The 96,870-nt window shown below is 69.3% G+C and carries 85 protein-coding genes, 1 tRNA gene and 2 pseudogenes; 52 read left to right on the top strand and 36 right to left on the bottom strand.

Annotated features, from left to right (window positions below; genetic code table 11):
- Window positions 1-237 precede the first annotated feature (237 nt).
- The 3 genes from ACIRHA_RS40325 (at window position 238) to ACIRHA_RS40315 (ending at window position 3,070) form a co-directional block, all read left to right on the top strand.
- A complete protein-coding gene (locus tag ACIRHA_RS40325) occupies window positions 238-1,815 on the top strand; it encodes an alpha/beta hydrolase (RefSeq protein ID WP_403856345.1) in 1,578 nt (525 codons plus the stop codon).
- A 94-nt stretch (window positions 1,816-1,909) separates the two neighbouring features.
- Window positions 1,910-1,983 (top strand) — tRNA-Thr (locus ACIRHA_RS40320).
- A 298-nt stretch (window positions 1,984-2,281) separates the two neighbouring features.
- Complete coding sequence (locus tag ACIRHA_RS40315; RefSeq protein WP_403856343.1) at window positions 2,282-3,070, top strand: hypothetical protein; 789 nt, start codon at window positions 2,282-2,284, stop codon at window positions 3,068-3,070.
- Between the two features lie 70 nt (window positions 3,071-3,140).
- Here the strand turns inward: ACIRHA_RS40315 and ACIRHA_RS40310 are convergent, their stop codons facing one another.
- Both ACIRHA_RS40310 and ACIRHA_RS40305 read right to left on the bottom strand, forming a co-directional pair.
- Window positions 3,141-4,751, bottom strand: coding sequence for a tyrosine-type recombinase/integrase (locus tag ACIRHA_RS40310; RefSeq protein ID WP_403856341.1), 1,611 nt, complete (start codon window positions 4,749-4,751; stop codon window positions 3,141-3,143).
- Window positions 4,748-5,422 carry a helix-turn-helix domain-containing protein gene (locus ACIRHA_RS40305; protein WP_403856339.1) on the bottom strand — a complete coding sequence of 225 codons (675 nt, stop codon included), beginning with the start codon at window positions 5,420-5,422 and terminating at the stop codon, window positions 4,748-4,750. The genes ACIRHA_RS40310 and ACIRHA_RS40305 overlap by 4 nt, the downstream gene beginning before the upstream one ends.
- A 96-nt stretch (window positions 5,423-5,518) precedes the next feature.
- Between ACIRHA_RS40305 and ACIRHA_RS40300 the strand changes: the two genes are divergently transcribed.
- The 7 genes from ACIRHA_RS40300 (at window position 5,519) to ACIRHA_RS40270 (ending at window position 13,302) form a co-directional block, all read left to right on the top strand.
- Window positions 5,519-5,749: a hypothetical protein gene (locus ACIRHA_RS40300; protein WP_403856337.1), complete on the top strand. Its 231-nt coding sequence runs from the start codon at window positions 5,519-5,521 to the stop codon at window positions 5,747-5,749.
- A 212-nt stretch (window positions 5,750-5,961) separates the two neighbouring features.
- The gene (locus ACIRHA_RS40295; RefSeq protein ID WP_403856335.1) at window positions 5,962-7,269 is read left to right on the top strand and encodes a DUF3631 domain-containing protein; all 1,308 of its coding nucleotides are present in this window, start codon (window positions 5,962-5,964) and stop codon (window positions 7,267-7,269) included.
- Window positions 7,270-7,690: 421 nt separating this feature from the next.
- Complete coding sequence (locus tag ACIRHA_RS40290; protein ID WP_403856333.1) at window positions 7,691-8,569, top strand: DUF2637 domain-containing protein; 879 nt, start codon at window positions 7,691-7,693, stop codon at window positions 8,567-8,569.
- Between the two features lie 322 nt (window positions 8,570-8,891).
- A complete protein-coding gene (locus ACIRHA_RS40285; protein WP_403856331.1) occupies window positions 8,892-9,473 on the top strand; it encodes a MobC family plasmid mobilization relaxosome protein in 582 nt (193 codons plus the stop codon).
- Window positions 9,470-11,203, top strand: a complete 1,734-nt coding sequence (locus tag ACIRHA_RS40280) for a relaxase/mobilization nuclease domain-containing protein (RefSeq protein WP_403856329.1) — start codon at window positions 9,470-9,472, stop codon at window positions 11,201-11,203. The genes ACIRHA_RS40285 and ACIRHA_RS40280 overlap by 4 nt, the downstream gene beginning before the upstream one ends.
- A 253-nt stretch (window positions 11,204-11,456) precedes the next feature.
- Window positions 11,457-12,545 (top strand): ComEC/Rec2 family competence protein, encoded by a 1,089-nt coding sequence (locus tag ACIRHA_RS40275; RefSeq protein ID WP_403856327.1) that lies wholly within the window; start codon window positions 11,457-11,459, stop codon window positions 12,543-12,545.
- 1 nt (window position 12,546) lies between these two features.
- Window positions 12,547-13,302, top strand: a complete 756-nt coding sequence (locus ACIRHA_RS40270) for a hypothetical protein (protein ID WP_403856325.1) — start codon at window positions 12,547-12,549, stop codon at window positions 13,300-13,302.
- Window positions 13,303-13,343: 41 nt separating this feature from the next.
- Here ACIRHA_RS40270 and ACIRHA_RS40265 read toward each other — a convergent pair whose 3' ends face one another.
- The 7 genes from ACIRHA_RS40265 to ACIRHA_RS40235 form a co-directional block, all read right to left on the bottom strand.
- On the bottom strand, window positions 13,344-14,183 hold the full coding sequence (locus ACIRHA_RS40265) for a hypothetical protein (RefSeq protein WP_403856323.1): 840 nt from the start codon (window positions 14,181-14,183) through the stop codon (window positions 13,344-13,346).
- A gap of 197 nt (window positions 14,184-14,380) precedes the next feature.
- Window positions 14,381-15,400 (bottom strand): glycosyltransferase, encoded by a 1,020-nt coding sequence (locus ACIRHA_RS40260; protein WP_403856321.1) that lies wholly within the window; start codon window positions 15,398-15,400, stop codon window positions 14,381-14,383.
- Window positions 15,401-16,693, bottom strand: coding sequence for a serine--tRNA ligase (gene serS / locus ACIRHA_RS40255; protein ID WP_403856319.1), 1,293 nt, complete (start codon window positions 16,691-16,693; stop codon window positions 15,401-15,403).
- Window positions 16,686-17,402, bottom strand: a complete 717-nt coding sequence (locus tag ACIRHA_RS40250) for a histidine phosphatase family protein (protein ID WP_403856317.1) — start codon at window positions 17,400-17,402, stop codon at window positions 16,686-16,688. The genes serS and ACIRHA_RS40250 overlap by 8 nt, the downstream gene beginning before the upstream one ends.
- The gene (locus ACIRHA_RS40245) at window positions 17,399-18,331 is read right to left on the bottom strand and encodes an aminoglycoside phosphotransferase family protein (protein WP_403856315.1); all 933 of its coding nucleotides are present in this window, start codon (window positions 18,329-18,331) and stop codon (window positions 17,399-17,401) included. Before ACIRHA_RS40245 ends, ACIRHA_RS40250 begins: the two co-directional genes overlap by 4 nt.
- On the bottom strand, window positions 18,331-19,581 hold the full coding sequence (locus ACIRHA_RS40240) for a methionine adenosyltransferase (protein ID WP_403856313.1): 1,251 nt from the start codon (window positions 19,579-19,581) through the stop codon (window positions 18,331-18,333). The genes ACIRHA_RS40245 and ACIRHA_RS40240 overlap by 1 nt, the downstream gene beginning before the upstream one ends.
- A 79-nt stretch (window positions 19,582-19,660) precedes the next feature.
- Entirely contained in the window at window positions 19,661-20,554 is an 894-nt protein-coding gene (locus ACIRHA_RS40235; RefSeq protein WP_403856311.1) for an aminoglycoside phosphotransferase family protein, read from the bottom strand.
- A gap of 191 nt (window positions 20,555-20,745) precedes the next feature.
- Here ACIRHA_RS40235 and ACIRHA_RS40230 point away from each other — a divergent pair, with 191 nt between their 5' ends.
- From ACIRHA_RS40230 to ACIRHA_RS40210, 5 genes are all read left to right on the top strand, one after another.
- Window positions 20,746-21,966 carry a helix-turn-helix domain-containing protein gene (locus ACIRHA_RS40230; RefSeq protein ID WP_403856357.1) on the top strand — a complete coding sequence of 407 codons (1,221 nt, stop codon included), beginning with the start codon at window positions 20,746-20,748 and terminating at the stop codon, window positions 21,964-21,966.
- A 10-nt stretch (window positions 21,967-21,976) separates the two neighbouring features.
- Window positions 21,977-22,459, top strand: a complete 483-nt coding sequence (locus tag ACIRHA_RS40225; RefSeq protein ID WP_403856309.1) for an NUDIX domain-containing protein — start codon at window positions 21,977-21,979, stop codon at window positions 22,457-22,459.
- Between the two features lie 122 nt (window positions 22,460-22,581).
- The gene (locus ACIRHA_RS40220; protein ID WP_403856307.1) at window positions 22,582-24,102 is read left to right on the top strand and encodes an N-6 DNA methylase; all 1,521 of its coding nucleotides are present in this window, start codon (window positions 22,582-22,584) and stop codon (window positions 24,100-24,102) included.
- On the top strand, window positions 24,099-25,316 hold the full coding sequence (locus tag ACIRHA_RS40215) for a restriction endonuclease subunit S (protein ID WP_403856305.1): 1,218 nt from the start codon (window positions 24,099-24,101) through the stop codon (window positions 25,314-25,316). The genes ACIRHA_RS40220 and ACIRHA_RS40215 overlap by 4 nt, the downstream gene beginning before the upstream one ends.
- A gap of 41 nt (window positions 25,317-25,357) precedes the next feature.
- Window positions 25,358-28,819: a DEAD/DEAH box helicase family protein gene (locus ACIRHA_RS40210; RefSeq protein ID WP_403856303.1), complete on the top strand. Its 3,462-nt coding sequence runs from the start codon at window positions 25,358-25,360 to the stop codon at window positions 28,817-28,819.
- Window positions 28,820-29,226: 407 nt separating this feature from the next.
- Here the strand turns inward: ACIRHA_RS40210 and ACIRHA_RS40205 are convergent, their stop codons facing one another.
- Window positions 29,227-30,927 carry a bifunctional 3'-5' exonuclease/DNA polymerase gene (locus ACIRHA_RS40205; protein WP_403856301.1) on the bottom strand — a complete coding sequence of 567 codons (1,701 nt, stop codon included), beginning with the start codon at window positions 30,925-30,927 and terminating at the stop codon, window positions 29,227-29,229.
- Between the two features lie 253 nt (window positions 30,928-31,180).
- Window positions 31,181-32,023, bottom strand: a complete 843-nt coding sequence (locus ACIRHA_RS40200) for a nitrilase-related carbon-nitrogen hydrolase (protein WP_403856299.1) — start codon at window positions 32,021-32,023, stop codon at window positions 31,181-31,183.
- A gap of 153 nt (window positions 32,024-32,176) precedes the next feature.
- Here ACIRHA_RS40200 and bla point away from each other — a divergent pair, with 153 nt between their 5' ends.
- Together bla and ACIRHA_RS40190 are read left to right on the top strand one after the other, a co-directional pair.
- A complete protein-coding gene (bla, locus tag ACIRHA_RS40195; protein WP_403856297.1) occupies window positions 32,177-33,085 on the top strand; it encodes a class A beta-lactamase in 909 nt (302 codons plus the stop codon).
- Between the two features lie 158 nt (window positions 33,086-33,243).
- A complete protein-coding gene (locus ACIRHA_RS40190; protein ID WP_403856295.1) occupies window positions 33,244-34,383 on the top strand; it encodes a DUF2786 domain-containing protein in 1,140 nt (379 codons plus the stop codon).
- A gap of 22 nt (window positions 34,384-34,405) precedes the next feature.
- Here ACIRHA_RS40190 and ACIRHA_RS40185 read toward each other — a convergent pair whose 3' ends face one another.
- Window positions 34,406-35,518 carry a Gfo/Idh/MocA family protein gene (locus ACIRHA_RS40185; RefSeq protein WP_403856293.1) on the bottom strand — a complete coding sequence of 371 codons (1,113 nt, stop codon included), beginning with the start codon at window positions 35,516-35,518 and terminating at the stop codon, window positions 34,406-34,408.
- Between the two features lie 153 nt (window positions 35,519-35,671).
- Between ACIRHA_RS40185 and ACIRHA_RS40180 the strand changes: the two genes are divergently transcribed.
- Window positions 35,672-36,013, top strand: coding sequence for an ArsR/SmtB family transcription factor (locus ACIRHA_RS40180; RefSeq protein ID WP_403856291.1), 342 nt, complete (start codon window positions 35,672-35,674; stop codon window positions 36,011-36,013).
- Between the two features lie 87 nt (window positions 36,014-36,100).
- The gene (locus ACIRHA_RS40175) at window positions 36,101-38,497 is read left to right on the top strand and encodes an FUSC family protein (protein ID WP_403856289.1); all 2,397 of its coding nucleotides are present in this window, start codon (window positions 36,101-36,103) and stop codon (window positions 38,495-38,497) included.
- Window positions 38,498-38,508: 11 nt separating this feature from the next.
- Here the strand turns inward: ACIRHA_RS40175 and ACIRHA_RS40170 are convergent, their stop codons facing one another.
- The 3 genes from ACIRHA_RS40170 to ACIRHA_RS40160 form a co-directional block, all read right to left on the bottom strand.
- Window positions 38,509-39,039, bottom strand: a complete 531-nt coding sequence (locus ACIRHA_RS40170; protein WP_403856287.1) for a hypothetical protein — start codon at window positions 39,037-39,039, stop codon at window positions 38,509-38,511.
- Between the two features lie 12 nt (window positions 39,040-39,051).
- On the bottom strand, window positions 39,052-40,509 hold the full coding sequence (locus tag ACIRHA_RS40165; protein ID WP_403856285.1) for an aldehyde dehydrogenase family protein: 1,458 nt from the start codon (window positions 40,507-40,509) through the stop codon (window positions 39,052-39,054).
- Between the two features lie 98 nt (window positions 40,510-40,607).
- Window positions 40,608-41,504 carry a helix-turn-helix domain-containing protein gene (locus ACIRHA_RS40160; RefSeq protein WP_403856283.1) on the bottom strand — a complete coding sequence of 299 codons (897 nt, stop codon included), beginning with the start codon at window positions 41,502-41,504 and terminating at the stop codon, window positions 40,608-40,610.
- Between the two features lie 256 nt (window positions 41,505-41,760).
- Here ACIRHA_RS40160 and ACIRHA_RS40155 point away from each other — a divergent pair, with 256 nt between their 5' ends.
- On the top strand, window positions 41,761-42,270 hold the full coding sequence (locus ACIRHA_RS40155; RefSeq protein ID WP_403856281.1) for an ATP-binding protein: 510 nt from the start codon (window positions 41,761-41,763) through the stop codon (window positions 42,268-42,270).
- Window positions 42,271-42,345: 75 nt separating this feature from the next.
- On the opposite strand, the gene ACIRHA_RS40150 is transcribed toward ACIRHA_RS40155, so the two are convergent.
- Window positions 42,346-42,588 (bottom strand): DUF397 domain-containing protein, encoded by a 243-nt coding sequence (locus ACIRHA_RS40150; protein WP_266711349.1) that lies wholly within the window; start codon window positions 42,586-42,588, stop codon window positions 42,346-42,348.
- Window positions 42,589-42,907: 319 nt separating this feature from the next.
- Complete coding sequence (locus tag ACIRHA_RS40145; protein ID WP_403856279.1) at window positions 42,908-43,282, bottom strand: VOC family protein; 375 nt, start codon at window positions 43,280-43,282, stop codon at window positions 42,908-42,910.
- A gap of 33 nt (window positions 43,283-43,315) precedes the next feature.
- On the opposite strand from ACIRHA_RS40145, the gene ACIRHA_RS40140 reads away from it, so the two are divergent.
- The 3 genes from ACIRHA_RS40140 to ACIRHA_RS40130 all read left to right on the top strand — a co-directional run bounded on the left by ACIRHA_RS40140 (window position 43,316) and on the right by ACIRHA_RS40130 (window position 45,736).
- On the top strand, window positions 43,316-43,957 hold the full coding sequence (locus ACIRHA_RS40140; RefSeq protein ID WP_403856277.1) for a PadR family transcriptional regulator: 642 nt from the start codon (window positions 43,316-43,318) through the stop codon (window positions 43,955-43,957).
- 88 nt (window positions 43,958-44,045) lie between these two features.
- Complete coding sequence (locus ACIRHA_RS40135) at window positions 44,046-44,972, top strand: ATP-binding cassette domain-containing protein (protein ID WP_403856275.1); 927 nt, start codon at window positions 44,046-44,048, stop codon at window positions 44,970-44,972.
- Window positions 44,969-45,736 (top strand): ABC transporter permease, encoded by a 768-nt coding sequence (locus ACIRHA_RS40130; protein WP_403856273.1) that lies wholly within the window; start codon window positions 44,969-44,971, stop codon window positions 45,734-45,736. Before ACIRHA_RS40135 ends, ACIRHA_RS40130 begins: the two co-directional genes overlap by 4 nt.
- Window positions 45,737-45,797: 61 nt before the next feature.
- On the opposite strand, the gene ACIRHA_RS40125 is transcribed toward ACIRHA_RS40130, so the two are convergent.
- Window positions 45,798-47,225 carry a glutamate decarboxylase gene (locus ACIRHA_RS40125; RefSeq protein WP_403856271.1) on the bottom strand — a complete coding sequence of 476 codons (1,428 nt, stop codon included), beginning with the start codon at window positions 47,223-47,225 and terminating at the stop codon, window positions 45,798-45,800.
- A 50-nt stretch (window positions 47,226-47,275) separates the two neighbouring features.
- Window positions 47,276-48,568, bottom strand: coding sequence for an ion channel protein (locus ACIRHA_RS40120; protein ID WP_403856269.1), 1,293 nt, complete (start codon window positions 48,566-48,568; stop codon window positions 47,276-47,278).
- 122 nt (window positions 48,569-48,690) lie between these two features.
- Between ACIRHA_RS40120 and ACIRHA_RS40115 the strand changes: the two genes are divergently transcribed.
- Window positions 48,691-49,449: a MerR family transcriptional regulator gene (locus ACIRHA_RS40115; RefSeq protein WP_403856267.1), complete on the top strand. Its 759-nt coding sequence runs from the start codon at window positions 48,691-48,693 to the stop codon at window positions 49,447-49,449.
- Between the two features lie 141 nt (window positions 49,450-49,590).
- Window positions 49,591-50,277: pseudogene (locus ACIRHA_RS40110) on the top strand (DedA family protein); the annotation flags it as partial.
- A gap of 23 nt (window positions 50,278-50,300) precedes the next feature.
- Here the strand turns inward: ACIRHA_RS40110 and ACIRHA_RS40105 are convergent.
- Both ACIRHA_RS40105 and ACIRHA_RS40100 read right to left on the bottom strand, forming a co-directional pair.
- Window positions 50,301-51,968: a threonine/serine exporter ThrE family protein gene (locus ACIRHA_RS40105; RefSeq protein ID WP_403856265.1), complete on the bottom strand. Its 1,668-nt coding sequence runs from the start codon at window positions 51,966-51,968 to the stop codon at window positions 50,301-50,303.
- Window positions 51,969-52,090: 122 nt separating this feature from the next.
- Window positions 52,091-52,582, bottom strand: a complete 492-nt coding sequence (locus ACIRHA_RS40100; RefSeq protein ID WP_266711337.1) for an inorganic diphosphatase — start codon at window positions 52,580-52,582, stop codon at window positions 52,091-52,093.
- A gap of 56 nt (window positions 52,583-52,638) precedes the next feature.
- Here ACIRHA_RS40100 and dacB point away from each other — a divergent pair, with 56 nt between their 5' ends.
- The 6 genes from dacB to folE all read left to right on the top strand — a co-directional run bounded on the left by dacB (window position 52,639) and on the right by folE (window position 60,164).
- Window positions 52,639-54,135, top strand: coding sequence for a D-alanyl-D-alanine carboxypeptidase/D-alanyl-D-alanine-endopeptidase (gene dacB / locus ACIRHA_RS40095; protein WP_403856263.1), 1,497 nt, complete (start codon window positions 52,639-52,641; stop codon window positions 54,133-54,135).
- Window positions 54,136-54,224: 89 nt separating this feature from the next.
- Window positions 54,225-55,373, top strand: coding sequence for a zinc-dependent metalloprotease (locus ACIRHA_RS40090; protein ID WP_403856261.1), 1,149 nt, complete (start codon window positions 54,225-54,227; stop codon window positions 55,371-55,373).
- 224 nt (window positions 55,374-55,597) lie between these two features.
- Window positions 55,598-56,596, top strand: coding sequence for a tRNA lysidine(34) synthetase TilS (tilS, locus tag ACIRHA_RS40085; RefSeq protein WP_403856259.1), 999 nt, complete (start codon window positions 55,598-55,600; stop codon window positions 56,594-56,596).
- Window positions 56,597-56,639: 43 nt separating this feature from the next.
- Entirely contained in the window at window positions 56,640-57,200 is a 561-nt protein-coding gene (gene hpt / locus ACIRHA_RS40080; protein WP_351334320.1) for a hypoxanthine phosphoribosyltransferase, read from the top strand.
- Window positions 57,201-57,423: 223 nt separating this feature from the next.
- Window positions 57,424-59,439 carry an ATP-dependent zinc metalloprotease FtsH gene (ftsH, locus tag ACIRHA_RS40075; protein WP_403856355.1) on the top strand — a complete coding sequence of 672 codons (2,016 nt, stop codon included), beginning with the start codon at window positions 57,424-57,426 and terminating at the stop codon, window positions 59,437-59,439.
- 119 nt (window positions 59,440-59,558) lie between these two features.
- Entirely contained in the window at window positions 59,559-60,164 is a 606-nt protein-coding gene (gene folE / locus ACIRHA_RS40070; RefSeq protein ID WP_403856257.1) for a GTP cyclohydrolase I FolE, read from the top strand.
- A gap of 64 nt (window positions 60,165-60,228) precedes the next feature.
- On the opposite strand, the gene ACIRHA_RS40065 is transcribed toward folE, so the two are convergent.
- The 7 genes and pseudogenes from ACIRHA_RS40065 to ACIRHA_RS40035 form a co-directional block, all read right to left on the bottom strand.
- A complete protein-coding gene (locus ACIRHA_RS40065; RefSeq protein WP_403856255.1) occupies window positions 60,229-60,711 on the bottom strand; it encodes a DUF3180 domain-containing protein in 483 nt (160 codons plus the stop codon).
- A 74-nt stretch (window positions 60,712-60,785) separates the two neighbouring features.
- Complete coding sequence (gene folK / locus ACIRHA_RS40060; protein ID WP_403856253.1) at window positions 60,786-61,385, bottom strand: 2-amino-4-hydroxy-6-hydroxymethyldihydropteridine diphosphokinase; 600 nt, start codon at window positions 61,383-61,385, stop codon at window positions 60,786-60,788.
- Window positions 61,382-61,741, bottom strand: a complete 360-nt coding sequence (gene folB / locus ACIRHA_RS40055; RefSeq protein WP_267070060.1) for a dihydroneopterin aldolase — start codon at window positions 61,739-61,741, stop codon at window positions 61,382-61,384. Before folB ends, folK begins: the two co-directional genes overlap by 4 nt.
- Before the next feature lie 236 nt (window positions 61,742-61,977).
- Window positions 61,978-62,499 carry a nuclear transport factor 2 family protein gene (locus tag ACIRHA_RS40050; protein WP_403856251.1) on the bottom strand — a complete coding sequence of 174 codons (522 nt, stop codon included), beginning with the start codon at window positions 62,497-62,499 and terminating at the stop codon, window positions 61,978-61,980.
- Window positions 62,496-63,359 carry a dihydropteroate synthase gene (gene folP / locus ACIRHA_RS40045; RefSeq protein ID WP_403856249.1) on the bottom strand — a complete coding sequence of 288 codons (864 nt, stop codon included), beginning with the start codon at window positions 63,357-63,359 and terminating at the stop codon, window positions 62,496-62,498. The genes ACIRHA_RS40050 and folP overlap by 4 nt, the downstream gene beginning before the upstream one ends.
- A 17-nt stretch (window positions 63,360-63,376) precedes the next feature.
- Window positions 63,377-64,312 (bottom strand): annotated as a pseudogene (locus ACIRHA_RS40040) (phosphatidylglycerol lysyltransferase domain-containing protein); the annotation flags it as partial.
- Between the two features lie 141 nt (window positions 64,313-64,453).
- Window positions 64,454-65,617 (bottom strand): ABC transporter ATP-binding protein, encoded by a 1,164-nt coding sequence (locus ACIRHA_RS40035; protein ID WP_403856247.1) that lies wholly within the window; start codon window positions 65,615-65,617, stop codon window positions 64,454-64,456.
- Between the two features lie 196 nt (window positions 65,618-65,813).
- Here ACIRHA_RS40035 and ACIRHA_RS40030 point away from each other — a divergent pair, with 196 nt between their 5' ends.
- The 4 genes from ACIRHA_RS40030 to ACIRHA_RS40015 all read left to right on the top strand — a co-directional run bounded on the left by ACIRHA_RS40030 (window position 65,814) and on the right by ACIRHA_RS40015 (window position 69,478).
- Complete coding sequence (locus ACIRHA_RS40030) at window positions 65,814-66,563, top strand: ABC transporter permease (RefSeq protein ID WP_403856245.1); 750 nt, start codon at window positions 65,814-65,816, stop codon at window positions 66,561-66,563.
- Window positions 66,560-67,228, top strand: a complete 669-nt coding sequence (locus ACIRHA_RS40025; RefSeq protein WP_403856243.1) for an ABC transporter permease — start codon at window positions 66,560-66,562, stop codon at window positions 67,226-67,228. Before ACIRHA_RS40030 ends, ACIRHA_RS40025 begins: the two co-directional genes overlap by 4 nt.
- A 91-nt stretch (window positions 67,229-67,319) precedes the next feature.
- The gene (locus tag ACIRHA_RS40020; protein WP_403856241.1) at window positions 67,320-68,285 is read left to right on the top strand and encodes an ABC transporter substrate-binding protein; all 966 of its coding nucleotides are present in this window, start codon (window positions 67,320-67,322) and stop codon (window positions 68,283-68,285) included.
- Between the two features lie 194 nt (window positions 68,286-68,479).
- Window positions 68,480-69,478, top strand: coding sequence for a hypothetical protein (locus ACIRHA_RS40015; RefSeq protein ID WP_403856239.1), 999 nt, complete (start codon window positions 68,480-68,482; stop codon window positions 69,476-69,478).
- 25 nt (window positions 69,479-69,503) lie between these two features.
- Here ACIRHA_RS40015 and ACIRHA_RS40010 read toward each other — a convergent pair whose 3' ends face one another.
- Window positions 69,504-70,799, bottom strand: coding sequence for a PH domain-containing protein (locus tag ACIRHA_RS40010; RefSeq protein ID WP_403856237.1), 1,296 nt, complete (start codon window positions 70,797-70,799; stop codon window positions 69,504-69,506).
- A gap of 50 nt (window positions 70,800-70,849) precedes the next feature.
- Entirely contained in the window at window positions 70,850-71,365 is a 516-nt protein-coding gene (locus tag ACIRHA_RS40005; protein ID WP_403856235.1) for a PH domain-containing protein, read from the bottom strand.
- Here ACIRHA_RS40005 and ACIRHA_RS40000 point away from each other — a divergent pair.
- Window positions 71,364-72,548 (top strand): NADH-quinone oxidoreductase subunit D, encoded by a 1,185-nt coding sequence (locus ACIRHA_RS40000; protein WP_403856233.1) that lies wholly within the window; start codon window positions 71,364-71,366, stop codon window positions 72,546-72,548. The genes ACIRHA_RS40005 and ACIRHA_RS40000 overlap by 2 nt on opposite strands.
- Here ACIRHA_RS40000 and ACIRHA_RS39995 read toward each other — a convergent pair.
- Complete coding sequence (locus ACIRHA_RS39995) at window positions 72,513-73,538, bottom strand: SAM-dependent methyltransferase (RefSeq protein ID WP_403856231.1); 1,026 nt, start codon at window positions 73,536-73,538, stop codon at window positions 72,513-72,515. The two genes, ACIRHA_RS40000 and ACIRHA_RS39995, sit on opposite strands and share 36 nt — an antisense overlap.
- Window positions 73,539-73,666: 128 nt before the next feature.
- Between ACIRHA_RS39995 and ACIRHA_RS39990 the strand changes: the two genes are divergently transcribed.
- Window positions 73,667-74,872: a sensor histidine kinase gene (locus ACIRHA_RS39990; RefSeq protein ID WP_403856229.1), complete on the top strand. Its 1,206-nt coding sequence runs from the start codon at window positions 73,667-73,669 to the stop codon at window positions 74,870-74,872.
- A 62-nt stretch (window positions 74,873-74,934) separates the two neighbouring features.
- The gene (locus ACIRHA_RS39985; RefSeq protein WP_403856227.1) at window positions 74,935-75,609 is read left to right on the top strand and encodes a response regulator; all 675 of its coding nucleotides are present in this window, start codon (window positions 74,935-74,937) and stop codon (window positions 75,607-75,609) included.
- Window positions 75,610-75,652: 43 nt separating this feature from the next.
- On the opposite strand, the gene ACIRHA_RS39980 is transcribed toward ACIRHA_RS39985, so the two are convergent.
- Complete coding sequence (locus ACIRHA_RS39980) at window positions 75,653-76,759, bottom strand: DUF5937 family protein (protein WP_403856225.1); 1,107 nt, start codon at window positions 76,757-76,759, stop codon at window positions 75,653-75,655.
- Between the two features lie 135 nt (window positions 76,760-76,894).
- Between ACIRHA_RS39980 and ACIRHA_RS39975 the strand changes: the two genes are divergently transcribed.
- Window positions 76,895-77,158 (top strand): hypothetical protein, encoded by a 264-nt coding sequence (locus tag ACIRHA_RS39975; RefSeq protein WP_403856223.1) that lies wholly within the window; start codon window positions 76,895-76,897, stop codon window positions 77,156-77,158.
- A 7-nt stretch (window positions 77,159-77,165) separates the two neighbouring features.
- On the opposite strand, the gene ACIRHA_RS39970 is transcribed toward ACIRHA_RS39975, so the two are convergent.
- Window positions 77,166-78,335 (bottom strand): threonine aldolase family protein, encoded by a 1,170-nt coding sequence (locus ACIRHA_RS39970; RefSeq protein WP_403856221.1) that lies wholly within the window; start codon window positions 78,333-78,335, stop codon window positions 77,166-77,168.
- 134 nt (window positions 78,336-78,469) lie between these two features.
- On the opposite strand from ACIRHA_RS39970, the gene ACIRHA_RS39965 reads away from it, so the two are divergent.
- From ACIRHA_RS39965 to ACIRHA_RS39920, 10 genes are all read left to right on the top strand, one after another.
- Window positions 78,470-79,414: a Rossmann-like and DUF2520 domain-containing protein gene (locus tag ACIRHA_RS39965; RefSeq protein WP_403856219.1), complete on the top strand. Its 945-nt coding sequence runs from the start codon at window positions 78,470-78,472 to the stop codon at window positions 79,412-79,414.
- Window positions 79,415-79,518: 104 nt separating this feature from the next.
- Entirely contained in the window at window positions 79,519-80,478 is a 960-nt protein-coding gene (gene panC / locus ACIRHA_RS39960; protein ID WP_403856353.1) for a pantoate--beta-alanine ligase, read from the top strand.
- Window positions 80,475-82,190 (top strand): L-aspartate oxidase, encoded by a 1,716-nt coding sequence (locus tag ACIRHA_RS39955; protein ID WP_403856217.1) that lies wholly within the window; start codon window positions 80,475-80,477, stop codon window positions 82,188-82,190. Before panC ends, ACIRHA_RS39955 begins: the two co-directional genes overlap by 4 nt.
- Complete coding sequence (gene nadC, locus ACIRHA_RS39950) at window positions 82,187-83,188, top strand: carboxylating nicotinate-nucleotide diphosphorylase (protein WP_403856215.1); 1,002 nt, start codon at window positions 82,187-82,189, stop codon at window positions 83,186-83,188. The genes ACIRHA_RS39955 and nadC overlap by 4 nt, the downstream gene beginning before the upstream one ends.
- Window positions 83,188-83,985, top strand: a complete 798-nt coding sequence (locus tag ACIRHA_RS39945) for a type III pantothenate kinase (RefSeq protein WP_403856213.1) — start codon at window positions 83,188-83,190, stop codon at window positions 83,983-83,985. The genes nadC and ACIRHA_RS39945 overlap by 1 nt, the downstream gene beginning before the upstream one ends.
- A gap of 85 nt (window positions 83,986-84,070) precedes the next feature.
- Complete coding sequence (locus ACIRHA_RS39940; RefSeq protein ID WP_403856211.1) at window positions 84,071-84,670, top strand: hypothetical protein; 600 nt, start codon at window positions 84,071-84,073, stop codon at window positions 84,668-84,670.
- 13 nt (window positions 84,671-84,683) lie between these two features.
- The gene (locus ACIRHA_RS39935; protein WP_403856209.1) at window positions 84,684-84,872 is read left to right on the top strand and encodes a hypothetical protein; all 189 of its coding nucleotides are present in this window, start codon (window positions 84,684-84,686) and stop codon (window positions 84,870-84,872) included.
- 126 nt (window positions 84,873-84,998) lie between these two features.
- Window positions 84,999-85,415: a BlaI/MecI/CopY family transcriptional regulator gene (locus tag ACIRHA_RS39930; protein WP_403856207.1), complete on the top strand. Its 417-nt coding sequence runs from the start codon at window positions 84,999-85,001 to the stop codon at window positions 85,413-85,415.
- A gap of 9 nt (window positions 85,416-85,424) precedes the next feature.
- Complete coding sequence (locus ACIRHA_RS39925) at window positions 85,425-85,985, top strand: amino-acid N-acetyltransferase (protein ID WP_326020024.1); 561 nt, start codon at window positions 85,425-85,427, stop codon at window positions 85,983-85,985.
- Between the two features lie 247 nt (window positions 85,986-86,232).
- On the top strand, window positions 86,233-86,568 hold the full coding sequence (locus tag ACIRHA_RS39920) for an Lsr2 family protein (RefSeq protein WP_403856205.1): 336 nt from the start codon (window positions 86,233-86,235) through the stop codon (window positions 86,566-86,568).
- Here the strand turns inward: ACIRHA_RS39920 and ACIRHA_RS39915 are convergent.
- Complete coding sequence (locus ACIRHA_RS39915; RefSeq protein WP_403856351.1) at window positions 86,547-87,194, bottom strand: SCO3374 family protein; 648 nt, start codon at window positions 87,192-87,194, stop codon at window positions 86,547-86,549. The genes ACIRHA_RS39920 and ACIRHA_RS39915 overlap by 22 nt on opposite strands.
- A gap of 430 nt (window positions 87,195-87,624) precedes the next feature.
- Between ACIRHA_RS39915 and ACIRHA_RS39910 the strand changes: the two genes are divergently transcribed.
- Window positions 87,625-90,153, top strand: a complete 2,529-nt coding sequence (locus tag ACIRHA_RS39910) for an ATP-dependent Clp protease ATP-binding subunit (protein WP_403856203.1) — start codon at window positions 87,625-87,627, stop codon at window positions 90,151-90,153.
- A gap of 96 nt (window positions 90,154-90,249) precedes the next feature.
- Here ACIRHA_RS39910 and ACIRHA_RS39905 read toward each other — a convergent pair whose 3' ends face one another.
- On the bottom strand, window positions 90,250-93,297 hold the full coding sequence (locus ACIRHA_RS39905; RefSeq protein ID WP_403856201.1) for an NACHT domain-containing protein: 3,048 nt from the start codon (window positions 93,295-93,297) through the stop codon (window positions 90,250-90,252).
- A 433-nt stretch (window positions 93,298-93,730) separates the two neighbouring features.
- Here ACIRHA_RS39905 and ACIRHA_RS39900 point away from each other — a divergent pair, with 433 nt between their 5' ends.
- Window positions 93,731-94,438: a M23 family metallopeptidase gene (locus ACIRHA_RS39900; RefSeq protein WP_403856199.1), complete on the top strand. Its 708-nt coding sequence runs from the start codon at window positions 93,731-93,733 to the stop codon at window positions 94,436-94,438.
- Window positions 94,439-94,460: 22 nt separating this feature from the next.
- On the opposite strand, the gene ACIRHA_RS39895 is transcribed toward ACIRHA_RS39900, so the two are convergent.
- A complete protein-coding gene (locus tag ACIRHA_RS39895) occupies window positions 94,461-95,042 on the bottom strand; it encodes a TetR/AcrR family transcriptional regulator (RefSeq protein WP_403856197.1) in 582 nt (193 codons plus the stop codon).
- 131 nt (window positions 95,043-95,173) lie between these two features.
- Between ACIRHA_RS39895 and ACIRHA_RS39890 the strand changes: the two genes are divergently transcribed.
- Window positions 95,174-96,784 (top strand): MDR family MFS transporter, encoded by a 1,611-nt coding sequence (locus ACIRHA_RS39890; RefSeq protein WP_403856195.1) that lies wholly within the window; start codon window positions 95,174-95,176, stop codon window positions 96,782-96,784.
- Window positions 96,785-96,870 lie beyond the last annotated feature (86 nt).

Raw genomic sequence — 96,870 nt, 5'->3', positions numbered from 1 at the left:
GGGGGGCGGGCCGCGGGGGGGGGGGGGGGGCGGGGCGGCCGGGGGGGGGGGGGGCCCCCCCCCCCCCCCCGCGGGGGGGCCCCCCCCGGGGGCGGGGGCGGCCCCCCGATCTTTTGAGCCCGCGCCGGGGTTGCGGACTCGGGGCTCTGCCCCGGACCCCGCTGCTCAATCGCCGCAGGGGCTTGATGGGTCCGTACGCAAGGTGACCAGTTGCGCGCGGAGCGTTACGCTCGCTCGATGGACTTCAGGCGCCACCCCCTCACCCCACGCCGCCGACCCGCCGTGTTCGCGCTCGCCGGCGGGCTTCTTCTCGCTGCCATCTCCGCCTGCGCTTCGGGTAGTTCGGGTGCTCCGGGTTCCTCGCTCGCCGCGCTGCCCCGCGCCACGCCGGCCGATCTGGCCCCGTATTACGACCAGGCCCCGAAGTGGCGCGAGTGCGGCGTGCCCGGGTTCGAATGCGCCACCCTCAAGGCGCCGCTCGACTACGACAAGCCGTCCGCCGGCGACATCGACCTCGCCGTCTCCCGGAAGAAGGCCACGGGCCCCGGTAAGCGCCTCGGCTCGCTCCTGGTCAACCCGGGCGGCCCCGGCGGCTCGGCGATCGGCTACCTCCAGTCGTACGCGGGCATCGGCTACCCGGAGAAGGTCCGCGCCCGCTACGACATGGTCGCCGTCGACCCGCGCGGCGTCGCCCGCAGTGAGCCGGTCACCTGCCTCGACGGCAAGCGGATGGACACGTACACGCAGGCCGACGTCACCCCGGACGACCAGGCCGAGCGGGCCCGCCTGACCGCCGCCTACAAGGGGTTCGGTGCCGGCTGCGAGACGTCGAACCGCACGTCGGGACGGGTTCTGCCGCACGTCTCCACGGTCGAGGCGGCCCGCGACATGGACCTCGTACGCGAGGCGCTCGACGACGAGAAGCTGAACTACGTAGGTGCGTCGTACGGGACGTTCCTGGGGGCGACGTACGCAGGCCTGTACCCGGAGCGGGTCGGCCGGCTCGTCCTCGACGGCGCGATGGACCCGTCCCTGTCCGCGCGTGAGATGAACGAACAGCAGACCGCGGGCTTCGAGACGGCGTTCAAGTCTTTCGCGAAGGACTGCGCGAAGCGCTCCGGCTGCCCCCTCGGCACCGGCACGCCCGACCAGTCGGGCAAGCGTCTCAAGAAGTTCTTCACGACCCTCGACCGCTCACCGATCGGCACCGGCGACGAGAAGGGCCGCAAGCTCGGCGAGGCCCTCGCCACGACCGGCGTGATCGCCGCGATGTACGACGAGGAGGCCTGGCCGCAGCTGCGCGAGGCCCTCACCGCGGCCATGAAGCACAAGGACGGGGCGGGCCTGCTCGCCCTCTCCGACAGCTACTACGAGCGCGAGCCGGACGGCACGTACTCGAACATGATGTTCGCCAACGCCGCGGTGAACTGCCTGGACCAGCCGCCGTCCTTCACCTCGCCCGCGGAGGTCGAGAAGGCGCTCCCCGACTTCGAGAAGGCCTCCCCGGTCTTCGGCAAGGGCCTCGCCTGGGCCTCCCTGAACTGTGGCTACTGGCCGGTGAAGGCGACCGGCGAAGCCCACCGCATCACCGCCGAGGGCGCCGCCCCCATCGTCGTGGCCGGCACCACCCGCGACCCGGCCACCCCCTACCGCTGGGCGAAGTCCCTCGCCGCCCAGCTCTCCTCCGGCCACCTCCTCACGTACGACGGCGACGGCCACACGGCGTACGGCCGCGGCAGCGACTGCGTGGACGGAGCGATCGACGACTACCTGCTGACCGGAACCCCTCCGGCCGACGGAAAGCGCTGCTCGTAGCGCGTGTCCCCAGGCCACAAAGGCCGTGCGGAGCACCCCCGTGGAGCGTGTAGGATTGGCGACGTTGCTGACGCACTCCGGTGCGCGCGGCGGCGCCGCCTTAGCTCAGATGGCCAGAGCAACGCACTCGTAATGCGTAGGTCTCGGGTTCGAATCCCGAAGGCGGCTCGGATCAACCCCAGGACTCACTCGCCGTGACCTGGGGTTTTTTCATGTCCGGGGCATGCCGAGCCGCACGACGGGGATGCCGTGGAAGTGCTTGCGTGAGCGATGCGTGAGCGGAGGTGTCATGACGTGTGCCGCGCCAGCGCTGCCGGTTGGCGCGACTTACCTCCTCGGGTGCTGCAGCAGGATCCGCAAGTGCGCATGTTCTCCGGTGCCGATGACCGTCATGGCCCTGCCCCCAGCCCGGGTGCTCTTGCGGAATAGTCATGCACATGGTGTCGAGGATGACTAGCCTGCGCCCATGCTTACCGAAGAGCGCTTTGCCGACGTCTGCGCAGAGACCACGTGGCATGTGAAGAAGTTTCTGGACCTCATCTACATCCACTCCGAGCAAGAGGTCCGGGGGCGGCAGCCGCGCGCGACGCTGAACCCACTTACCGTTCTCATGGCAGCTGCCGCATGGGAGCGATTCCTCAACGACTTGGTCGGAGCAGCGTCCTACCAAGATGACAAGTGGGGCGAGAGAGGGGCCAGCGGGCTCGGGCGTTTCCAGATCCCGAAGGCCAAGACCAGTGATGGAAAGGGTTGGATCTCACGTCCTTGGGAGCCAGAGCATCTTTCCTCGTACCTCCGACAGCGAGGGGTTCTCGATCGAGATATTTCAGATGGGTGGGCAGCTTGGCTGTCCTTCACCTGGGTTGGTGCGACCCCTAAAGGGTGGTCATTTGCTGAGTACGCGAAGGATCCGGGTGCCTTCTGTGATGTTCTGAAGGAGGTGCAAAAGGTGCGGAACGGGGTTGCTCACCTCGCGTTCCCACAGGACTTTGCTGCGGCTGCAGAGTCAAGCTACTCATGGACGAATAACGCGCGATCAATCACGATTCAGAGCGGCCATGCGCGCGGCTTGTCTGCTGCCGTCCTGCAGTTGATCGACTCGAGCATCGTGTCGGTTGCGCAAAGTCACCAATGGCCCGCCGAAAAATACAGGTTGTCGGCGACTTGGTTCCAATCAACGGTTTCGGATAGTGATTCCCGCTACCCCGGGGCTGAGTTCCGGGGTGGACGGGGTCTGGATCGGCTGCGTGGCTGACTGCAAGAGAGCAGTAGGCAGGCGTCTGTGGCAAACAACCGGCAGGAACCATGCCCAGGCAGCGTGACTTTCATGGCTTCGCCTTCTTGCGCTTGTTCTTCTTGCCCTTAACCTGGTCCTTCTTGGCGCGCTTAGCCTTCTTTCGGGCCTTTTCATCCCTAAGCGCCGCTTCCTGGGCCTCGGTCTTGCGCTGAAGCGGGACCAGTTGGGCCGTGGCCTCGGCGGCGCTCTTGCCGACGTGGGGGAGCACGCTCTGGTAGATGTCCCGCGTGATCCGGGTGTCACTGTGCCCGAGGGTGTCGGAGACGATCTTCACGTCGATGCCGGCGGCGAGCATGAGGGTGGCCGCGCCGTGGCGGAGGTCGTGCAGGCGGATCGGCGGGAGGCCGGAGGCGGCGACGAGCCGTTCGAAGAGGTCGGTCACCTTGCCGGGGTGGAGCCAGGAGCCGTCCTCTTGGGTGAAGACCAGGCCGGTATCGACCCATGCTGTGGCCCATTCCTCACGGTCAGCGTTCTGCTGCTTGCGGTGGCGTTTGAGGACCTCGACGGTGTCGTCGTCGAGCGCCACGACGCGGAAACCGCTGTCGGTCTTGGGCTCGGACGTCTCGACCTCCCACCCGTCCTGGACGAGCTGGGCGGAGACGGTGAGGGAGTGGGTGGCGAGGTTGGTCTCCGACCAGGGCTGTCCGCACGCTTCGCCCCGGCGCAGGCCGCGAAAGGCGATCAGGTGCCACATGGCGTACAGCCGGTCCGTGGCCACGAAGTCGAGGAAGGCGCCGGTCTGTTCGGGCGTCCAGACCATGACCGGGGACGGCTTCTCGCCGGTCTGCTGCCACTTGGCGACCCGCTCGTCCGTCCAGACGAGCGCCTTGGGCTTGCGTACGGAGTCGATCTCGACGTGGGCGGCGGGGTTGAAGGTGATGATCTGCTGACCGATCGCGTCGTTCAGGGACGCGCGAAGGGTCGCCTTGATGTGCTGGCGGGTGGAGGGCCCGGTGACGCGCCGGATCGGCGGCATCGCGTCGATCGCCGTTTTCAGCGCTTTGCGGTGGGCGCGGTGCTCCGCGCCCGCCCACGGGACGGTCGCCAACTCGGCGAGAGCGGCCTTGCGCTGGGAGTTCTGTTCGACGAGGTCGGCGTTGGCATCGACGATCGCGGCGAACATCTCGCTGAGGTGGCTGACACGCAGCCGGTCGAGACGCCGACCGCCGATGTGGGGCTTGAGGTGGACGCGGATGTCGGTCTCGTAGCGGTTCAGCCCTGACGTGCGGATCCGCTTGCCCACCAGCCAACGGTCGAGCCACTCGGCGACGGTGAGGCTGCCGATGAGGTCCTGGCCCGAGTTGAGCCGCCGCCGGGTTTCCTCGACGTCGGGCAGAGGAGCCGTCTCGCTGCTGACTTCCGCCAGCATCGCGGCGATCAGCTCTGTGCCCTCGGGGTCGTCGGCCTCTGTGAGGCCCAGGAGGGCACGGACGTGGTCGAGGTCGGCCTGGGCTGCCTTGAGGCTGCTGTACCCGCCCCGTGCGAAGGAGCGCCGGCTCCCGTCCTCTCGGGAGGGCAGTTCCTGGCGTATGGAGTACGTGCAGTGATTCCTGCTGTTGCGCCTGGCGCAGGCGGCGCCGAGTTCCTTGCCGGTCTTCGGGTCGCGGCACGAGCACCGGCGGTAGGTGGAGCCCTTCAAAGATCATTCTCCTCGGTGGTGTTGCTGTCGGCCTGGTCGACGTCGGCGAGCGATGCGGGCAGGTGTGGTGGGGTGGCTCCGTCTTCGCGGAGTCCTCTGCGGAGTTGGCGCAGGTTGTACTTGGCGGAGATGGCCTGGTCGCCGTACGTGGTGCGCTTGCGCTCGGCTTCCTCCTGCTGGGCGCGGCTGGTTGCCGTTTTGGCGGCGAACCGGGCCTGCTCCTCTTCGTCGAGTGCGGCCAGTGCGGTTTTGACGAGGCTGGCGTGGATCTCGAATGCGCTGACGAGGCCAGCGTCGTTCAGGGACACTTCCTCCTCGCCGGTGAAGCGCCGCAGGGCGTCCCAGGTGGGCACGAGCTGCTGGAAGGGGAGTTCCTGCGTCTCCTCGACGTAACCGACAGGGAAGATCAGACAGACCGGATAGGTCGCCAGCGCCGCTGCCAGGACCATGACGTCGACCAGCGGGAGGCTGGCGCGGCGGCCGGATTCCATGTTGGCGATGACGTTTCGCGGGATGGGATGCCCGAGCTGCTCGCACTGTTCCGCCAGCTCTTGTGCGCTCCACCCCATCTCCTTCCTTCTCCGCCGGACTTCGCCGGCCACGTTGGCCTTGATCCGATCCACCCACTCGGGGAAGTCGTCCTCTTCATCATCGATATCGCGATGTGTCATGCAGACACACTAGCTTGAGGATTCTGGTTGGTAGAGATCCGGAGCCGGACGTGGTGACCGCGTTCGCCGAGGGCTGTACCGAAAGAGGTGCGCGGCATGCGCGAAAGGCTGACCGCAGGCGGTTCGCAGAGGATGGGTCGCGAGGAGCTGCTGTCGCTTCCCGTATCCATTGACCTGGAGACAAGCAACCGGGCGTTGAGTCTCGGCAGGAGTAAGGGCTATGAACTCGCGAAGCGCGGCCAGTACCCGTGCAAGGTCTTGAGGCTCGGTAACGCCTACCGGGTGGTGACGGCGGATCTGCTGGAACTGCTGGGCCTGGCGGCGTGAAGCGGCGAGATCCTACTAAACAGTTCTGCGTTGAGCTGACACAGGGACGCTGGACTGTGGACAGCTGTGAACGTACCGTCCGTGTTCCCTCGGGGAACGAAACGGGCCCCCGGCGATGCAACGCCGGAGGCCCCAGCATCCCCGAACGGTCCATGAACCGACCCGGCGGCCGGGGCGTACGAGCCCGCAGCCGCCAGACGAGGAGCTACCCCGTGCAACCCGAGCATCCCGAGCCCTATTCCGTCCCTGGTCAGACGGCGTGGCCTGCCACGGCCGTCCCCGGCCGGCCGGGCGTCCATCTGGCCGCCGCACCGGAGGGCACCGCCGACCCGCAGCCGGGTGAGGATGCGCGCACCTGCGGCGCGGAGGCCGAGGCGGCGACACCGGGCGGTCCGGAAGAGATGTCCGATGCGGAGCCGACCTGCGGATCGGTCCTGCTGGATGAACTGCGAGAGCAGACAGCCCAGTTCGTGATCCCGCCCTCGCCGCAGGCGCTGGACGCGGTCATCTTGTGGGTGGCAGCGACGCATCTGCAGCCCGCTTGGCAGCACGCCCCGCGTCTGGCGGTGGTGGGACCGGCCAAGCGGTGCGGCAAGTCGCGGCTGCTGGACGTACTGACCGAGACGGTCCACCAGCCGATGCTCACCATCAACACCACCCCGGCGGCGATCTTCCGCTCCATCGACGGGGAGGAGCCGCCCACGCTCCTGGTGGACGAGGCCGACACCATCTTCGGCCCCAAGGTGGCGGAGAAGAACGAGGAGACGCGAGGTCTGCTCAACGCAGGTCACCAGCGCGGTCGTTACGTCACCCGAGTCGTCGGGAACGACCACACCCCGCACAAGTTCGCCACCTTCGCCATGGCGGCCCTCGCGGGGATCGGCGAGCTTCCCGACACGATCATGGACCGGTCGGTGGTGATCCGCATGAGGCGCCGGGCCGAGGGCGAGAAGGTCAAGCCCTTCCGCTCCCGCCGTGACATCCCCGCCCTGCATGAACTGCGCGACCGTATCGATGCCTGGGCCAGGCCGCTGCTGGATGCGGCGACGAACCTGGAGCCGGACATGCCAGTCGAAGACCGAGCTGCCGATACGTGGGAGCCCTTGGTGGTTGTCGCCGACCTGGCCGGCGGCACCTGGCCGCGCAGGGCCCGGGTGGCGTGCGCGCGGATGGTGGCTGCGGAAGTGGAGGCCGAGGAGGACCACCCCGGCGGGGCGCGGATCCTCGCCGACATCCGCCGCGTCTTCTTCGCCCAGCGCGAGGTGGACAGCCTGTCCACCGAGGACCTTCTGCACCACCTGCGCCAGGACCCCGAGGCCCCGTGGGCCGAGTGGGGACGTAAGGGTCTCGACGCCCGTGAACTGGGCAACAGGCTGCGCGAGTTCGATATCAGGCCAGGCAACGTGCGCATGGCCGACCGGACTCAGCGCAAGGGCTACATGCGCAACAAGTTCCTTGACGCCTGGCGCCGGTACTGCCCCACCGTCCACCCCGTCGAGGCCGCTCGCGTCGAGGGCTGAGACCCCCGCCGCCGGTTGCCGTCCCCGCCGTCCCTGCCGTGATCTCGCAGGTCACACGGCATGCGTCCGAGACGGCAACCGGGCTCAAGACGGCAGCACGATCATGAACGCGTGGTGCCCGTCCAAGACGCCGCCCCGATCCGTCTTGCAGCGTCCCTCGCGTCCCTGCCGTATCGGTGCAGGTCACAGCACTGCTCGCCGAGACGGAAGACACAACTCCACCGTCCTGGCCAGAAGGACCACCCACAGCGGGGGGCTCAGGGACGACGAACCTCCTGAGCCCCCCGCGTAAGAGGCGGAAGACGCCGGAAGCACCCCCAGGACGGCAGGGCGAGGCTGCTGCCGTACCCGCCCTGACCTGCACGTGCAACGGCCAAGACGGCCAAGACGCATCACACCACTAGCCCCAGGAGGATCCAGCTTGACCGCCCTTCACCTCTCCAATCCGCCGCACCATCAGCCGTTGGACGATCGGTCCGGCGATGGGCAGCCGAAGGAAAAGACCCAACACGATGCGGAGCAGTACGTGCTCGGCGCGGCCGGCCTCGTCATCGTTGCCCTGACCGCTGGTGCGTTCTGGCTCTCCTACGCGCACCTGGCCGACGTCGCCGGCCGACACGGGCTCGGCAGTTCGCCGATCCGCCGCTGGGCGTGGCCCGCCACCCTGGACGCGTTCATCATCGCGGGCGAATTGCTCATGCTCCGGGCTGGACTGCGCCACGTCACCGACAAGTGGGCCATCGCCGTCACCGCCATCGGATCGTCCGGCTCCATCGCGCTGAACGTCGCCGGGGTCAGCGGCACGGGCAACACCAAAGCCGCCCCGCTCCTCGACTATGTGGTCGCCGCGGTGCCGCCGGCCGCCGCGATGGTGGCCTTCGCCGTACTGATGCAGCAGATCCACCAGCTCGTCGAACACCCCACCGGTCACCCGCGCCCCAGTTCCGTACAGGTGCCGGAACCACCGGTCACCACACCCCGCCGGCCCGCCGAGTCACAGGCCGAACCTGTCCAGCTCACGGAGCCTCCGGCCGCCGTATCCGCTCGATCGCCGGAACCACCGGCCGAGATTGCGGAGAGCAGGCCGCGCGGTGGCCGCCCGCCCGGCGCCCCGCTCGCAGAACTGGTGGAGATCGGCAGGGCAGCAGCCGCTGAGCAGGGCAAGCTCACCCGGGCCATTGTCCGAAAGGGAGTCGAGGACAAGGAACTGACCATCGGCAGCGAGCGGCTGACCGAGGTGACGGGCATCCTGCGGTCCGAACTCGAAGCCGCCGCCGCGAGCGGTCCGGTCAGCACCTGACCAGCTCCTACTGGGTGACCGGATCCCCCTTCCGGTCACCCAGGCGGGCGGCCACCGCCCTACGCGTCACCTGCTCATCCACACCTGTGGACAGAACGGAGGTCGCCCTCGCTCCGTCTGCCCCCTCAGCCTTTCCGGAGACCTGCCCATGGACCACGACCCGCGCTACCGCGATGACACCGCTGAAGAGCCGACGCAGCTGAAGAAGTCCTTGCCACTGGTGGGACGCCTGAGGAAGGCGCTGGGAAAGACAGCTCCTGGCGGAGCCAGTAGTACCCCGAGTCCGACTCATGGCCGGTCTTCGGGGGTCTCCGCCCCGGGGGTGGCGGAGACGGCCCAGCGCCAGGGGGCGCCGGACCAGAAGGCCGGGGCCAAGGGAGGCCCCGACCCGGACACGCTCCACGCCGCCCAGCGCGAGATCCTCCGCCCCGTACGTAAAGACGTTGCCGCCGCCGGCGAGCCCACGGTGAAGACCGTGGAGCCCACGATCCGTCGCTTCACCGGCGAAAAGCGCGACGCCCGCGTCGGTCCCCTGCGCTTCCTCGACGAGGAGCGTGTCCGCCTCCAGGACGTCGCCGTGGAGCACGGCTACAAGGGCGACTCCGGATTCGCCGCCGACGTGGTCATGGCCTTCGTCACCGGACGGTTCACCGCCAATCTCCCTCTGTCCGAGGATCGCCGCCGCACCCACCACTTCCGCGCCCAGGTGCTGCGTCAGCTCAACCGCATCGGTGTCAACGTCAACCAGATCGCACGCGCCCTCAACAGCGACTACATGCCGCCCGACATCCGCCGGCAGCTGACCGAACTCCAGCAACTGCTGGACCTGATCGCTGAGGCCCTGCGTCAGCCCGCCGAGCCCGCTGAGTCGTCCGACCTGGAAGAACAGGAACTGTCCGCGTGATCGCCGCCATCAAACCGGCCGGGTCCAACACCCGCGGCCTGCTCGCCTACCTCTACGGCCCCGGCCGCCAGGACGAGCACCTCGATCCGCACATCGTCGCGGGCTTCGCGATGCTCGGCATGCCCGACCCGGGCCGCGACGAGAGCGCCACCCTCACCGAACTCGCCCGAAACCTCGACGAGCCCGTGCGGCTGCGTAACAGCGAGTTCGGACGCAAGGTCACCGACCACGTGTGGCACTGCCCCGTACGCGCCGCACCCGAAGACCGCCACCTCTCCGACGCCGAATGGGGCGAGATCGCTCAGCGGATCGTCGAGACCGCCGGGATCGCCCCGCCCGGCGACGACCTGGCCTGCCGCTGGATCGCCGTACGTCACGCCGACGACCACATCCACATCCTGGCCACCACCGTCCGCGAAGACGGCCGTCGCCCCAAACTTCACAACAGCGGTACGCACGTCGGCGACGAGTGCCGCGAGATCGAGAAGCGCTACGGGCTAAGGCAGTTGAAGAAGGGCGACGGCACTGGCAGTCGCCGTCCGGCCCAGTCCGAGATGCACAAGGCCGAGCGGCTCGGCTGGGACCGGACCAGCAGGGAGTGGCTTGAGGATCGGGTCCGCGCGGCCATCCCACATGCCACCAGTGCCGAGGAGTTGCTCGCCTACCTCGAAGCGGACGGCGTCGCGATCAAATCCCGACGCGGGCCTTCCGGCGATCTCCTCGGCTACGCCGCAGGACACCCCGGCGACCTCAACGGCAAGGGCGAGCAGGTCTTCCACCCTGGAGGAAAGATCGCCCCCGACCTCACCCTGCCCAAACTGCGGGCCCGTCTGGAAGCCGTCGTACCCGAAGAGCACCCCACCGCCCGCCGCGACAAGCCGACCACTCCATGGCATCAGGCCACCGACGCCCTCGGCACTCTCCACGCCCAGCTGGCCGACACCACCGATGGCACCGAGGGCGGCGACGAGCGCTCACAGGCCCACATCGCCGCCCTCGGCGAACTCATTGAAGCCACCGCCCAACAGGCACCGGCGAACATGCGCCCCGAACTCGACGCCGCGGCAAGGGTGTTCGCCCGTGCCCAGCGCTCCCAGATCCGCGCCGAAGACCGGGCAGCCAGCGCCGTACGCCTCGCAGCCCGCGACATCATCCACACCGCCATTGGCCCGGACGGCAGTGCATTGGCCGCCCTGACCGCCGCACTCGTCTGGTCCGCGATCCTCGCCCAGCGCTGGCACGAGGCCAGGCAGCACGCCCACCAGGCCGACGCCAGCCGCCAGGCCCTCCAGCATCTCCAGGTCGCAGCCGACCGGACCATGACCCCCGTGCTCGCCGAATTGGAGCACCGCCAGCCCAAGGAACAGGCCCGCCTGACTCTGACCGGTGATGTGCACGCTGCCATCCCGGACCACGCCGCCCGCGTCCTCACCGATCCCAGTTGGCCTGCTCTCGCCACCGCCCTTGCCGATGCCGAAGGACGCGGTCACCAGCCTCATCAACTTCTCAAGGAGGCCGCCGCACAACGCGAGTTGGACACGGCCCGCCAGCCCGCCCGAGTCCTGATCACCCGCATCCAGCACACCGGCCGCAACCCTGCTCCCAACCGTCGAGCCGAAGCAGCCCGTCGACGCACGATCACAGGCGCATGGCCTAAGGGCGGGGTGGCATACACCGGGCGGCCGCCCGTTCCGTCTTCTACTCCAGAGAGGAATCGTTCCCGGCGGTAGCCGGTCGGCTGCGGCGTGAGTCCTGGGCTACTCGCCGAATGCCACAGTGGCTATACGGCCAGGGAGGGCGTCCGCCGGCTCGGCATGCGGTGGTCCCTCAGCACTGAATGCTGAGGGACCACTGCATACGTCAATGACCTCCACACGACTACGGCAACTCGCTCGAAACGAGCATGAGTTACTCCTTCACTTCGCCGTCCTGGGGGTGCCAAAATGTCTATAACCACAACGACGTGTGACAGGTAGGGCTTCTGTGGGCTACGAGATAGATTTCCTCCCCGTGGGAGAGGAGTCGAGCGGTGGTGACGCCATCGCGCTTCGTTACGGCAACCTCTACGGCCCTCGCGACGAACAGACCGTCATCGTGATTGACGGTGGCTACCTCGACGACGGTGAGGCGCTCGTTGAGCACATCTGGAAGCACTACGGTACCGGTATCGTTGATCTTGTTGTTTCAACGCACCCGGATCGTGATCACATCAGCGGGCTGAGGGTCGTCCTGGAACGGATGACCGTCAAGAAGCTGCTCATGCACCTGCCCTGGAGCCACTCAGCTGGCATGGCGCGGGCCAAGACGCTCCTCTCCTACAGCGCCCGATCATTGCGTGCGGAGCTGAGGGATTCACTTCAGGGCGCGTCTGACCTTGAAGAAGTGGCCCAGGCGCAGGGGGTCCCCATCGAGGAACCGTTTCGCGACTGGACGAGCGATGACGGCGTGCTTCGTGTTCTCGGTCCCACCGAGGACTACTACAGAGAACTGTTGGCGGAGATCGTCGAACCCGACCCCGCTCAGGAAGCCAAGAAAAGCTGGGAAGCTTCAATCCGGAGACTGCTCGCCAGCATAGTTTCGGAGGCGCTCTGGACCGAGACGCTCGGGGAGAGCGGGGAGACCTCTGCCAAGAACAACACCAGCGCCATCTGCCTCTTGGAGGTCGATGGTCGAAAGCTTCTCTTCACCGGAGACGCAGGGATTCCTGCACTCGACCACGCCCTCGTCGCCTTGGAGGCTGATGGCTTCCAGCCGGGTGACCTGAGGTTTGTCCAAGTGCCGCACCACGGCAGCCGTCGTAACGTCAGTCCGTCGATCCTCGACCGGCTGCTTGGAGCCAAAGGGAAATCCGGCAAGGTTGGTACGGCATTCGCGTCCGTTCCCAAGAAGAATCCGGAGCACAAGCATCCTGCGAAGAAGACGACGAACGCCTTTCTTCGGCGAGGATACCCCGTCCATCTGACGCAAGGGGCGAAGAAGTGGCACCACCATGATGCGCCTGGCCGATCGGGGTACAGCACGTCCATACCCGAACCGCTTCACACCGAGGTAGAAGACGACGGGAACGCCTAACGTGCTGTGGCTCGACGATTATGAACGTCGGGCGCGTCTTTCGCCCGCCTTGCTTGCGCTGCTGCCGATCAACTTTGCCCTGGCGGTCCTTGGCCTGAGCAAGGCCCCAGTTGTTGTTTCGGTTCTGACGGCGCTCTCGTTGGCTGGAGGCCCGATCGTTCTCGCGGAACTCGTACGCCACCAAGGTCGGAAGGTTCAGGAGACGCTTTGGACGTCATGGGGTGGCCCCCCGACTGTCCAGAAGCTTCGTCTGCGGCAAGAGGAGCAGAACTCGCTGCAGCGGGAGACGTGGAGGCAGGCCGTGTCGTCCGTGGCCGGCATCGAGCTCTACTCGGCTCGCCGTGAGCGGGCGAACAAGGCGAAGGCTGATGAGGTGATCGAGGTTGCCGTGGGGCAGATCCGTAGCCTCACGCGGGGTGAAGCAAGGTTTCCGCTTGTACGTGCCGAGAATCGGAGCTACGGCTTCCACCGAAACCTCTACGGAATTCGCTGGGTGGGTCGAACCACCGCTCTCTTGGTGGTACTTGGCGTCCTGGCGTACATGCTGTGGCTTGCCAATGTCGACCATCAACCTGTGCTCACGATCGTGAACGCTCTCGCACTCTTCACCACCGCGGGCTGCCTCGTAATCTGGAGTGTCCTTCCGTCGTCCGAACGGACGAAGAGTGCGGCAGAGAGGTACGCCTACGAGTTGCTCCAAGCGGCGGTCGTGCTCGATTCCGAGAGGTCTGTAGTCGCTCCTGGGGAGAGCCAGTAGTACCCACGGCAGCTGAAAGCAAAGGTTCACTCCGACCGGCATCAGGGCGCTTGCGTTCTCGCACCGGCCAATCTTGAGGATGCCAGCTCCTCCTCGATCGCCATGACCACGCCTGGCCAGTGCACAGTCGGCTCGCCAAACAACTGCCAGTAGCGATATGAGGCGCGAACGACGGAACTTACGCCGAGCCTCGCCGAGTCAGGGTCGATCGCGCCAATCAGCCGACGCGTGATTCCTCCGGCTCCGCGCGCGGCGGGGAGGATGCCGTGCGACAAGAGGAGCGTGGCGGTGCGGACGGCATCCAGCGTTCCCAGCGGAGCCAGAGACGCGAACTTGCCGTAGACGAGGTGGTGCCACGGCATCTTCGTCCTTGCCCAGGCCAATCGTTCCAGACCCGTTCCGAGATCCACCGCTAGCCGCGTGGGGTTATCGACGTTCCACAAGAGCACGATGTCGCCGAGAGTTAGGTCAAGGTGCTTGAAACGAAGAGTGATCCCTTTGACTTGGCGGCGCTGCCACGGCTCCAGCTTGCCGTGGACGCTGATGTGGCGTGCATGGAAGCCCAGTCGCGACAGGACGCTGAGCCAGTCGTCCAAGGCCATCCCGTACTCGTCCACGTGCTGAATCAGTTGGACACGGGAGACGTTCACGAACGAGGTCATGAAGCCTTCCCGGAGATCGCCAGAGGCCTCTCGCTGCCCGGTGAAGCGGACGACGGGCTGGGGCAGGTAGCCGCTGCGATAGGTGAGAGGGCGCCCTTCTTTGAGGAAAGGGTCGAGGGCTTGGACGGCCGAGATCGTCAGTTCGGTTTCGCGCCCCCACCGAATTGGGAGGCATGCATCCTGAGGTACGCCTTGGTTTGTGAAGCCTTCCCGGAGCATGGCCAGCAGCTCCTCCCATGAGGGCCGCCGTCGCGGGGGACGGTACGGCGATCCGCGGTGCGAGTGCTCGATCGCGATCCGGCGATCACCGAGGGTGAACTCCCATTGTGATCCCAGGCTTTGACGTAGGACTGTTGGTAAGCGGCTTTCTGCTTCGGTCGGTGAATCGGCTACGACTGTTCCGAGGACACTGTGCATCATGATCGAGCCGCCAGCGCCGTGAAGTGGCGGGCTGCATCGAAGCGGTGCATCCCGATTTCCTGGGCATCTGTGTGCTTGAGGCTCTCCGCCTGTTCAATCGTCAGCGCGAGGAGTTCTGATGCCGTCTCGTCGTCTGTGCTGGGATCGGCCACCGTGACAGCGCCGGTCCGATCGCAGAGCGCCGCTTCGGCACAGGTGCCGGTGCGCCAGGTGAGAGCAGCCATGGGTGTGCCGGCGCGGAGCGATTCTCCGAAGACTGCGGCGCCGGCCTCCACGTAGGTGCGGGCGTAGGTGTAGACGAAGACGGAGGCTTCGCGGATGGCGGCGGTCTTTGCAGGGCCGCCGAGTTCGCCGACCCACTCCACGTGGTCGGCGTTGAGGAGCGCAGCGTGGCGTTGTACGTACTCGTCGTCGAAGACCGGGCCGACGAGCCGGATCCGGCGGCCGAGTAACTGGGCGGCACGGACTGCCAGGTGCGGGGCCTTCTCGGCGTCGATGCGGCCGAGCCATATGAGGTCGCGTCCGGCGACGGAGGGCGGCTCGCCTTCGTCGAGTCCCAGGTGTACGGCCAGCTCCGGGACGGGCCGCTGGGCGGCGTACCGCTCGACCATCTCGGGTGAGTAGCAGTAGAGACGCGACCGCTTGCTGTCGAAGGCGGCGTCGGAGTGCTGGAAGACGGGGGAGTGCTGAAACGTGGCGACGTCGCAGTCCAGTTCGTTCCAGGTACGGGTCCATGCAGGCAGCGAGGGATATTCGTGGCCAACGACCAAGAGGTCGTACCCGGTGGCGCGGAGCTCGCGCTCGGCGAGCGACCCGGCGGTGATGTCCTCCAGGCGGACCGGCTTGCGGACCCAGTCGTGCTCCAGGTCCGTGAGCCAGTCCGGCCCGAGGAGGTGGACGTCGGCGCCTGCGGCTCGGGCGCCTACGGCGACCGCCCACAGCCATCGTTCGATCCCGCCGTAGCCGGCGGGCGGAAAGGCGTAGCTACCAGGGAAGTCGCAGACGCCGACGAGCACTTATGCCTCCGGTGTTCCGTCCGCCGAGATACGGCGGAAGCCGAGGTACGGGAAGAGGGATTCGGGAAGGACGAGCGAGCCGTCCTGCTGCTGGCACTGTTCGAGGAGCGCGGCCAGGGTGCGACCGACGGGCAGGCCGGAGCCGTTGAGCGTGGCGACGAGCTTGGGCTTGCCGTCCTCGCCGCGGGTGCGGATGTTGGCGCGGCGGGCCTGGAAGGTGCCGAAGTTGGAGATCGAGGAGATCTCCCGGTAGGTGTTCTGGCTCGGGATCCAGACCTCGATGTCGTACGTGAGCTGGGCGGAGAAGCCGGTGTCGCCGGCGGCCAGCTTGACCACGCGATAGGCGAGACCGAGCTCCTTCAGGCACGCCTCGGCGTGGCCGACCATGGTCTCCAGCTCGGCGTCCGCGGTCTCCGGGTCGACGATCTTGACCATCTCGACCTTGGAGAACTGGTGCTGGCGGATCAGGCCGCGGGTGTCGCGCCCATACGAGCCGGCCTCCGAGCGGAAGCACGGGGTGTGGGCCGTGAGGGCCAGGGGCAGCTCGGCGGGCGGGATGATCTCGTCGGCGTAGAGGTTGGTCAGCGGGACCTCGGCCGTCGGGATGAGGAACAGGTCGCGATCGGCGGCGCCGGTCTTGAACAGGTCCTCCTCGAACTTCGGCAGCTGGCCGGTGCCGGTCATCGTCTTGCGGGTCACCAGGTACGGGACACCGTGCTCGACGTAGCCGTGGCGGCGCGTGTGGATGTCGAGGAAGAGCGTGGCCAGCGCGCGCTCCAGGGCGGCGCCGGCGCCGCGGGAGACCGCGAAGCGCGAGCCGGACAGCTTCGTGGCGCGGGCGAAGTCGAGGATGCCGGTGGCCTCGCCCAGGTCGACGTGGTCCTTCGGCTCGAACGAGAACGCCGGCGGGTTGCCGACGCGCCGGATCTCGACCGCGAATTCCTCGGAGTCACCGTCCGGGGCCTCGTCGTCGGGAAGGTTCGGGATCGTCAGGAGGAGCTCGGTGAGCTCCTCCTGGACCTTCTCCTGCGCGGCCTCGATGTCGCGGATCTGGTCCTTCAGCTCGCGGGCGCGCTCCTTCAGCTTGGAGATGTCCCCACCCTGCTGGGCCGTCTGCTGGACCTCGCTCGCCACCCGCTTGGACTCCGCCCGCAGCTCGTCGGCCGAGCGGATGCTCTGGTTGCGCCGGGACTGGAGGTCTTCCAGCCGGGACAGATCCAGGGAGTAACCGCGACGAGCGAGCCGACGTACCGCTTCGGCACCCATTTCAATCAGGGCGCGGGCATCATGCATGAGGAAGATCCTTCTTATCCGGCGAGTGGGATGGGGATACCGCATCGACGGTAGCAACCGCCGACCCCTCACCGATCCGCAATATCGACGCGTCACCATCGGCGGTGATCTCGCGCAGAGTGGCCGATTCAAGATCATCCAAGAGCTCCGTGACCAAGAGGGAAAGATCGTCGTCGCCGATGGCGAGCGGCTCGATGTAGGGAGCCTCGGGGAAGAACAGCGGCATGGCCTCGCCGGCCGCGCGATCTCCATGCCAGTGGAGGACGGAAACCAGCAGGCCGTGCCCGACCAGGACGCGGGGCGCTGGGTGCTCCAGAGCGGCGAGGACGCCGGTGAGCAGCCTGCGTATGCCCTCATGCTGCGACTCCGCGGCGCCCGGTGGGCGCTGACGAGGACCGTGCTCGTCGAGCCAGGCCGCGTAGTCGAGGAAGGGCTTGCCCTCGAACTCCCCGTAGTCGAGTTCGTTCAGCCGGGCGTCTACAACCAGCTCGGGCGAGGGGACGCCCATGAGTAGCGAGGCGGTCTGCCGAGCCCGTGGAAATTCGCTGGTCAGCCAGGTGGCCACGGAATGGAGTGGGAGGACGTTCCACGCACGGCCGAGCGACTGTCGGCCCTCGTCGGTCAGAAGAATCCGCTTGGTCGGGTCGCCGTTGACGAGGTACCGCTTGCTGTAGTCGGTATGGCCATGGCGAAGGATGTACGTCGTCACGATCCACTCCGAGGGGTTGTCGCTGTCGCCAGAAGATCGCTGAGCACGGTGGCCATGAACGTGGCGCGTGGGTCGCCGGACTCCACGTAGAAGAGGAGGCCGTGGACCGCCAGGAGTCGGCACCAGGGTGCGAGCACGGGGACGGGGATCCGAGACGTACGTGAGGCGACGGCCAGCCGTGCGGTCGTCCCGCGTCCGAGCTCGTAGTAGACGGTCCAGAACGCCCAGTCGAACGCGGGATCGCCCATCATGGGGAGCGGATCGATCAGCCGGGGGTGTCCCCGCCAGTCGAACAAGACGTTCTCCCGGTACAGGTCGGCGTGCAGCACCGTCGCTCGGCGAGAGCCCTCCTCCAGATCGGCGACGGCAACGAACCCTGCTTCGACGAGGGAACGCCAGCCACCAAGGTCGAGTTCGCGCATCCGCCGCTCGATCTGCGGACGCACTTCGTGGGCGAGGTAGTCGGTGAGGAGTGGAAGCTGCTCCGACCGGAGTCTGTGGCGCCCCAAGGTGTGGAGCCCGTGGACGGCCGCCGCCACCATTTGGAGCTCCCGCCGCGGCCGATCCGCGCCGCCGGGTTGCCCTCCGGTGAGTTCGAGCGCGGCCACGGCCAGGTCGTCCGCGGCCTCCACGACCTCGACCGTGGGTCCGCGGGCCCAGAGCCGTAATGCTTCCACCTCGTGGCGAAAACGAGATGGATCAACCCATGCTTTGAGGAGCAGCGGACGCCCGTCGGGACGGGCCGCGGTCGCAATCACCGAGGCGTGGCCGGCGTCGTGGTACGCCACGAGCGTCAGCTTCCACCTCCCTGCCGCACGTGCCAGCAGCCCCGGGACGGCGTCGAGCCACGGCTTGACCGCAGGACCGTAGTGCGCGAGCAGCCGCTGCCTGCACCCCGCGGGGATCTCTCCGAGCGTCCGCTTCGTCATCAGCTCAGCTCGATCCCGTCCGAGACGAGCTCATCCGTCAGGGCGGGGAACTCGCCCAGTACCTCCGCGACGAGGGCCTGCACCTTGTCGACCTCGGCGTCCGGGGCGGAGAGGCGGACGAGGATGCGCCAGGGTTCGTCCAGACGCTGGCCGGTAGTGCTGACCAGATGCACTTCCGCATGCCCGTCGGTGGTCTCGTGCAGGCGGTGGGCCAGGCGCTGCGCGGCGATGTTGTAGAGCTTGCCGACGTGGTAGACGGGGTTCTTGCCGTTGGCGCCCTCCAGGTTCATCGGCCGCAGCGGCGTGATCAGCCCGTTGACCCGGTTACCGCGCCCGACGACGCCCTCGTCCCCCGACTCGATCGAGCTCCCGGTGTAGGTCAGGTACAGCTCGTCCTTCTCCGGGACGTCGCGGGCGTTGAGCCGGAAGCGCGCCTGGGCGCCTGGCAGTCGGAGGGCGGCCAGCCGGTGGCACTCGGCGAGGACGGTCTCCTTGTTGCGGATGTACTCGGCCCGGCTGGCGACGTGGCGCGACTTCTGCGGGACGCACAGGACGATGTCGGCTTCGTCGCCGTCCCAGAAGCCCATGAGCTTGACGTCGGAGCCGCACCACGCGTGGGAGAGGGTGAACTCGCTCTCGCCGGAGAAGTGGTTCACCAGGTCGCGGACGAACGACTCGAAGGCGTTCTCGGGGGCCCAGCCGGTCCCCAGCGACGTGTCGTTCGAGAGCCGCACCCGGCGCTCACGGAGGTCGTCGACGGAGCGGGGATTGAACCAGCGAGTGCGGTCGGGGGTCCCGTCGCCGGTGAGGACCGCCCCTGGGCTGGAGTTGCTGGTGATGTTGAAGACGATGTCGAGGTGGTCCGACACCTCGGGAAGCCGCTCGGCGAAGAACGCCCGCACCTCGGCCTCGACGATCTCCTCGACCGGGATCGTCTCGCCCCCGCACATCGGTGCCGCGCGACCGTTGACCAGGACGCGGACCGGGGCGGTCATCTCGCCTGCTCCGTAACGGACTTCGCTGGCACCGCCGAGGAGAGCGAGCTTGTCGAAGTTGTGGTGCAGCACGGCGCCGAAGCGCGCGACGGTGTGGTGGCTGTAGGCGCGGGACAGCCGCTCGGCGAGGTGATCGGCGAGGGTGTCCGGGTGGCCGAGGCCCTTCCGCTCGACGATGGTCGTCGCGTCCGGTCTGGCCATGGCGGTGTCGATGACGAGGTGGCTGTTGCCGATGATCGTGCTCGTACGAGGCATCACGAACTCCCTTTCAGGGGTGGGAAGAAGGGGATGAGCGCAGGCGTCAGCACGCCTGGACGAGCGGTGCGGTCGAGATTCAGCGAGGGACTCCGGCAGCGCGGAGATGCGCCACGATCGCTGCGAGCGACTGGTATGCGGAAACGGCTTGTTCTTCAGCGGTGAGTCGGACGATGTCGTGGGTCGTGACGAGGTCGATGTCCTGGGTCCGGCGGCGATCGAGCCAGAGGAGCAGACGCCAGGCGAGCACCGGCCCGCAGAACGGCAAGCGGTCCGCGAGATCGACTGGAATGCGCGCTGGCGCCACGTCCTCGTACAGCAGATCCCGTACGAGATGGAAGACGACGTCGGTGTAGTCGAGAACGGCCGGGCCACAGGCGCTCGCCTCCCAGTCGACGACGTGCAGGTGCTCTCCGTCGACGAGGAGGTGCTCGGGCTTGAGATCGCCATGTAGGTGCACGGTTGGGTGGGCGTCGATCATTGGGAGGGCCTCCCGCAACGCAGCCCACCAGGGCATCCACCGGCAGCGGGCCGAGAACTGATCCAGCAGGAACTGGCTCGCGGAAACAGAGCTGCCAGCCCGTGTCGCCCAGCCGGGGCCAGGAGTAGCGCCGGCAGTCGGCCGGTGAAGCATGCCGCTCACCGCCACGACGTGACCGATGTAGCCCTCCATCGCCTTGCGGGTGGCCACCGAGCACGGCGTCCCGTGCACCGCCCGGAACACGGTCCAGGACCCGGCCTCGTCGCATCCCGTCGCTAGGACGGTCGGAACCGAGATGCCGCGCAGGGCAGCACGCTGGACCGTGGTGGCCTCCCGTCGACGTCGCCCCTCGGGGTCGATGCCGACGTAGACCTTCAGTACGGCACTGCCGTCCGTGGCGAACCGCGTTCTGGAGTACGGCTTGAGGACTGCCGCGCCGAACGGCCCCAGCCCTTGTCCGACCCACGGATCCGCCGTCTTCGTGCTGCGCATCCTCCACACACCTCCGTCCCGTTCGAGAAGCAGAACTGATCGCCAAAGGCCGCTGGAATGAAGGGAGTTACCACCACCGCCCTGCGGCTTTCTCGGTCTGCTGCGACAGTAGGCGCGGCGCCCCGCAGCACCCCGGAAAAACCTTCCGGGGTCGATTCCGGCCACGAGGTGATGCTCAGGACATGCGAGGGATGACAGAGAACCTGACCATCGGCGAACGCGTTGCCTGGTACCGGCGGCGACGTGGACTCTCCCAAGAGGTCCTGGCCGGCCTCGTCGGCCGCACCACGGACTGGCTGAGCAAAGCGGAGAACAACCGGATCGAGCTCGACCGCCTCTCGGTGATCACCTCACTCGCCGAGGCTCTCGACGTCTCGCTCGGGGACCTCCTCGCCGAGCCGACGCTCCTGGAGTGGTCGAGTGACAGCGGCCGCCGCACGGTGCCCGCTCTGCGTGACGCGCTCATGGACTACAAGCAGCTAACGCCCTTGCTGGGGCTCCCACCCGACGACGAACCGCCGACCCTGGCAGGCTTGCGGGACGCGGTGAAGGAAGTCCTCGACGCCTACCAGGTGTCTCAGTACGGCTTCGCGACCCGACGGCTTCCCCTCGTCCTCGCCGACGCCCTCGCGGCCTCCCGCTCGTATTCAGGGCGTGAAGGGGAGGAGGCCCATGCCGAACTCGCCTTGGCCTATCACGGTGCGGCCATGGTGCTGGGCAAGGTCGGGGAGTCGGAACTGGCGTGGATCGCCGCCGACCGGGGCCTGGCGGCAGCACAACAGAGCGGCCAGAGCACGGTGACGGGCTCGCTCTTCCGGGCGGTCACGCACTGCCTGATGGCCACTGGCCGATTCACCGCGGCGATCCAGCTGGTGAACGATGCGGCGGCCGTCATGCAGCCCGGCCTGGGCACCGCGAACGACGAATACCTCTCGGTCTACGGCACGCTCTTCCTCGCCGGCGCCATGGCGGCCGCCCGAGCGGAGGACCGTGCGACCACTCAGACCTTCCTCCGCGAAGCGGATGAGGTCGCACAACGACTGGGTGCCGACGCGAACCACCTCTGGACGGCCTTCGGCCCGACCAACGTGGCCATCCACTGCGTCGCCACCGCCGGAGAACTCGGCGACATCCAGATCGCGGCCGATCTTGGGCAGCGCATCGACACCAGCGGCTTGCCTGTGGAACGGCGCGTGAGGCATAGCCTGGAAGTCGCCCGAGCCCTCAGCTCCTGGAACCGGACCGACGAGGCCCTGGCCACGCTGCTGGACGCCGAGCGCGCCGCACCCGAACAGGTGCGCCACCACTACCTGAGCCGCGAACTGGTCATCGGCTGGATCCGCGGCACCCGAGGCCGCCCGTCCCAGTCAGTGGCCGACCTGGCCCGCAGGCTCGGCGTGGTCGGCGGTTAGAGTCCGTCCCGTGACCGAGAACGAGCACGAAGCGAAGATGGCCCACCCGCGCATGGCCGCCGGCGCGCTCTTCTTCGACGACGCCGACCGGGTCCTACTCGTCGAGCCGTCGTACAAGGACTACCGGGATATCCCCGGCGGGTACGTCGAGAACGGGGAGTCTCCCCTGCAAGCCTGCGTGCGTGAGGTCCAAGAGGAACTGGGTATCAAGCCTGCGATCGGCCGCCTGCTCGTTGTGGACTGGGCACCGAACCCGGGGGAGGGCGACAAGGTGCTCTACCTCTTTGACGGGGGCAGCCTCACCGCGGATGAGCGTCGGCACATCGAGCTTCAGGCCGACGAGCTTCGGGGCTATGCCTTCCACGACACCCGAGAGCTGCCGGACCTTACGATCCCTCGCCTCGTGCGCCGTATTGCTGCGGGCATTGAGGCCCGTGCTGACGGGGCGACTGCTTACCTGGAGCGTGGGACGGCGCCGGAGGCGGCTGGGTAGCGAGGGAGCGTGGGGGCTGCCTCGCTAGACGGGTCTACCTGACACGCTGCTCGCCCATCGGTGCCTGGTGTTCTCCGGCCGACGCGACCGCGTGTGTCAGTGGGACACGCTAGCCTGCTTGCGTGATTACAGGTGAGCTGAAGAGCAAGATCGACCGACTCTGGGACGCCTTCTGGTCTGGCGGGATCTCCAACCCATTGGAGGTCATCGAGCAGATCACCTACCTGATGTTCATCCGGCGCCTGGACATCCTGGAACAGGCCAAGGAGAACAAGGCCAACCGCACCGGACGTTCTGTCGAGAACCCGATCTACGCGGACGATACCAAGATCCTGCGCTGGTCGGTGTTCATCAACGAGTCTCCCGAGAACATGCTCACTCGGGTGCGTGACGGCGTCTTCCCTTGGCTGCGCACGCTGGGAGGCGAGGACTCCACCTACGCGCACCACATGAAGGATGCCCGCTTCACCATCACGACTTCGAACCTGCTCGCCAAAGCCGTCGACATGATCAACGGCATCGACATGGGGGACAAGGACACCAAGGGCGACCTGTACGAGTACATGCTCGGCAAGATCGCCACGGCAGGGCAGAATGGCCAGTTCCGTACGCCCCGGCACATCATCCAACTGATGGTGGAGATGATGGCTCCGCAGCCGGGCGACGAGATCTGCGACCCGGCGTGCGGCACAGCCGGCTTCTTGGTCGCCTCCGCCGAGTACGTGGAGCACACCCACCGCGAGGCGCTGTTCGAGCCGGCTCAGCGGCAGCATTTCAACGAGAGCATGTTCCACGGGTTCGACTTCGACAGCACCATGCTTCGCATCGGCAGTATGAACATGCTGCTGCACTCGGTCGAGAACCCCGACATCCGCTACCGCGACTCGCTCGCTCAGAGCGCGGCGAGCGAGGCCGACCGGTACTCGCTCATTCTTGCCAACCCCCCCTTCGCGGGCAGCCTCGACTACGACGCGACGGCGGCGGACCTGCAGAAGGTTGCGAAGACCAAGAAAACGGAACTCTTGTTCCTTGCCCTCTTCCTGCGCCTCCTCAAGCCGGGTGGTCGGGCAGCGGTTATCGTCCCGGATGGGGTCATGTCCGGCTCCACCAAGGCGCACAAGGAACTACGGAAACTACTCGTCGAAGGTCACAAGCTGGACGCGGTGGTCAAGTTGCCGGGTGGTGTTTTCAAGCCGTATACGGGAGTTTCCACGGCCATTTTGCTCTTCACTAAGACGAATAGTGGGGGCACGGATAACGTCTGGTTCTATGAGGTCACGGCGGATGGTTGGAGCCTCGACGACAAGCGCACGCCACTACTTTCAGAAGACAAGCTCGGACCACTAGCAGGTGACGGTGTGCTCAGCAACGATGAGTACGCGAAGAACAACCTGCCTGATTTGTTGGCGCGTTGGCGCCGCCGTAACGGCAGCGAGCAGGAACGGGCGCGGACCGAGCAGAGCTTCTGCGTCCCTAAGGGTGATATCGCCGCCCAAGGCTACGACCTGAGCATTAGTCGGTACAAGGAGATTGTCCACGAAGTAGTCGAACACCGTGCGCCGGGTGACATCATTGACGAGTTGACGCTTATCGAAGCGGAGATCCAGCAGGCGATGAGTGAGCTGAAGGGAATGCTGGGATGAGCAAGTGGCCTTCAGTTGCTCTGGCGGATGTCGCAAAAATCGAGCGCTCTACAATCCAACCAGAAGATATCGCCCCGTCGGATAGCTATGTTGGGCTGGAAAATATTGCGCGGGGTGGTGATTTTGTGAATCTAAAGAATGCTGGCGCTGCAGGTGTCGCTAGTGCAAAATTCCGATTCACCCCTCGGCAGGTTTTGTTCGGTAAGTTGCGTCCCTATCTCGCGAAGATTGCCTGCCCCGATTTTGGCGGTGTCTGCAGTACGGACATTCTCCCTATCACTCCCGGACCTGATCTCGACAGGTCGTATCTCCGTCGATTCCTGGCGCTCCCGGATACGATTGCGCTCGCAGTTAGCCGATCAACTGGAGCTAATCTCCCGCGCCTTTCTCCCAAGGCGCTTGCGGAGTTCTCGCTTCCCCTTCCGCCCCTGGAAGAGCAGCGGCGTATCGCACAGATGCTTGACCACGTGGATGGCCTTCGCGCTAGGCGCCGCAAGGCTATCGCTCTGCTCGATGATCTAACTCAGGCCATTTTCCTCGACATGTTCGGGGACCCGGCCCAGGCGCGACCGAATTTCCCAATGCGGGCGTTGGTCGATACCGTGGAAGCCCCCTTGCAGAATGGTGCGTACTATCCCAAGGAGCTCTACGTGGCGTCGGGTGGCGTCGAAATGGTCCACATGGGTGATGCGTTCTATGGGAAGGTGGAGAGGGGGAACCTCAAGCGGGTCGCATGCTCCGACGTGGATCGCAAAAAATACTCTCTGGGGTCCGGCGATGTTCTCGTGGCGCGCCGCTCGTTGAACTATGAGGGGTCGGCGAAGCCTTGCCTGGTTCCCGCGAGTCGTGAGCCGCTCATCTTTGAATCTTCGTTGATTCGAGTGACGCCAAGCCGGGAAATTGCCACAGCGTCCTACATCTATCACTACTTGAACAATCAACATGTACGTGAGCGATTTGTCTTCCCGTTTGTGACCGGAGCTACGATCTCAGGGATTAGTCAGAAAAATCTAGCGCAAATTCCAGTCATGACGCCGCCGATCGAAATGCAAATGGAGTTTGCGAGCCGTCTCGAAGGTATCGATAGGGTGAGGTCGGGCGGCGAGTTTCATCTTGCTGAAATTGACTCCCTTTTCGCATCCCTCCAGTACCGGGCGTTTCGCGGTGAGTTGCAGTTGGATATTCCTATGCAGCCCCGTACCCAGCCAGTCTGACGCTTCGATTATTCGGTCAGCTTCAGTGAAAGGTCATCGAGGTGAGTAACTTCCGGTTTCTTCGGGCCGAGTGGCCTGATTTGCACCGCGAGGCGGTCCACTCAGAGCGGCTCACGTACGCGGACCCGCGAGCGTCCACATTCTACGCGCGCCGGGTGCTGGAGCTTGCGGTGACGTGGATGTTCGAGGTGGACGACACACTCAAGCTGCCGTACCAGGACGACCTGGCGGCTCTGATCGCCGAGCCGACGCTGGTGAAGGTTGCCGGTCCTGCGATCCGGGCGAAGATGGACGTGATTCGGCGGCAGGGAAATGCCGCCGTGCACCGCAAGACGCCCATTGCTCCGAAGGATGCGGTGCGCACGGTCGCTGAGTTGTTCCACGTCCTGTACTGGATGGCTCGCACCTACACCCGCGACCAGTCCGAACTTCCCGCCTCTACGCTCGCGTTCGACACGGCGCTGATACCTAGACCCGTCCCGGCCGAGGTGCGGATCGCCAAGCAGGCCGAGCTAAAGGCCCAGGCCGAGAAGTACGCCGAGCAGGATGCCGCGCTGGCCGCCGAGCGGAAGAAGAATCAGGATCTCGACGCCGAGATCGCTGAGCTGCGCGCGCAGGTCAAGGCAGCCAAGGCCGCGAACGAGGCTCAGCCGGACACCCACGACTACAACGAGGCCGAGACTCGCTCGCTCATCATCGACCTCCTCCTTAAGGAAGCCGGCTGGGCGCTGGACCAGCCGAGGGACCGTGAGTATCCGGTCACCGGGCTGCCGACCTCGGCCGCGCCTTCCGGCAAGGGCAAGGTCGACTACGTCCTGTGGGACGACGACGGCAAGCCCCTGGCCGTCGTCGAGGCGAAGCGGACCACGCGCGACCCGAAGCAGGGCAAGTACCAGGCGACGCTCTACGCCGATGCCCTGGAAGCGCAGTTCAAGCAGCGGCCGGTGATCTTCTACACCAACGGCTACCGCACGTACCTGTTCGACGACCTCAACTACCCGCCCCGCGAGGTCCAGGGCTTCTACACCAAGGACGAACTACGCCTCCTGATCCAGCGCAGGGTCAGCCGCCGAAACCTCGCCAAGCTGCCGATCAACGAGCAGATCGCCGGCCGTCACTACCAGTCCCGCGCGATACGGCGGATCGCCGGCTCCTTCGAGAAGGACTCTCTGCGCCACGCCCTGCTCGTGATGGCGACCGGTTCCGGTAAGACCCGGACCGTGATCGCGCTCAGCGACCTGATGATGCGCGCCAACTGGGCCAAGCGAATCCTCTTCCTCGCCGACCGCAAGGCCCTGGTCAAGCAGGCCACCAACGAGTTCAAGAAGCACCTGCCCGGTGCCAACCCCGTGAACCTGCTGGAGGAGAAGGACCCGCATTCGCGCGTGTTCGTCTCCACCTACCCGACCATGATGAACCTGATCGACCAGACCGACGCCGACGGACGCCGCATCTTCGGCCCCGGCTTCTTCGACCTGATCGTCATCGACGAGGCGCATCGTTCGATCTACCAGCGGTACGGCGCGATCTTCGACTACTTCGACTCGCTCCTCGTCGGCCTGACCGCGACGCCCAAGGATGAGGTCGACCGCAACACCTACCGTCGCTTCGAGCTGGAAGACGGCGTGCCCACCGACGTCTACAGCCTGGACGAGGCTGTGGCTGAGGGGTACCTGGTGGCGCCGCGGGCCGTCGATGTCCCGCTGAAGTTCCAGCGCGGCGGTATCAAATACGACGACCTGTCCGACGAGGACAAGGAGAAGTGGGACGAGACGGAGTGGAATGAGGACGGTGATGTCCCTGACGAGATCACCACGGAGGAACTGAACAAATATCTCTTCAACGCGGACACCGTCGACAAGGTCCTGCAGACCCTCATGACGCACGGCCTGAAGGTCGACGGTGGCGACAAGCCCGGCAAGACCATCATCTTCGCCGCCAACAACCACCACGCCGAGTTCATCGCCGAGCGGTTCGACAAGAACTACCCGCATCTCAAGGGCGCCTTCGCGCAGGTCATCACCTACCGCAAGGAGTACGCCCAGAGTCTGATCGACAAGTTCTCAGATGCGGCGGAGCTTCCGCAGATCGCGATCTCCGTGGACATGCTGGACACCGGCATCGACGTCCCCGAAGTCGTCAACCTCGTCTTCTTCAAGCTGGTGCGCTCCAAGACCAAGTTCTGGCAGATGATCGGCCGTGGTACCCGCCTCGCGCCCGACCTCTTCGGCCCGAACCGCAGCAAGGACGGCTTCCTGGTCTTCGACCTGTGCCAGAACATCGAGTTCTTCAACCAGAACCTGATGCGCGCCGAAGGCAAGGTCGCCCCCTCGCTGAGCCAGCGGATCTTCGAGCGCCGAGCCGACCTGCTTCTCGCCCTCGATGACAGCTCCGCCCGCGACCGCCAAGCAGCCGCAGTGATCGCTACGCGGCCTGAGTCCGACGGCACCGTCAGCGACTCCGGTCTGCGCTGGGATCTCGCCACTCGACTGCATGACGAGGTTACGGCGATGAACCCGGAGAACTTCCTGGTCCGCCCGCACCGCGAACAGGTCGAGAACTTTGCCGACTTCGACGCCTGGCTGGAGTTCACGCCGGACGCTCACGGCGAGGTCATCGACCACCTGGCAGGACTCCCGACCGCCTTCCGCGACAAGGACGACGCCGGCGAGGAGGCCAAGCGCTTCGACCTGCTCGCGCTCCGTCTCCAGCTCGCCGTCGCGAACGGAGACCCGGGCTTCACCCGGCTACGGGATCAGGTCCAGGAGATCGCGTCCACCCTGCTCGACCAGCTGACCATTCCCGCGATCAAGGCCCAACAGGTCCTGCTCGACGAGGTCGCAGGCGACGAGTGGTGGCAGGACGTGACGCTGCCCCTGCTGGAGACCATGCGCCGCCGTGTGCGTGGCCTGGTCCGGCTGATCGAGAAGACTAAGCGCGGCATCGTGTACACCGACTTCGAGGACGAGCTGGGCGAGCTGACTGCTGCCACGCTCACCGGCATGGAGATCGGCACCGACCTCACCCGCTTCGAGCAGAAGATCCGTATCTACCTCAACACGCACCAGGACCAGCTCGCCGTCCAGAAGATCCGCCGCAACAAGCAGATCACGGCTCTGGACCTGTCGGAGCTGGAGAAGATCTTCGTCGAGGCCGGCCTCGGCACCTCGACGGACATCGACTACATCAAGGACGCCAAGGGCGGCCTCGGCCTGTTCCTCCGGTCACTGACTGGCCTGGAGCGGGAGGCGGCGGCCCTGGCCTTCGACTCCTTCCAACAGGGCAAGACGCTAACGGCCAACCAACTCCGATTCGTGAACGAGCTTATCGACTACCTGGCGCGCAACGGCACGATAGACGTTGTCGCACTGTACGAGTCGCCGTTTACCGCGCTCGCCCCGACCGGCCCCGAGGCGATCTTCCCGGAGGCCGAGGTGGACGTCATGGTGTCCGTCATTCACTCGATCCGCTCGACTGCTGTCGTCGACGAGGGCGTGGCGTAGTCAGCTCGATAGGGAGGAGGAGTAATGCGTGAAGAAGTCACTGAGGACTGCCCCGGAACTGGGCAGGAGGCAGCACCCTCATCGACCCGCATAAGGACTGGCGGAAGCGCTGAGAATCCGCTCCGGGTTGCGTGAGCGGTGCGTGAGCGGACTGGTAAGCATCCAGCAGACTCGGGCGTCACGCCTGTGAGGTCGGGAAGTTTCTGACCAGGCAAAACCGGACCGCGCATGATCACGGGTCACCACCCGTCATGATCTTGCAGGCCCTCGTAATGCGTAGGTCTCGGGTTCGAATCCCGAAGGCGGCTCAGACACCAACCCCAGGTCGGATTCCATTCCGACCTGGGGTTTTGTCGTGCCGTGGCCGTGGAGAACAGGCCGCTGCCGATCGCTCGCGTGCGGGTCGGTCACTTGGCGTCTGCGTAGCACTCCACCACCGCCACTGTGAACGGGAAGCGCACCGGGGTTTCGCCGAAGGTGAGGCGGGCTGCCAGGTCGGCGGCTTCGCGGATCGCTTCGGTCACTCGATCCGTTTCTTCGGTCGGGCAGTGCACGATCACCTCGTCGTGCTGGAAGAACACCAGCTCGGCCGCCATGTCCGCGAGGTCGCGGCGCAGTGCGGCCAGGACGAGGAGGGTCCAGTCGGCGGCGCTGCCCTGTACGACGAAGTTGCGGGTGAAGCGGCCGCGGGCGCGGGAGTTCGATGAGGAGTAGCCGTAGCCGTAGCCGGACGTCGATTCGTCGGTGGCCGCGGGGTGTTCGGGCTCGTCCTGGGGGATGCCGGCTTCGTCGGGTTCGGCGGAGCCGACGGCGGGTGGGCAGGTGCGGCCGAGCCACGTGCGTACGAGGCGGCCCTCCTCGCCCGCGCGTGCCGCCTCGTCGACGTATGCGACCGCCTTCGGGAAGCGGCGTCGCAGCAGTGCCAGGTTCTTCAGGCCGTCGCCCGAGGTCTGGCCGTATATGGCGCCGAGCACCGCGAGCTTTGCCTGGGTGCGGTCACCGGCGAACGCCCGGTCGGAGACCGCCTGGTAGAGGTCGGCGGCCTGGCCCGAGACCTCCATGAACGCGGGGTCGCGGGAGATCGCGGCGAGGACTCTGGGTTCCATTTGGTCGGCGTCCGCCACGACGAGTCGCCAGCCCGGGTCGGCGACCACCGCGCGGCGGATGACCTTGGGGATCTGCAGGGCGCCGCCGCCGTTCGTCGTCCACCGGCCCGAGACTGTGCCGCCCGGCAGGTACTCGGGTCTGAAGCGGCCGTCCCTGACCCAGTCCTGCAGCCAGGACCAGCCGTGTGCCGTGTAGATCCGGTACAGCTTCTTGTACTCGATCAGGGGCGGTACGGCCGGGTGGTCGATGCCCTCGATCTCCCAGCGGCGCGTGGAAGTGAGCTTGATGCCGGCGTGGGCGAAGGCCTTGATGACGTCGGCGGGGAGGTCGGGGCGCACCGGTCTGCCGAATGCCGCCGACACCTCGTCCGCCAGCTCGGCTAGGCGGCGTGGTTCGCCGCCGCCTCCGTAGCGCTCGCCGAGCAGTTCGGCGAGGACCGCGCGGTGCACGTCCGCCCGCCACGGTAGGCCTGCCGCGTGCAACTCGGCGGCCACCAGCATGCCTGCCGACTCGGAGGCGGTGAGCAGGCGCATGCGGCCGGGTTGGCCGGTGGCGTCGTGGCGGCGTTGCTGCTCCGCGTATACGTCGATGAGGTCCGTGAGCGGTACGTCCACGGGTGGGCGTGGTTCGAAGAGGGACGACTGGGAGCCGGGGGCGGCGACGCGGGGCGGGGGGTCGGGTGGGACCGGAGCGCCCTTGAGCCTCGCCAGGGCCGCCGCGGCGGAGTGGGGGTCGCCGTGTCGGCCCTCGTGTGCGAGGAGGAGGTTTTCGGCGGCCTCGATGTCGTAGCAGCGGTCGATCCGGACGCCGGCGGTGAGCAGGTGGGGGTATACGGCGTGGGTGTCGCGCCAGACCCAGCGGGTGACCTCCGGTCGGGAGCGGACCGCTGCCGCGATGTCGGGCTCCCGGACGACGGGGCCTGCGGGCAGCCCGTCCGGGCCCAGTGGCGCGAGGTCGGCGCCGCCGTGCTCGGTGGGGGCCAGGGCCCATCGTTCGGTCACGTTGCCGAGTGTCACATCCGGCACTGACAGTCCGGGTGCCCGCGACGGCGTTGCGGCCTCGGGGCTCTGCCCCGGACCCCGCTGCTCAATCGCCGCAGGGGCTTGAAAGACCTGCTCAATCGCCGCAGGGGCTTGAAAGGCTCGGGCGCCGCAGGGGTTTGAAAGACCTGCTCGAGCGCCGCAGGGGCTTGAAAGGCTCGGGCGCCGCAGGGGCTTGAAAAGCCTGCTCAAGCGCCGCAGGGGCTTCACATGCTCAGCTGTCGCCGCCCTCGTCGATGAGGCGGCGGACCTCGCGGTCGACCAGGCCGAGGCGGGCCTCTGCCACCAGGGGGACCGCTCGCCGCTGGCGGCGAGCCTCATGGACGTCGATGTCGACCGTCACGAGACCCGGCTCCCACTGCGGCGCCTGTGCCACCACCGTGCCGCGCGGGTCGACGACGCGGGAGCCGCCCCAGAAGGACGCCCCGTTCTCGTTGCCGACGCGGTTCACGAAGACGACCCAGCACTGGAGCATCTTGGCCGTGTAGGAGAGGAGGGTGTCCCAGTAGAGGGTGGTGTCCATGGCTTCGGGGTCGAGCGTCGCCGCGCTGTTCGCGGGCACGAACAGGACCTCCGCGCCGTCCTGCACCGCCAGCCACGGGAGCACCGGCTGCCACGCGTCGTTGCAGACCAGCGTCGCGGCCCTGCCGTGGTCGCCGGGCAGGTCGTACGCGCGGGAGTGCTGGCCGGGGCTGACGTGCTTGCGCTCCTCCCAGGCCAGGTAGTTCGGGAGGTACAGCTTGCGGTGGGCGTGCAGCAGGGCGCCGCCCGCGTAGTAGGCGGAGGTGTTGTACGCGCGCAGGCTGGTGTGTTCGTGCAGGCCCACCATGACGTCCGGGCCGTCCGGGGACGTGAGGCCGAGCAGTCGCGGATCGTTCGTGGCGATCGACGTGTCCGACTTCAGGCCGCCCAGGTGGTAGCCGTGCAGGCTCAGTTCGGGGAAGACGACCAGGTCCGCGCCTTGGTCGCCGGCCTGCGTGATCTGTTCGCGGGCCGTCGCCAGGTTGGCGTCCACATCGCCGAGTTCGCAGTCGGTCTGCGCCAGTGCCACTCTCATGCCCCGAGCCTCGCATGGAGCGGTGACCGCTCGCATGTCGCGGTGGTCTCCGGCGTCTCGGTGGTGCCGCAACCGTTTGGGTGGGCAGGACCGTCCTCGTACCCGAACCAGCCAAAAAAGATCATCGTTGCGCAGAAGGGACCACCCACCACCGTGTCCACCACCCGCCGCGCCATCCTCACCACCGCGACCGCCATCGGCGCCACCGCGTTCGCCGGTACCGCCACCGCCCGAGCGGCGACCGGCGGCGCGCATACCGAGTCGGCCGACGGCCGCTTCACCGCACTCGAGCGCCAACACGGCGCCCGACTCGGCGTGTTCGCGCACGACTTCGGCACCGGGCGCACCGTCCGGCACCGCGCCGACGAGCGCTTCCCGATGTGCTCCACGTTCAAGACGCTCGCCGTCGCCGCCGTGCTGCGCGACCTCGACAAGGACGGGAAGTTCCTGGCCCGCCGCGTCCACTACACACAGGCCGACGTCGACCGCGCGGGCGGCGCCCCCGTCACCGGGAAGCCGGAGAACCTCGCGCACGGCATGACCGTCTCGGAGCTGTGCGGCGCCGCGATCTCGTACAGCGACAACACCGCGGCCAACCTCCTTATGAAGTACCTCGGTGGCCCCACCGCGGTCACCCGTTTCGTCCGCTCGACCGGTGACCGCACGACCCGCCTCGACCGCTGGGAGCCCGAGCTGAACTCGGCCGAGCCGGGCCGCGTCACCGACACCAGCACGCCCTGCGCGCTCGGCACGACGTACGCGCGTCTGGTCCTCGGCGGAGCCCTCGCCCCCGCCGACCGCGACCGGCTGACCCGCTGGCTGCTCGCCAACACCACCAGTGGTGAACGGTTCCGCGCGGCCCTGCCCGCCGACTGGGTGCTCGGCGACAAGACCGGCACGGGCAGGTACGGCACCGCCAACGATGTCGGCATCGCGTGGACGCCGGACGGGGCGCCGGTGATCCTCTCCGTTCTGTCGACCAAGCCGGACGAGGACGCCGAGGGTGACAGTCCGCTGGTGAAGCGGGCCGCCGAGCTGATCGTGGAAACCTTGACCGCGTAGGGCAACCTTGTAGGGCGATCTCGTAGGGCGGCCTCGTAGGGGCGGCCTCGTAGGGCGACCTTGTAGGGCGACCTTGTAGGGCGACCGCGTAAGGCACTTCGTAGGGCTCCCCTCAGGGCTCCCCTCAGAGCTTCTCGGAGGGCTGGGATCATGGCCGTATGAGCGGTACGAGCAGTGACAGCACGGTCGAGCGGGCCTTCGCCGCCGCCCTGCACGACGGCGGCGATCTCGACACCGGGGCCTCGCTGCTCGCCGCCGACCCCGCCTCCGACGCTGAACTCGCCCGACGAGGGCGGGAGTTCGTGCGGCGGGCGTGGGAGCGCGGCTGGCAGCCGGCCGACGTGCTGCGGATGGTCGTACGGGAGGAGGGTCTTGACGCGGGCCATGAACGGCTCGCGGCCCGGCTGATCCGGACCGAGACCGAGCGGTACGAGAATCTGCCGCCGCACTGGGCCGCCCAGCTTGCCGAGCTGCCGGCGGAGGAGTACGCGCGCGTGGACCGGTTCTCGGACGCCACTACCGCCCTGGAGCTGTACCGGCTGCTGGCGCGGTTGCCCGCGATCGAGCCGGTCGGGCCGGTGCCCGGTGAGTCGATCACCGTCCCCGTGGCGGGTGAGCCGCGTGCCCTGGCGAAGATCCGCGCGCTGCTCGCCAAGGCGGAGCGGACCGGGTACCCGCCGGAGGCGGAGGCGCTGTCGGCGAAGGCGCAGGAGCTGATGGCCCGGCACTCGGTCGACGAGGCGCTGCTCGCATCCCGTACGCATGCGAAGGACGCGCCCACCGCCTGCCGGATCGGCGTCGACGCCCCCTACGAGACGGCGAAGGCGGTCCTCCTCGACGCCGTGGCCTCGGCGAACCGTTGCCGCGCGGTGTGGAACTCGGCGTTCGGGTTCTCGACGGTGGTCGGCTTCGAGGCGGATCTGGAGGTCGTCGAGGTGCTTCATACGTCGCTGCTCGTGCAGGCCACCGCCGCGATGACGCGCGCCGAGGCCGAGCAGCGGGCGGGCGGCCGGAAGCGTACGAAGACCTTCCGGCAGTCGTTCCTGGCCGCGTACGCGCACCGGATCGGGGACCGGCTCGCCGCCGTCGCCGAGCGGGTGACGGGTGAGGCGGGCGAGGCGGGCGAGGTGCTGCCGGTGCTCGCCGCGCGGGACGTGGCGGTCACCGGGCGGGCCGAGGAGATGTTCCCCGAGACCGTGACGACGCGGATGAGGGGCGTCACCGACGGGGCGGGCTGGACCGAGGGCACCGAGGCGGCGCAGCGGGCCCGCCTCCACGGGCAGCCGCGCCTGCCTTAGGTCCGGCCCCTGGGCGGCAGCCTCAGCGTGCCGCGCGTTCGATGCGGTCGAGCAGTCGGTGGTGCCGGACGGCGTGGGCGAAGTCGGGGACGACGGAGGTGCCGTCGGCCAGGTCGCGGCGGAGTTGGGCGTAGGCGGCGCCGACGTTGTACGCGGCGGTGCCGCGCAGCTCCGCGAGCTCGGGGTCGAAGTAGCGCTCGGGAACGGTGAGTTGAGCGAGACCGGCGTCCGAACCGCGCGCCCCCGCGATCGTGTACTCGCCCATCTGCAGATGCCCGGTGTCGCCGGTGACGACCAGGTCGCCCTCGGTTCCGTTGATCTCCCAGTGGAAGTTGGTGCCCCGCGACGTGCCGCCGCGGAAGTGCACGGAGGCCACCGCGCCGGAGGCGAGCACCCCGCCGAGCACCACCTGGTCGGGGACGTCGGGCCGGTGGACGGTCCCGTGGGAGTCCGTGAGTTCGCGGCGCCGGGTGGCCGTGACCGCGCCGACCTGCGCCGCGCTGTCGAAGTCGCCGAGCACCGCCGTCAGCCCGTCCAGGGTGTGGCCGAACGGGATGGTCAGCATGTTCGCCCCGGTGGACCGGTCCAGGAGATACGCGGAGCCCTCCGGAACCTCCCCTCCCCAGCCGCTCCCTGACGCCACCATGCTGGTCGACAGCACCTCACCTACGTAGCCGTCCGCGACGAGGTCGCGCAGGTGCCGCACGAGCGGTGCGGACCGCGCCTGGAGCCCGGTGAAGGTGCGAAGGCCGCGCTCGGCGGCGAGCGCGGCCAGCTTCTCGGCCTCGGCGACACCGACGCCCAGCGGCCACTCGGAGAGCACGGCCTTCCCCGCGGCGAGGGCGGACTCGATGATCTCCCGGTGGTCCGGCACCTTGACGGTGACCACGACGAGGTCGACCTCGTCGGACGCGGCCAGTTCCGCGGCGGTGCCGAACGAGTGGGCGATGCCGTACTTCTCGGCGGCGGCCCGCGCGGAGTCCGCGCTGCTCGCGGAGAGCGCGCGTACCTCGAAGCCGTTCAGCAGGCGCAGCGCGGGCAGATGGGCCTTGGCGGCCCAGCCGCGCTTGGCGGAGAGGCCGACGATGCCCACACGGACGGGAGACTGCTGGGACGGGGGTGCGGGCAGGGGCATGACGGGGCTCCTCCATAGGGCGGCGGGGCATTAGAGTGTTTGATGAACTACGAACATTCGGAGTGTATGTACGACATCGAACACTCGGCAAGGGTGTTCAACGGCGTTCCAGGGTGTTCCAGGGTGTTCAAAGGGTCTTCACGGGAGGACGGCATGGCGGTGGCAGAAGGTACGGCGAGTGGGCACCGGGCGGCGCCGGTGCATGTCGCACCGGCGGACGTACCCCTGGAGGCGGCGCTCGTCGCGCTCGCCGACCCGGTGCGCCGCACGCTCGTCCGTGAGCTGTCCGGGGCCGCCGACTGGGAGCGTACCTGCGGCACCTTCGACGTGCCGGTCACCAAGGCGACGCTGAGCCGGCACTTCTCCGTGCTCCGCGAGGCGGGTCTGCTCGAACAGCGGGACGCCGGACCCCGGCGCCTCAACCGGCTGCGCCGCGCCGAGTTCGACGCCCGTTTCCCGGGTCTGTTGGATCTGGTGCTTCGCGAAGGGAAGTAGGGCCCTCGGGGAGCCCTTGGCGAGCTCTCGGTGGGTCACCGGTAAGCCCCCGCCGTCCGGAGTGGCCAATGCCCGTATTCTTGCGGAATGAGCTGGTTCCGGGCGTTGAAGGTGACCACGCGCTCGGGCCTGACCGTGGAGCGCAAGCGCCTCGAACCACTGATCGCCCTGCGCGGCGCCGCGGGGCTCGCGATCGTGATCGCGGTGAGTCTGTCGCTGTTCGGGCCCGCGGTGGCGGCCGGTTCCGCCTTCGGCGCGTTCCAGGCGGCGATCGCCACGTTTCAGCGCAGCTGGCGGCCGCGTCCCGAGCTCGCGCTCGCGTCCGGCGCGAGCCTCGGCATCTCGACGTTCCTCGGCTACCTCACCGGCTCGCACCTGGTCTTCTTCCTGCCGCTGCTCGCGTTGTGGACGTATCTCGCCGGTCTCGCCTGGGCGGCGGGGCCGACCATCGGCATCATGGCCTCGTCGAACGTCGCGATGATGCTCGTGACCATCACGCTGCCGACGACGATCGCCGAGGCCGCGGGCCACGCGGCGATGATGGCCTTCGGCGGGCTTGTCCAGGCGACGCTGGTGATCCTCTTCCCCGTACGCAGATGGGGAGCGCACCGCGACGCCCTCGCCGACGCGCTCGCGGCGGAGGCGGATTACGCGCGGCGGCTGCGGCACGATCCGGTCGCCGCGTTCGATCCGGAGCCGTTGATGCTGGCGCGGAACGCGGCCGCGCTCACGCCGCGGCAGGCGCGCACGCGGCCGGCGCAACTGCACGGTGCGCGGGGGCTCGCCGAGCGCATTCGGCCGGTGCTGGCCTCGCTCGCGGATCCGGCGGTCGGGGTGCCGGAGGAGGGGGCGGAGCGGGATCGTGTGCGGGAGTTGCTGGCCGCGGCGGGGGCGATTCTTGATGCTGCGGCGAGGGCGATTCGGCAGGGGGCGCCGGTGCGGATTCCGCCGGAGGCGGTTGCGGCGTTCCGGTCCCCGGATACCGGGGCGATTCTGTCCGGGCCGCCGCAACGTGCGGCCACCCGGCTGGGCTCGCTCCTCCGCGACGTGGTGGAAACGGCGGGCGGCACCACCCCCACGCCACGGGGCTCCGCCCCGGACCCCGCGCCTCAAGCGCCGGCGGGGCTGGAAGGTCGGGGCTCTGCCCCGGGCCCCGCGCCTCAAGCGCCGGCGGGGCTGGAAGGTCGGGGCTCTGCTCCGGGCCCCGCGGCTCAATCGCCGGCGGGGCTGGAAAAGCCTGCTCAAACGCCGCAGGGGCTTGAGAGGGGTGCCGACCCCGCCTTGGGCAATCTGCCGCCTGGGGCGGCAGGGTGGGCAAGGCGGCCCCCGGTGCCGCGTGCCGATGATGTGGCCCCGGCCCCTGCCCCGGCCCCCGCCCCGGTCCCGCCGGCTCAGCCGTTGAGGCGGCCCAGTGTTTTTCAGTTGCTTCCGGTCGCCGTGCGCGCCATCCGCCGCGAGGCCCGGCCCGGGTCGCCGATTCTGCGGCACGCGAACCGCGTGGCGGCGGTCGCCGTCGCCGGGTACCTCATCGGCGACGTCCTCCCGTTCGGACACGGCTACTGGGCGCCGATGTCGGCCGTGATGGTCATGCGCCCCGACTTCTCGCAGACGTACTCACGGGCGGTGGCCCGCTTCTGCGGCACGCTCGTCGGGGTCACCGCGGCGACCGGGATCCTGCAGGCCGCGCACCCCGGCACGTATCTCTCCGCCGCACTCGCCGTGGTGTGCGCGGGGCTGATGTACCTGCTGATGCGCACGGGGCAGCTCGCCGCCCAGGGCTGCATCGCCATGTACGTGGTGTTCCTGCTCGGCATGGGCGGCCAGGAGTGGAGCCAGACGGTCCCCGAACGCGTCGTGCTGACGCTCGTCGGCGGCGTACTCGCGATGCTGTCGTACGCCCTGTACCCGGCCTGGGAGACCCCGCGCCTGCGCACCCGGCTCGCCGACTGGCTGGCCGCGCTCGGCGAGTACGCCGCCGCGGTCGTCGCCCACTACGCGAGCCCCGCGGGCAAGAGCTGCCCGGACGTGCGCGAGGCCCTGCTGAAGGCCCGTGACGCGCACATCGCCTGGGAGCAGGCCGCCGCCCGCGCCAAGACCGAACCCGTACGCCACCGCGGACTCTCCAACGCCGCCGCCGACGAGGCCGCGCACGCCCTGCACCACATCGGCCGCGTCGTGATGCTGATGGAGGCGCACCTGCCGGAGCGCGGCACGACCCCCGTGCCCGCCGCGGCCGCGCTCGCCGACGCGCTGCGCGCCGCGACACGCGACGGCGCGCAAGCCATCCGCGAGCGCCGGATCCCGCGCTGGAAGCCGGTGCGCGAGGCCCTCGACGCGTGGGACGGCGAGGGCGTCCCGGACCGGGTGGTGCGCCGCGGCGCGACGCTGTTCCTCGAAACGCTGGAGGAACTCTCCGACGCCCTGGACACCGACGTGCCGCCGATGACGCGGGAGATGACCCGGGAGCCGACCGACCAGAGGTGACGGGCGGTGACTCAGTTCGTCGGGAGGCCGCTGGGCAGACCGGTCGGCAGCTCGCCGCCCTTGGACGTGGACTTCTTGAACGTGTCCTGCTGGCCCGCGTCCCACGAGATCCGCATCGTGCTGCCGTCGTTGGACTCGACCGAGCCCTTCGTGCGGTCCGTGTTCCCGTCCGCGCACCTGAGCGCGAGCGTCGGCTGCCCGGAACCCGCCAGGGTCCCGGTGCACAGGTGTCCGTCGGCGGTGGTCAGCGCGGCCTGCTTCTCGCCGACGACCAGGACGACGGGCTTGCCGCCGGCGGACGCCTTCCAGATGCCCTCGGCGTCCTTCACGGAACTGGGACCGGAACTGGAACTGGAACCGGAACTGGAGGACGAACTCCCGCTGGAAGGCGTGCTCTTGCCCTCGCCCGAGCCCGTACCCGCGCTCTCGCCCGCGCCCTTGGCCTTGCCTCCGTCGTCCCCGCCACCACTGCACCCGCCCACGGCGAGCACCGCCACGACGGTCAGGGCGCCCGCGGCGACCCGTACGTTCCTGATGTGCACAACTTCCCCCAACTAGAACGGGAACTGCGAGCGCCCCCGCTGCACGGATATCCACTTCTGCGTGGTGAACGCCTCAAGCGTCGCCTCGCCGTTGAGCCGTCCGATCCCGGACTGCTTCTGCCCGCCGAAGGCGACGAGCGGCTCGTCGTGCACGGTCCCGTCGTTGACGTGGAACATGCCGGTGTCGATCCGCTGCGCGAAGTCCACCCCGCGCTCCACGTCGCCCGTGTGCACGGCGCCGCTCAGCCCGTACGGGGTGTCGTTCGCGATCCGCACCGCCTCCTCGTCCCCGTCGAACGGGATGAGCAGGGCGACCGGCCCGAAGATCTCCTGCCGCAGGACGGGGGAGTCGGCGGGCAGCCCGGTGAGCACGACCGGCTCGACCACGTTCCCGTCGACACCACCGCGTACGAGCGCGGTGGCGCCCTCCGCGACCGCGGTGGCGACGACGCCCGAAATGGCGTCCGCCTGCGTGGAGTTGATGACAGGGCCGATGACGGTGTCGGGGTCGCGCGGGTCGCCCGCCTTGAGGGTGGAGACCTTCGCCACGAACTTCTCCGTGAACTCCTTCTCCACCTTGCGGTCCACGAGGATCCGGTTCGCCGCCATGCAGACCTGGCCCTGATGGACGTACCGGCTGAAGACCGCGGCGTCCACCGCGTAGTCGATGTCGGCGTCGTCGAGCACGGTCAGCGCGCTGTTGCCGCCGAGTTCGAGGATCACCTGCTTGAACTGCGCGGCGCAGACCGTCCCGACGTGCCGGCCCACCTGGTCGGAGCCGGTGAAGGAGATGACCTTGGGCACGGGGTGGGTCAGGAACGCGTCGCCGATCTCCGCGATGTCGGTGATCACGACGTTGAGCAGACCGGCCGGCAGGCCCGCGTCCTCGAAGAGCTTCGCGATCAGCGAACCGCCGGTGACCGGGGTGTTCTGATGCGGCTTGAGGACCACGCCGTTGCCGAGCGCGAGCGCGGGCGCGACGGACTTCAGCGACAGCAGGAACGGGAAGTTGAACGGCGAGATGACCCCGACGACCCCGACCGGCACCCGGTAGAGGCGGTTCTCCTTGCCGTCCACGGGCGAGGGGATCATGCTGCACTGCGGACGCAGCGCCAGCTGGGCCGACTCGCGCAGGAACTCCTTGGCGAGGTGCAGCTCGAAGCCGGCCTTGACCCGCGTACCACCGAGCTCGTCGATGACCGCTTCGGCGATCTCCTCCTCGCGCTCCTCCAGGAGGCGCAGGGCGCGCTCGAAGACGGCGCGGCGCGCGTACGGGTTGGTCTTCGCCCAGTCCTTCTGGGCCCGCTCGGCCGCGCGATACGCCTCGTCGACCTCTTCCGCGGAGGCGACGGTGATCGAGGCGAGCTTGTCCCCGTTATAGGGATTGAAGTCGATAATGTCCCACGCCCCGTGTCCGGGACGCCACGAGCCGTCGATGTATTGCCGGTCCAGTTCCGTGAAGTAGGACATGTAATCCCTTGCTGCAGCGCCGGGCACCTCTGATGTGACGTCATCGTACGGGTGAGTAACAGCAGTTGCAGCAGGAGATCCGTCAACTCACGGCAGACTCAAGCCAATTCGGACAGCGCGTCACGGAGCAGTCGCCCACTGTCCTCGGGAGAGGGGCACTGGGACGAAAGTTCCGTCATTGCCCTCTCGTACTGCGTCACGTCCTCGCGCTTGTCCAAATACAGGGCGCTGGTGAGCTGTTCGAGGAAGACGACATCCGAAAGGTCGGATTCGGGGAACGTGAGAATGGTGAACGTGCCGGACTCGCCCGGATGCCAGCCATGGCTGAACGGCATGATCTGCAGGGTGAGATGGGGGAGCGAGGTCAGCTCGATGAGATGCTCCAGCTGCCCGCGCATCACTTCGCGCCCGCCCTGCACGCGCCGCACGGTGGCCTCGTCGAGCACGATGTGCACCTGGGGCGACCGCTCGTCGACCAGCAGCTTCTGCCGCTCGATGCGCAGCGCGACCCGCCGCTCGATGTCCTCGCGCGCGGCCCCTTTCATGCCCTGCTCGACGACTGCGTGGGCGTACCCCTCGGTCTGCAGCAGGCCGTGCACGAACTGGGCCTCGTACCCGCGGATCTGGGTCGCCGCGCCCTCAAGTCCGAGGTACGTCGGGAACCAGCCGGGCAGCACGTCGCTGTAACTGTGCCACCAGCCCGCGAGGTTGGCCTCTTTCGCGAGCGAGAGCAGCGCGGAGCGCTCCGCCTCGTCATCCACTCCGTACAGCGTCAGCAGGTCGGCGACATCGCGCGTCTTGAAGCTCACCCGTCCCAACTCCATGCGGCTGATCTTCGATTCGGAGGCGCGAATCGAGTAGCCGGCGGCCTCGCGGGTGATCCCGTGCGATTCCCGCAGGCGCCTCAGCTGTGAGCCCAGCAGGATGCGTCGCACCACCGAGCCCCCACCAGAGTTCAGCGCCTGGGGCGACCCCCATGCCTCCCCAGCGGTCACGTCTCTTCATCCTCCCCTTGGTCCACGGCCGAAGTCTGCCATCAAAACGCTCCAGCCTGTACTCGTTCGGTTACAGAAATGGAAAGATCGCGAACTAGATGCGCAAGAAGTCGTAGGAAGAAATCATCGAGAAGCGGTACGGGGGCGCTCAAGTCGGGCGCGTGCACGTGCATCTGCCCTTGCATCCGCTGTACGCATTCGGAACGATGGCGCCACCACCGCTCGCTGCGTACTGCGAAAATGGGGAGTACCTCGCATGGGGACGAACGGATCGACCATGCTCGGGCCGTTGGAGTCGTTACGGCAGGGCTTGCCGCCGGTCGACCCCTCGGCCGTCTCCAGTACCGCGTCCTGCGCTCTTCCCGCACGCTACGAAGCGGTGCGCAGCGCACGGGAGTTCAGTCGCAGGACGCTCGCCGACTGGGAAGCGTTGGAGCGCTTCGACGACATCTGTCTCGTCGTCTCCGAACTCGTCACCAATGCCCTGCGGCACGGTCTCCCCGCGGACACCCCACACGGCCAGGATCCGCCCGTACGGCTTCATTTGATGCATTGGTCTTCGCGCGTAGTGTGCGCGGTCCGCGATCCCAGCAACGACAGTCCTGTGGCCCAAGAAGTGGACGTCGACAGCGACATCGAGGCCGATTTCTCGGCGGAGTCGGGGCGCGGACTGTTCCTCGTCGACTCCTTCGCCGACAGTTGGGGCTGGCATCCCTTGGCCGGAGCGCTGAGCGGAAAAGTCGTCTGGGCGCTCTTCAGGTTGTGAAGTCGAGTCGACAGCGAAGTCGGCCGTGAAGTCGGGCCGCGAAGTCACGCTGTGAAAAGGGCCCCTGACGCTGCGTCAGGCACCGGCCGTCAGGTGGTCGAATTCACCGTCCTTCACGCCGAGGAGCATCGCTTCTATCTCCGCAGGCGTATAGACGAGCGCGGGCCCCTCGGGAAAGTTCGAGTTGCGCACGGCGATCCTTCCGCCGGGCAACTTCGCGAACTCCACGCAGGAACCCTGCGAGTTGCTGTGCCTGCTCTTCTGCCAGACCACTCCGTGCAACTCCGTGGCCGCCATGCCGTTGTACACGTGGTGCACGGTTCGCTCCCCGGTGGTGCTGTCAGTGCTGTAACAGTGAATGATTCTGTGGTCAAAGTGAAAGCCGGAACAGCAGTGATCAACTGCCCCAACTGTCCAGGATCATAGCTGCGTTCATATGCCCTTGCATGGGCAGATGCACGTGCACGCGGGGTGTTCTCGCAGTTACAGTTCGGAAAGCGCCTGCCCCAGTACTCGCATTGCATGCGAGCGCCATCCGCCGGCCGCGATCTTTCGAGCCATCGCACGCGCGGACCGGTTCACGGAATTGGCCGGAACTCGATCCACTCACCTGTCGAAGCGGTTCGCCTCGGAGCGGTCACAGGCCCTTCTTCTCGGTGATCAGCATCAGGCTGTTGCCGTCCGGGTCGCTGAAGCCGGCCATCCGCCCCCACGGCAGCTCGTCGGGCCCGCTGACCTCGGCACCCGCGGCCCTGAGCCGCTCGCAGTCGGCGTCGACATCGGTCGTGGCCAACATGATCCCCCGCGTCGAACCGGGCACGAAATCGCCCATCCCCGGCCCAGACAGGGTGAAGACGGTCTGCGCACCGGCGGGCGCCACCTGCAGCCAGCGGCCCGGCGGCATCTGGCGGTCGACGACGACGTCGAAGCCGAGCACGTCGACGTAGAAGCGCAGGGCGCGGTCCTGGTCGGTGACGGGGAGGGTGATGAAGGAGGCGTGGGTGATGTTCATGTGGCCGACGGTACGACGTCTACGCTGGACCGCATGTCAGCGATCCGCCTGCTGGTTCTCGGGGCCGTACGCCAGCACGGCCGCGCGCACGGCTACCAAGTACGCAACGACCTGGAGTACTGGGGCGCCCACGAGTGGTCGAACGCCAAGCCCGGCTCGATCTACCACGCGCTCAAGCAGATGGCGAAGCAGGGACTGCTGCGCGCCCACGAGATCGCGCCCTCCACGGCAGGCGGCCCGCCGCGCACCGAGTACGAGCTCACGGACCAGGGGCGTGCGGAGTACCTCGCCCTGGTCCGCTCCTCGCTGACCTCGTACGACCAGCGGCCCGACATCCTCTCGGCGGCGCTCGGCTGCATGGTGGACCTGCCGCGCGAGGAGGTCGTGGACCTGCTCAAGGAGCGCGTGCGCAGCATGGAGGAGTGGCGCCGCTCCGTCACGGAGTACTACACGCCCGAGGACGGCCCCGAACAGCTCGGCCACATCGGCGAGATCATGAACCACTGGGTCTTCTCGGCCGACACGGGCGCGGAGTGGACCAGGGGCCTGATCGCCCGCATCGAGGCAGGCGCCTACACCTTCGCGGGCGAGGGTGAACCCTTCGTCGGGGTGCTCGCGGAGGGGCAGAAGAACCCGTACGCGGCCGGGGAGCGGCCCGCGGGGAGCGACCGCTAATCAAGTTTGACGAATGATGGTGCCTCGGTTACCTTCGCCCACCTAGTCAAGTTTGACTACGGGCGGGTTTGGCCACGGAGGGAGCCGGATGACGGACGCGATCGTCGCCGAGGGAGTACGGAAGCGGTACGGGGAGAAGGCGGCACTCGACGGGTTCGACCTGGCGGTGGGCCGGGGCACCGTGCACGGCGTGCTCGGGCCGAACGGGGCGGGCAAGACCACCGCCGTACGCGTCATGACGACGCTGCTGCGGGCCGACGAGGGCCGCGTCGAGGTGGCGGGCCACGATGTGCGGCGCACCCCGGACGAGGTCCGCCACCGCATCGGCCTGCTCGGCCAGCAAGCGGCCCTCGACGAGGAGTTGAGCGGCCGGCAGAACCTGGAGATGTTCGGCCGGCTCCACCACCTGGGCTCCCGGCGCGCGGGCGTGCGGGCCGACGAACTCCTTGCCCGCTTCGGCCTGGGCGACACCGGCCGCAAGGCGGTGAAGGCGTACAGCGGCGGCATGCGGCGCCGCCTCGACCTCGCCGCGTCGCTCATCACGGAGCCGGAGGTGCTCTTCCTCGACGAACCGACGACCGGCCTCGACCCGCGCGGCCGCGCCGAGGTGTGGGACGCCGTGCGCTCGCTGGTCGGCGGCGGCACGACGGTGCTGCTGACCACGCAGTACCTGGAGGAGGCGGACCAGCTGGCCGACCGGGTCTCGGTGGTGGACCGGGGCCGGGTCGTGGCGGACGGCAGCCCGGACGAGCTGAAGGCGAAGCTGGGCGGCGACCGGATCGACGTGGTGGTCCGGGACGCCGCCCAGCTGCCGAAGGTGGCCGCGATGCTGCCTCCGGGGGCCACGGTCGACGCCGACCGCCGCCTGGTAAGCGCTCCGGTGGACGACCGGATGGCCGCGCTCACCGACGTCGTACGAGCCCTTCAGGAGACCGGAGTCGAGGCGGAGGACGTGGCGCTGCGCCGCCCCACGCTCGACGAGGTGTTCCTGCACCTGACGGAGGTCCCCGCATGAGCACACCGGCGGTCCTGGCGGTCACGGATTCCTGGACGATGACCCGGCGCGAACTCGCCCACTGGGCACGGCAACCGGTTCAGGTCGTGGTCGGCCTGGTCTTCCCCGTGATGCTGCTCGTGATGTTCGGCTACCTGATCGGCGGCGGCAAGGGCGTCGAGGGCGACTACGTCGACTTCCTCGTCCCCGGCATGCTCGCGCTGACCATGGCGTTCGGCCTGGAGTCGACGATGTTGGCGATCACTCAGGACCTCAACAAGGGGGTGATCGACCGGTTCCGGTCCATGCCGATGACCAATGGGGCGGTCCTCGTGGGCCGCTCGGTGGCGGACATGCTGCAGTCGGCGGCGTCGATCGTGGTCATGGCGGGGGTCGGCCTCGCGATCGGCTGGCGGGTGCACAACTCGTTCGGCGCGGTGCTCGGAGCCTTCGGGCTGCTGCTCCTGCTGCGCTTCGCGATGCTGTGGGCGGGCATCTGGCTGGCCATGGTGGCGGGGAAGCCCGAGCTGGTGCAGGCCGTGCAGATCCTGGTGTGGCCGGTCGGATTCCTCTCCAACGCCTTCGCGGTGCCGTCGACCATGCCGGACTGGCTGGGCGCGGTCGTGGAGTGGAACCCGATGTCGGCCACGGCCTCCTCGGTCCGCCACCTCTTCGGCAACCCGGGCGGCACGGACGAGGTGTGGCTCGCGGTGGCATGGCCGGTGGCCCTGGTGGCGATCTTCTTCCCACTGGCGGTCCGGAGGTTCACACGGCTGAGCCACTGACCACATCAAGCCCGCCTTTCGTACGTGAGCCCGCGGGGTCCGGGGCAGAGCCCCGCGACGTTCAGTGATGGAACCCCGTGGCCGCACCCCGGTCCCGCGTCGCAGGATGCGCCTGCTGCCGCAGCTCCGGCAGGAGCCGCCCCAGGTCCTCCACCAGCAACTCCGCCAGGTCGGACGAGAACCCGTTGCGGCACACCACCCGTAGCACCGCCAGATCCTCCCGGTGCGCCGGGAACGTGTACGCCGGCACCAGCCACCCCCGCTCCCGCAGCCGCCGCGACACGTCGAACACGTCGTACGCCTTCACATCGTCCGCCGTGGTGAACGCGAACACCGGCAACTCGTCGCCCCGCGTGAGGAGCTGGAAGTCGCCCAGCGCCTCGATCCGCTCCGCGAGCCCGCGCGCCACCTGTCGCGTCGCCTGCTGAACGGCCCGGTAGCCCTCCCTGCCGAGGCGCAGGAACGTGTAGTACTGGGCGACCACCTGCGCCCCGGGACGCGAGAAGTTCAGCGCGAACGTCGGCATGTCCCCGCCCAAGTAGTTGACCCGGAAGACGAGTTCCTCCGGCAGGGCCTCCGCGTCGCGCCACAGCGCCCACCCCACTCCCGGGTAGACGAGCCCGTACTTGTGCCCGGACGTGTTGATCGACGCCACCCGCGGCAGCCGGAAGTCCCAGGCCAGATCCGGGTCGAGGAACGGCGCGACCATCGCGCCCGACGCCCCGTCCACGTGCACGGGGATGTCGAGCCCCGTATGCGCCTGCAGCTCGTCGAGCGCCGCGCACAGGTCGGCGATCGGCTCGTACGAGCCGTCGAAGGTGGAGCCGAGGATGCCGACGACGCCGATCGTGTTCTCGTCGCACAGCTCCGCCGCCGCGGTCGGGTCGAGGTGGAACCGCTCGCCCTCCATGGGCACCTGCCGCGCCTCCACCTCCCAGAAATTGCAGAACTTCTCCCAGCAGACCTGCACGTTCACGCCCATGACGAGGTTGGGGCGGGCCTCGCGCGAGGGGTAGCGGTCGGCGTTGCGCAGCGCCCAGCGGCGCTTGAGTGCCATCCCGGCGAGCATGCACGCCTCGCTCGACCCGGTGGTCGAACACCCGACGGCGGTGGACGGATCGGGCGCGTTCCACAGATCGGCGAGCATGGCGACGCAGCGCCGCTCCAGCTCCGCCGTCCGCGGGTACTCGTCCTTGTCGATCATGTTCTTGTCCCGGCACTCGTCCATGAGGACGCCCGCCTGCGGCTCCATCCACGTCGTGACGAAGGTGGCGAGGTTGAGGCGCGCGTTCCCGTCCAGCATCAGCTCGTCGCGGACCAGCTGATACGCGGTCATGGGCGCGAGCGGCCCCTGCGGCAGCCGGTGCTTGGGCGGGGCGTCCGTCATCCCGGCCGTCGGATTCGCCTCCCCGTAGAAGGGGTTGACGGAGAGCGGGCGCTCGTCGGGCTTGCCGTAGCGCTCGGCGGGGCTCTGGTGCAGCGGTGACATGAGAGTCAACTCCTTTGTGTGAAAGGGAAGTTGTGTCGTTCTCGACGTTCTCAGCGGATCGCCGACCCGTCCTCCGACAGTTGCATCTGCGGCCGCCCCGTCACCAGTAGCCAGGCGGGCAATGACGCGATGCACATCAGGGCGATGATCGCGGGGGACGCCACCAGGACGGCCGCCGTGAACAGGCTGACCCAGCCCTGCCGGGTGACGGCGAGCAGCACCCCGAGCACCCCGGCCGCGATGCCGACCGACGGATTCACGCCAGGTACGAGCGCGTGCGCGAACAGGCCGAAGGCGGCGCCCACGAAGACGGCGGGGAAGATCCGCCCGCCCCGGAATCCGCACGTGGCGGCGATGAGCAGCGCCGCCAGCTTCACCACGGTCATCAGGGCGAACTCCCCGGCCGACCAGCCGTCCGGCGACCCGGCGATCTCCTTGACCTCCGCGAGCCCCTTGAACAGCGTCAGTTCGCCGCCGAGCGCCCCGAGCAGGCCGAGCACGAGCCCGCCGAGCGGAAGCGTCAGCATCGGGTGGCCGAGGCGGCCGAAGGCGCGGTGCACGAAGGGGAAGGCGTAGACGGCGGTCATCGCGAACACCGCGGCCGCGCACGCGATCACGATCGAGGCCAGGAGGTCGCGCCAGTCGGGATCGCTCAGGGGCGGCAGACCCAGGTCGAAGGAGGGCGAGGCGAGCAGGGAGGTGGCCATGGATCCCGCGGCCGCCGCGAGCAGCGGTCCGAACATGTTGTCCCACAGCGAGCCCTTCATCGGCATCGCCTTCCCGGCCAGTGTCTCCGAGACGAGCAGCGCGGCCGCGATGGGCGTACCGAACAGGGCGCCGATGGTCCCCGCCGTCGCGAGGCTCACCCACATCGTCGCCTGCGAGTTCGGCACCAGCTTCTTGCCCAGCCAGAAAGCGAGCCCCACGTTCACCGCGATGATCGGGTTCTCCGGGCCCAGGCTCGGCCCGCCGGCCAGCATCAGCGCCGCGGCGAGCGCGAGCCCCGGCAGTACGTAGGGCGGCAGCGGTGCCTCGCCGCCGAGCCCCATCGTCGCCGGGTCGGGGCCCGCGTGGCCCGGCACCTTCCAGACCACGAGCCCGACGAGGACGCCCGTGACGGTGAGCATCACGATGATCCACAACGAGGAGTAGCCACCGATGCCGAGCGCGTCGGGCAGCTTCTCCCACACCAGATCGGCCAGTTTCTCGGCGATCCAGTCGAGCGCGAGGAACAGCACGCTGCAACCGACTCCCACCACCAGTGCGGGCAGGACGAAGGGCAGCAGGGTTCGAGCGGACACGGCGGGCGGGGGCGGCGATTCAATCTCGGTGTGCGTGCTCACGGCGCCACCTTAAGGGGACATAAAAGGCATAACACCCCGAAAACCGGCCGAAGGAATCGACTTGCACCTCACGTCACGTGAGGCCCCAAGCTGAATCACGTACGAGAAGGGAGGCACGGCGGATGAGCTACTCCGTGGGTCAGGTCGCCCGTTTCGCCGGAGTCACGGTGCGCGCCCTGCACCACTACGACGAGATCGGCCTGCTCGCCCCGAGCGAGCGCAGCGCGGCGGGACACCGCCGGTACGGCGAGCCCGACCTCGACCGGCTCCAGCAGGTCCTCTTCTACCGGGAGCTCGGCTTCCCGCTCGACGAGATCCAGGCCCTGCTGGACGACCCGGCATCCGACCCGCGCGAACACCTGCGGCGCCAGCGCGACCTGCTGACCGCCCGCATCGAGAAGCTGCAGAAGATGGCAGAGGCCGTCGAACACGCCATGGAGGCACAGCAGATGGGCATCCAGCTCACACCGGAAGAGCGCTTCGAGGTCTTCGGGGAGAAGGACCCCGAGGAGTACTCCGAGGAGACCGAGCAGCGCTGGGGCAACACGGCGGCGTACGCCGAGTCGCAGCGGCGGGCCGCGACGTACTCCAAGGAGGACTGGCTGCGCATGAAGGCCGAGAACGACGACTGGCTCGCGCGCTACGTGGCCCTCGTCACGGCCGGCGAACCGGCGGACGGTGAGCGCGCCATGGACCTGGCAGAGGAGCACCGCGACCAGATCTCGCGGTGGTTCTACGACTGCCCGCACGAGATGCACGCCTGTCTCGGTGCCATGTACGTGGCCGACGAGCGCTTCAAGGCGTACTACGACGCCCTGGGCGAGGGCGTCGCCGACCACCTGAGCACCGCGATCCACGCCAACTCGGTACGGAACGGCTGAACCACAGGTATGCCACAGTTTCCGCACAGTGCATCCTGAGGGGGCCACTGGAACCTGGCGAGGACGACCGGCGTTGATAACTTTGCACCGCCATTGCCTTGCCCTGCCTTTGCCACCGAAGCCCCTCAGGAGTCCGGACCCGTGATGACGCTTGCTCTAGGACCAAGCTGGCTGGACCCGGACTATCTGCTGAACACGTTCGGCATCTGGGGTCTGCTGCTGATCGTGTTCGCCGAGTCGGGCCTGCTGATCGGTTTCTTCCTGCCGGGCGACTCGCTGCTCTTCACCACGGGCCTGCTGATCACTTCGAAGCAGCTGGACTTCCCGCTGTGGGGGGCGGTCGGGCTGATCTGCCTCGCCGCGATCCTGGGCGACCAGGCGGGCTACATGTTCGGCAAGAAGGTCGGCCCGTCCCTCTTCAGGCGCCCGGACTCGCGGCTCTTCAAGCAGGAGAACGTGCAGAAGGCGCACGAGTTCTTCGAGAAGCACGGCCCCAAGTCCCTGGTCCTGGCCCGCTTCGTGCCCATCGTCCGTACGTTCACGCCGATCATCGCGGGCGTCTCGGGCATGAAGTACCGCTCGTTCCTCACGTTCAACGTGATCGGCGGCCTGCTGTGGGGCGCGGGCGTGACGCTGCTCGGCTCGTGGCTCGGCAACATCGAGTTCGTGCACAAGAACATCGAGGCGATCCTGATCCTGATCGTCCTGATCTCGGTGGTGCCGATCGCGATCGAGTTCCTGCGGGCCCGCGGCAAGTCGAAGAAGGAAGCCGCCCGCTCCGCGCAGTCGGGGGAGCCCGGCGGCCCCGGCGAGACCCCGCCCCCGCCGCCGCGCCGCCGGCACGCGAAGCGCTAGAAGCCTCTGGTGCGCTTGGCCGCGCGCCGGCCCGCGGCGCCCGGACCCTGCAGGAACAGGCGGGAGATCTCGCCACCGAGGTTCACCCCGATCGCGATGGCGAGGGCGAGCGCCGCCGCCTTGGACAGGAACGTGAGCCCGGAGTTCACATCGCTGTGGGCGATCGCCAGCAGACCGAAGTACGTCGCCGAACCCGGTAGCAGCGGACCGATCGCGGCCGTGACGTACGGCAGCGCCGAAGCGAACTGGTAGCGCGAGAAGAGCTGCCCGAACAGGCCCACGAGCCCCGCCGCAGCGGCCGTGGCCGCCACCGGCGAGATCCCGCCCTGGTAGTGCAGCGCCCCGAAGATCGCGCCCGCGACCCCGCCGTTGAGCGTCACGGCGATCACGGTCGCCCGCTCCTGCTGCAGCAGCACGGCGAACGCGAGCGACAGCGACATCGACGCGACGATCTGCCAGACCGGCCGGTCGGGGCTCTTCAGCGCCTCCTCCGGGTCGAGCTGGGCGTTCATCTGCACGCCTACGTAGAGCATGATCAGGACGCCGATGACGATGCCCACGAAGAAGTACATGACTTCCAGGAGGCGCGCGGCCGCCGTGATGTAGAAGCCGGTCAGGCCGTCCTGCACACCGGCGACGAGCGCCCGCCCGGGGAGCAGCGCGAACAGCCCACCAGTGATCACCGCGGACGCCCGCACGTCTACGTAGTCGTGCGCGAGCGTCAGCGCGATGCCCATCGCGGCGGGCGGCATCGCGGCGATCGTGAACTGGTAGAACTCCGGGAACCCGCGCCCCGCGCAGAGCCACGCGAGGCGGTCGCCGAGCATCGCGCCGATCGCGGCCACGACGAACACCAGCACGTCACCGCCGACCAGGATCGACGCGGACCCGGCGAGCAGCCCGCTCGCCCCGGTGAGCGCCCAGCCCGGGTAGGGGTGCCGGTTCCTGCGGATCTCGGCGAGGCGCCGGTAGGCCTCCTCCAGGGAGACGTCGACCTCCTCGTCGCTGAGGTCGTCGACGAGCCGGTACACGGCCGCGAGGCGCGTGTAGTCGGTGCCGCGGCGCCGCACGGTGCGCGAGGCCGTCACGGGGTCGTCCACCAGGGACGGCTGGAAGCTGATCGACAGCAGAGTGAACGTTACTGTCGGCTCGCAGCGGTCGAGCCCGTAGGACCGGCACACGGCGAACATCGCCGCCTCCACGTCCTCGGCGCCCTCACCACCGGCAAGCAGCAGCTCCCCGATACGCAGGGTCAGGTCGAGCACGCGCGGGACGGCAGGGCCCGACTCCTCGTCGTGCTTCTGCACCAGCTCGGGGGCGGGCCGCTCGGCGACCGGCAGCCGCAGCATGGTGCGCATCCGGTCCTGCCAGGGCGCCTCCTTGGTCAGCTTGACCATGGGGATGCCCTGCGGCGGAGTGAACGCCATCGGCGACTCGCGGGCGCTGTACGTCCGCGGCCGTGTGAACGCCGAGCCCTCCGTGTCCACCGGCTCCGGTGCCTGCACGCTCAGCCCATTGGGCACCGCGAACTCCGAAGTGGTCGACGACTCCTCGTCGACCACCGGGGGCGGCGTGATGATCCCGATCGGCTGCGTGAACGCGCTGCGCGCCTCGTCGGACTGCGGCTTGCGGTCCTCGGGGGCCTCGGACTCCCGCTCCGTCACCTCTGTCGTTCCTCGCCCTTCACATCGCTGCGTATCCCTGTATCGCACGTACGCCTCAGTATGCGCACAGATACGCGAACGGGCCGCCCCAGGGGGGCGGCCCGGATGTGAACGCTGGGGGCTCAGTGGCCGCCGTTGTCCTGCGCGCGCTTGTAGGAACGCTCGATCTCGGCCTCGGCCTCGGTACGGCCGACCCAGTCGGCGCCCTCGACGGACTTGCCGGGCTCCAGGTCCTTGTAGACCTCGAAGAAGTGCTGGATCTCCAGGCGGTCGAACTCCGACACGTGCTGGATGTCGCGCAGGTGCTCCATCCGCGGGTCCGTCGCCGGGACGCACAGCAGCTTGTCGTCGCCGCCGGCCTCGTCCGTCATCCGGAACATGCCGATCGCGCGGCACTTGATGAGGCAGCCGGGGAACGTCGGCTCGTCCAGGATGACCAGGGCGTCCAGCGGGTCGCCGTCCTCGCCCAGGGTGTCCTCGACGTAGCCGTAGTCCGTCGGGTAGGCGGTCGACGTGAACAGACGACGGTCGAGGCGGATACGACCGGACTCGTGGTCGACCTCGTACTTGTTCCGCGATCCCTTAGGGATCTCGATCAGGACGTCGAACTCCACCGGTGGCTCCTCAATGATCAACACAAACGTCTGGTGGTTAAGTGTCCCCTACGCAGATGTGTGATCGCGAAAGGGGCTGGTCCGCGGTGCCGGAGCCGAAGGCTTCGCAGCTCGTGAAGAGTGCGGCGAAGACTGTTGCCGGATCCAAGACCAAGCACGTCACGGTGGGTGCGACGGCGGTGGGTCTCGCCCTCGCGGCCCTCGTGGCGGTCGCGGCCGGTCCCTGGGACGCTTCGGGTCAGCGTAAGGCCGAGGCCGACCGGGCCGCCTCCTCGGAGGCCGGAGGTGGCGCAGATCACGGCGGTGCGGCCGAGGCGGCGCCGAGCGCGCCTGTCGTGCTCGCGGCCCCCGGCGCGGCCGTGCCGGCCCCCACGAAGAGCGCCCTGGCCGACGTGCTCGACCCGCTCCTCAAGGGCTCCGCGCTCGGCGGCCGGCGCACGGCCGCGGTCGTCGACGCCGTCACCGGAAAGCGGCTCTACGGGAGGGCACCGGGCGACACCCTCACCCCGGCGTCCACGACGAAGCTGGCCACGGCGGTGGCGGCCCTCTCGGCCGCGGGCCCCGACCACCGCATCGCCACCCGTACGGTCCTGGAGAAGGACTCCAAGAAGCTGATTCTGGTGGGCGGCGGCGATCCGACCCTGACCGCCCGCGAGAAGAATCCTTACGGTGCCGCCGACCTGGGCACTCTCGCCGACGAGACCGCCAAGGACCTCAAGAGGCGCGACATCGGCGAGATCACCCTCACGTACGACACCTCGCTGTACGCGGGCTCCGACACCCACCCCATCGGCCCCAACGAGAACCTCGCCCGGGTCACCCCGCTGATGGCCGACGAGGCCCGCACCGACGACTCCGACAGCGGTCCGGCCACGCGCGAGGCCGACCCGGCGGCGGCCGCGGCGAGGAAGTTCGCGGACCTGCTCGGCGACCGCGACATCAAGATCAAGGGCGACCCGGCGTCCGGCAAGGCGTCCGCACGGGCCCAGAAGCTCGCGAAGGTGTCATCGCCGCCGCTGTCCGCGCTGGTCGAGCGGATGCTGACGCACAGCGACAACGACATCGCCGAGGCGCTCGCCCGGCAGACCGCGATCGCCGCGGGCACGAGCCACGACTTCGACGGCGCGGGCAAGGCCGTCAAGAAGCAGCTCGGAAAGCTCCGGCTGCCGCTCGATGACACCCATTTCGCCGACGGCAGCGGCCTCGACCGCGCCGACAAGGTCTCCGCCGACCTGCTCACCGGGCTGCTCGCCAAGGCCGCCGACCCGTCCCGCCCCGAACTGCGCTCCGTCCTCACGGGCCTGCCGGTCGCCGGCTTCACCGGAACCCTGGCGAGCCGCTACGAGGACGCGGCCGACGCCTCGGGAACCGGCCTGGTCCGCGCCAAGACCGGCACCCTCACCGGCGTCAACACGCTCGCGGGCACGGTCGTCGACGCCGACGGCCGCCTCCTCGTCTTCGCCTTCATGACGGAGGGCGCCACGGACCCCAAGGCCGCCCAGGGCGGCCTCGACCGCCTCGCCTCCTCCGTCGCCAACTGCGGCTGCAGGTGAACCCTTAAGGGTTCCGAGGGGCCGAAGTGGGGCGCCACTCCGGGCCCAACCCCTCTACCGGTACGCGAGGGGTCACGTACCGTTGACGCATGACGAGCCTCGGCGGTGCTGCATCATCGGGAATGGTCGACTGGAACCTCGCGGTCGCGACCGCGACGCGACTCGTGCGACCAGGCCCCGAGGTGAGTCGGGACGAGGCCCGGGCCGTCGTCGCGGAACTGCGGCGGCACGCCAAGGCCTCCGAGGAGCACGTACGCGCGTACACGCGCATGGCCACCGACTCCGACCACGACACCCCGGTGCTGGTGGTCGACCGGCCCGGCTGGGTGAAGGCCAACGTCGCGGGGTTCCGCGAGGTCCTGCGGCCCCTGCTCGACAAGATGAACGAGCGGCGTGGTTCCGGCCCCGGGCCCGCGATGCTCGGCGCGGTCGGCGGCAAGGTCACGGGCGTCGAACTCGGCATGCTGCTCTCGTTCCTGTCCTCCCGCGTCCTCGGCCAGTACGAGACCTTCGCCCCCGCCACACGCGAGCTGCCCGCCGCGCCGAACGGCGGCGGCAGGCTCCTGCTCGTAGCGCCGAACATCGTGCACGTGGAGCGCGAACTCGACGTGGAACCACACGACTTCAGGCTCTGGGTCTGTCTCCACGAGGAGACGCACCGCACCCAGTTCACGGCCGTGCCCTGGCTGCGCGACCACCTGGAGGGCGAGATCCAGTCATTCCTCGAGCAGACCGAGGTCGACCCGACGACGTTCCTGGAGCGCGTTCGGGAAGCGGCCCAGTCGCTCGCCGGGGGGCGTCCGGAGGGTGAGGAGGACGACGGCGGGCGCTCGCTCGTCGAACTCGTGCAGACCCCGGCGCAGCGCGAGATCCTCGCCCGCCTCACCGCCGTCATGTCGCTGCTCGAAGGGCACGCGGACTACGTGATGGACGGCGTGGGCCCCGCCGTCGTGCCGTCCGTCGAGGAGATCCGCGAGAAGTTCCAACAGCGCAGGCAGAAGGGGGCCTCACGGCTCGACCTGGCCCTGCGCAAGCTGCTCGGTCTCGACGCCAAGCTGCGCCAGTACCGCGACGGCGAGAAGTTCGTACGGGCCGTTGTCGACGAGGTCGGCATGGACGGCTTCAACCGCGTCTGGACGTCTCCCAACACGCTGCCGACGAAGGCGGAGATCGCCAAACCGGCGGACTGGGTCGCGCGGGTGCACAACAAGCCGGACGGCGCTCACGAAGCCCCGTAAGGCACGCCCATAATTGCCCAGGATCACCCATCCGAGGGACCGTAGGCCGTGGGCTGGCGTGCAATGCTCGGGGAACCGCCCGGCTCTGTCACCATCGACACACTCTGCGTGACCGATCTCACCCGGTCACCGTTGAGCGATTGAGCCGGGTCAGCCGGCGCTGGTCCGGTTCGAGTTGTCCAGCAGCGCCCACCCCCCAGACAACGGAATGAAGGGAACCGGACATGGGTCCCCATCCTGCGGTCGCGGCGATACGCCTGGCGGTCCGCCGCGTCCTCCACGACATCCTGAACGACTCCCGGCCGGACGCCGAGCCCGTGGTGCTCGTCGCCTGCTCCGGCGGAGCCGATTCCATGGCCCTCGCCTCCGCCCTCGCCTTCGAGGCCCCCAAACTCGGCATCCGCGCCGGTGGCATCACCGTCGACCACGGCCTGCAGCCCGGCTCCGACGCCCGAGCCGAGGACGTCGTCCTGCGCCTGACCGCCCTCGGCCTGAAGCCCGTCGAGTCCGTCGCCGTCGACGTGGGCCGCGGCGGTGGCCCGGAAGCCGCCGCCCGCGACGCCCGCTACGCCGCCCTCGACGCCGCCGCCGAAAGCCACGGCGCCGCCGCCGTCCTGCTCGGCCACACCCGCGACGACCAGGCCGAGACGGTCCTGCTCGGCCTCGCCCGCGGCTCCGGCATCCGCTCCCTGTCCGGGATGGCCGCGATGTCGGGGGCCGGTGGCCGCTACCGACGCCCCTTCCTCACGCTCGACCGGCAGACCGCCCGCAAGGCCTGCCTCGTCCAGCACCTGCCCGTCTGGGACGACCCGCACAACACCGATCCGGCCTACACCAGGTCCAGACTCCGCCACGAGGGTCTGCCCGCTCTGGAGAAGGCGCTCGGCAAGGGCGTCGTCGAGGCCCTCGCCCGTACGGCCCAGCTGTCGCGCGACGACGCCGACGCGCTCGACACCTGGGCCCGCGACGCCGCCGAGTCCGTACGGGACGCGGCCGGGCTCCTCGAATGCGCCAAGCTGTACGCCCTGCCGCCCGCCGTACGCCGCAGAATCCTGCGCAGGACGGCCATCGAGGCCGGCGCCCCGGCCGGTGCGCTGTTCGCCCGGCACATCGAGGAGATCGACCGCCTGATCACGGGATGGCGGGGCCAGGGAGAGATCAATCTGCCGGGCAAAGTTCTCGCTCAGCGGCAGGGTGGCAGACTGGTCATCCGGCAAGGCTGACTCGACTCTCACGTCGCGGCGGCCGGTGGGACGACCGAAAGTGATGCGGGTGGACGCGAAAGACATGGGCACCGACCTAGAGTCGGTGCTCATCACCAAGGAAGAGATCGACGCGAAGCTGGCCGAGCTGGCCGCGAAGGTCGACGCGGAGTACGCGGGCAAGGACCTGCTGATCGTCGGGGTCCTCAAGGGCGCCGTGATGGTCATGGCCGACCTGGCTCGCGCCCTGTCCACCCCGCTCACCATGGACTGGATGGCGGTGTCCTCGTACGGCTCGGGCACCCAGTCCTCCGGCGTCGTGCGGATCCTCAAGGACCTCGACACCGACATCAAGGACAAGCACGTCCTGATCGTCGAGGACATCATCGACTCCGGTCTGACGCTGTCCTGGCTGCTCACCAACCTCGGTTCGCGCGAGCCCGCCTCCCTCGAGGTGTGCACGCTGCTGCGCAAGCCGGAGGCGGCCAAGGTCGACATCGACGTGAAGTGGGTCGGCTTCGACATCCCGAACGAGTTCGTGGTCGGTTACGGCCTGGACTACGCGGAGAAGTACCGGAACCTGCCGTTCGTCGGCACCCTCGCGCCGCACGTCTATGGCGGCTGAGGAGTCGTCAGTCCTGATCGCGGGGACGGGAACCCTCGTGGGGTTCCCGCCGTTGGAGCATGCGTAGGGCAGATTCCCGGTCGTCCCCTGCGGCTTCGGGTGACAATGCTGGGGTACCGTCCGAAGAACAGTTCTTCAAATAGCTACAACAGCACCAACAGCTGCAAACAGCCTTATCAAACTCACTATGGCAGGAGGGACGGGGCGGCACCGCTCCGTATGGATGGACGTGAAGCGATACTTCCGTGGGCCGGTCATGTGGATCGTGCTGGCCGTCCTTGCCGTGGTCGTGTTGATGCAGGTCGTCGGTTCGTCCGGCGGCTACAAGACGGTGGACACCGGCCAGGTAATTCAGGCCATCAACGACAACAAGGTGGAATCGGCCAAGCTGACCACCGGCGATGAAGACACCATCAAGGTCGAGCTGAAGGGCGACCAGAAGGTCGACGGCTCGAACAAGATTCAGGCCAGCTACATCGGCGACCAGGGCGTCGACGTGGCCAAGAGTCTCCAGGCCAAGTTCGAGGACAAGCAGATCCCTGACGGGTACACCGTCTCCCCGTCGAAGCAGAACCCCTTCGTGGGCATCCTGCTCTCGCTGCTGCCCTTCGTGCTCATCGTCGTCGTGTTCCTGTTTCTGATGAACCAGATGCAGGGCGGCGGCTCCAAGGTCATGCAGTTCGGCAAGTCCAAGGCCAAGCTCATCACCAAGGACACCCCCAAGACGACGTTCTCCGACGTCGCCGGCAGCGACGAGGCCGTCGAGGAGCTCCACGAGATCAAGGAGTTCCTCCAGGAGCCGGCCAAGTTCCAGGCCGTCGGCGCCAAGATTCCCAAGGGCGTACTCCTGTACGGCCCGCCCGGAACGGGCAAGACGCTGCTCGCGCGCGCTGTCGCGGGCGAGGCGGGCGTCCCGTTCTACTCGATCTCCGGTTCCGACTTCGTCGAGATGTTCGTCGGTGTCGGTGCCTCCCGTGTCCGCGACCTCTTCGAGCAGGCCAAGGCGAACGCTCCGGCGATCGTCTTCGTCGACGAGATCGACGCGGTCGGCCGGCACCGTGGTGCCGGACTCGGCGGTGGACACGACGAGCGCGAGCAGACGCTCAACCAGCTGCTCGTCGAGATGGACGGCTTCGACGTGAAGGGCGGCGTCATCCTGATCGCCGCCACGAACCGGCCCGACATCCTCGACCCGGCGCTGCTGCGTCCCGGCCGCTTCGACCGCCAGATCGCGGTCGACCGTCCGGACATGCAGGGCCGTCTGGAGATCCTCAAGGTTCACCAGAAGGGCAAGCCGGTCGCTCCGGACGTCGACCTGTCGGCCGTCGCCCGCCGTACGCCGGGCTTCACCGGTGCCGATCTCTCCAACGTGCTGAACGAGGCCGCGCTCCTTACGGCCCGCTCGGACCGGAAGCTGATCGACAACCAGATGCTCGACGAGGCGATCGACCGTGTGGTCGCGGGCCCGCAGAAGCGGACCCGGATCATGTCGGACAAGGAAAAGAAGATCACCGCGTACCACGAGGGCGGTCACGCCCTGGTCGCGGCGGCCTCGCCGAACTCCGACCCGGTCCACAAGATCACGATCCTGTCCCGCGGCCGCGCGCTCGGGTACACGATGGTGCTCCCGGAAGAGGACAAGTACTCGACCACGCGCAACGAGATGCTCGACCAGCTCGCCTACATGCTGGGCGGGCGCGCGGCCGAGGAGCTCGTCTTCCACGACCCGACCACGGGTGCCGCCAATGACATCGAGAAGGCCACTGGAACGGCCCGCGCGATGGTCACGCAGTACGGCATGACCGAGCGGCTCGGCGCGATCAAGTTCGGCGGCGACAACTCGGAGCCCTTCGTGGGCCGCGAGATGGGTCACCAGCGCGACTACTCGGAAGAGGTCGCCGCGCTCGTCGACGAAGAGGTCAAGAGCCTCATCGAGACCGCGCACAACGAGGCCTGGGAGATCCTCGTCGAGAACCGCGACGTTCTCGACAACCTGGTCCTCGCGCTGCTCGAGAAGGAGACGCTGAACAAGGAGCAGATCGCCGAGATCTTCACTCCGATCGTGAAGCGCCCGGCCCGCCCCGCGTGGACCGGCTCCAACCGCCGCACCCCCTCGACCCGCCCGCCGGTGCTCTCCCCCAAGGAGCTCTCACTGACGAACGGTGCGAACGGAGCGGCTCCCGCCATCGAGACCACCACCCCGGTGGACACGGTGAAGGAAGAGCGCCCCGAGAGCTGATCCGGCCCTCATTGGGCAGGCCAGACCCGGAATGCAGGCCGCGTCCCCCACGCTTTACGGTGTGGGGGACGCGGCCTTTGCGCTGCCGCGCGGGATGTAAGTAGAGAAAGAGGCACCTGATGACCGACCCGGTGACGCTGGACGGCGAGGGCTCGATCGGCGAGTTCGACGAGAAGCGGGCCGAGAACGCCGTGCGTGAGCTGCTCATCGCGGTCGGCGAAGACCCGGACCGCGAGGGCCTGCGGGAGACTCCGGGGCGGGTCGCCCGCGCGTACAAGGAGATATTCGCGGGGCTGTGGCAGAAGCCCGAGGACGTCCTGACGACGACGTTCGATCTGGGGCACGACGAGATGGTCCTGGTGAAGGACATCGAGGTGCAGTCGAGCTGTGAGCACCATCTGGTCCCGTTCGTGGGCGTCGCGCACGTCGGCTACATCCCGTCCTCCGACGGCAAGATCACGGGCCTGTCGAAGCTGGCCCGGCTGGTCGACGTGTACGCCCGCCGTCCGCAGGTGCAGGAGCGCCTGACGACGCAGATCGCGGACTCCCTGATGGAGATCCTGGAGCCGCGCGGCGTCATCGTCGTCATGGAGTGCGAGCACATGTGCATGTCGATGCGCGGGGTGCGCAAGCCCGGCGCGAAGACGATCACGTCGGCCGTGCGCGGTCAGCTGCGGGACCCGGCGACCCGCAGCGAGGCGATGAGCCTGATCATCGGGCGCTGAGGCGCTGAGGCGCTGAGGCGCGGTTCGGGGGCGAGATTTAGGGCCTAAGGGCGAGCGGCAGGGCCTAGGCGGCCGGTGCCGCCTCCTCGGGGTCCTCGTCCTCCGGGAGTTTGCAGATGCGCTCCAGGAAGATGGCCGCCGCGACGACGCCGATCCCGGTGAGTACCGAGAGCCCGGCGTAGATCGCCTGGTCGCGGTGGGCCGGGACGTCCAGGGACTCCAGGAGAAAGACGCCGGTGCCGCCGTACATGCCGGCCACGAGTGCCGCGACGAGGGCGCTGGCCTGGCCGAAGACCAGGGCGCGCGCCGCCATCATGGGGTCGACGCCCTTGGCCTCGGGCCGGCGCTCCCGCTGCGCGCGCAGCCTGGAGCGGAGCGACAGGGCTGTCGCGAGCAGTACGACGGCGATCACGGCGAGCACGATGGGCGCGGCCAGCGGGACCTTCGGCAGCGTGCCCAGCGAGTCCCACAGGCGGGCGCCCGCCCAGGACAGCACTCCGGCGACGGCGAAGAGGCCGACCAGCGTCCTGATGCGCAGTTGCTTCATCCCGGTTGGTCGCCCCTCGTCCGTCTTGGCCCTGTTGCCTGTGGCCGTTAATCGTGTCCGGTAGACCCTAACGATTACTCGGGGAGGCGGAGTTCCAGGTCGGCGCGCGGCGCGACGCCCGCGCGGGTCACGGCGTCGAGCAGCTGGGCGACCGGGCCGTGCCCCGGAAGCTGGGCCTCCGGCTCCACGTCGTGCCAGGGGACGAGCACGAAGGCCCGCTCGTGGGCCCGCGGGTGGGGGAGCGTGAGGTACGGGTCGTCCGAGACCTCGTCGGCGTACGCGACGATGTCGACGTCGATGGTGCGGGCGCCCCAGCGCTCGTCCCGTACCCGGTGGAAGGCCTCCTCTACGGCGTGCGCGCGCTCCAGGAGCGAGGAGGGCGGCAGCGTCGTCTTCAGGACGACGACGGCGTTGAAGTACGAGGGCTGGCTGTCCGGGTCGACGCCCCAGGGCTCCGTCTCGTAGACGGGCGAGACGGCCTTGACGCGGACTCCGGGGGTGTCCTCCAGGGCGTCGACGGCGCCCTGGAGGGTCTCCAGGCGGTTGCCCAGGTTCGCGCCGAGGGAGATCACGGCGCGCCTGGGATTGGAGAGCGTGGTGTCGGCGGCGTCGACCTGCTCCACCACGGAGGTCGGCACCGGCTGGACGGTCGGGTCGAACGGAGTTTTGTTCATACTCGGCTCCGGGTGATGGTGACGGTCACGTCGTCGAAGGGCACGGTGATCGGCGCGTCCGGCTTGTGGACGCAGACCTCGACCTCCTGGACGCCTTCGTGCTTCAGGCATGTCTGGGCGATGCGCTCGGCGAGGGTCTCGATGAGATCCACCGGGTCGCCCGCGACGACGGCCACGACCTCCTCCGCCACGATGCCGTAGTGCACGGTCTTCGCCAGGTCGTCGTCGGCCGCGGCCGCTCGCGTGTCCAGGCCGAGCACCAGGTCCACGATGAAGGTCTGGCCTTCCTCGCGTTCCTTGGGGAAAACGCCATGGTGCCCACGGGCCTTGAGGCCGCGCAGCGCGACACGATCCACGCGAATCACTCCTGCAGTCGTCGTTGAAGGCCGGTCACACCGATGTGCGGTCGATGTCCCGGCCTCGATCGAATCTACCTGCGAGCACTGACAGCACCGGGCCGCGGGGGCTATGACTGATCCCACCCGGCACACCCGGCACAGGGCGTGCTCGCGGCTGGTAGCCGCCCATACCCAAGCGGTCGAGAGCCCAACCCCACATCCGGATCACGGGCTCCGTGGGGACGCCTACCCACTCAGGCGGGTGAGTCTCCGTCGTCCGCGGCGCCCATCTCGTCGGATTCGTCATCCGATTCGGCGAGCACGGGAGAGGCGTGGTGCGACCAGATCTTCCAGCCGTCGCGGGTGCGCCGGAACACGTTGGTGGCGACGACGCGCTGGCCGACGAGCGGGCCGAGTTCGTCGCCCTCCTTGGGGGCGGGGCCGCCGCTGAGGATGTTCTCCGTGCAGGTCACCAGGGCGGTGTCGGCGACGACGCTGATCTGCACATCGGTCAGGAAGAACTGAATGTACTCAGTGTTCGCCATGATGAGCGCGTACGAGCGGAGCACCTCGCCGCGGCCCGTGAGCACCGGCCAGCCGGGGTGCACGCAGCTGACGGAGGTGTCCTCCGCCTCGTCCGGGTCGGCGTCCTCGGCGTAGTCGACGTCCTCGGGGGCGAGCCACAGGGCGGTGAGTTCCTCGAAGGCGCCGCGTTCGACGGCTTCGTAGTAGGTGCGATTGGCGGTGTCGACGGCTTGGACGTCGGCCTCGGTCACTGGGCTCCTTCGACCGCGCGTGCCACGCGGACGGCGTCGGCGGTGGCCCGCACCTCGTGGACGCGCACGGCCCAGGCGCCCGCCTGCGCGGCGAGCGCGGAGACGGCGGCGGTGGCGGCGTCGCGCTCGCGGGCGGGCGGCGGGGCGCCCTGCTCGCCGGCCAGTACGTGGCCGAGGAACCGCTTGCGGGAGGCCGCGACGAGGACCGGGTGGCCGAGCGCGTGCAGCCGGTCCAGGTGGGCGAGCAGGGAGAGGTCGTGCTCGGCGTTCTTGGAGAAGCCGAGGCCCGGGTCGATGACGATGCGGTCGGGGGCGATGCCGCCCTCGATGGCGGCCTCCACGCGCGCGTGGAGCTCGTTCACGACTTCGGAGACGACGTCCTCGTAGGTGCCGGGCACATTGGTGCCCTCCAGGAGGCCCCGCCAGTGCATGACGACGAAGGGCGCTCCCGTGGCGGCGACGACGGGGACCATCTCCGGGTCGGAGAGGCCGCCGCTCACGTCGTTGACCAGGGCGGCGCCCGCGGCGAGGGACTTCTCGGCGACGGAGGCCCGCATGGTGTCGACCGAGATCGTCACGCCTTCGGAGGCGAGTCCTCGTACGACGGGGATGACGCGCCTGAGCTCCTCGTCCTCGTCGACGCGGCGGGCGCCCGGGCGGGTGGACTCGCCGCCGACGTCCACGAGGTCGGCGCCCTCGGCGACCAGGTCGAGGCCGTGCTTGATCGCGGCGGTCGTGTCGAACCAGCGGCCGCCGTCCGAGAACGAGTCCGGCGTCACATTGACGACGCCCATGACCGCGCAGCGGTCCCAAACGGGGAGGTTGGCTACGTGGCCCCGGCGGACCTGCGACGTGCTCATGGCCTCAAGCCTAGGCCCTTCGCGGCGGGCCGGATCTCGCGGCTTCGGCGGCCCTGGAGGGTGTCGCCGCTTTCGTGGCGGGCCCGCGCGGTGAGGCCGGTCTCGCGGGTCCAGACCGCGCACCCCGTCTCGGAGCAGTCCATGACGGCCGGCGTCCAGGAGTGGGTCCGCGCCTCGTCCATGAAGCGCTCCATGGCGCCCGGCCACGCCTCCACGTCGCCCATGGGGTCGCCCTTGGCCAGCATCACGCCCGAGACGACCCGGTAGCGGACCGCCGCCTTGCCGCTGGGCGAGAACACGACCCCTTTGCCGCGGGCGGCCGGGCCCTCGGGGCGGAACGCGAGGTAGAGCGTGGTCAGCGCGGTGATCAGGCCGAGGGCGCCGAGCGAGAGGGCGACCGTGTGCGCCGTGCCTCCCACGTAGACGAGCGGCCCTTCCATGCCGAGCAGACCGCACAGGACGTGCTCCAGCCGGTCCACGAGGCTCGGGGCGCCGACGAGCCGCTCCGGGTGCGCGCTGACCACGGCGAGACCGATCAGCAGCGAACCGGCACCCAGGAGCACGAAGTTGGCCAGGGCGCGCCACCGGCCGCGCGGGTCGGGCGGCGCGTCGAACCGTTTCCGGTCGCGTATCAGGAGCCACAGCGGAACCAGGGACAGGGCCGCGCCGACGGCCCCCACGAGCGAGTCCCGGTACACGAACTGCCCGGCGGCGCCGAGCGGCAGCAGCGCCACCACCGCCCACCAGGCCCGTCGATTGCGGCGCCGCAGCATGCGCGCGAGCAGGACGAGCAGCACGCCGCTGCCGAGCGTGAGGGCCGCGGCGTACGGGCCGAGCGTGCCCGGCAGCGCCTCCGCGATGCCGCCCGTGCGGCCGCGTGCGAGCCGTGGCAGGACACCGGCCGCGATGTCCGCGCCGCCGGCCAGGAGGCAGGCGCCCACGATCCGCCGCATCCCCACGCCTCCTCCTGCCGCTCGCCCCGCGAGACATGTGAACACGGTGCGAATGCCGCATCCGTGACGTACGACCTGTAGGACGGAAGCGGAGCGACCCGGGTTCACTCGTGAACGGCGGACATGGCGGACGTGGCGGACTCAGGGGAGGAGTTGCTCCACCGTCTCCAGGTCGACCTCCGCGCGCGTGATGTCGCGGGCGTCCGCGGCCGTGGAGCGGCGCAGTGCCTCGTGCAGGCGGGCCGGGGTGAGCACGCCGAGGAATCGGCCTCGGCTGTGTTCGTCGATGACCGCTATCCAGCCCGCGTCGTGCTGGAGCATCGTCGCGAACGCCTGCTTGAGCGGGGCGCCCACGGGCAGCCAAGCCTCCATGCGGCGTGCGTGGTCGCGCACGGTGTCGCCCTTGTTCGCGGCCACGCGCGCGTGCTCGGCGGAGATCCAGCCATGCAGGTTGTTGTCGTGGTCCAGGACGACGGCCCAGCGGGCGTCGAGCTCCTTGGGCAGCGGGTCGTCGAGGTGCACGACGGGCGGCTGCTCCAGGTCGCCCTCCTCGATGGGCGTCACCGAGAGGCGCTTGAGTCCGCGGTCGGCGCCCACGAAGTCGGCCACGTAATCGGTGGCGGGCGCGCCGAGGACCGCCGACGGAGTGTCGTACTGCTCGATGCGTCCCTCGCCGTAGACGGCGATACGGTCGCCGAGGCGGACGGCCTCCTCCATGTCGTGCGTGACGAACAGGACGGTCTTGCCGAGCGTCTGCTGCAGGCGCAGGAACTCGGTCTGCAAGTGCTCGCGCACCACGGGGTCGACCGCGCCGAACGGCTCGTCCATCAGCAGGACGGGCGGGTCGGCCGCCAGGGCCCGTGCGACGCCCACCCGTTGGCGCTGTCCGCCGGAGAGCTGCTCGGGGTAGCGCTCGCCGAACACCTTTGGATCGAGCCCCACCAGGTCGAGCAACTCCGCTGCCCGCTCCCGGGCCTTGGCGCGCTTGACGCCCAGCAGGTGCGGCACGGTCGCGGTGTTGTCGAGGACCGACTTGTGCGGGAACAGGCCGACCTGCTGGATCACATAGCCGATGCGGCGGCGCAGCTGGACCGGGTCGATCACGGATATGTCGTCGCCGTCGAGGAGTATCCGGCCCGCGGTGGGTTCGATGAGCCGGTTCACCATCTTCATCGTCGTGGTCTTGCCGCAGCCCGACGGGCCGACGAGCGTGACCAGTTCGCCCTCGTTCACCTCGAAGGACAGATCGTCGACGGCGGTGGTGCCGTCCGCGTACCGCTTGCTGACGTGCTCGAACCGGATCATGGGACCCCATTCTGCCGGGGCGCGGCCCGCTTGGGGATCCCCGGACGAGGCAGTCATGTGAAGGCCGTGTTGCATCCGGAGCCCGGGCCTCGGCCATTGTCAGTGGGCGAGGTTAGGGTCATCGGCAGTCGGGAAACGTGCGTGCGGCCCTGCGGGCGGCTGACATACGTTCGGGAAATCGGGGGAGGTGGCCGGCGTGAGCGAGCAGAGCTGCCTGGTGGCCAATGACTGGGTGTGCGGGGAGTATGTGCGCACTCGCGGCCAGGAGTTGGTCGACGCGACCGTCCAGCACCTCGGCATCACGGTGACGTCGGTGATCATCGGCGTTCTCATCTCCTTCCCGCTCGCACTGCTCGCCCGGCGCGCACGCGCCTTCGCGGGGCCGGTGCTCGGCGTGACCACGGTGCTCTACTCGGTCCCCTCGCTCGCGATGTTCTCGCTGCTGCTGCCCCTGTTCGGGCTCTCGGTCGCGCTGGTGATCACGGGGCTCGTGCTGTACTCCCTGACGATCCTCGTGCGGAACATACTGGCGGGCCTGCAAGCGGTCCCGCAGGAGGCGAGAGAGGCCGCGCGGGGGATGGGGTACGGCCCGCTGCGGCTGTTGTGGGAGGTCGAACTTCCGCTGGCGCTCCCGGCGATGCTCGCCGGAGTGCGGATCGCGACGGTCTCCACGGTGGCGATGACGACGGTCGGCTCGATCGTGGACTACGGCGGGCTCGGCACGCTGATCGTCGGTGGCCTGCAGAGCGACTTCAAGGCGCAGGTGCTCACCGCGTCCGTGCTGTGCGTGCTGCTCGCGGTCCTGGCGGACCTGCTGCTGCTCGGCGTACAGCGGTGGCTGACGCCGTGGACGAGGGTGCGGGCGCCCGCGCGGGGCGGGCTCCGAATACGGGGGCTCCGCGGTCGTGACGACGTGGCGCGCGTCGAGCCGGAGAAGGTGGCATGAACGCGATATTGGGCGCCTGGGACTGGCTGGCCACGAGTGCCAACTGGCAAGGGGAGAAGGGGGTGTGGCACCGCCTCGCCGAGCACCTGTACTTCTGCGGTGTCGCCCTCGCCGTCTCCTGCCTCATCGCCCTGCCGCTGGCCCTGTGGCTCGGTCACAAGGGCAGGGGCGGCGCGCTCGCCATCAACATCTCGAACGTGGGGCGCGCGGTACCGACGCTGGCCGTCCTCGTACTCCTTACGCTCACCCCGCTCGGCCGGCACGGTGATGTGCCGACGCTGATCGCGCTGGTGCTGTTCGCGGTGCCGCCGCTGCTCACCAATGCGTACGTGGGGATGCGCGAGGTCGACCGGTCGGTGGTGGAGGCCGCGCGCGGCATGGGCATGAGCGGCCGCCAGGTCTTCGCCCGCGTCGAACTGCCGCTTGCGTACCCGCTGGTGATGACCGGGCTGCGGTCCGCGGGGGTGCAGGTGATCGCGACGGCGACGCTGGCGGCGATGGCCGGGGAGGGCGGGCTCGGGCGGATCATCACGGCGGGGTTCAACCTTCAGGACACGCCGCAGGTGGTCGCCGGGGCGGTGCTCGTGGCCGCGCTCGCGCTGGCCGTGGAGGGCCTGTTCGTGGCGGTGGGACGGGCCTTCGACCCCATGCGGAGGCGGGCGTGACCCAGGGGCCCGGGCTCGGGAATCGGGGCTCGGGGCTCGGGCCAGAGGACTTGTGTTTGTTGTCAGTTCCGGCAGTGCGACGAGGAGAGCGATGAACAGCAGAACGCGTCGAGTGGCCCTGGCGGCCGTGACCGTGGGTGCGCTGACCGCGGGGCTGACCGCGTGCGGCGGCGACAGCCTTGAGGGCAAGGACGATGCGGGCGGGTCGGGTGGCGGCGGGAAGGGCAAGGTCGTCATCGGCGCCGCGCGTTTCACCGAGGCCAAGGTGCTCGGTGAGCTGTACCGGCAGATATTGGCCGACGCCGGGTACGACGCGTCGGTCAAGACGGTGGAGAACCGGGAGATCTACGAACCGCAGCTCGCGAAGGGCGCCATCGACGTGGTGCCCGAATACGCGGCGACGCTCGCCGAATTCCTCAACCTGAAGGAGAACGGGCCCAAGGCGAAGCCGGTGGCGTCGAGCGATGCCGATGCCACGGTGACCGCGCTGCGCAAGCTGGCCGAGCCGCAGGGGCTGAAGGTTCTGGACGCGGGAGAGGCCGTCGATCAGAACGCGTTCGCGGTGAGCAAGGACTTTGCCGGGAAGCACAAGTTGAAGACCCTTTCGGATCTTGGCAAGTCGGGCCAGAAGGTGAAGATCGCGGCCGGTGACGAATGCGAGACCCGGCCGTTCTGCGCGCCGGGACTCAAGAAGTCGTACGGGATCGATGTCACGGGAATCGACCCCAAGGGCGTCGGCACCACGCAGTCGAAGCAGGCGGTGAAGAACGGCACGGACCAGCTGGTCCTGACGACCACGACGGACGCGACGCTGGAGAACTTCGGGCTCGTACTTCTGGAGGACGACAAGAAGCTGCAGAACGCGGACAACATCGTTCCGGTGGTGAACGCCAAGGATGCGGGCGACAAGAAGATCGCCGATGTCCTCGGGAAGTTGACGAAGACGCTCACGACCGATGATCTCGTCGAGCTGAACCGGAAGGTCGACGCCGAGCGGCAGAAGGAAGGCGATGTCGCGAAGGAGTATCTGGAGTCCAAGGACCTCGTCGGAAAATGATCTTGAAACTTGGTCTCCGCCGATTGGGCTCCGCCGACTGCCGATTGGTCTCCGCCGATTGGCCCCCACCGAGAGGGCTCCACGGCGCTAAGTGACCCTGTGGGCGCGGGGGTTAGGTGGTTTCTGTGACAGGTGTGTCCGAATTTTGCCGGGCGGGGCTTCGCGATTTGCCTACGCGCGGTAAGTTTCTGGCCATGCCACGTGGACGCCACCGCCATTCTCCGCCCCTGCACCGCCTTCTGCCGCCGACGGTGATCGCCGGTGTGCCTCTCGTCTGTGCGGGGGCCGCCTGGCTGTCCGAGGATCCGCTCGTGCTGAGGGGTGTCGCCGCGGCGGCTGCCGCCGCGGCGGTGGTCGGCGCCGTGGTGATGCGCCGCTGGGACCGGCTCGCGGGCAAGCGGGTCGCCGAGCTGACGCGCGGCGCCGCGAGCGAGCGGTGGCGGCACGAGGAGGCCGTGGCGGAGCTGGAGGGCGACCTCGACGAGTCGCGTGAGCTGCGCACCCGCCTGGAGGGCAAGCTGCGGGCGAAGCGTGCCGAGCTCGCCGCGCTGCGGGGCGAGCACGCGGCGCTGCTGCGGCGGTACGCGAACGCGGAGACGGAGCGGGCCAGCGCACTCGAAGGCCGGCGCCGGCTCGCGATAGAGGCCGCCGCCCCGGCGAAGGCGCTGCCGCCCGTGCCCCCTGCCGTGCCGGGCAGGCCGACCCCGGAGATGTACCGGCGGGCCAATGTCGCGCTCAAGCGTCTCGCGCGGCCCGAACCGGCGGCGCCCGCCGCGGAGGAGGCCGATTCACGGGGGAAGTCCGAGGCGGCGGCCGGCCACTTCACCGTGCCTGCCGCCGCGATGGTCGTACCCGCGGCACCCGTGCGGAAGGTCCCGCAGGGCGCTTTCGACTTCTTCGGCGCGGGGCGTTCCGTGCACGGCCAGGAAGACCTGGCGGATGTCGTGGGGGAGGAGCTGGCGGCGGAGGTCGAGGCCGAGGTCGACCAGGCGGAGGAGCCGGAGGCCGAGTCGCAGGCCGAAGTGGCGACCGAGTCCGAGGCCAAGTCCGAGGCCGAGCCCGAGGTCAAGTCCGAGACGGACAGCGAAGCCTCCGAAGACGCCGAGCGCGAGCAGCAGGTCATCGACCTGACCGCGCACGACGAGACGGAGCAGATCGACATGGGCGAGCTGAGGTCGGCGCTTCAGGCGTGACGTCCCGGGTGTGACGTTCCCGGGATCACGCCCCCGCCATCCATCGGTCCGGCCGCGCGTCGCGCCGCCCCGTACGGGACCGGTCCGCCTGGGCCCGCAGGAGGTCGGACGCCTCGTCCACGTCCCTCAGGCGGGCCGTCACCGTCTTGTTGGCGCCGGTGTCGAGGTGCAGGTCGGCGACGCGCCAGTACCGCTCCCAGGGCCCCTGGGTGAGGCGCACGCTCTGCACCTTGGCGTGCGGGACGAGCGAGAGACGGCGCTGCAGCAGTCCGTGGCGCGCGGCGAACACCGTCTCCGTGACCGCCACTCCGTAGCTCCGCCACCACACCGGGACGCACCAGCGCCCGCGCCGCGGTACCGCCGCGAAGTCGTCCGGCTTCGGCACCGAGACCCCCGGCAGGATCCGCGCGACGACGTCCTCGGCGTGCTCGCGCGGCGCCACGGGAACGAGCACGGTGTTCGAGGACCCGGCGACGTGCAGCTCGACGCGGACCCAGCCGCGGCGCCGCCACAGCAGCGGCTCGACGATCCGTACGGTCTGCACCCGCCCGGGCGGCACCGTCTCGTGCACCCGGTCGAGCAGCCCGTGGTCGATGCGCAGCCCGTCCTGCGACTCGCCGACCGTCCAGTCGTACTCCTTGATGAACCGGCCCGCGCTGTTGGTGAAGGCCCCGCCGACGAGCGGCACCGCGACCGCGATCACTGTCCACAGGTTGTGGGTGGCGAACCACAGGAACGTCGGGACGGCGACCGCGGCGAGCAGCATCGCCCAGGGCGCGCCCGTCAGGAGCAGCGCCACCGCGAGCATCCGCGGGGGCGTGTGCAGGATCGGCCGCGCCGGCGCCTCGCCCACGTCCTGCGCCGACTCGGGCGCGAATCCGGCGGCCCGGGCGAGGAGTTCGGCCCGCAGCTTCCCGGCCTCGCGCTCTCCCAAGAAGGCGAGCTCGTCCTTCTTGTCGGCTCCTACTACGTCGAGTTTCAGCTTGGCCACGCCTACGAAGCGGGCGAGAAGCGGCTGCGTGACATCCACCGCCTGGAGGCGGTCGAGCCGGATGTGTGCGGTGCGGCGGAACAACAGGCCCGTACGGATGCGCAGTTCGGTGTCGGTCACCGCGAAGTGCGTGAACCACCAGGTGAGGAATCCGTACAGGGCGGCGGCCGGAACCAGCACCCCGATCCCGATCAGCAGCATGGCGGTGGTGAGGTGGGCGAGCTGGCGCTGCGCCTGGTCCATGTCGTGGACGGCCCAGCCGAGCAGGATCGCGATGGGCGCCCACGCGCGGCGCAGCGGCGTGACGGGGTGCAGACGGCGCTCTCGCACGTCCTGAGCGGGCTCCTGGGCCGGGGCGCCGTCGGGGACGCGGGAGGCCGTCACAGGCCCGCCGATCGGGCCTCGCCGAGTTCGGTCAGCCGGTCGCGAAGCCGCTCGGCCTCCGCGGGCGCGAGCCCGGGGATCGTCGCGTCGGTGGCCGCGGCGGCGGTGTGCAGCTGAAGGCTGGCCAGGCCGAACTTCCGCTCCAGCGGGCCGGATGTCACCTCGACGAGCTGCATCCGCCCGTACGGCACGATCGTCTCCTCGTGCCACAGGACCCCGCGGGTGATCAGCAGGTCGTCGGCCCGCTCCGCGTACCGCCACGAGCGCCAGTTGCGGCCGAGCATCACCCAGCCCCACACCAGGACCACAAGGGGAAGCACGCCGAACGCCGCCCATCCGGGACCCACGAACATGGCGAGCAGCACCACGAGTGCCACCGTCAGCGGCACCAGCCACACGAGCAGCAGAAGGCGGCGAAGTTTCAGCAGCCCGGCGGGCAGCCCGGTCCACTCCGGCCCTGTGGTGCCCGTCGGCCCTGTCGCGCCCGCCGCCCCTGTCGGCCCTGTCTTCATGGGGCCACCCTACGTACGAGAGACTGTGTCCATGACGCCCACGACTCAGGCCACGGTCGGCATCGGTGGTGCCGCGGAGAGCACCGACATGGTGCTCAACATCGGGCCGCAGCACCCTTCCACCCATGGTGTGCTGCGCCTGCGTCTCGTGCTCGACGGCGAACGGATCCAGCAGGCGGAGCCGGTCATCGGCTACATGCACCGCGGTGCCGAGAAGCTCTTCGAAGCGCGCGACTACCGGCAGATCGTGATGCTCGCCAACCGCCACGACTGGCTGTCCGCGTTCTCGAACGAACTGGGCGTCGTGCTCGCCGTCGAGCGGATGCTGGGCATGGAGGTACCGGAGCGCGCCGTGTGGCTGCGGACGCTGCTCGCCGAGCTGAACCGGGTGCTCAACCATCTGATGTTCCTGGGTTCGTACCCGCTCGAACTGGGCGGGATCACGCCCGTCTTCCACGCCTTCCGTGAGCGCGAGGAACTCCAGAACGTCATGGAGGAGGTCTCCGGCGGGCGCATGCACTACATGTTCAACCGCGTCGGCGGCCTCAAGGAGGATCTGCCGCTCGGCTGGACCACCCGCGCGCGTGCGGCCGTCGCCAGCGTGCGCTCCCGCATGGACGTCTACGACAACCTCGTGCTCGGCAACGAGATCTTCCGGGGCCGCACGCGCGGGGTGGGCGTGCTGTCCGCCGAGGCCGCGCACGCCTACGGAGTCAGCGGCCCGATCGCCCGCGGCTCCGGCGTCGACTTCGACCTCAGGCGCGACGAGCCGTACCTCGCCTACGGAGAGCTGCAGGACACCCTGAAGGTCGTCACGCGACAAGAAGGCGACTGCCTGGCCCGGTTCGAGTGCCTCCTGGAGCAGGCACACAACGCGCTCGACCTCGCCGACGCCTGCCTGGACCGGATCGCGGACCTGCCGCAGGGCCCGGTCAACCAGCGCCTCCCGAAGGTCCTCAAGGCACCCGAGGGCCACACGTACGCGTGGACGGAGAACCCGCTCGGCATCAACGGCTACTACCTCGTCTCCAAGGGAGAGAAGACGCCGTACCGGCTCAAGCTGCGCTCCGCCTCGTACAACAACATCCAGGCGCTGACCGAGCTGCTTCCGGGGACGCTCGTCGCCGACATGGTGGCGATCCTCGGGTCACTGTTCTTCGTGGTCGGGGACATCGACAAGTAGGCGGTCCGCGGGGAGACCCACCGGTTCGACCAGCCAGCCGAAGTCGCCGAGCCCGCCGCGCGCGGTCAGCTCCGCGGCCTCTCCGGCGCCCGCGAGCGCCCGGACGTACGCCGCCGGGTCCTGCGAAGCGAGGGTCAGCGGCGGGCGGTCCGCGGTGACGCCGAGGGCCCGCAGGGCGGCGCGCTGCGTGAGGAGGCGGGCGCCCGGAGCGGTCGCGCACGCGTCCAGGGCCACGTGCGCCGTGATGTCGCAGGAGCCGTCGGGCACGGGCCTCGTCTCCCGGCCCCCGCGAAAGCCGGTGAGCGTGCCGAAGGGCGGCCGGGAGGCGCGCGTGTGCGCGTAGTCCACCGCCACCGCCAGGCCGCGCCCCAGGGCGCCTACGGCGGCCGCCCAGGCCTCGTCGCGGGGGCGGCCCACCTCGGCGCGCAGGCCCGGCTCGGGCGGCAGCGGCCACCACTGGCGCAGCCAGTCCGCCGACGCCTCGTCGGGGGCCCCGGTGCCGAGGCTCTCCGTGCCGTCCTCGTGTACGAGGACCAGCCGGGCCGTGCCGTCCGCGTCGGCCTCGACGACTTCCAGGGGCACGTTGTCGAGCCACTCGTTCGCGAAGAGGAGTCCGGTGACACCGGCGGGCGGATCGGACCGCCAATCGATCCGGTGGTCGAGTCCGGCGGGAGGTTCCGCCTTCTCCACCGCGTAGGCACGCACGCGTAGCGCCACTTTTTCCGGCAGCACCTGTAGGACGCGCGAAACCAGCTCGCCGCGGCCCGCCGCCATGTCGATGAACGCCAACTCGGCGGGTTCGCCGAGAGCCGCGTCCACCCGGCACAACAGCTCGGCGACGGCTCCGGCGAACAGGGGCGACGCATGCACCGACGTGCGGAAATGCCCGGCAGGGCCCTCGGTCCTCCGGTAGAAGCCGGCCGGTCCGTACAGCGCCTCTTCGGTGGCCGCGCGCCACCCGCGCGGCGCCGCCTGTTGTCGGTTCTCCACACCTGAAGGCTATGTGCGCCGGGCGCATGCGCCGTGGGGTCCCTCCACCTTCAGGAGTACGCGCGCCGGGTCCGGATCGACCCTCCGGTTGACCCCTGCACGCTGCACGCTTCCCTACTCTGGGTTACGTGCAGCGCGTCTACGACTTCATCCGCAGACACCCGACGTGGGTCGACGGCTTCTGGGCCGTGATTCTTCTCGGCGTGTCCGTGACCGCGTCGGGCGGTGTCGGGGGCGGTACGACGCACGGGAACGAGGCCGCGCTGATCGTCTGCGCCGTCCTGATGTCCGTGGTGGTCGCGCTGCGCCGCCGGATGCCGGAGAAGATGCTGCTGCTCGCGGTGGCCACGGGCCTCGGCCAGCTGGTGTTCGACGCGAAGACCAACCCGTCGGACTTCGCGATGCTGGTCATCATCTACACCTGCGCGGTGAGCGGGCCGCCCTGGGCGTCCCGCCTCGGCCTCGCAGGGGGACTGCTCGCGGCGCCGCTCGCCCAGCTCCGCTGGACCACCGTCGGCCAGATCAGCATCACGGGCCAGATCCTCGTCACGGTCTTCCAGATGGTGCCGTTCGCCCTCGCCTGGGTGCTCGGCGACTCGCTGCGCACCAGACGCGCGTACATGGCACAGCTGGAGGAGCGCGCCAACCGCCTGGAGAAGGAGCGCGAGGCGCAGTCGAAGGTCGCGGTGGCGGCCGAACGGGCGCGCATCGCACGCGAGTTGCACGACGTCGTCGCGCACAACGTGTCGGTGATGGTGGTGCAGGCCGACGGCGCCGCGTACGTCCTCGACCAGGCCCCGGATCAGGCCAAGAAGGCCCTGGAGACCATCTCGGGCACCGGAAGGCAGGCGCTCGCGGAGATGCGCAGGCTGCTCGGCGTGCTGCGCACCGGCGAGCACGAGGAGGCCGGCGAGTACGTTCCGCAGCCCGACGTCGAGCAGATAGAGGAGCTCGTCGACGAGGTGCGCACGGCGGGCCTCCCGGTCGACTTCAGGGTGGAGGGCACCCCGCGCCCGCTGCCCAGCGGCGTCGAGCTGACCGCGTACCGCATCGTCCAGGAAGCCCTCACCAACACCCGTAAGCACGGCGGCCCGAACGCGGGCGCGAGCGTCCGCCTCGTCTACTTCGACGACGGGCTCGGCCTGCTCGTCGAGGACGACGGCAAGGGTGCCCCGCACGAGCTGTACGAGGACGGGGGCGCGGACGGCCGTGGCCACGGCCTGATCGGCATGCGCGAGCGCGTGGGTATGGTCGGCGGCACGCTGGACGCGGGACCGCGGCCCGGCGGTGGCTTCCGCATCAGCGTGCTGCTGCCTCTGAAGCCCGCCCATTGACACGTACAAGTCCACCGATGACACGTACAAGTCCACCGACAGGTACAAGTGAGGACCGCCCGATGTCGATCAAGGTCATGCTCGTCGACGACCAGGTGCTGCTGCGCACCGGCTTCCGGATGGTGCTCGCCGCACAGCCGGACATGGAGGTCGTCGCCGAAGCGGGCGACGGCGTGGAGGCGCTGGAGGTGCTGCGCTCGACCTCCGTGGATGTGGTGCTCATGGACGTCCGCATGCCGAAGCTCGACGGGGTGGAGACGACGCGGCGGATCTGCGCCGAGTCCGACCCGCCCAAGGTCCTCATCCTGACCACCTTCGACCTCGACGAGTACGCGTTCTCGGGGCTCAGGGCGGGAGCCTCCGGCTTCATGCTCAAGGACGTGCCGCCGGGCGAGCTGCTCACCGCGATCCGCTCCGTGCACAGCGGCGACGCGGTGGTCGCCCCGTCCACGACCCGGCGGCTGCTCGACCGGTTCGCCCCGATGCTGCCGAGCAGCCCCGACCAGCCGCAGCACAAGCGGCTCGAGCGGCTCACCGAGCGCGAGCGCGAGGTCATGGTCCTGGTCGCCCAGGGGCACTCGAACGGCGAGATCGCCGCGCGCCTGGTGCTGTCCGAGGCCACGGTGAAGACCCATGTGGGCCGCATCCTGACCAAGCTCGACCTGCGCGACCGGGTCCAGGTCGTCGTCCTCGCCTACGAGACGGGGCTCGTCCGGGCGGGCGGCGCGGGGGCCTGAGACCGGGCGGTCCGGACGGTGCGGGTGGTCCGGGCGCGGGTGGTCAGCGGAGCACCCCCTCGATGAAGTCCCCGCCGAGGCGGGAGACGACGCTGAGGTCCAACTGGTGCTGTACGTAGCGGCCGCGCCGCCGCGTCGTGATCAGGCCGGCCTTCTTCAACACCGACAGGTGCCGGGATATCTCCGGCGCGGACATGCCGTGCGCGTCGGCCAGCTCACTTGTCGTGTACGCCCCCCGGGCCAGATGCCGGCACAGCCGCATGCGCGTCGGGTGGGCCAGCGCCGACATGCGGCGCGTCAGCTGCTCGACGGAGGGCGGTGTGGTGAGCCCCGGGGAGGCGATCGGGTACGTGATCATCGGTTGCCAGCCCTTGCGGTGCAGCACCCACAGATGCGGCCACCCCAGGCTGGTCGGCGTCAGGATCAGATTGCCGCTGCCGGTCTCCGTACGCCCCACGGAGATCTTGTCGACGACGACGGCGCCGCCCGCCTCGTCGAGCGCGACCGCCGAGGAGGTCGCCGCGAGGGCCTCCCCGAGCCCCTTGCGGCGCAGCACCTCGGTCTTGTGCCGTGCGTCGGCCGCCAACTGGTGCCGCACGCGCGCCCATACGTCCGAGAAGAACGCCTCGTCGCAGTCCTGCAGCAGCTCGCGGAACCATGACCTGACGGCGGGCGGGTCCTCCAGCAGGCGCTGGGTGAACCGGACCTGAGGTGCGCCGCGCGCGGCCGCGAGCTCGAGCGCGCGCTCGCGGGTGCCCGGGTCGTCGAGCCGGCTCACCACCCGCTCCGCGTACTGCGACTGGCACGTGAACTCCAGGGCCGCGTCCACGAACTGCTCGTCGGAGAGCTTGTCGAGCAGGTCCAGCTCCTCGGCGAGCGTGGCACCGGGCAGGGTGCGCCGCCCCGGGATACCGGCGGACGGCGTGAACACGTCCGAGAACGTCGTCCGCCACAGGAAGTCCGCCTCGCACATCCGGTCCGCGAGACACGGGTCCAGGCACGCGGCCACGCTCGTCGTCCACCCCTGCAGCCCCGGATGGTGCGCGGGCTCCGACAGCGCGTGCAGCGCCATGCCCAGCTCGGCCAGGGGCGAGGGCACGACATGGATCCGCTCGGGCGTCAGGCCCGTGATGTCGATGCGCACGCTCATGACCCCATGGTGCACGCCGCCACTGACAGTCGGGTCGTCGATTGACGGCTCCCGTCAATCGACGTGACCGCGCGGCGGCGCCGGGCGCAATCTCGTACTCATCAGTCCCGAACAGCAGCAAACAGGCTGATTTCGGTGCACAGCGCGACAATCGAGATGAAGAGCGAGGTGTTCGACATGAGCGTCACCCAGCAGTACGCCATCGACCTCTACCGCGCCGCCCAGCGCGGCGAAGCGGCCCCGCCGGCCCCCGGCCGGCACGAGGTGGACGCCCTCCGGGAGCTGCGCGACTACCGCCGGTTCAAGGCGGTCGTCGCCGGCCGCCCGGCCCGCGGCCGGATCCGGGCGGCGCTGACCCGCCTGCTGTCGGGGCGCCGCGGTCACGCCGCCGGTTGCTGAGCTCCGGTCACCGCAGGCGCTCCAAGAATTCCACGAAGTCCGCGACGGCCGCGCGGACGTCGTCCGGGCCCCACCCGAGCCCCGCCGCGGCGACCGTGACCTCCGTGGCCGCGAGCCCCGGCACCGTGCCCTCGTCCGACCAGCGCGCGAACAGTGCCGTCCGCGTCTCCTCCGCCTGTGCGATCCCGGCCTCCGTGAGCGCTTCGGCGTCGTAAGGCAGCCAGACCTTGAACTGGTGCGTGTGCGGCACCTCGGGGAACACCCGCGCCCCGGTGACACCGGCCTTGGCGAAGCCCTCCACCAGCGCCTGCGCGACCACGCGCGCGTGCGCCACGTATTCGGGGAGCCGCGGCAACTCCCGCTCAAGACCCACCAGCCCCGCGATCGCCTGCGGGAACTGCTGGAAGACCTGGCCGCCGTAGCGGTGCCGCCAGGCCCTCGCCTCGCCGATGAACGACTCCGGGCCCGCGAGCACCGCGCCGCTGAGGCCGCCGAGCGACTTGTAGAACGACACGTAGACGCTGTCCGCGAGCTCCGCGATCTCGTCCAGAGGGCGCCCGAAGTGCGTCGTGGTCTCCCACAGGCGGGCGCCGTCGAAGTGGATCACGGCGTCACGCGCGCGTGCCGCCTCGCAGACCTCCTCCAGCTCCTCCCAGGTGGGCAGCACGAATCCGGCGTCCCTGAGCGGCAGTTCGAGCATCAGCGTCCCGAACGGCTCGGCCAGGTCGTGCACGTCATCGGCGCCGATCTGCCGCGCCGCCTTGGTGGGGTGCACGGTGCGCAGCCCCGCCACCGTGGTCAGCGCCTCCCGCTCGTGGACCTCGGGGTGCGCCAGCGGGTGCAGGGCCACCGTGGAGTCGCCGGTGCGGCCCGCCCAGCAGCGCAGTGCGACCTGCTGGGCCATCGTGCCGGTGGGGAAGAAGGCGGCCGCCTCCTTGCCGAGCAGTGCGGCGACCTTCGTCTCCAGGTCGGCCACGACGCCGTCCCCGTAGATGTCGACGTCGCCCGACAGGTCGGCCACCGTCGCGGCGGCGGCGGACAGGCTCTCCCACCGCTCGCCCAAGGTGGCCTCGTTCGGTCTGCGGGCCAGTGTGCGCTCCGCGCCCCGCAATGCCGAGATCAGCCGTTCGGCCTGCGTTTTCTCGGAGGTGGCAGTGTTCTCGGCGGTTCCGTCCATCTGTCGATCATGGCGCACCCGCGTGTGCTTGCCCACAGCCTGTGGACGACCGGGACCCGCGCGGACAGATAGCGTTAACATGACGAGAAATCGTCCGGTACCCCGAGCGGACTGGAACGGAAGGCCATCGCCTCGTGACAACACCCCCTCCGAACCCACGATCCGGCCCCAACGAGCCCACAGACCCCAGGGACCGCCCCGCCCGCCTCACCGTAGGCGTCGTCGGCGCGGGCCGTGTCGGTCCCGCGCTCGCCGCGTCCCTGCAACTGGCCGGGCACCGCCCGGTCGCCGTCTCCGCGGTCTCCGACGCCTCCGTGCGGCGGGCGGCGACGCTGCTGCCCGACGTGCCCCTGATGCCGCCCGCCGAGGTCCTCGCCAAGTCCGACCTGGTGCTTCTCACCGTCCCCGACGACGTCCTGCCGGGCCTGGTCGAGGGGTTCGCCGAGACCGGCGCCGTACGCCCTGGCCAGCTGCTCGTGCACACCTCGGGGCGGTACGGCGCGAAGGTCCTCGAACCGGCGCTGCGCGCCGGCGGCCTGCCGCTCGCGCTGCATCCCGCGATGACGTTCACCGGCACCGCCGTCGACGTCCAGCGCCTGGCGGGCTGCTCGTTCGGTGTCACCGCGCCCGAGGAGCTGCGGCTCGCCGCGGAGGCCCTGGTCATCGAGATGGGCGGCGAACCCGAGTGGATCGCCGAGGAGAACCGCGCGCTCTACCACGCGGCCCTCGCGCTCGGCGCCAACCACCTGGTCACCCTGATCGCGGAGTCCATGGAACTGCTCCGCGAGGCGGGCGTGGGCGCTCCCGACCGGATGCTGGGCCCGCTGCTCGGCGCGGCGCTCGACAACGCGCTCAGGTCGGGCGACGCGGCCCTCACGGGTCCGGTGGCGCGCGGCGACGCGGGCACCGTCGCCGCCCACATCGCGGAGCTGCGCCAGCACGCCCCGCAGACCGTCGCCGGCTATCTCGCGATGGCCCGTGCGACCGCCGACCGCGCGCTCGCGCACGGCCTGTTGAAGCCGGAGCTCGCGGAGGACCTGCTGGGCGTCCTCGCGACCGGTGCGGAGGAGACCCGATGAGCAGCCCCACGGACTCCATAAAGACGAGCCCTACGAAGACGAACCCTCCGCAGGCGGGCCCTGCGAAGACGTCGCATGCGCGGCTTGTCCACAAGGGTGCGGACATGCGGGCACGCACGCGTACCGGCCCGCGCGTCGTCGTCATGACGATGGGCGCCCTGCACGAGGGCCACGCGACCCTGATCCGTGCGGCCAGGACACGCGCGGGCGCGCATGGCGAAGTGGTCGTCACCGTCTTCGTGAACCCGCTGCAGTTCGGCGCCGGCGAGGACCTCGACCGCTATCCGCGCACCCTGGAAGCGGACGTGAAGATCGCCGAACAGGCGGGCGCGGACGTCGTGTTCGCCCCGTCCGTCGACGAGGTCTACCCGGGCGGGCAGCCCGAGGTCCGCATCACGGCGGGCCCCATGGGGGAGCGGCTCGAAGGCGCCTCGCGCCCCGGCCACTTCGACGGCATGCTCACCGTGGTCGCCAAGCTGCTGCACCTCACGCGCGCGGACATGGCCCTCTTCGGCCAGAAGGACGCGCAGCAGCTCGCGCTGGTGCGCCGCATGGTGCGCGATCTGAACTTCGACGTGGAGATCGTCGCCGTACCCACGGTCCGCGAGGACGACGGGCTGGCCCTCTCCTCCCGCAACCGCTACCTGTCCCCGGCCGAGCGCCGCACCGCGCTGGCGCTCTCCGACGCCCTGTTCACGGGCCGCGACCGACATGCGGCGCAGGAGGCCCTGCGCGCGCGTGCCGCCGAGAGCCCGACCCCCCGCGCGCGGGCCAAGGCGCTCGGCAGGATAGGCGAGGCCCGCGCCGCCGCCGACGCGCACGCCGTCGCGACGGCGTCCCCCGGCTCCCCCTCGGCCGTCCTCGCGGCGGCCCGCCTGATCCTCGATGAGTCCAAGCGCCTCCAGCCGCCGGTCGAGCTCGACTACGTGGCTCTCGTCGACCCGCGCGACTTCACCGACGTGACCGACGGCTTCGAGGGCGAGGCCGTGCTCGCGGTCGCCGCGCGGGTGGGCGCCACCCGCCTCATCGACAACCTGCCGCTGACCTTCGGAGGCCACTCGTGAGCAGCACCGGCATACGGCTCCACGCCCCCACCCCCGGCTGGAACGTCGAAGCGGACGTCGTGGTCGTCGGCTCCGGAGTCGCGGGGCTGACCGCGGCGCTGCGCTGCCAGGCCGCGGGCCTGCGCACCGTCGTCGTCACCAAGGCCAGCCTCGACGAAGGCTCCACGCGCTGGGCGCAGGGCGGCGTGGCCGCGGCGCTCGGCGAGGGCGACACCCCCGAGCAGCACCTGGACGACACCCTCGTCGCGGGCGTCGGGCTGTGCGACGAGGAGGCCGTGCGCACCCTCGTCACCGAGGGCCCCGACGCCGTCCGCCGGCTGATCGGGACCGGCGCGCACTTCGACGAGTCCGCCGAGGGCGACCTGGAGCTGACCCGCGAGGGCGGCCACCACCGGCGCCGCATCGCGCACGCGGGCGGCGACGCGACCGGGGCGGAGATCTCCCGCGCCCTCGTGGAGGCCGTACGCGCGCGTGGCGTGGAAACCGTCGAGAACGCCCTGGTCCTCGACCTGTTGACGGACACCGAGGGCCGCACGGCCGGAGTCTCCCTGCACGTCATGGGGGAGGGCCAGCACGACGGCGTCGGCGCGGTCCTGGCCCCCGCGGTCGTCCTCGCGACCGGCGGCATGGGCCAGGTCTTCTCGGCGACCACGAACCCGCACGTGTCCACGGGCGACGGAGTGGCCCTCGCCCTGCGCGCGGGCGCCGAGGTCAGCGACCTGGAATTCGTCCAGTTCCACCCGACCGTGCTGTTCCTGGGCGCGGACGCCGAGGGCCAGCAGCCGCTCGTCTCCGAAGCGGTACGCGGCGAAGGCGCCCACCTGGTGGACGCGGACGGCGTGCGCTTCATGGTGGGGCAGCACGAACTCGCCGAACTGGCGCCCCGCGACATCGTCGCCAAGGGCATCACGCGCCGCATGCTGGAGCAGGGCGCCGAGCACATGTACCTCGACGGACGGCACTTCGGCGCCGACATGTGGGAGCACCGGTTCCCCACGATCCTCGCGGCCTGCCGCGCCCACGGCATCGACCCGGTGACCGAGCCGATCCCGATCGCCCCTGCCGCGCACTACGCCTCCGGAGGCGTCCGCACCGACCTGCACGGCCGCACCACGGTGCCGGGCCTGTACGCGTGCGGGGAGGCGGCCTGCACGGGCGTCCACGGGGCGAACCGGCTGGCCTCCAACTCCCTTCTGGAAGGCCTCGTCTACGCGGAGCGCATCGCGGACGACATCGAGCGGCAGCACGCGGAGGACGGCCTCCTCGCGCGCGTGCCCGCCCCCGTGGAGCACCCGCGGACCCCGACGCACCCGCTGCTCCCCCCGGAGGCCCGCTTCGCCATCCAGCGCGTGATGACGGCGGGCGCGGGCGTCCTGCGCTCCGGCGAGTCACTCGCCGAGGCCGCCGCCCAGCTCGGCCGCATCCACGCCGAAGCGGTCAACTCCCTTACGGAGAACGGCAAGACGGCCGAGCCCGGCGTCGACACCTGGGAGGCCACCAACCTCCTGTGCGTGGCCCGCGTCCTGGTCGCCGCCGCGCGCCGCCGCGCGGAGACCCGCGGCTGCCACTGGCGCGAGGACCACCCGGACCGCGACGATGCCACGTGGCGCAGCCACATCGTCGTACGCCTGAATCCGGACAGGACTCTGGCCACGTACACCACACCCACAGCAGACTTCCCGGCAACGGCCAAGAACCCTCAGGAGCAGTGACCGACGTGAGCGCCACCCCCGATCTCCCCCTCGCCGACAGCGGCGGCTGCGGCGACAACTGCGGCTGTGCGCAGGGCAGCGACGAGAACGCCACCGACGTCATGGAGTGCGGCCTCGACCCGTCGCTCGCCCAGCTACTGCTCGACGCGGGCCTGCACCCGGTCGAGATCGAGGACATCGCCCACATGGCGATCACCGAGGACCTGGACGGCGGTGTGGACGTCACGACCGTCGCCACGATCCCCGAAGAGGTCGTCGCCACCGCCGACTTCACGGCCCGCGAAGCGGGCGTCGTGGCAGGCCTGCGCGTCGCCGAAGCGGTCATCTCCGTAGTGGCCACGGACGAGTTCGAGGTCGAGCGGCACGCGGAGGACGGCGACCGGATCGAGCCCGGCCAGAAGCTTCTGTCGGTCACCACCCGCACCCGCGACCTGCTCACCGCCGAGCGCACCGCGCTCAACATCATGTGCCGCCTCTCCGGCATCGCGACGGCCACGCGCGCGTGGGCGGATGTGCTGGACGGCACGAAGGCGAAGGTCCGCGACACCCGCAAGACGACCCCCGGGCTTCGCTCCCTGGAGAAGTACGCGGTCCGTATGGGCGGCGGCGTCAACCACCGCATGTCCCTGTCGGACGCGGCCCTGGTCAAGGACAACCACGTGGTCGCGGCCGGCGGCGTGGCCCAGGCCTTCCAGGCCGTGCGCGAGCGTTTCCCCGGACTGCCGATCGAGGTCGAGGTCGACACCCTGCACCAGCTGCGCGAGGTGCTCGACGCGGGCGCCGACCTGATCCTCCTGGACAACTTCACGCCGGGTGAGACCGAGGAGGCCGTGGCGATCACCGACGGCCGCGCGCTCCTGGAGTCCTCCGGCCGCCTCACCCTGGAGAACGCCGCTACGTATGCGAAGACAGGCGTCGACTACCTCGCCGTGGGCGCGCTCACCCACTCCTCGCCGATCCTGGACATCGGCCTCGACCTCCGCGAGGCGGACGCCTGATGCTGCTCACCATCGACGTCGGCAACACCCACACCGTCCTCGGCCTCTTCGACGGCGAGGAGATCATCGAGCACTGGCGCATCTCCACGGACGCGCGCAGGACCGCCGACGAACTCGCCGTCCTGCTCAAGGGCCTGATGGGCATGCACCCGCTGCTCGGCGACGAACTGGGCGACGGCATCGACGGCATCGCCATCTGCTCGACCGTCCCCTCGGTCCTGCACGAGCTGCGCGAGGTCACCCGCCGCTACTACGGCGACGTGCCCGCCGTCCTGGTGGAACCCGGCATCAAGACCGGCGTGCCGATCCTCATGGACAACCCCAAGGAGGTCGGCGCCGACCGCATCATCAACGCGGTCGCGGCCGTCGACATGTACGGCGGTCCCGCGATCGTCGTGGACTTCGGCACGGCCACGACCTTCGACGCGGTGTCCGCGCGCGGCGAGTACGCGGGCGGCGTGATCGCGCCCGGCATCGAGATCTCCGTCGAGGCGCTCGGCATGCGCGGCGCCCAGCTGCGCAAGATCGAGCTGGCCAGGCCGCGCAGCGTCATCGGCAAGAACACGGTCGAGGCGATGCAGGCGGGCATCGTGTACGGCTTCGCGGGCCAGGTCGACGGGGTCGTGAACCGGATGGCGAAGGAGCTCGCGGAGGACCCGGACGACGTGACCGTCATCGCGACGGGCGGGCTCGCGCCGATGGTCCTCGGCGAGGCCACCGTGATCGACGAGCACGAGCCGTGGCTGACGCTGATCGGGCTGCGTCTGGTGTACGAGCGGAACGTTTCCCGGCTCTGAGGGCGCGCCCACGGGCGCCCGCCAAGGCGCGCCCGGAAATTGCCGGTTAAGACGATTTGTCCGTAATGGGCCGTACTGTCATTTCATGCCCACGCCCTACGGAAACCGCGGCGGTATGGCGTTCGGCGCAGAAGAGCTGCGTGTGCTCCGACGCGCCCTCGCCCTCGCCCTTCATCCCAGCCCCGCCTCGGACGAGGACGTCCGGGCCTGTCTGCGACTCGCGGAGTCGGTCGACGAAGCGACCAAGGAAGGCATCCGCATGCGGTCCTTCCTCCGCTCCGACCTCGACCGCTACCGGGCCGCCCTGCCCGGCTCCGCCCCCGGCTACCTGAGCCTCCTCAAGGAGGCCCTGGCGGCGGGCCACAGGCCCGGCGCCGACGACCTCGCGGCGCTGCGCGCGCTGCCCGCGAACCCCGGCGCGGTGGCCCTCCTCGCCCGCTGCCACGACCTGGCGGAACAGGGCGTACGCGATAAGTTCGACGCGCTGTACCACCCCCGCGTCCCGGCCTCCCGCACCCACCTGCTCGCCCTGCCCGGCGGCCTTTCGGCGGCGGACGGCGGCAAGCCCGCGCGGCCGGCCCCCGAGACCCCGCCGCGCCCGGTCCCCACCCCGGCCGAGGTCTTCCCCCCGAAGCGCCGCCCCGCCCAACCTCCGGCCCCGCCGCAACGACTGGCCGTCGGGTAGCTACTCTGGGGGCATGGACTACGTCTCCGCGCTCGTGCCCCCGGTCGTGATGGCCGCGTTCTTCATCGGTCTGATCGTGACCATCGTGAAGTCGCAGGGCGGCGACAGGAAGGCCAAGGAAGACGCGGCCGTCGACGCCGCCATCGCGCGCGCCGAGTCCGCCCGACAGGGCGGCGGCCCGCAGCAGGACGCGACCGCCTGAGCACGGGCGCGACCAGTACGGAATCGGCAGTGAGGGGCGCCCGTCGGGCGCCCCTTTTGTCATTGCTCGGCGATCATCGCCACGTCCCACGTTGAATTACCGACTTCTCCCACTATTGTGCTTCTCGTGCCACGCCCCTTGGGAGAACTCGAAGACGCAGTGATGACGCGGGTGTGGAAGTGGAACCGCCCGGTCACCGTGAGGGAAGTCCTGGAGGACCTCCAACAGGAACGGTCCATCGCCTACACGACCGTCATGACCGTATTGGACAATCTCCATCAGAAGGGCTGGGTACGCCGCGAAGCGGAAGGCCGGGCCTATCGATATGAGGCGGTCTCCACACGGGCCGCGTACTCGGCGGCGCTGATGAACGAGGCCTGGTCGCAGAGCGACAACCCGGCCGCCGCCCTCGTCGCGTTCTTCGGGATGATGTCGCCGGGACAGCGCGAGGCACTCAGGGATGCCATGCGGATCGTCTCCCCCGAACTGCCCGCCGAAGTCCCCTCGGCCCCCGAGGAAGCGGGCGACGGGGCCGGGCGATAGCGTCCGGACATGCCAGCAGAGCTCCCCGAAGTCGGGTCAACCGTCGAATCGACCCGTAAAGCAGTGACCGTACGCAGGGCGAGGACGGCCGATGTGCCGGAGGTGCGCCGACTGCTCGACGCGTACAGCCGACAGGGGATCCTGCTGGACAAAGCCACCGTGACGCTTTACGAGGACATCCAGGAGTTCTGGGTCGCGGAACGCGACGACAACGCCGCGGTCGTCGGCTGCGGCGCGCTGCACGTCATGTGGGAAGACCTCGCGGAAGTCCGCACACTCGCGGTGGACCCGCAGGTCAAGGGGTCCGGCGTGGGACATCTGCTGCTCGAGAAGCTTCTTCAGACCGCGCGCTGGATCGGTGTTCGGCGAGTTTTCTGCCTCACCTTCGAAGTCGAGTTCTTCGCCAAGCACGCCTTCGTGGAGATCGGCGAGACACCCGTCGATACGGTCGACACCGATGTCTACAGTGAGCTGCTGCGTTCCTATGACGAGGGCGTAGCAGAGTTCCTCGGTCTCGAACGAGTGAAACCGAACACCTTGGGCAACAGCCGGATGCTTCTGCATCTGTGATCGCCGCCGGGCGCTATTCCGGCATGCGTGCTTGCAACAGTCCCTATGTCCGAATCGCGCATGTTTTTGGGCCGGGCGGGCAGTGTTCAACTCCGAGATCTCTCCCGGATCTCAGCCAGGGGTTTGTGTTTTTCGGGCAAAAGCGGTTTGCTTTCGACGTACTGCAGTACTGCATATAACAAGGGGACGGCGAATCAGCGGCCGTGGTCGCGGGGCCGCCCTTCAGATTTCGATGAAAGGAAATCCGGTGGCACAGAAGGTTCAGGTCCTTCTTGTCGATGACCTCGACGGTGGCGAGGCGGACGAGACCGTGACGTTCGCGCTCGACGGTAAGTCGTACGAGATCGACCTCACCACCGCCAATGCGGACAAGCTCCGTGGCCTCCTCGAGCCGTACCTCAAGGGCGGTCGTCGCACCGGTGGCCGTTCGAGCGGCCGGGGCAAGGCGCGCGCCGCGTCCGGCGGTGGCAACCAGGACACCGCGCAGATCCGCGCGTGGGCGAAGGAGAACGGTTACGAGGTCAACGACCGAGGCCGGGTTCCCCAGTCGATCCGTGAGGCCTACGAGAAGGCCAACGGCTGACGGGACGGCCGCATTGGTCGCTTTGTTGACGTGGTCGCCGGCGCAGCCGCGCCGCGACGCAGCCGGGCCCGGTGGCAGTGCGTCGCCGCCGTGTCCACGAGGCGTACGAGATCGGGGGCGCCCCCACCGCCCCCCACGACCGACCAGGTCGAGACGGCCGTCAGGCTCGTCAGGGCCGGTAGCACCGGTTCCACCTCGCAGCCGGGCTCGGGGGGTCGCACCCACACAGCGGCCTCCTGCGAGCCGGACCACCCCGGAGGCGTCGGCGCGTCGATGAGACCGCCCGTCCCGACGGCGACGAGGTCCAGGGGCAGCGCCCCCCACTCCAGCCAGTCGAGCAGCCCGGGCAGCTCGTCCGCGCTGCCCGGGGCGACGAGCAGCCGCATCGTTTCCCCGCACACGGCCACCGGTGACCGGGGATCGAGTCTGCGCAGCATCGCGAAGCCGGCGTCGGCCGGCACCTCCAGGACGTCGAAGCGCAGCCCGGTGTGCAGCAGCGCGCCGTCGGGCCCTGCCGCAGTCGCCCAGCCGAGTTCGTCCTCGTACCACCGCCGGACCGGATCGCGTCCGGTGTCGGTCAGCGGGTGCCGGGGAGCGGGAACGGTCGTGCCGGAGATGGTGACCATGCCAGGAGCAACAGCCACCGACGCTCCGGGGTTACGCACCGTCGCCGGACGCATGCGTACTGTGTCTGGAAAAGGGGCGTGCGGGAGCGTTGGGCGGCGCAAAGGTGTTCGCCCGTAGCGGAGGGAACCGGGGCGCGCCGCATGGAGTGTCAGTCCTTACGGGTAAGACATCCCTAGTGGGAGGGGCGACACGTGCGGGACGGGCAGTCTGCGTTCGCCATCGGCGTACTGATGGTGGGGGTATCTGCCTGGCCTGCGGGAACATCGTCTCGCACCATCGGGTTGGAGCAGTTGTCGGCGTTCGGGGCAGGAGACCATGAACGGGTGTCGGCAGATGGAATGAGCGGTCCCCGCTTGCGGGACTAAGCTGCGGAAGGACAGGGAGGGGACCGACCCCTAACTGCCTGACCGCTCTGAGGAGCGATTAACGATGTTCGAGAGGTTCACCGACCGCGCGCGGCGGGTTGTCGTCCTGGCTCAGGAAGAAGCCCGGATGCTCAACCACAATTACATCGGCACCGAGCACATCCTCCTGGGCTTGATCCACGAGGGCGAGGGTGTCGCCGCTAAGGCCCTGGAGAGCCTCGGGATTTCGCTCGAGGCGGTCCGCCAGCAGGTGGAGGAGATCATCGGGCAGGGCCAGCAGGCTCCGTCCGGCCACATCCCCTTCACCCCCCGTGCCAAGAAGGTCCTGGAGCTGTCGCTCCGCGAGGCCCTTCAGCTGGGCCACAACTACATCGGCACGGAGCACATCCTGCTCGGCCTGATCCGTGAGGGCGAGGGCGTCGCCGCCCAGGTCCTGGTCAAGCTGGGCGCAGACCTCAACCGGGTGCGGCAGCAGGTCATCCAGCTGCTCTCCGGCTACCAGGGCAAGGAGACCGCCGGCGCCAGTGGCGGCCCTGCCGAGGGCACGCCCTCGACGTCCCTGGTGCTCGACCAGTTCGGCCGCAACCTGACGCAGGCCGCTCGCGAGTCCAAGCTCGACCCGGTCATCGGGCGCGAGAAGGAGATCGAGCGCGTCATGCAGGTGCTGTCGCGCCGCACCAAGAACAACCCGGTCCTGATCGGTGAGCCCGGCGTCGGCAAGACCGCCGTCGTCGAGGGCCTCGCCCAGGCCATCGTCAAGGGCGAGGTGCCCGAGACGCTGAAGGACAAGCACCTCTACACGCTTGACCTCGGTGCGCTGGTCGCCGGTTCCCGCTACCGCGGTGACTTCGAGGAGCGCCTGAAGAAGGTCCTCAAGGAGATCCGCACCCGCGGCGACATCATCCTGTTCATCGACGAGCTGCACACGCTCGTGGGTGCGGGTGCCGCCGAGGGCGCCATCGACGCGGCTTCCATCCTGAAGCCGATGCTGGCCCGCGGTGAGCTCCAGACCATCGGTGCGACGACGCTCGACGAGTACCGCAAGCACCTGGAGAAGGACGCGGCCCTCGAGCGCCGCTTCCAGCCGATCCAGGTCGCGGAGCCGTCGCTGCCGCACACCATCGAGATCCTCAAGGGTCTGCGTGACCGGTACGAGGCGCACCACCGTGTGTCCATCACCGACGAGGCCCTCGTCCAGGCGGCCACGCTGGCCGACCGGTACATCTCGGACCGCTTCCTGCCGGACAAGGCGATCGACCTGATCGACGAGGCCGGTTCCCGGATGCGCATCCGCCGGATGACCGCGCCGCCGGACCTCCGCGAGTTCGACGAGAAGATCGCGGGCGTGCGTCGCGACAAGGAGTCGGCCATCGACTCCCAGGACTTCGAGAAGGCGGCCTCTCTCCGCGACAAGGAGAAGCAGCTGCTCGCCGCGAAGGCCAAGCGCGAGAAGGAATGGAAGGCCGGCGACATGGACGTCGTCGCCGAGGTCGACGGCGAGCTGATCGCCGAGGTCCTCGCGGCCGCCACCGGCATTCCGGTCTTCAAGCTGACCGAGGAGGAGTCCTCGCGTCTGCTGCGCATGGAGGACGAGCTCCACAAGCGGGTGGTCGGCCAGAAGGACGCCGTCAAGGCGCTCTCGCGGGCGATCCGCCGTACGCGGGCCGGTCTGAAGGACCCGAAGCGTCCCGGTGGTTCGTTCATCTTCGCGGGCCCGTCCGGTGTCGGTAAGACCGAGCTCTCCAAGGCGCTCGCCGAGTTCCTCTTCGGCGACGAGGAGGCGCTGATCTCCCTCGACATGTCGGAGTTCAGCGAGAAGCACACGGTGTCGCGTCTCTTCGGTTCCCCGCCCGGATACGTGGGTTACGAAGAGGGCGGTCAGCTGACCGAGAAGGTGCGGCGCAAGCCGTTCTCGGTGGTCCTTTTCGACGAGGTCGAGAAGGCCCACCCGGACATCTTCAACAGCCTTCTGCAGATTCTGGAGGACGGTCGCCTGACCGACTCCCAGGGTCGTGTCGTGGACTTCAAGAACACGGTCATCATCATGACGACCAACCTTGGAACCCGTGACATCTCGAAGGGCTTCAACCTCGGCTTCGCGGCCATCGGCGACTCGAAGTCCAACTACGAGCGCATGAAGAACAAGGTGTCGGACGAGCTCAAGCAGCACTTCCGTCCCGAGTTCCTCAACCGTGTCGACGACGTCGTCGTCTTCCCGCAGCTCAGCCAGGACGACATCCTCACGATCGTCGACCTGATGATCACGAAGGTGGACGAGCGCCTGAAGGACCGCGACATGGGCATCGAGCTCTCGCAGTCCGCCAAGGAACTGCTCTCGAAGAAGGGCTACGACCCCGTGCTCGGCGCGCGTCCGCTGCGTCGCACGATCCAGCGCGAGGTCGAGGACAGCCTGTCGGAGAAGATCCTCTTCGGCGAGCTGCGCCCGGGCCACATCGTGGTCGTGGACACGGAGGGCGAGGGCGAGAACAAGACCTTCACCTTCCGCGGCGAGGAGAAGGCGGCACTGCCCGACGCCCCGCCGATCGAGGACGCGGCCGCCGGCGGCGGTCCGAACCTGAGCAAGGAGGCGTAACCCCTCCGGGGCGAGCCTGATACGGGTGGGCCCGAGCTGTTCCTGACGGAACGGTTCGGGCCCACCCGTTTCTTGTGTGCACGGTTCGTACGCGGGTCAGCGCTGGTCGACGGTGATCCGGGCGTACGGGAAGAGGCGGGCGCAGCGCTCGGGCGGGAAGGTGCTGCCGGGGGCGGTCTGGAGGACGACCTCGCGTACGGCGGGGAAGCGGGACGGCAGCGCCGCCAGGTCCTCGCCGCCGTGCAGGGCCGCGAGCCGCAGCAGCTCGACGCCGGGGAGCTCGGGCAGGGCCTCGACGGACTCGGGGTAGTCGCTGAAGAAGGCCGCGTTCAGGTAGAGGCCGGTCAGGGCGGGGAGTTCGGCGACGTGGCGCCAGTCCTGGGAGGCCGGTGCCGTCGTGAGGGGCCCGAGGCTCAGGGTGGTCAGCGTGGGCCAGGCGCCGAGGCCGCGCAGGCCGGTGTGGCGGGTGGCGTCGCCGCCCAGGAACAGGAAGTCCAGCGGGGCACCGGTCGGCAGGGCCTCGGTGAGCGAGTCGACCGTGAGGTCCCCGTTGAGGGACAGCCGGCGCAGCGAGTCCAGGGCGGCCAGACCCGTGAAGTCGCTGTGCCCGTACGTGAGGTCGGTCAGCGGCAGACCGGCGAGCGCGCCGAGCCCGTGGGCGGCCGGGCAGCCCGCCACCCACAGCCCGGACAGGGCCGGGAACGCGGTCAAGGCGCTGAGATCCCCGGCCAGCGGGTTGTCCTGGAAGTAGACGAGTTCCACGCTGTCCGGGGCCGGGACCGCGCCGACCACGTCGCGCAGCGCGTGCGGGCCGCGGAATTCCAGCCGGTGCCAGGGCCGCATCCCGGACAGGGCGGCGCGCTGCTCGTCGGTCTCGCAGGTGACGAGCAAGCCGTGGGGTTTCAGATGGTCGAGGACCTCGGACGCGTATTCCTCGGTGGGGAACCGGCTCCAGGTGCCCGCGAGTTGGCGCCGCACCTTCAGTGACGGATGGTCGCGCAGCCGGCGCAGGACGCCCAGTGCGCCCGCCGGCTCCAGGCCACCCAGCAGCGACGCGGTCACCGCGACGCCGTGCGCTTCCTCCTCGTCGAGGCCGTCAGGGTGCGGCAGCAACTCCAGGACCAGGGGCCCCGCCTCTGCCAGGGTCTTCGCGTCCTGCGTGCTGCGTGGCGGGATCAGGGCCCCGGCCCGGTGCTCCACCTCGGCGCGGACCGCCGGGTCGAGGGCCGTCGCGTGCTCCAGGCAGGCAAGCGCGAGGAGGGTGAGGCGCGGGTGGCCGTGGCCGAGCAACTCGCGCAGCAGCTGGGCGCGTTCGCCGGGGCGGGCGTGGGCGACGGCCATGCGGATCGCGTCCTCACCCTGCGGGTCGTCGGCGAGGCGCTGCACGAACGGCAGCGCGTGGCCCTCCTCCACGGCGTAGCGGGCGGCGAGGTAGTCCTGGAAGGTGCGGTGCGTGAAGTCGACCGTGCCGGCGGCGGGTTCGCGCAGCAGGCCGCTTCGTAGCAGCAGGATGCGCAGGACGGTCGCCGCGTCGCCGTGCGCCGCCGCCGAGGCCACGGCGGGCAGCCGGCGCTCAAGGGCGCCGATGGCGTGCTCGCGGCTCATCTCGGTGCGGCCGCTGAGGACGAGCGCGTAGGCGAGGTGCTGGAGGAGGTCGATCTGTGCCTCCTCGCTCAGCTCGGGCACGGCCATGCCGCGCTCCCGGTCGCGCCGGTGGAGCAGCATCGTCAGCGCCGCGTCGTACAACTCCTTGCGGCCGGTGGGCAGATAGCCGCGCCGTTCGCGGTGCAGCGCGCAGATCAGGCCGCACATCAGGGGGTTGGTGGCGAGGCGGGCCAGATCGCGTTTGGTGCGCAGCGAGTCCAGGAGCGCGGCCTCGTAGGGCAGGGCGTCGGCCGCCGTGTGCCAGCGGTGCACGAACGTGGCGACGTCGGCGGAGCGCATCGGCGGCAGCAGCACCTCGCGAAATCCGCTGTCGGCGAGCCATTCGGGGCGTACGGCGGTGGGTCGCGAGGTCAGCAGCCAGCGGTTGCCGGGGTGGGCCTCGACGAGGGCGAGCAGCCAGTCGCGCACCCGGTGGCGGTCGGCCGTGGGGATCTCGTCGAGGCCGTCGACGAGGACCAGGGCGCGGGCGGCTCCGAGGACGCGCTCGGCCCATCCGGCGGGCGCGCTCAGCGGGCAGGAGACCGCCGTCAGGAACGCATCGGGGGCGGGCAGCGGACCGGCCGCCAGGGTGCGCAGCGGCAGCACGAACGGGATCCGGCCTCCGTCCGTGGCGGCCCGGGTCGCCAGCCACTGGATCAGCGTCGTCTTGCCGGATCCGGCCTCGCCGCGCAGGAGTACGCGGTCGTGGCCGGAGGAGAACGCGTCCTCGGCGCGGATGTGGGCGGGCGCGGCGGGTGCCTCGGTCTCCGCGTCGAAGGCGCCCGCCGGCGGCGCGGCCGTCGCCTCCAGGCTCAGATACGCCACGTCCAGGGGCCAGCGTTCGGGGGCCTCGCGCAGATCGATGCCGTAGATGGTCAGATGCCGGTGGCGGTCGGCGATGTGCCGGGCGTAGCGCTCCTCGAAGGCGGTGTCGGCCGCGTCGGCGGGCGGGGTGCGGGCGATCAACTCGTCGGTCCTGGCGAGGAGTTCCGCCTGGTCCCGGCGCTGCTCGATCAGTGTGCGGGGTACAAAGGCGGACCGCTGGGTGAAGAACTGCAGCACCTGTCGGCAGGCCTCGTCGACGGCCGCGTCGAGGAAGTGCCCCGCGTCGGCCGAAAGGCCGTGCGAGGTGGGGGCCGCGCGGCGCAGCGAGCGGGCCAGCGCGTACTGGTCGAGGCGGGCTGCCTGTACGTCGTCCATGGTGAGGTCGCCGAGGGCGGAGAGTGTGGCGGCCAGGGCGAGGGTGAGCGGTTCGGCCTCGTCGGCCGGGAACGGGGCCTCGCCCGGGGTGCGTGCGGCGGCGGTGACGAGGGCGCGGGCGATCCGCTCGGCGTCGGCGGCGTCCAGGACGCGCTTCTCGCCCCGGAAGGAGACCGGCCCGGAGAGGCGTACCGGCTTGTCCGTCAGGCCCGCGCCGGGGCCCTCCTGGACGAGGAGTTTCTTGAGCGCCGGGACGATCACGCTCGAGGCGAGACGGGTGCCGAGGGCAGCGGGATCCATGGTTCGGGAGCGTAGCCCCGGTCACATCCACGAGGGGTTGGATCTTGCCGACCGGTGACATGCCGCACAGGACGTGCGTCACGTACTAACGGAAATAGTGGAAGGCGGGTGATCCGGCCGTGTCGTTACACGGTCGACGGGTTCTGGTGATTTGCCCGTTTCGCCGAGAGTGCCTGCCGGGCGGGCCTGTGTCGCCTGGGCTTACGTCGATGAAGTGGGGTTAAACGCAGAATGAGGTCATAAATCGGACGACTTTGGTCCCGGCCGGATCGCGGGACGTCCCGGACCGTTTCCGGGGCGGGTCTACGAGGACATGTCGTAGATGGGCGTTTTGGGTGGCGATGGGCGGTGGGGTTACCAAGGGATGGCCAGCCCGGCAGCACGAGGCAGTGCGCCGGGCCCCTTCATGTCCCAGTTCGAAAGGTCTGCCCATATGTCGAAGCGCACCCAGCCCCACCGTCCCGGTACGTCGATGCTCCGTAAGCGGGCTGCCGTCGTGGCCGCCGGATTCGGTGTGTCGGCGCTGCTCGGGACCGGGGCCGCGGTCGCCGACTCCGCAGACGCCACCGCCCTCCCCGGTATCGCCTCCTCCTCCGTCGAGGCCCAGGCCACCGCTCAGGCCAAGGCCGCCGACAACGCCGCGAAGGCGAAGAAGGAAGCCGAGGCGAAGGCGAAGGAGGCCGAGGCCAAGAAGAAGGCGGCCGAGGAGAAGAAGGCCAAGTCCTGGATCGACCCGGTCAAGCACTACGAGCTCTCCGCCGGCTACTCGCAGGGCGGCAGCATGTGGGCCAGTGGCCACCACTCCGGCCAGGACTTCGCCGTGTCGACCGGCACCAACGTGATGGCCGCGCACAGCGGCACCGTCGTCAAGGCCGGCGGCAACGGCGCCGGTGACGGCGCCGCGTACGGCAACGCCATCGTCATCAAGCACGGCAACGGCACGTACTCGCAGTACGCGCACCTGTCGAAGATCGACGTCAAGGTCGGCCAGCAGGTCACGACGGGCCAGCACATCGCGCTGTCCGGCGACACCGGCAACTCCAGTGGCCCGCACCTGCACTTCGAGATCCGCACGACGGCGGACTACGGCTCGGCGGTCAACCCCGTCTCCTTCCTGAAGAAGGCGGGCGTGAGCGTCTGACGACGCCCACCGCACCGGCCCGTCAGCTGTGATGGGCCCGGGTGACCAGGTCGGAGGCGACCTCGAGGATGGCCTTGCGCTTCTCCTCGGGGTCGCCTTCGACGTCTCTGAGAACGAACATTCCGGCGTGCATCGAGAACAGCGCGCTGAAGCAGCGGACCCGGTCGGTCAGCGTGACGTCCTCGGGGAGCAGATGGTCGAGCAGGGACGTCATCCGCTCCTTGAAGTTCTCGCCGATGCTCAGCTCGCGCATCGTCGCCTGGTTCTCCTGCATGAAGCGGAAGAGCGGGGCGGCGTCGGCCAGCGCGTTCGAGTAGTGGCCGAGGATCTCGAGCTTGGCCTCCAGCGTCGACGGCTGCTCGGCGGCCCACGCGATCACGTCGTCGATCGGCCTCATCAGGTCCGTGAACAGACTGACGACGATGTCTTCCTTGGTCTTGAAGTGGTAGTAGAGCGCGGCCTTCGTCACACCGAGGCGCTCGGAGATCTCCCGCAGCGACGTCTTCTCGTAGCCCTGTTCGGCGATGAGTTCCAAGGTCACGTCCTGAATGCGCTGGCGGGTGTCCCCGCGGCGCTGCTTCGGCTTACTGCTGCCCGTGACCATCGGCTGCTGCCTCTCGTGCCCTTGGTGAAAAACTTACTTGACGCCCGGCTAGTTGGCGCTCTACTTTCCCCATTGTAGGTAACTAGCCGGGCGACAAGTAAGTCCCGGGTGACGCAGGGGGAGTGGGGACCATGACACAGGCGGCGGCGCGGCCCGCGACATCGGATCGGAAACCGGATCAGAAGCCGGATCGGAAACGGGATCAGAAGCCGGGTCGGAAGCCGGGTCAGGAGGCGGTGAAGCAGCCGCGCAGCGTGCGGGTCGTGCTGCTCGCGCTGATGCTCGCCATGCTGCTGGCCATGCTCGACAACATGATCGTGGGCACCGCGATGCCCACCATCGTCGGCGAGTTGGGCGGGCTCGAGCACTTGTCGTGGGTCGTCACCGCGTACACGCTCGCGACCGCCGCCTCCACGCCGATCTGGGGGAAGATCGGCGACATGTACGGCAGGAAGGGCGCCTTCCTGACCTCCATCGTGATCTTCCTGGTCGGCTCCGTGCTCAGCGGAATGGCCCAGGACATGGGGCAGCTGATCGGGTTCAGGGCCGTGCAGGGGCTCGGCGCCGGCGGCCTGATGGTCGGGGTCATGGCCATCATCGGCGATCTGATCCCGCCCCGTGAGCGCGGCAAGTACCAGGGCATGATGGCCGGCGTGATGGCGCTCGCCATGATCGGCGGACCGCTCGTCGGCGGCACCCTCACCGACCACCTCGGCTGGCGCTGGGCCTTCTACATCAACATTCCGCTCGGCATCCTCGCCCTCGTGGCGATCACCGCCGTGCTGCATCTGCCGAAGAAGCGGTCCGGGGGGTCCATCGACTATCTGGGCGCCGCGCTGCTCACCGTCGGCATCACCTCGATCGTGCTCGTGACGACGTGGGGCGGGAGCGAGTACGCCTGGGACTCCGCCGTGATCATGGAGCTGATCGGGATCGGCGTCGCCGCGCTCGTCGGATTCGTGTACTCGCAGACCAGGGCCGCCGAGCCGATCGTGCCGCTGCACATCTTCCGCAACCGGAACTTCACGCTGATGTCCGTGATCGGGTTCATCACCGGCTTCGTGATGTTCGGCGCGGTGCTCTTCCTGCCGCTGTACCAGCAGTCCGTGCAGGGCGCGTCCGCGACCAACTCCGGTCTGCTGCTGCTTCCGATGCTGCTCTCGATGATGGTCGTCTCGCTGATCGCGGGCCGGGTCACCACCAACACCGGCAAGTACAAGGTGTTCCCGGTGGTGGGCAGCGTCCTGATGATCGTCGGTCTGTTCCTGCTCGCGCAGATGGACACCGGGACCTCGCGGTTCACGTCCGGGCTCTACATGGCCGTGCTCGGCGCCGGGATGGGCTGCCTGATGCAGATCACGATGCTGGTCGCGCAGAACAGCGTGGAGATGAAGGACATGGGTGTCGCGTCCTCGTCGACGACCCTGTTCCGTACGCTCGGGTCCTCGTTCGGCGTCGCCATCATGGGCGCGCTGTTCAACAACCGGGTGCAGGACGTCATGGCCGAGCGGGCCGGGGCACTCGGCGGGAAGATGACCGAGGCTTCGGCGCAGCTGGACGCGGCGAGCCTGGCGAAGCTGCCGGAGCAGGCGCGGGACGCCTACCAGTTCGCGGTCTCCTCCGGCACGCACTCGGCGTTCCTGCTGGGTTCCGTGGTGGCGCTCGGCGCGCTCCTCGCGGCGGTCTTCGTCAAGGAGGTCACGCTGCGGGGGGCGGACAGTTCGAGCCCCGCCGGCGATTGAGGCGCGGGGTTCGGGGCGGAGCCCCGAGACCGCAACTCACCGGCACCGGCCCCCCCGCGGGGGGGCCCGCCCCCCCCCCCCCCCCC

Origin of the sequence: Streptomyces sp. NPDC102360 (assembly GCF_044766085.1) — a bacterium.
In the GTDB taxonomy this organism is placed as follows: Bacteria; Actinomycetota; Actinomycetes; order Streptomycetales; family Streptomycetaceae; genus Streptomyces.
Note: the sequence above shows the minus strand (reverse complement) of the source record. Positions and strands in the feature narration are given on the sequence as shown.

Bases quoted from the DNA above. Each gene is read 5' to 3' on its own strand.
- ACIRHA_RS40165 (WP_403856285.1), bottom strand. From the start codon at position 40,509: ATGTCCTACTTCACGGAACTGGACCGGCAATACATCGACGGCTCGTGG.
- ACIRHA_RS39890 (WP_403856195.1), top strand. From the start codon at position 95,174: ATGACACAGGCGGCGGCGCGGCCCGCGACATCGGATCGGAAACCGGAT.
- ACIRHA_RS40130 (WP_403856273.1), top strand. From the start codon at position 44,969: ATGAGCACACCGGCGGTCCTGGCGGTCACGGATTCCTGGACGATGACC.
- folK (WP_403856253.1), bottom strand. From the start codon at position 61,385: ATGAACAAAACTCCGTTCGACCCGACCGTCCAGCCGGTGCCGACCTCC.
- ACIRHA_RS40245 (WP_403856315.1), bottom strand. From the start codon at position 18,331: ATGACGAAGCGGACGCTCGGAGAGATCCCCGCGGGGTGCAGGCAGCGG.
- ACIRHA_RS40145 (WP_403856279.1), bottom strand. From the start codon at position 43,282: ATGAACATCACCCACGCCTCCTTCATCACCCTCCCCGTCACCGACCAG.
- hpt (WP_351334320.1), top strand. From the start codon at position 56,640: ATGCGGGTGGACGCGAAAGACATGGGCACCGACCTAGAGTCGGTGCTC.
- ACIRHA_RS40005 (WP_403856235.1), bottom strand. From the start codon at position 71,365: ATGAAGACAGGGCCGACAGGGGCGGCGGGCGCGACAGGGCCGACGGGC.
- ACIRHA_RS39980 (WP_403856225.1), bottom strand. From the start codon at position 76,759: ATGAGCGTGCGCATCGACATCACGGGCCTGACGCCCGAGCGGATCCAT.
- ACIRHA_RS40035 (WP_403856247.1), bottom strand. From the start codon at position 65,617: ATGATCCGGTTCGAGCACGTCAGCAAGCGGTACGCGGACGGCACCACC.
- ACIRHA_RS40065 (WP_403856255.1), bottom strand. From the start codon at position 60,711: ATGAAGCAACTGCGCATCAGGACGCTGGTCGGCCTCTTCGCCGTCGCC.
- ACIRHA_RS40190 (WP_403856295.1), top strand. From the start codon at position 33,244: ATGAGCGGTACGAGCAGTGACAGCACGGTCGAGCGGGCCTTCGCCGCC.
- ACIRHA_RS40300 (WP_403856337.1), top strand. From the start codon at position 5,519: ATGCGCGAAAGGCTGACCGCAGGCGGTTCGCAGAGGATGGGTCGCGAG.
- ACIRHA_RS40140 (WP_403856277.1), top strand. From the start codon at position 43,316: ATGTCAGCGATCCGCCTGCTGGTTCTCGGGGCCGTACGCCAGCACGGC.
- dacB (WP_403856263.1), top strand. From the start codon at position 52,639: ATGTGTGATCGCGAAAGGGGCTGGTCCGCGGTGCCGGAGCCGAAGGCT.
- ACIRHA_RS40240 (WP_403856313.1), bottom strand. From the start codon at position 19,581: ATGCCTCGTACGAGCACGATCATCGGCAACAGCCACCTCGTCATCGAC.
- ACIRHA_RS40265 (WP_403856323.1), bottom strand. From the start codon at position 14,183: ATGCTCCGGGAAGGCTTCACAAACCAAGGCGTACCTCAGGATGCATGC.
- ACIRHA_RS40215 (WP_403856305.1), top strand. From the start codon at position 24,099: ATGAGCAAGTGGCCTTCAGTTGCTCTGGCGGATGTCGCAAAAATCGAG.
- ACIRHA_RS40135 (WP_403856275.1), top strand. From the start codon at position 44,046: ATGACGGACGCGATCGTCGCCGAGGGAGTACGGAAGCGGTACGGGGAG.
- ACIRHA_RS39985 (WP_403856227.1), top strand. From the start codon at position 74,935: ATGTCGATCAAGGTCATGCTCGTCGACGACCAGGTGCTGCTGCGCACC.
- ACIRHA_RS39935 (WP_403856209.1), top strand. From the start codon at position 84,684: ATGGACTACGTCTCCGCGCTCGTGCCCCCGGTCGTGATGGCCGCGTTC.
- ACIRHA_RS40185 (WP_403856293.1), bottom strand. From the start codon at position 35,518: ATGCCCCTGCCCGCACCCCCGTCCCAGCAGTCTCCCGTCCGTGTGGGC.
- serS (WP_403856319.1), bottom strand. From the start codon at position 16,693: ATGCATGATGCCCGCGCCCTGATTGAAATGGGTGCCGAAGCGGTACGT.
- ACIRHA_RS40325 (WP_403856345.1), top strand. From the start codon at position 238: ATGGACTTCAGGCGCCACCCCCTCACCCCACGCCGCCGACCCGCCGTG.
- ACIRHA_RS39910 (WP_403856203.1), top strand. From the start codon at position 87,625: ATGTTCGAGAGGTTCACCGACCGCGCGCGGCGGGTTGTCGTCCTGGCT.
- ACIRHA_RS39895 (WP_403856197.1), bottom strand. From the start codon at position 95,042: ATGGTCACGGGCAGCAGTAAGCCGAAGCAGCGCCGCGGGGACACCCGC.
- ACIRHA_RS39940 (WP_403856211.1), top strand. From the start codon at position 84,071: ATGCCCACGCCCTACGGAAACCGCGGCGGTATGGCGTTCGGCGCAGAA.
- folP (WP_403856249.1), bottom strand. From the start codon at position 63,359: ATGAGCACGTCGCAGGTCCGCCGGGGCCACGTAGCCAACCTCCCCGTT.
- tilS (WP_403856259.1), top strand. From the start codon at position 55,598: ATGGGTCCCCATCCTGCGGTCGCGGCGATACGCCTGGCGGTCCGCCGC.
- ACIRHA_RS39945 (WP_403856213.1), top strand. From the start codon at position 83,188: ATGCTGCTCACCATCGACGTCGGCAACACCCACACCGTCCTCGGCCTC.
- ACIRHA_RS40175 (WP_403856289.1), top strand. From the start codon at position 36,101: ATGAGCTGGTTCCGGGCGTTGAAGGTGACCACGCGCTCGGGCCTGACC.
- ACIRHA_RS40025 (WP_403856243.1), top strand. From the start codon at position 66,560: ATGAACGCGATATTGGGCGCCTGGGACTGGCTGGCCACGAGTGCCAAC.
- ACIRHA_RS40230 (WP_403856357.1), top strand. From the start codon at position 20,746: ATGACAGAGAACCTGACCATCGGCGAACGCGTTGCCTGGTACCGGCGG.
- ACIRHA_RS40200 (WP_403856299.1), bottom strand. From the start codon at position 32,023: ATGAGAGTGGCACTGGCGCAGACCGACTGCGAACTCGGCGATGTGGAC.
- ACIRHA_RS40090 (WP_403856261.1), top strand. From the start codon at position 54,225: ATGACGAGCCTCGGCGGTGCTGCATCATCGGGAATGGTCGACTGGAAC.
- panC (WP_403856353.1), top strand. From the start codon at position 79,519: ATGCGGGCACGCACGCGTACCGGCCCGCGCGTCGTCGTCATGACGATG.
- ACIRHA_RS40305 (WP_403856339.1), bottom strand. From the start codon at position 5,422: ATGACACATCGCGATATCGATGATGAAGAGGACGACTTCCCCGAGTGG.
- ACIRHA_RS40115 (WP_403856267.1), top strand. From the start codon at position 48,691: ATGAGCTACTCCGTGGGTCAGGTCGCCCGTTTCGCCGGAGTCACGGTG.
- ACIRHA_RS39970 (WP_403856221.1), bottom strand. From the start codon at position 78,335: ATGGACGGAACCGCCGAGAACACTGCCACCTCCGAGAAAACGCAGGCC.
- folE (WP_403856257.1), top strand. From the start codon at position 59,559: ATGACCGACCCGGTGACGCTGGACGGCGAGGGCTCGATCGGCGAGTTC.
- ACIRHA_RS40000 (WP_403856233.1), top strand. From the start codon at position 71,364: ATGGGGCCACCCTACGTACGAGAGACTGTGTCCATGACGCCCACGACT.
- ACIRHA_RS40125 (WP_403856271.1), bottom strand. From the start codon at position 47,225: ATGTCACCGCTGCACCAGAGCCCCGCCGAGCGCTACGGCAAGCCCGAC.
- ACIRHA_RS39915 (WP_403856351.1), bottom strand. From the start codon at position 87,194: ATGGTCACCATCTCCGGCACGACCGTTCCCGCTCCCCGGCACCCGCTG.
- ACIRHA_RS39905 (WP_403856201.1), bottom strand. From the start codon at position 93,297: ATGGATCCCGCTGCCCTCGGCACCCGTCTCGCCTCGAGCGTGATCGTC.
- ACIRHA_RS40180 (WP_403856291.1), top strand. From the start codon at position 35,672: ATGGCGGTGGCAGAAGGTACGGCGAGTGGGCACCGGGCGGCGCCGGTG.
- ACIRHA_RS40020 (WP_403856241.1), top strand. From the start codon at position 67,320: ATGAACAGCAGAACGCGTCGAGTGGCCCTGGCGGCCGTGACCGTGGGT.
- ftsH (WP_403856355.1), top strand. From the start codon at position 57,424: ATGGACGTGAAGCGATACTTCCGTGGGCCGGTCATGTGGATCGTGCTG.
- ACIRHA_RS40155 (WP_403856281.1), top strand. From the start codon at position 41,761: ATGGGGACGAACGGATCGACCATGCTCGGGCCGTTGGAGTCGTTACGG.
- ACIRHA_RS39900 (WP_403856199.1), top strand. From the start codon at position 93,731: ATGTCGAAGCGCACCCAGCCCCACCGTCCCGGTACGTCGATGCTCCGT.
- ACIRHA_RS40315 (WP_403856343.1), top strand. From the start codon at position 2,282: ATGCTTACCGAAGAGCGCTTTGCCGACGTCTGCGCAGAGACCACGTGG.
- ACIRHA_RS40235 (WP_403856311.1), bottom strand. From the start codon at position 20,554: ATGCGCAGCACGAAGACGGCGGATCCGTGGGTCGGACAAGGGCTGGGG.
- ACIRHA_RS39925 (WP_326020024.1), top strand. From the start codon at position 85,425: ATGCCAGCAGAGCTCCCCGAAGTCGGGTCAACCGTCGAATCGACCCGT.
- ACIRHA_RS40015 (WP_403856239.1), top strand. From the start codon at position 68,480: ATGCCACGTGGACGCCACCGCCATTCTCCGCCCCTGCACCGCCTTCTG.